We start from the raw sequence: 112872 nt of genomic DNA, 5'->3' as shown, positions 1-112872 counted from the left end.
GGCGGCGGCAACCGCTGCTGGTGGCAGGCCGGCTGGTGGGATGTCGTGCAACCGGAGCTCGGCCTGGCGCCGCGTGTGATTGCCGGCATCTCGGCGGGCGCATCGACGGCGTGCATGCTGCATGCGTGGAATTCCGCCGAGCTGATGGACTACTACGGCGAGGCGCTGCGCCACAACACCCGCAACGCCCACTGGGGCAACCTGCTGCGCGGCGAACGGGTGTTCCCGCATTACGGCATGTACCGCGCGGCCCTGCTGACGGTGTTCGGTGAGGGCCGCTTGGGGCGGCTTGCGCAGGCACCCGAAATCCGCATCGGCGTCGCGCACATTCCGCGCTGGATGGGTGCGCGCACGGCGGTGGCGGCTGGGCTGATCGCGTACAACATCGAAAAGCACGTCCGCAAGACGCTGCACCCGACGCTCGGCAAGCGCCTCGGCTTCACGGCGGAGATCGTGCGCGCACAGGATTGCGCCACGCCCGAAGAGCTGGCCGACCTGCTGCTGCAGTCCGCCTCCACGCCGCCGTTCACGCCAGTGCTGCGACGCGCGGGGCGGCCGGTGCTGGACGGCGGCATGGTCGACAACGTGCCGGTGCACGCGCTCGACCCCTCGCCCGGCGATGCGCTGGTGCTGGTCACGCGCCTGTACCCGCGGCCCACGTATTTCCGCATGGATGTGCCCGTGGCCGGCGGCGTGCAGCGCCGCTTCTACGTGCAGCCCTCGCGCAAGGTGCCGATCTCCAGTTGGGACTACACCCGCCCCGAGGCCATGCGCGACGCCTACGCGCTCGGCCGTCATGACGGCGAAACGTTCCTGCGCGAACTTCCTCGCGGGTTCGCCACAGCCGTCGCGGCATAGCCGCTGCGCAGCGCCGGCGCGCCCGCCGGCGTGCCATCCGGGCCGCCCGGCCGTTGCCTCCTGGACGGACCTGCCATGCCCGCCAACCCCGCACATGCGTTTGACCTGATCGTGATCGGCGCCGGCCCGGCGGGGCTGGCTGCGGCGCATCGATCTGCACAACTCGGTGCGCGCACGTTGCTCATCGACCGCGCGCACGCGGGCGGCACCTCCGGCAATCGGGGCTGCATTCCCAAGATGCTGCTCCGATATGGCGCGGCGATGGCACGGTGCTCCGGCGCGAACCCCGCCGCCCACGCCTGGGCAGACACCATCGCACGGGCCCGCGGCGAAGTCGCACGACAGCGCGATGCCCACCTCGCCGAGCTCGCCGATGCCGGCGTCCAATGGATGCGCGGCATGGCGTCATTGCGCGGCCGAGGCATCGTGCGCGTGCAGACCGACGCAGGCAAGACCACGCTGCGCGCGCGGCAGATCGTGCTGGCCGCCGGCGCCCATCCCATGCCGCTGTCCGCGCCCGGCGCCGAGCTGGCGTGCACCTCCGACGACGTACTCGGGTGGGACGCGCTGCCCGCGTCACTGATCGTGGTCGGCGGCAGCGCCATTGCCGTGGAGCTCGCGTCCACGCTGGCGGGCTTTGGCGTGCGCGTGACATTGCTGGCGCGCGATGCGCGCGTGCTGCCCGAATTCGACGACGCATTGTCTGACGCCGCAGCCCGCGCGCTCGCTGCGAGCGGCGTCGAGCTGATCGCGGGCGCCGACATCGCCCGCATCGAACGCGACGCCGTCAACGGCGAGGGCGTGGTCGTCCACGTGAACCCGGCAGGCAACGGGGTCTCGCGCCTACTGCGCGCCCAGCACGTGCTCAGTGCCGTCGGCCGCACCCCGAATACGGCCGGCCTGGGCGTGGAAGCCGCAGGCGTCACGCTGGATGCGCGTGCGCGCATTGCGGTGGACCGCCACTTCCGCACGCGCGCACGCGGCGTGCATGCGGTGGGCGACCTCTGCAGCGGCAGCCCGCTGCAGCTGGCGCCGGTGGCGGCGGCGCAAGGCCGCTACGTGGCCGAGCGGCTCTTTGGCAAGGGCGTCAAGTTGCCCGACATGAGCATGGTGCCGATGGCCGTGTTCTGTGATCCGGCCATCGCCAGCGTGGGCCTGACCGAAGCCGAAGCCCGCGCGCGCTGGCCCGAGACCGACAAGCGCACCACAGCCGACCGCATCGACGTGGTGGTGCGCCGCTTTGTGCCGCTGGAGCAGCGCTTTGCCGGCACGGGCCGGGAATCGCTGATCAAACTCGTCTGCAACGCGCGCAGCGGACGCGTGCTCGGTGCGCACATCGTCGACAACGCGGCGCCCGACCTCATCCAGACCCTGGCCGTGGCGGTGCGTATGGGCGTGCGGCTCAAGCACCTGCGCACGACCGTCGGATTGCACCCGAGCGTCGCCGAGGCGCTGGTGGCGGGGTGATGGAGCCCCGAGGGTCGCACACTCGTTCAATTTTCCTGATGGCTCTCTGCAAAACCGTGCATGCTGCGGGCTCGACACGGGCGCAGAATGGCAAGCCTATCTTTCAGGAAATTTGACATGCTTCCCGTGCTCTACCTTTCTCATGGGTCGCCCATGCTGGCGGTCGATCCGGGCCCGGTCGGCAAGGCGCTGGCGACACTCGGGCAGGACATGGCGGCGCTCGCGCCCCGTGCCATCGCGGTGATTTCGCCGCACTGGATGACGCGCCGTCCGGCGGTCACGGCCCGCGCGCAGCAGGAGGCGTGGCACGACTTTGGCGGCTTCCCGCCGCAGCTGTATGCCCTCGAATATGCGCCCGCCGGCGCGCCCGACGTGGCCGAGCGCATCCGTGCGCTGATCGACGGCAATATCGTCCCCGGGCTCGAAGAACAGGCCTCCACGGTGCTCGACCCGCGCCAGCCGCTCGACCACGGCGCATGGATTCCGCTGATGCTGATGCTGCCCGAGGCGCAGATCCCGGTGGTGCAGGTGTCGCTGATGCCGGGCCTGTCGCCGGCCTGCCAGATGGCGATGGGGCGCACCCTTGCGCCGTTGCGCGACGAGGGTGTGCTGATCGTCGGGTCGGGCAGTTTCACGCACAACCTGCGTGCGCTGATGCGCGGTCCCGGCACGGCCCAGCACGGCATGGCCGTCGAGCCATGGGTCGTGGCGTTCCGCGAATGGATGCTCGAAGCGATGACCGAAGGGCTGCGCACGGGCGACTTCGCTACCCTGTGCGACTACCGCGCGCAGGCTCCGCACGCGGCGCACGCCCACCCGACCGACGAGCACCTGATGCCGTTCTACGTGGCACTGGGCGCCGCCATGGGCCAGCCGGGGCAGGCCACGCCCGGCGGCGTGCAGGCACGGCATGTCGTCGATACGGTGACGTACGGCTCGCTGGCGATGGACAGCTTCCGCTTTGAGGGCGCGGGCGCCATCCAGCCGCCGCTGCGCGCCGCGGCCTGACCGGCCGAGGCTGGCGTTACGCGCGAATCAGCGCAGGCGCCAGCGCCGTTGGGTTGACCACGCTGTCGACATTGCCCTGCAGCACATCGAGGATGTTCTGGAAGGCGACGCGGAAGTACATCTCGTAGCTGTCGCGCTCCACGTAGCCGATGTGCGGCGTGCAGATGCAGTTCTCCATGCGCAGCAGCGTGTGGCCCTGGAGGATGGGCTCCGTCTCGAAGACGTCGATGGCTGCCATGCCGGGGCGGCCTCGGTTCAGCGACGTCACCAGGCCGTTTTCCTCCACCAGCTCGGCGCGGCTCGTGTTGACGAAGAGGGCGGTCGGCTTCATCCGCGTGAGGTCGGCCACCGTGACGATGCCGCGCGTCTCGTCGTTCAGGCGCAGGTGCACGGACAGCACGTCGGACCGCTCGAACAGCGCTTCCTTCGATTCGGCCACGTCAAAGCCATCGGCACGCGCGCGCTCCTGCGAGCCCTCGCGGCCCCACACCAGCACCTTCATTCCGAATGCGCGGCCATAGCCGGCCACGAGCTGGCCGATCTTGCCGTAGCCGAAAATGCCGAGCGTCTGGCCCTTGAGCACGCGGCCGATGCCGAAGTTGGGCGGCATCGTCGTGGATTTCAGCCCCGACTGCTGCCACGCGCCATGCTTCAGGCTCGCCACGTACTGCGGAATGCGGCGCTGCGCGGCCATGACCAGCGCCCACGTCAGCTCGGCCGGCGCCACCGGCGAGCCCTTGCCCTCCAGCACGACGACGCCCTTGTCGGTGCAGGCGTCCAGATCGATATGGCCGCCCGCATCGCGCGACACGCGGCCGGTCTGGCTGATGATCTTGAGCTTGGGCAGGCGATCGAGCAGCTGGCGCGTGACGCGCGTGCGCTCCCGGATCAGCACGATGGCTTCGACATCCGCCACGCGTGCGGCCAGCTGGCCCACACCCTTGACGGTGTTGTTGAACACTTTGACTTCGTGGTCTTGCAGCAGGCTGAAGCAATCCAGCTTGCGAACGGCGTCTTGGTAGTCGTCCAGTACGGCAATCTTCATCGACATCTCACTTCGGACAATGGTGCGCAGCAAAAAACAGCGATCCCTCGCGGTGGTATTCTTCCCATCCCCCGTCGCACGGCAATCCGTGGCGACGTTCGGAAATGCCCGCCGCGGGCACGCAACTTGCGCAGCCACGCTGGTGACGAGTCCTTATTCTTAATGTCCCGCCACTTTAGCGCACGCGGCCCCCGCTGCCCGGAAAAACCCGTATTCCGGCCGCGCACCGCTTTGTAACTGAATGTGAAATCAGCACGGACATCCTCCCTCCGCCTGCGTCGCCGCTCCCCCTGGAAACCGCTGATCCGGCCTGTTCACGATGCGCCGTCGATCGCTTTCCCCCCCGCCGCTGGGCGCGGCCTCCGTGCTGACCTGCCGCCGATTTCTTTTTCACTTCCATTGGAGTTTTGGTCATGAATCAACCCGTGATGCAGGGCGTTCCCGCACTGAACGTGCCCGATTACGTCAAGCACCCGCGCCTGATCGCGTGGGTGGGCGAAATTGCCGCGCTCACCCAGCCCGAGCGCATCGTGTGGTGCGACGGTTCGCAGGAGGAATACGACCGCCTGTGCGCGGAGATGGTCGCCGCGGGCACGATGAAGCGGCTCAACCCGGCCAAGCGCAAGAACTCGTACCTGGCCCTGTCGGATCCGTCGGATGTGGCGCGCGTGGAAGACCGCACCTTCATCTGCTCGGAGAAGAAGGAAGACGCCGGCCCCACCAACAACTGGATCGCCCCGGCCGAGATGCGCCAGACGCTCAACGGCCTGTTTGACGGCTGCATGCGCGGCCGCACGCTGTATGTGGTGCCGTTCTCGATGGGCCCGCTTGGCTCGCCGATCGCGCACATTGGCGTGGAACTGTCGGACAGCCCGTACGTGGCGGTCAACATGCGCATCATGACGCGCATGGGCCGCGCCGTGTACGACGTGCTGGGCACCGACGGCGAGTTCGTGCCGTGCGTGCACACCGTCGGCAAGCCGCTCGCGGCCGGCGAGAAGGATGTGCCGTGGCCGTGCAACCCGACCAAGTACATCGTGCACTTCCCTGAATCGCGCGAAATCTGGTCGTTCGGCTCGGGCTACGGCGGCAACGCGCTGCTCGGCAAGAAGTGCTTCGCGCTGCGCATTGCTTCCACGATGGGCCGCGACCAGGGCTGGCTGGCCGAGCACATGCTGATCCTGGGCGTGACCTCGCCCGAGGGCAGGACGTACCACGTCGCCGCCGCCTTCCCGTCGGCCTGCGGCAAGACCAACTTTGCGATGCTGATTCCGCCGGCCGGCTTCAACGGCTGGAAGGTCACGACCATCGGCGACGACATCGCCTGGATCAAGCCCCGCAAGGACGCGGACGGCCAGACGCGCCTGTACGCCATCAACCCGGAAGCCGGCTACTTTGGCGTGGCCCCCGGCACGAGCGAGAAGACCAACTTCAACGCGATGGCCACGCTCAAGGAAAACGTCATCTTCACCAACGTCGCGCTGACGGACGACGGCGACGTCTGGTGGGAAGGCATGACCGACACGCCGCCCGCGCACCTGATCGACTGGCAGGGCCAGGACTGGACGCCCGAGATCGCCAAGGAGACCGGCCGCAAAGCCGCGCACCCGAACGCGCGCTTCACGGCACCGGCCGCGCAGTGCCCGTCGATCGATCCGGAATGGGACAACCCGGCCGGCGTACCTATTGATGCGTTCATCTTCGGCGGCCGCCGTTCGACCACCGTGCCGCTCGTGACCGAAGCGCGCGACTGGACCGAAGGCGTGTACATGGCCGCGACGATGGGATCGGAAACCACCGCGGCGGCTGCCGGCCAGCAGGGCGTGGTGCGCCGCGACCCGTTCGCCATGCTGCCGTTCTGCGGCTACAACATGGCCGACTACTTTGCGCACTGGCTCAAGCTCGGCGAACAGCTCGCCCAGAGCGGCGCCACGCTGCCGAAGATCTTCTGCGTGAACTGGTTCCGCAAGGACGAAAACGGCAAGTTCGTGTGGCCGGGCTTCGGCGAGAACATGCGCGTGCTGAAGTGGATGATCGACCGCATCGAGGGTCAGGTGCAGGGCGAGGAGCACGTTTTCGGCGTGTCGCCGCGTTACGAAGAGCTGCGCTGGGACGGTTTGGACTTCACGGCCGAGCAGTTCGCGAAGGTGATCTCGCTGGACGCCGCTGCATGGAAGGAGGAGCTGGCGCTGCACGAGGAGCTGTTTGCGCAACTGGCGCACGGACTGCCCCAGGCCCTGCCCGCCGCCAAGAGCCGCCTGGAGGACCGCCTCGAAGGCTGATCCAGCCTCATCGGCATGAAGAAGCCCGCCTCGCGCGGGCTTTTTATTTTTGGGCTCGGGCGACCATCATTGCCCAAACAACGGGCAGTAATCCAAAAGATTTAAATCGCCTGAATTACCCCTCACCGCAAAACGGGCCAATTGATTTTTCTGAAAACAGAAGCGGATTGTAAAAAATACCGCCCGGCACATGAGACCGAGCATTATGCCAGGCTCAGCATAATAGGCGCGTGTTTATGCGGGAACCGGATCACGCACCGCCAAGATCGTTGCCTGGCATAGCTTTGTGAAGAACCGATGTCAACCATTCCGCTGCGCGGCGGCGTGCCGGAACGAATTTCCGAATTTTAAAATTCCCGCGTGACGAATGCGGCTCCATGTCGTTTCGTGTGGAAAGCAACACTGTCACTGGGGCATCGCCGGCGCGAACGGGCTGGCCGGCAGGTGCTTGAGCTTGGACATGCGCAGGTAGGCGATGGCGATGAAGTTCTGGCTCGTCCTGAAGCCGCGCGCGGCGCGCTTGGCCTGCTGCAGCAGCCCGTTCATCGCCTCGACGAAGGCGTTGCTGCGGTGATCGACCATGCCGCGCACCACCGCGTCGAACCGCTCCTTGAGCGTGGCGGCCAGCTTCTTGAACGGCTCGAGCCGACAGCGCCGCGCCCAGCTCAGCCAGGCCCTGAGGTCGGATGCGGCCTGTTCGATGCTGTTGTGCGCTGTGGCCCGCGCGTACACCTCGCGCAGCGCCATCTTCAGCCGCCACGCCCGCGCGCTTTTGAGCGTCGAGCGCTGCAGCCAGTGCATCGCCTGGATCTGGCGGGCGCTCCAGCTGCTGGGGTTGCGCCGCATGCCCCACAGCAGCTGCCTGAGCGTCTTACGCTGGCCAGTGCCCAGCGCGGCTCGCACCGCCTGCGCGTCGGTGGCCATCTCCGCGCGGCGCACCTGGTCCATCGCCTCGATGGCCATCGAGACGACGTGAAAGCGGTCGTAGCTGATCTGCGCCTCGGGCAGCGCCAGCGCCACGCCCTTGGCGTAGGCCGCGCTCATGTCCATGCACACGTGCCGCACCTGGGCGGGATCGCCGCCATGGGCCTTCAGATCCTCGGCGAACTCCACCACCGTGCGGTGCTCGCGCCCCTCGGTGGCGAACAGCAGCCGCTTGCGATCCAGGTCGTGCACGACGGTGATGTAGTGCTGCCCGCGCCGCAGGCTGGTCTCGTCGATGCCCACCGTGCGCACGCCGGAGAAGTCTTCCAGCGCACGCGCCTGCTCGACGTAGAACTCGATGCGCCGCCACAGCCGCTTGTCCTTGCAGCGCAGCAACTCGGCGGCCTGGCGCACCGGCAGGTCCAGGCACAAGGTCAGCGCCAGCGCTTCGAACGCCGCGGTGAAGCCCGAGCCCGGACGCGCCCAGGGCACGGCCACCTGCGTGGTCTTGCCGCAGGCACCGCAGGCCACGCGCGGCACGTCGCAGTGCAGCCAGGCCTCGAACTGGAAGAAGTCCAGGTGCCGCCAGGATCGGCGCAGCCGGTCGTGCACCGGTTGCGTGGCCGCACCGCATGCCGGGCAGGCGATCCTGCTGGTGTGGCAGCCGATCTCGAAGTCGATACGCCGCTTGGCGGTGTCGAGCCTGACGTCATCGACGACCCACGGCGGCTGCAAGCCCAGCGCGCTGGTGAACAGAGCTTCTACGGCAATGCCCATGGACTCATCCTCCTGCTCAAACCCGCCCGGTGGACATGTGCACAGGCCGACCAGCGGCCTGCACACATGCCCACCGGGCTCGACGACCAGGAGTCATTGTGAGTGTTGTGTTCCACACGAAATGACGAAGGACCACGAAGCCGACGGGATTCTTATAATCCGGCAAAACAGAATCGCTTCTCGCTGAGCCCGATAGGCGATTCATGACAACGAGGAAACGGGAAAGGCGGACAAGCCTAATTGCCAAACGAGGGTGGGGTTCCCATCCTCCCGGCGCTCGGGGGGGCGCCGGTCCAGGTTGCACGCAAACGGCCACAGACAGTGCAAACGATTGCACGTCTGACGGGCGAAGGCGGGCCGCCGAAGGTTTGCACACCTTGCCCATGACCACCCTGGAACCACCCAGGAGGCTCCGCTGGCGATCGTCGACGGGAACGCAGCACGACGATTCGGCAACAGCGTCCGCAAGAACGACATGCGAGCACAGGCGCAAGGCCCGCATGGCACTCATAACAACGCGCACCGCAGACAGCAGAGCGCGGCCGCAAGGCCGCTCGCCGGAATGTGTCGGCTGGTTAGACGGGAGGTAATACACGTGGGTATTCAGATCATGCTGGTCGAACAGGACCAGGCAGAGGGGGACCGTTTGTCGTTTTCCCTGCGCGACGGTGGACACGAGGTTGTGCGGGTCAGCCACCCCGCACAGGCTCAGGGGGCCATCCAGCAGACGGCGCCGGAGTTGCTGCTGATGGAGTGGACGTGGCCGGAGCGCGAATCGATCGACATGCTGCTGGCGTTGCGCGCGAACACGCAGACGCGCGGGCTGCCGGTCATCGTGCTGTCACGCCATGGCGATGCGCGCGCCAAGATCGCCGCGCTCGATGCCGGCGCCGACGACTACGTCGTCAAGCCGTGCGATACCGGTGAGTTGCATGCCCGCATCCGCGCGGTCGTACGCCGCCGCGCACCGCAACAACACGGCGACGACGTCCTGCAGGTCAACGGCCTGCGTCTGGATCCGCTCACGCTCGGCGTGACCGCGCAGACCGACACCGGCCCGCGCGCCATCCCGCTCAGCCCGCTGGAATTCCGCCTGCTGCACTTCCTGGTAGCGCATCCGCAGCGCGTGCATTCGCGCACGCAACTGCTGGATCGCGTATGGGGCAACCACGTGTTCGTGGGCGAGCGCACGGTTGACGTGCACGTCCGCAAGCTGCGCGTCGCGCTGGCGGGCACGGCCTGCGACGGCCTGATCCAGACGGTGCGCGGCGGTGGCTATCGCCTCGTGGTGGGTGCCGGCGGCGCGAGCGCTGCACACGCAGCCGACACGATCGGCATGCAGCTCGAGGCCGCGACGCGCAAGGCCGGCCCGGTGGTCGAAAGCCCGTTCGCGCGGGCCCCGATCCGCCCTGCAGCGGTGCGAATGTCGGCCTGACGACGAAGCCCCAACGAAAAAACGGCCGGACTGCCCACGCAGTGCCGGCCGTTTCGCTTCAGCGCAACGCACATCAGCGCTGGCTCTCGCGCCAACGCTTGAGCCACCCGAGCCCCTCGGTGGTGCCAGCGCGCGGACGGTATTCACAGCCGACCCAGCCGTCATAGCCCAGCGCATCCATCAATGCAAACAGGTGCGGATAGTTGAGTTCGCCCTCGTCCGGCTCATGGCGATCGGGCACGCCTGCAATCTGCACGTGGCCGACAGCGCCTGCGCCCACGTACTGCTTGAGCTTGACCGACAGATCGCCCTCCATGATCTGCGCGTGGTACAGGTCGAACTGCACCTTCACATTCGGTGCGCCGACCTCCTTGCAGACGGCGTGCGCCTGCGCCTGGTGCGTGAGGAAGAAGCCCGGCATGTCGCGCGTGTTGATGGGTTCCAGCACGATGGTGATACCCGCCCCCGCCGCCTCGCGCGCGGCATGGGCGACGTTGCTGACGTAGGTCGCGTGATGACGTGCGCGGTCGGCATCGGCAGGCAGCAGGCCGGCCATCACATGCACGCGCGTGTTGCCGAGCACCTGCGCATATTCCAGCGCCGTCGCAATGCCGCGCCGGAATTCCTCTTCGCGTCCGGGCAGTGACGCGATGCCGCGCTCGCCGGCCGCCCAGTCGCCCGGCGGGGCGTTGAACAGCGCCTGCCTGAGGCCCGCGTCATCAAGGCGGGCGCGGATCTCGGCCTTGTCGAAGTCGTAGGGGAAGAGAAACTCCACGCCCTCGAAGCCGTCCTTTGCCGCGGCGGCAAAGCGGTCGAGGAACGCGTGCTCCTGATACATCATGGAGAGGTTGGCGGCAAAGCGGGGCATGGGAAATCCTGGAAGCGAGTTACTTGTTGACCAACCTGGCCGGCGTGCACAGCACGGCGATGCAGCCGAGCACCAGCACACCCGCCAGCGCGTACATGCCCGCTGCGGTGCTGCCGGTCATGTCCTTGAGCGCGCCAATCATATAGGGGCTCACGAAGCCGGCAAGGTTGCCCACCGAATTGATGGCCGCGATGCCGGCGGCGGCGGCCGTGCCCTGCAGGAAGGCGGTCGGCAGCGACCAGAACAGCGGCGCGCACGTCAGCACGCCCGCCGCAGCCAGCGACAGGAAGACGATCGACAGCGCCACGTTGTTGCCCGCCGTGGCCACCACCGCAAAGCCGACCACGCCCATCATCGCCGGCACGACGAGGTGCCAGCGGCGCTCGCGGCGTGCATCCGCGCTGCGGCCGATGAGCACCATGGCAATCGCGGCGCACACGTACGGGATGGCGGACAGCACGCCGACCATGAAGGTGTCCTTCACGCCGGCGTTCTTCACCAGCGACGGCATCCAGAACGTGAGCCCGTACTGGCCCATCACGAAGGCGAAGTAGATCAGGCTCATGCCCCACACGCGCGGGTCGGAGAACACCTTGCCGATGCCGGGGTGCACCACCTTGCCATGGTTGTCGGCAGCGATGTTGGCTTCGAGGATCTGCTTGTCTTCCTCGCTCAGCCACCTGGCCTTGCGGATGCTGTCGTCAAACTTCCACAGCACGAGCAGGCCGACCAGCACAGCTGGAATGGCCTCGATCACGAACATCCACTGCCAGCCCTGCCAGCCGCCGCCCACGCCTGTCCCGTGGAACGCGCTCATGATCCAGCCCGAGAGCGGGTTGCCGAAGATGCCCGAGATCGGGATCGCCGCCATGAACATCGCCACGATGCGTGCGCGCCGGTGCGACGGGTACCAGTACGTGAGGTACAGGATGATGCCGGGGTAGAAGCCCGCCTCGGCCAGGCCCAGCAGGAAGCGCATCACGTAGAACTGCGTGGGCGTCTGCACGAACGCGAATGCACCCGAGATGAGGCCCCACGTGATCATGATGCGCGCAATCCACACGCGCGCGCCGATCCTGTGCAGCAGCAGGTTGCTCGGCACCTCGAAGAGAAAGTAGCCGATGAAGAAGATGCCGGCACCCAGCCCATATACCGTCTCTGAAAAATTCAGCGCCTGCGACATCTGCAGCTTGGCGAAGCCGACGTTCACGCGGTCGAGATAGGCGACCACGTAGCACAGCATGATGAGCGGGACGATGCGGCGCGACACGCGTGCGTACACGCTGTCTTCCTTTGAAACGGCGTGCGACGCGGGGTGCGCAGACCCGGCCGCCGTGGCGGTGGTGTTCATGTGGTCTCCAATCTAGGTTTTATATGGGGCCGTGGTGGGGTTACCAGCGGGCCCCGAACGTCTGGCGCAGTTCGTCGATCTGCGCATCGGACAGCGGCGCGGGCTTGGGCTCCGTCATCAGCCAAAGCCTGGCGGTTTCTTCCAGTTCTTCCAGCGCGTAGGCGGCGTTCGATGCCGAGCTGTGCCATACCACGGGGCCGAGCCGATCGAGCAGCACCGCGCGCACGTCGTTGGCCAGCGCCGCAATCTGCGCGGCCACATCCGGGTGCCCGGGACGTTGGTATGGGATGAGCGGCACATGGCCGACCTTCATCACGTAGTACGGCGTGATGGGCGGCAGCACGTCGCTCGGGCGCCAGACGCCGGCCAGCGTGAGCGCCACCAGATGCGTCGAATGCGTATGCACGACGGCATGCGCGTCGGCATTGCGGTCATAGATGCCGCGATGCAGCGCGAGCGTCTTCGATGGCTTGTCACCGCTCATCCATTCGCCGGCCGTGCTGACCTTGGCGATGCGCGCGGGATCGAGCGTGCCGAGGCACGCATCGGTCGGCGTGATCAGCCAGCCGTCGGGCAGGCGTGCACTGATGTTGCCCGCGGTGCCGACCGTGTAACCGCGCGCGTACAGGCTCTGGCCCACGCGCGCGATCTCTTCGCGCAAGGCGTTCTCCGCGGCGCTCACGCTGCGACCTCCTCGGTGGCCCGTGCGAACTGCACGAGCGCCTTCTCGAAGAAATCGACCGAACCGAAGTTGCCCGACTTGAGCGCCAGCGCGACCGGGTCATCGCCGATGGTCGCCGTCCAGGGCACGCCCGGATCGATCTGCGGGCCGATGCGCAGCGCCCGCACGTCGAGCGCCTGCACGACCGCGCCCGAAGTCTCGCCGCCGGCGATCACGAAACGGCGAACGCCGTCGGCATGGACGGTGCGCGCGATGCGTCCAAGCGCCTCTTCGACGAGCTTGCCGGCGCGCTCCACGCCAAGCGCCTTCTGCACCTGCGCCACCTGCTCCGGCGCGCTCGTGGCGTAGATCAGGACCGGCTGGCCGGCATGGCGTTGCACGAAATCGAGCGCATCCACCACCACCGGCTGCCCTTCGGCCAGCGCCAGCGGATCAATCTGGAACGCCGGGCGCGACACACGCCAGTGCGCCACCTGCGCGTTCGTCGCGCGCGAGCAGCTGCCCGAGAGCACGATGGCCGATTCCGCCACGGCGGGCAATTGCGCAGCGTTGCCATGCTCGGTGATGAGCCCCGCGCGGCGATATTGCGCCGGCAGGCCCAGCGCCAGACCCGAGCCCCCCGTGAGCAGCGGCAGATCGGCAAAGGCCTCGCCGAGCACGATCAGGTCGTCGTTGGAGATCGCATCCGCAATCGCCAGCTTCACGCCGTCGGCGCGCAGCCGCTGAGCCTGGTCGCGCGCGGCCTGCGCGCCGCGCATGACCGCGTCGTAGCGCAGCAGGCCGACCTTGCCCTGGCTCTGGCGCGCGAGCACCGGCACGAGGTTCGGATCGCGCATCGGCGTGAGCGGGTGGTGCTCCATGCCCGACGCATTGAGCAGCACGTCGCCCACGAACAGGTGGCCACGGAAGATCGTGCGGCCGTTTTCGGGGAATGCCGGACAGGCCAGCGTGAAGTCGGTGCCAAGCGCCGTCATCAGGGCCTCGGCCACGGGGCCGATGTTGCCGTCGTCGGTCGAGTCGAACGTCGAGCAGTACTTGAAGAAGAAGCGCGAGCAGCCTTGCGCCTGCAGCCAGCGCAGCGCTGCCAGCGACTGCTGCACGGCATCGGCCGCCGGAATCGTGCGCGACTTCAGCGCCACGACGATGGCATCGGCATCCGCAGCGATGTCCGCATCGCCGGCGTGCCCTTCTTGCGGAATCCCGATGGTCTGCACGGTGCGCATGCCCGCACGCACGAGCATGTTGGCGAGGTCGGTGGCGCCGGTGAAGTCATCGGCGATGCAGCCCAGCACGGGGCGGGAAGCGGGGCGGGACGTCGTGGTGCTCATTTCGACTTCGCCTCCGGCAGCGTGATGCCAGGGAAGATCTTGATGACGGCCGAATCGTCTTCCTTCGCATAACCGGCCGTCGATGCCTGCATGAACATCTGGTGCGCGGTGGCCGCCAGCGGCAGCGGAAACTTGGTCGCACGCGCGGTGTCGAGCACGAGGCCCAGGTCTTTCACGAAGATGTCGACGGCGGACAGCGGCGTGTAGTCTCCGGCCAGCACGTGGGCCATGCGGTTTTCGAACATCCAGCTGTTGCCGGCGCTGTTGGTGATGACTTCGTACAGCGCGTCGGCCGCCACGCCTTCGCGCAGGCCGAGGGCCATGGCTTCTGCCGCAGCGGCGATGTGCACGCCGGCCAGCAACTGGTTGATGATCTTGACCTTGCTGCCGGCGCCGGCCTTGTCACCCAGGCGATAGACCTTCCCGGCCATCGCGTCGAGCACGCCGCCCGCAGCGGCATACGCCTGCGGCGTGGCGGACGTCATCATCGTCATCTGGCCCGACGCCGCCTTGGCCGCGCCGCCCGAGATGGGGCCGTCCACGTACAGGATGCCCTGCTGCGCCAGGCGTGCCTCCAGCGCGATCGACCAGTTCGGGTCCACGGTCGAGCACATCACGAAGGTGCTGCCCGGCTTCATGGCTGCGGCCGCGCCGTTCTCGCCAAACAGGACCGACTCTGTCTGCGCGGCGTTGACGACCACCGAGACGATCACGTCGGCGTGGCCAGCCACCTCGGCCGGTGTCGCGCACGCAATGCCGCCCTCCCTGGCGAACTCGGCGGCAGCGCCGGGGCGCACGTCGCACGCGGCGACGGTGTAACCGTTGTGGCGCAGGGTCTTGGCAATGCCAAGGCCCATGGCGCCCAGGCCAATGACGCCGACCTTCCGGTCAGCCGTGGTTTGCGTCATGAAACACTCCTGGATCAGTCTTGCGCAGCGTCCCCGCCCTCGGCCAGGCGACGTGCGGCATTGAACATGTGGGTCTGCGCGGCATTGCGCGCGGCGAGCGCGTCGCGGTGTCGGACCGCCTCGACCACCGCGCGGTGCTCGTCGCGCACCTGGCGGGCGAAGTCTTCGCGGCGCGCTTCGTTGCTGCGCGTCACGCCAATCGCCTCTTCCAGGTACTGGCTGAAGAAGCCCAGTGCCTGCACGAGGAACGGGTTGCCGCTGGCGGCCGCAATGGCGCGGTGAAAGCGCAGATCCTCGGCCACGCCGTCACCGCCCGCAGCGACGGCTGCGTCGATGCCATCGAGTGCGGCGTCGATCTCGACCATCTGCGCGTCGGTGCGGCGCTGGGCGGCCAGGGCAGCACCTTCGGCCTCCAGCGCGCGGCGCAGTTCGATGATGTGCAGCACGGCGTCCATCGACCCGGCCTGCGCGGCATCGATGCGCAACGGCTTCAAGCCCGCCTGCTGCGTGACGTACACGCCGCTGCCCTGGCGCGCCTCGACCACGCCCTCGTGGCGCAGGCGCGAGATGGCCTCGCGGATGACGGTGCGGCTCACGCCGAATTCCTGGCCCAGCACGGTTTCAGACGGCATGCGTTCGCCGCGGCGCAGCTCGCCGGCGTCGATCTTGTCCATCAAGGCTTGGGCCACGCGGTCGGACAGGGAAGGCGCGGCATCGAGGCGTTCAAACATGGTGGCGGCTTGGCAAGCGTAAATTCGTCGTGTCATCATACAAGTTGAGTGGCAGAGCATCATCCACGTTTACCCCTAGGCTTTCATCAGATCCCGTCAGGCGGCCCGCGCGGCCGACACCGGCGGCAAGGAGACACCATGAACATCGTCATCACCGGCGGCGCCGGCTTTCTGGGCCAGCGCATGCTGGCCGCACTGCTCCAGCAACCCGGCCTGCCCGGCCCGGACGGCACCGCTGAGCCGGTCGAGGCGTTCATCGTGCTGGATCAGGTGCCCGGCCAGATTGCCGACCCGCGCGTGCGCTATGTGACGGGGGATGCCTCGGACCCGACACTGATCGCCCGGACGATCGACGAACACGTCGGCGGCGTGTTCCACCTCGCCGCCGTGGTGAGCGGCACGGCGGAAGCGGATTTCGATCTCGGCATGCGCGTGAACCTCGACGGCACGCGCGCACTGCTGGACGCACTGCGCGCGCAGCAGGCCAGGACGGGCCGCGCATCGCGCGTGCTGTTTGCGAGCTCGGTGGCGGTGTTCGGCGGCCCATTGCCGGCGGTCGTGACCGACGACACGGCGCCCACGCCGCAGGCGTCGTACGGCGTGCAGAAGCTGATGGGCGAGCTCCTGGTGGGCGAGTATTCGCGCAAGGGCTACATCGACGGCCGCGCGGTGCGCATCCCGACCGTGTCGGTGCGCCCCGGCAAGCCGAATGGCGCCGCGTCGAGCTTTGCCAGCGGCATCATCCGCGAGCCGCTGGCGGGCGAGGAGGCCAACTGCCCGGTGGAAGCCGAAACCGAGCTGTGGCTGGCCTCGCCGCGCCAGGTGGTGGCGTCGCTGCTGCATGCGTACAGCCTGCCGGCGTCGGCGTGGGGCAACCGCCGTGCGCTGAACCTGCCGGGCATCACGGTGCGCGTGGGGGACATGGTGCAAGCGCTGCGCAAGGTGGCGGGCGAGGCGCCGGTCAGCCGCATCCGCTGGGAGCCGGACGCGCGCATCAAGGCCATCGTGCAAAGCTGGCCGGCGCGCTTCGATACCGCCCGCGCCGATGCGATGGGCTTTGGCCGCGACACCTCGTTCGAGGCGATGGTGCGCGACTACGTGGAAAGCCTGGACGCGCGCTGAAGGCCGGCGCCTAGCGGCCTTTGGCCAGCTCCACCGCAAACTTCACGAGTTCCGCCTGCCCCTCGATGCCCAGCTTGCGCTTTAGGTTCAGGCGATGCGACTCCACCGTCCGCACGGACAAGCCGAGTTCATCGGCGATGCGCTTGTTGGCATAGCCCTTGGCGATGCCGTCGAGAATGTCGCGCTCGCGCGGCGTGAGCGCCTCGACCGGCGTGGGCGTGACGGCCTGCTGGGCCATGCGCATCGCCAGCTGCGCGCTGTAGAACGGCCGGCCGGCCAGCACGGCGTCGATGGCCTCGACGAGTTCGCTGGCGGGCGCGTCCTTCAACACATAGCCTCGCGCGCCGGCGCGGATGACCTGCCGCACATATTCGAGGTTGTCGTGCATGGACAGCACCAGCACCGCGATCTCCGGAAACTCCTCGGCAAACTTTTCGGTGAGCGCGATGCCGTTCATGCCGCGCATGCCGATGTCCATCAGCGCGAGGTCCGGGGCGAGCGTGCGCGCGGCCTGCAGCGCCGCTTCGGCGTCGCCGGCTTCGCCCACGACTTCAAAATGCGGCACGGCCTCGAGCCGTACGCGCACGCCGTCGCGCACAAGCGGGTGATCATCGACGAGGAGCAGTTTGACGGGCGCGGGTGTGCTCATATTCAGACTCATACGGATGCGGAGCGTGCCGCAGAAGCGAGTTGCGCGATGACGGCGTGCGGCAGGACGGCGCACACCTCGGTGCCGTGCGCATCCGAGGCGATGGTACAGCTGCCGCCCAGCGCTGCCATGCGTTCGCGCATGTTGCGCAGGCCGATGCCGTGCTGCGGGTCGACCTGGACGGACTCGACGTCGAACCCGGGGCCGTTGTCGCGGATGGACAGCCGCACGGCGTCGACGTCGTTCTCGAGCAGCACGCCGATGCGCGTGGCCTGCGTGGCATGGCGCTCGATGTTGGAGATGGCCTCCTGCGCGATGCGGAACAGCGCGGTGTTGCACGCGTCCGGCAAGTGCACGGTCGGGCCGACAAGCTCCAGCGCAATGGCCAGCTCGGGCTGCCGGCCTTCGTGGGCCTCGCGCGTTTCGCGCACCAGCAGTTCGAGCGCGGGCGCCAGGCCGAGATCATCGAGCAGCGCCGGGCGCAGGTTGTGCGACACACGCCGCACTTCGCCCAGCGCGCCGTTGAGCCGATCCAGCGCACGCCGCAGCATGCCGGCCGCCCGCTCGATCGACGCGGGCGCCACGGCCGCCGTTTCGAGATGCCCGTGCGCCGTCTCCAGCAGCAGCTTGGTCGACACCAGCACCTGGCTGATGCCGTCGTGCAGCTCGCGCGACACGCGTGCACGCTCGTCTTCCTGCGATGTCACGACCTGCTGCGCGAGCTGCCGCAGCTTGGCGTCGGCCTCGCGGTGATCGCTCACGTTCAGCGCCAGGCCGCTGCCGGCCACCAGCAGGATGCTGATCGCCGCAATGCCGACCACCCAGGCCAGCGTCTGGTCAATATTGGCCTGGGCGCGCCGGTCGATCTCGCGCAGCGTCTGCTCCACGTCATCGAGGTACAGGCCGGTCCCGAGCATCCAGCCCCACTGCGGGATCGGCTCGACGTAACCGAGCTTGGGCACGCTCTGGTGCGTCGACGGCTTGTCCCACATGTAGCGCACGAACCCCCCACCGGCCTGCGCGGCGGCCACGAGTTTCTGGATGGTGGGCTCGCCGCCGGCGTCGGTCAGGTCCCACAGGTCGCGGCCGACGAGCTCTGGCTGGCGCGGGTGCATGAGGTTGCGTCCGCGCAGGTCGTAGAGGAAGAAATAGCCGTCGGTGCCGAAATCGAGGCGGGCGAGGGTGCGCATGGCCTCGTCGCGCGTGGCCTCATCGTTGCGGCCGGACGCGAGCAAGGGGGCGATGGCGCTCTGCGCAAGCTTCACGTAAGAGCGCAGCTCGGTCTCCTTGGCCTGCAGGTACGCCGATTCGACAAGCTGCCGTTCATGCCGCGCCAGCGCGATCGACTGGTGACGCACGGTCAGCATGATCGCCAGCATGGCGATGGTCAGCGGCGCGACGGCAAGCAGCAGGATTTTCTGGCGGAGCTTCATGGCGGAACGCGGCGTCTTGCGCTGCAGCATCGCAAGGTGGCGCGCAGTCTCGATGGAAAGTCGACGCCGATTGCGTAGAACTACGGAAGCGTGCTGCGTAGTCCTCCGCTTGTGGGGGCGTCCAGGCTGGCAAATACTACACGCCCTTGCCGTCCGGCCACCCGGGCGGCATGCAAACCCTGCACGGGGCAGGGCCAACCGCAGGGATGAACCCACATCCCGCATCGCAATCCAGCAACTTCGACCAAGGTTCGAGGAGACCGACATGAGCTTCGTCAGGCAACACCTGATCTGGCTGGTCGTCGCCATTCTTGGCGCGTTTGCCTTTGCCACCGTTGCGCTTGCGCGCGGCGAGGCAGTCAGCGCGCTCTGGGTGGTGGTGGCCGCCGTATGCATCTACCTGATCGCATACCGTTACTACAGCCGCTTCATCGCCGACCGCGTGCTCGGCCTGGACGGCACCCGCAAGACGCCCGCCTGGCGTTACAACGACGGCCTCGACTACGTCCCGACCAACAAGCACGTGCTGTTCGGTCATCACTTCGCGGCCATTGCCGGTGCCGGCCCGCTGGTCGGCCCCGTGCTCGCCGCGCAGATGGGCTACCTGCCCGGCATGCTGTGGATCCTGGCCGGCGTGGTCTTTGCCGGTGCGGTGCAGGATTTCATCGTGCTGTTCATCTCCACCCGCCGCGACGGCCGCTCGCTGGGCGATCTGGTCAAGAGCGAGATGGGCACGGTGCCCGGCGTGATCGCGCTGTTCGGCGCGTTCCTCATCATGATCATCATCCTGGCCGTGCTGGCGCTGATCGTGGTGAAGGCGCTGGTCGGTTCGCCGTGGGGCACGTTCACGGTGGCCGCGACGATTCCCATCGCGCTGTTCATGGGCGTGTATGTGCGCTACATCCGCCCGGGCCGCATCGGCGAGATCTCCATCATCGGCTTCGTGCTGCTGATGCTCGCCATCATCGGGGGCCAGGCCGTGCACGAGAACGCCGCGCTGGCGCCGCTCTTCACGTTCGACGGCAAGGCGCTCACGTGGATGCTCATCGGCTACGGCTTTGTCGCGTCGGTGCTGCCGGTGTGGCTGCTGCTGGCCCCGCGCGATTACCTGTCGACGTTCCTGAAGATCGGCACGATCGTGGCGCTCGCCATCGGCATCCTGATCGTGGCACCGCAGATGCAGATGCCCTCGCTCACACAGTTTGCCCAGGGCAACGGCCCGGTGTGGTCGGGCAACCTGTTCCCGTTCCTGTTCATCACGATCGCGTGCGGCGCCGTGTCGGGCTTCCACTCGCTCATCTCGTCGGGCACCACGCCGAAGCTGCTCGAGAACGAAACGCAGGCGCGCTTCATCGGCTACGGCGCTATGCTGATGGAATCGTTCGTCGCCATCATGGCGCTGGTGGCCGCATCGGTCATCAACCCCGGCGTGTACTTCGCGATGAACAGCCCCGCTGCGCTGGTGGGCAGCACGCCGGAAGCCGTGGCGCAGACGCTGTCCACGTGGGGTTTCGTCATCACGCCGGATGTGCTGCTGCAGACCGCCAAGGACGTCGGTGAGAACACCATCCTCGCGCGCGCGGGCGGCGCACCGACGCTGGCCGTCGGCATGGCCCACATCCTGCACCAGGTCGTGGGCGGCCAGGCCATGATGGCGTTCTGGTACCACTTCGCGATCCTGTTCGAGGCGCTGTTCATCCTGACCGCCGTGGACGCGGGCACGCGCGCAGGCCGCTTCATGCTGCAGGATCTGCTGGGTACGTTTGTGCCGGCGCTCAAGCGCACCGATTCGCTCGTCGCCAACCTCATTGCCACGGCCGCGACGGTCGCGCTGTGGGGCTACTTCCTGTACCAGGGCGTGGTCGATCCGCTGGGCGGCATCAATACGCTGTGGCCGCTGTTCGGCATCTCCAACCAGATGCTGGCCGCGATTGCGCTGACACTGGGCACCTGCGTGCTCGTCAAGATGAAGCGCGACCGTTACGTGTGGGTGACGCTGCTGCCGACCGCCTGGCTGCTGATCTGCACGCTCACGGCCGGCTGGCAGAAGCTGTTTGATCCGGACCCGAAGATCGGCTTCCTGGCCCACGCCAACAAGTACGCGGGCGCAATCGCCGAGGGCAAGCTGCTGGCGCCGGCCAAGTCGGTCGCGCAGATGCAGCAGATCGTGCTGAACGACCGCATCGATGCGTTCCTGTGCGGCCTGTTCGTGCTGGTGGTGGTGAGCATTGCCTGGTATGGCGTGAAGACGGTGCTCAAGGCGCGCGCCTCCAGCCGCCCGACCGCCAACGAGACGCCGTACGAAGCCCTGGGCGCCTGAGTACGGCCATGCGCGAAGAACTCGAGAACTTCGGCCGCTACCTGGGCCAGACGCTGCGCCTGATGGTCGGCGTGCCGGACTACGACACCTACGTGCGCCACATGCAGGAGACCCATCCAGGGCAGCCCGTCATGACGTACGAAGCGTTCTTCCGCGAGCGCCAGGATGCACGCTACAAGGGCCGCGTCGGGCGCTGCTGCTAAAACGGCGCCCGCGCACTGCCCAAAAACAAACCGCCGGTGCATGCAGCCATGCCCGGCGGTTTTTTCATCAGCGCGCTACATCGATGGACGCGCCGGCGCAGGCGGGTCGCCATGCTTGGCGCGGTACGTTTTCTCCACCAGCTCGCGCAGCTTGGCCAGCGCGCCCACGTCGCCCTGGGCGGCCGCCTTGCCGTACCAGTTCTTCGCCTGTTCGATGTCCTGCGGCACCACGCCCGGTTCGCCGCGCTCGTAGTAGCTGCCCACGATGTACTGCGACGGCCCGTCGCCGGCCTCAGCCGCTTTCCTGTACCAGGTGAACGCGCGCTTGTAATCGCGCGGCACGCCCCGGCCGGTGAAGTAGTTGGTGGCCAGGGCGCGCTGCGCCTCGATGTGCCCTCCGGTGGCGGCGCGTTCATACCACTTGTTGGCTTCTTCCAGCGAGCGCGGGACCAGCTCGCCGCGTTCGAACAATTCACCGTACGCGAACTGCGCGTGCGTCATCTGGTTGTCGGCGGCGCGGCGCAACCATTTGACGGCCTCGTCGGGCCGCGCGACGGTGCCTTCGCCGCGCATCAGCATCATCGCGTAGTTGAACTGCGCGAGGCGGTTGCCGCGCTGCGCCGCTTCGGCAAACTCGTCGAAGGCGTGGCCGAAGTCGTTCTGCTCGTAGTGCGCGATGGCAATCTGGGTGAGGGCGGCGGCATCGGCCTGCGCATCCTTTGGCGATGGCGTGCCCGATGCCAAGGCCATCGCCGTGCCCATCGCCAGCCCCAGCACCGCATGCAGCAGGCGCGGACTTCTGCGCCGGATCTGTCTGCTCATCGCGCGCTCCTCACCGGAAGAAGGGCCCAGTGTAGCGCGCCCGCTCAGGGCATGCGGCGGCCTCGGCGAGCGGCCGCATCGCAGCCGCCTGGATGCCGCGGCAATCAGCCCGCGCGCACCCGGTACACCGCCACGCTCCCGCGCCAGTTGGCGCCCCAGCGCACGACGTTCCCTTCGTGCAGCACCACGCGATCCAGGATCACCAGCCCCACCTTGGGTGCCAGCGCTTCGAAGTCGCGGATGGTCAGCACGCGCACGTTGGGCGTGTCGTACCACTCGTAGGGGAGCGATTCCGACACCGGCATGCGCCCGCGGAAGATCGACAGCCGGTGCGGCCAGTAGCCGAAGTTCGGGAACGACACGATGCACTCGCGTCCCACGCGCAGCATCTCGCGCAGCACCTGTGCCGTGTTGTGGATGGTCTGCAGGGTCTGCGAGAGGATGACCGTGTCGAAGCTCTTGTCCTCGAACAGCGCCAGGCCGCCCTCCAGGTTCTGCTGGATCACATGCACGCCCTTCTGCGTGGCGGCGAGCACACCGGCGTCGTCGATCTCGATGCCATAGGCCAGCACGTCGAGTTCCTGCTGCAGCACGCTCAGCAGGCTGCCATCGGCACAGCCGAGGTCGAGCACCGTCGAGCGCGGCTCGATCCAGCGCGCGATGGCGCGAAAGTCGGCGCGGTCGGCCAGGATGTTGGGCACCGGCGCGTGCGTCGTGTTCAGCGTTTGCGTGCTCATACGCCGATCTCCTGGGCGATGCGTTCGTAATAGGCGCGCACCAGCGCGTGGTAGCGCGCGTCTTCGAGCAGGAAGGCGTCGTGGCCGTGCGGCGCGTCGATTTCGCCGTACGTTACGGGGCGCTTGTTGTCGAGCAGCGCCTTGACCAGCTCGCGGCTGCGCGCGGGGGCAAAGCGCCAGTCGGTCATGAAGCTGATGACGAGGTAGCTGGCCTTGGTATGGGCGACGGCCTTGGTCAGATCGCCGCCGTACGCCAATGCCGGGTCGAAGTAATCGAGCGCGCGCGTGATCAGCAGGTACGTGTTGGCGTCGAAGTACTCGGCAAACTTGTCGCCCTGGTAGCGCAGGTAGCTCTCGACCTGGAATTCGACATCGAACGAGAAGCGGATGTCTTCGGCCTTGAGCTCGCGGCCGAACTTGGCCGCCATGTCTTCGTCCGACAGATACGTGATGTGGCCGATCATGCGCGCCACGCGCAGGCCGCGCTTGGGCTTGACGTTGTGGGCGTAGTAGTCGCCGCCGTGGAAATCCGGGTCGGAGAGGATCGCGCTGCGCGCCACCTCATTGAACGCGATGTTCTGCGCGGACAGCTTCGGCGTCGATGCCACCACCACGCAGTGCCGCAGGCGGTCCGGATACATCAGGCTCCACGCCAGCGCCTGCATGCCGCCGAGGCTGCCGCCCATGACGGCCGCGAACTGCTGGATGCCGAAGCGGTCGGCGACGCGCGCCTGGGCATTGACCCAATCCTCCACCGTCACCACGGGAAAGCGCGCGCCATACGGCTGGCCGGTTTCCGGGTGCGGGCTCATCGGGCCCGTGGAGCCGAAGCACGAGCCGAGGTTGTTCACCCCGATGACGAAAAAGCGGTTGGTATCGACCGGCTTGCCTGGGCCGACCATGTTGTCCCACCAGCCGACCTCGCCTTCGGCATGCACACCCGCCACGTGGTGCGACGCATTGAGCGCGTGGCAGATGAGCACGGCGTTGGACCGCTCCGCGTTGAGCGTGCCGTAGGTCTCGACCATGAGGTCGTAGCCGCTGATCTGCGAGCCGTTGCGCAACTGCAGCGGCTCGGCAAAGTGCATGCGCTCGGGCACGACCAGGCCCAGCGCATTGGCTGCCTTGCCTGTCTGGGCCGTGGAAGCCGGCCGGATATCGGTACTGACCGCAGCCACGGTGTCGGCGGCAGCGGTGGGATCAGCCTGGGTGTCTGTCATGGCGCCAAAGAAAAAACCCGACCGGCAACGCTGTTCACGCAACCAATCGGGTTCTCTCGTGGCGCACGCCGGGCGGACGCCCAGCGTTCTGACCGAACCTCTTTAGCCGCATTTGTAATGAGAGCCCACGACCACATTCGTGTGGCGAAGACTCCCGCGCGCCCGCAAGCCAGTCGTCAAATCGGCGCGCCAGAGGTTGGGGATTATAGATCAGACCGCGGACGATGTGACGCGCGGCTGGGCGCGCGCGCCGGCGGCCTCCGGTGCGGCCATCCGCGCACGGCGGTTCAGCCACGCGGCCGCCACGATCAGCAACGCCAGCAACGCCGTCGCCCCTACTTCCATGCGGTGGCCCGGCAGCATCAGCATGGCGATCAGCACCCCGCAGATGAACAGGATGACAGCCCATGTCAGCCACGGAAACAGCCACATGCGCAGCGGGAGATCCACACGCGACGCGCCCAGCGCGGCCCGCATGCGCAGCTGCGAGACCGCGATGACGAGGTAGACCAGCAGTGCAATCGCGCCGGATGTCGCCAGCAGGAAGGCAAACACCTGCTCGGGCATCACGTAATTGGCGATGACGGTGGCAAACCCGAACGCGGTCGACGCCAGTACGGCGGCGCGCGGCGTGCCGTTGGCGTCGGTGCGGCGCAGGGCGGCCGGCGCGTCGCCGCGCACCGACAGCGAGAACACCATGCGCGATGCCGTGTACAGCGCCGAGTTCAGGCAGCTCGCCACCGACACCAGCACGATCACGTCGACGATCGCCTTGGCATGCGGCACGCCGATCAACTCCAGCGCCCTCTGGTACGAACCGTGTGCGGCGAGCAGCGGATCGTTCCACGCAACGAGCGAGGTCACCACGAAGATGGAGCCGAGATAGAACAGGCAGATGCGCCAGATGACCGAACGCGTGGCCCGCACGATCTGCCGGGCCGGATCCGCCGATTCCGCCGCCGCAATGGTGACGATCTCGGTGCCGAGAAACGTGAACATGGTCGTCAGCAACGCGGCCAGCACGGCGCCGAACCCGTTCGGCATGAAGCCCCCGGCATCGAACAACCGGGCCGCGCCCGACACCCCCGAGCCCGGCAGCCAGCCCAGCACGGCCGCGCCGCCCACCGCCAGAAAGACGACGATGGCCACCACCTTGATGAGCGCAAACCAGAATTCGAACTCGCCGTAGTTCTTGACAGAGAACAGATTGGTGAGCGTGAGCACGAAGGTCACGCCCAACGCCCACACCCAGGTGGCGACGCCCGGAAACCATGTGTTGAGGATCAACGCCGCCGCAGTCGCCTCGATCGGGATGACGAGCACCCAGAACCACCAGTACAGCCAGCCGATGGTGAAGCCCGCCCAATGCCCGATGGCGCGGTCGGCATAGGTGGAAAACGAACCGGTGTCCGGATGCGCGACGGCCATCTCGCCAAGCATGCGCATCACCAGCACGACGAGCAAGCCGGCGATGCCGTACGCGATGATGGCGGCCGGCCCCGCCTTGGCGATCGCATGCCCCGAGCCGACGAACAACCCCGCACCGATCACGCCCGCAATCGAGAGCATGGTCACGTGGCGCGGCTTGAGGCCCGAGCTCAGGCCTGTCTTGGATCCTGTCATGTCTCTTCCTTGTTGCTTTCCATCCCCCGGATGGCGAAAACGACGACGGCCGGATTCTGGTGTCCGGCCTGTCGTCAGGTGCGCAGCGTACGGTGGTTCAACCGAGCCCGGCCATGTTGATGTACTTGATCTCGAGGTATTCGTCGATGCCGTACTTGGAGCCTTCGCGCCCCAGGCCCGATTGCTTGACGCCGCCGAACGGCGCCTCGGCCGTCGAGATCAGCCCGGTGTTGACGCCCACCATCCCCGACTCCAGCGCTTCCGACACGCGCCAGGCGCGGCCCAGGTCGCGCGTGTAGAAGTACGCGGCCAGGCCGAATTCGGTGTCGTTGGCCGCGGCCACGGCTTCGTCTTCCGTATCGAACGGGATCAGCGCCGCCAGCGGGCCGAAGGTTTCCTCATGCGCGAGCAGCATGCCGGGTTTCGCATCGACCACGACGGTCGGCTCGAAGAACGCACCGCCCTGGGCAGACAATGCGTGCGGCTTGCCGCCCACCAGCACGCGCGCGCCCTGCGATAGGGCGTCGTCGAGATGCTGCTGCACCTTCTCCATCGCGCGCTTGTGGATCAGCGGGCCTTGCTGCACGCCAGGCTCGGTGCCGTTGCCGACGCGCAGCGCACGCACGGCATCGGCCAGCTTGGTGGCAAACGTATCGTAAATGCCGCGCTGTACATAGAAGCGGTTCGCGCACACGCACGTCTGGCCGGCGTTGCGGTACTTGGCGACCATCGCGCCTTCCACGGCGGCGTCGACGTCCGCATCGTCGAACACGATGAACGGCGCGTTGCCGCCGAGCTCCAGCGACAGCTTCTTGATGTCGTCGGCGCATTGGCGCATCAGCAGGCGGCCAACGGCGGTGGAGCCCGTGAAGCTCAGCTTGCGCACGATCGGATTGGAGGTCAGCTCACCGCCAATCCCCTGCGAGTCGCCGGTGACAACCGACAGCAAGCCGCTCGGCACGCCGGCGCGCGCGGCCAGCTCCGCAAACGCGAGCGCGGAGTAGGGCGTCTCCAACGCGGGCTTGACCACCATCGAGCAGCCGGCGGCGAGCGCCGGGCCGACCTTGCGCGTCAGCATGGCAATGGGAAAGTTCCACGGCGTGATGGCCGCGCTCACGCCGATCGGCTCCTTCTGCACGACGATGCGGCGATCGCCCTGCGGCGACGGGATCGTGTCGCCATAGATCCGGCGCGCCTCTTCGGCAAACCATTCGATGAACGAGGCGGCGTAGGCGATCTCGCCTGCCGCCTCGGGCAGCGGCTTGCCCTGTTCGGCCGTGAGGATGGCGGCCAGGTCCTGCTGGTGCTCCATCATCAGGTCGGCCAGCTTGCGCAGGATGCGGGCGCGGTCGCGCGCGCTGACCTTGCGCCATGCGCGCTGCGCGACTTGCGCGGCCGCGATGGCGCGGCGCGTTTCTGCGGCGCCCATCGCAGGCACGGTGCCGATGGTGCGGCCGGTGGCCGGGTCGGTGACATCGCGCGTGCCGCCGTCATCCGCATCGGCCCACGCGCCGGCGAGAAACGCCTGCGTGCGCCACAGGCCCGGGTCTTTCAATGCAATCGGTGCGCCCGGCAGATCGGTGCGGGTCATGGTTTCAGCCCTCCAGTGCGCGTTGCAGGATGGCAAGGCCCTCTTCGAATACCGCGTCTTCAATCGTGAGCGGGAACAGGAAGCGGATCACGTTGCCGTACACGCCGCACGACAGCAGGAGCAGGCCGGCTTCGAGCGCCCGTTGCTGCACGAGCTTGGTGAAGTCGGCGTCGGGCTTGCCGTCCGGCGTATTGAACTCGACAGCAACCATCGCACCCACGCCGCGCACTTCGGCGATGCGCGGCTGCTTGGATTTCGCAGCGTTGAGCGCATCGACCAAGCGGGCTCCCAGCGCGGCGGAGCGCTCGCAGAGCTTCTCGTCGGCAATGATGTCGAGCACGGCATGTGCGGCCGCCACCGCCAGCGGGTTGCCGGCATACGTGCCGCCGAGGCCGCCGGGGGCGGGGGCGTCCATGATCTCGGCGCGGCCGGTGACGGCGGACAGCGGCAGGCCGCCGGCCAGGCCCTTGGCCATTGTCATCAGGTCCGGCAGCACGCCCGTGTGCTCCATGGCGAACAGCTTGCCGGTGCGCGCAAAGCCGGTCTGCACTTCGTCGGCGATCATCACGATGCCATGCTCGTCGCACAGCGCGCGGATGGCGCGCACGAAATCGGCCGGCATCTGGTAGAAGCCGCCTTCGCCCTGCACCGGCTCGAAGATGATGGCCGCCACCTGGTGCGGGTCGATATCGGCCTTGAACAGGCGCTGGATCGCGTCGAGCGCATCCTGCGTGGTCACCCCGTGCAGCGCGACCGGTGCCGGTACGTGATAAATGCTGCCGGGGAACGGCCCGAAGCCCGTCTTGTAGGGCACCACCTTGCCGGTGAGCGACATGCCCATGAACGTGCGGCCGTGGAACGCGCCCGTGAGCGCGATCACGCCCGGACGGCCCGTGTGGGCGCGGGCGATCTTGATGGCGTTTTCGACGGCCTCGGCGCCGGTGGTGAAGAACGCGGTCTTCTTGGCATGCGAGCCCGGCGTGATCGTGTTCAGGCGTTCGGCCAGTTCGACGTAGGAGCCGTACGGCACGATCTGGTAGGCGGTGTGCGTGAAGTGGTCGAGCTGCTCACGCACGGCCTGCACCAGGCGCGGATGACGGTGCCCCGTGTTGACCACGGCAATGCCGGCCGCAAAGTCGATGTAGCGTCGGCCTTCCACGTCCCAGAACACGGCATTCTCGGCGCGTTCGGCGTAGCGGTCGGTCATCACACCAACGCCGCGCGGCGTGGCGGCCAGGCGGCGGGCATTCCATTGGGCGTTCTGTTGCGGGTCTCGGGCGTTCATGGCAGTCGGATGCTTGGGTCAAGAAAGATGCAGTGCGAGCCAGTGTGGCGTCATTGGCTCTGTACAATAAGACCCAATCATGTTTTTCTGATGGAGCCATTTTCAGCATCCGGCTCCCCATTCCGCATGGCCGACCATTCCCCTGCCCACCGCGCCAGCATGCTGGTCGACTATCTCCAGCGCCGCTTCGATCGCGCCGACCCCGGCGGCGAGCCTGACCACCGTCGCCTGTACCGCGTGCTGCAGGAAGGCATCCTGCGCGACGAGCTGCAGCCCGGCACGCGCCTGCCGTCGTCGCGGCAGCTGGCGGCGGAACTGGGCATCGCGCGCAACACCGTGATCCACGTGTACGAACAGCTCGGCGTGGAGGGCTACGTCTCGGCAGGCGTGGGCAGCGGCACGTTCGTCGCCGACACCGCGCCGGACCGGCTCGACACGCCGCCCGCACCCGCCGCGGTGGCCTCCCCCATCACCGAAGCCGCCACGCCGTCGGCGCCGATGCTCTCTGCACGCGGCCGCGCCCTGGTGCGCGATGCCGGCGCCAGTTCGCGCCAATGGGGGGCCTTCATGCCCGGGGTGCCGGAGGTGCGGATGTTTCCGGCACGCATCTGGTCGCGGCTGCACAACCGCCTGCTGCGCAAGCCGTCGCCGGCGCTGCTGACGTATCCGGTCGGCGCCGGCTATCTGCCGCTGCGCACGGCGCTGGCCGACTACCTGCGCACCGCGCGCGGCGTGCGCTGCGAGCCCGAGCAGATCATCATCACCGCGGGCATCCATCCATCACTCCAGCTCATCGCGCAATTGCTGTGCGACGCCGGTGACAGTGCGTGGATCGAAGAGCCGGGCTACTGGGGCGTGCGCAGCGTGCTCACCGCTGCGGGCGTGCGCACGGTGCCGCTGCCGGTGGACGACGAAGGCATGCGCTTCGACATCCCCACGCGCGGACGCCAGCGCAGCAAGCCGCCCAAGCTCATGGTGGTTTCGCCCTCGCACCAATATCCACTTGGCTCGGTGATGAGCCTGGCGCGACGCCGCGCGCTGCTCGCCACCGCACACGCCACCGACGCATGGATCGTCGAAGACGACTACGACAGCGAATTCCGCTACGGCAGCCGGCCGCTGCCGTCATTGCAAGGGCTGGACGAAGGCGGGCGCGTCCTTTACATGGGCACGTTCTCGAAAGTGCTGTTCCCCAGCTTGCGGATCGGCTATCTGGTCGTGCCGCCGACGCTGGCAGATGCGTTTGCGACGGGCTTGTCCGAGATGTTCCGGGGCGGCCAGATCCTCACGCAGGCGGTGCTGGCGGACTTCATTGCCGAAGGGCACTTCGTCTCGCACATCCGGCGCATGCGCGGCGTGTATGCGGAGCGGCGCGAGACGCTGCTAGGCGCCATCGCGCAGGAATTCGGGGACACGCTGCCCGTGCATGACGGCGCGTCGGGGCTGCATCTCGTCCTCGGCTTGCCGGCCGGCACCGACGACGTGGCCGTGGCCGAATGCGCGCTCGCCAACGATGTCGTCACGCGGCCGCTCTCTCGCTATTACCAGGACGATGCGCGCCGGCAGCCCGGCCTGCTGCTCGGGTACGGCCACGTGGAGACCGAGGCCATCGCGGCGCGGTTCCATACGCTGGCGCAGGCCATCCGCACCGCCGGCTGAACGCGGGCGCCCATGAAAAAAGCCCCGAGGTTCGGGGCCTTGGCGGGTGCGTGCGTTGGCCGGTCAGCTCAACAGGACCCGCAGCTGCGCATCGGCGCCGTCCACCGGCGACTTGCGGAACCCGCTCTTGGCATACCGGTGCCAGCGCCCGAGCACCGCACAAACGATCAGGTTCGCACGCGAAGCGATATCGGTATCGGCCGGCCAGGCGCCTTGCGTGACAGCCATGCGCAGGCTCTGCTTGAGCGAGGCCTCGATGCGGTCCAGGCACTGCGCCATGCGCTCGGGCAGGCGCTCGTCTTCCCCGACCAGCGCGTCGCCGACCAGCACGCGTGTCATGCCGGGGTTCTTGTCGGCAAACGAGAGCAGCATGTGCGCAATCGCATGGGCCTGGCGCAGGCCGTGTTCCTCGCGCAGCGTGATCTGGTTGATGAGACCGAAGACGGTCTGCTCGATGAACTCGATCAGCCCTTCGTACATCTGCGCCTTGCTTGCGAAATGGCGATACAGCGCCGCTTCCGACACATCGAGCTTGGCGGCAAGCCCCGCCGTGGTGATCTTTTCGCCACGCGGATGCTCGAGCATGCCGGCCAGCGTCTGCAGAATCTGCACGCGGCGCTCGCCCGGCCGGGGGCGCTTGCGTGCGCGTGGTGCTTCCATCGCGGCTTCCGCGACCGGCTCGGCGGTCGGAAACTCCGTGTGCGCGTTGCTCATGACTTCCTGGCCCCTCTCCCGTTCTGACGACGGAGACACCGTCACTGCCTAACCGCGTCGAACAAGCCTTCGTTGTAGTTGAAGCACCGATTTTACTTTCACGCCCACGTAGCCGGGCCGGTTGGCGAACAAAATCGGTGCGGCCGCCGGTGGATGTGGTGAATTTGCACGCGCGCCCATGGCGGCAGCTTGCATTGGATGCAATGCATCGGCGGCGGGAGCCTGCTGGTCGCCAGCAGCAGCCGCGGGCGTGACTTTCCGCAGATAGCCCGTGACCCACACCGTCCTGATCCCGAGGCGCCGGTAGCGCTTGAGGTGGGACAGGGTGTCTTCCACGAGGATGGCGCGCGATGGCGCGATCCGCTCGCGCGCCAGCAGCCGGCGCAGCATCAGCGGATCGGGCTTCGGGCGCAGCCGCCGGTGCACCCACATGTGTTCGACGGCGATCTCGCGCATGAACGCGCGCTTGAGGCCAATATGCCGCACCACCTCGCGCGCGTAGGCGGCCGGCGCATTCGTCAGCAGGATCTTGCGCCCGGGCAGCGCGCGCAGCAGCTGGGCGAGACCGCGCTCGGCGCGCACCATGGCACGCAGGTCGTCAAAGGTATGCGCGTGCGCGAGGAAGTCGGCCGGGTCCACGCCATGATGGCGCACCAGGCCCAGCAACGTGGCGCCGTAGCGCCGCCAGTAGTCGACACGCACCTGGCTGGCGGTGGCCTCGTCGGTGCCGAGGACGCGCGCCATGTAGGCCGTCATCAGCCGATTGATCTGCGGGAAGATCGCGTGCGAGGCGTGGTGGAGGGTGTTGTCGAGGTCGAACAGCCAGACCGGCTGCTGCCTGGGCGCCCCGTGCAGTGGGGAGGGCGCCACCTCGCGTGGCCAGGCGTGCGCGCGGCGCGCCCGGGCCACCCGGGTGGTGTGCATCAGTGCGAGCGGATCATCGTGCCGAACGCCTGTTCGGTCAGGATTTCCAGCAGCAGCGAATGCTCGATGCGGCCATCGACGATGTGCACCGAATTCACGCCGCTCTTGGCCGCATCCAGCGCGGACGAAATCTTCGGCAGCATGCCGCCCGAGATCGTCCCGTCGGCAAACAGCTCGTCGATCTCGCGCGCCGACAGGTCGGTCAGCAGGTTGCCCTGCTTGTCCATCACGCCCGGGATGTTCGTCATCATGACGAGCTTCTCCGCCTTCAGGATCTCGGCCATCTTGCCGGCCACCACGTCCGCGTTGATGTTGTAGGCCTGGCCGTCGTCGGAGAAGCCGATCGGCGAGATGACCGGGATGAACGCGTCGTCCTGCAGCGCCTTGACCACGGCGGGGTTGATCGCCTCGATGTCGCCCACGAAGCCGATGTCGATGAACTGGCCGGGGTTCTCGCGGTCCGGCATCTTCAGCTTGCGGGCGCGGATCAGGCCGCCGTCCTTGCCGGTCAGGCCGACTGCCTGGCCGCCGTACTGGTTGATCAGCATGACGATGTCCTGCTGGACTTCGCCACCGAGCACCCATTCGACCACTTCCATGGTCTGTTCGTCGGTCACGCGCATGCCCTGGATGAAGGTGCCCGTCTTGCCGACCTTCTTCAGCGCTTCGTCGATCTGCGGGCCGCCGCCGTGCACCACCACCGGATTCATGCCGACCAGCTTGAGCAGGATCACATCGCGCGCGAAGCCGTGCTTGAGCTTTTCTTCGGTCATGGCGTTGCCACCGTACTTGATGACGATGGTCTTGCCGTGGAACTTGCGAATGTAAGGCAGCGCCTGCGCGAGAATCTCAGCCTTCAGCGCCGGCGCGATGTGCGCGAGTTCGGGGGCGAGGCCAGCAGGGTCGGGGGCAGCAGCAGAAGCGGTCATGACGGTGACATCCGGTTTGGGCGGGTATGATGGAACGCCGAATGTCGCCTGCAACACATAAAAACGAAGCAGCCCATTTTCGGCAGGCGCGATTTTACAAGAAAAGGCGCTACGGTCTGGCGGCGCACCTTGCGTGCCTGCCGCACCGTTGCAGGCAAAGAACACATGGCCATCACACCCGACCAGCTCGAGGCGCTACGCCCGCACCTGCAGCGCTTTGCACAGCTCCAGTTGCGGGATACGGCACTCGCCGAGGACGTGGTGGCCGACACCCTCCTCGCCGTCCTCGAACACCCCGAGCGCTTTGCCGGCAACGCGTCGCTCAAGACGTACGTGATCGGCATCCTCAAGCACAAGATCGTCGATGCGATCCGCTCCGGCCGGCGCGAAGTGCGCGTCTCGCTGCTTGCCGGAAGCGAGTCGGACGAAGCCGGCATGCGCTCCGACGAAGCCGTCTTCGACACCCTGTTCGCCGCCGACGGCCATTACGTGAGCCCGCCGTCGGACTGGGGCGACCCCGACGCGGCGTTGTCGCGCCGCGAATTCTTCGACGTGCTGCAGATGTGCGTCGATCGCCTGCCCCCGCGGGTGGGCCGCGTCTTCATGATGCGCGAATGGCTGGAGCTCGAAACGGACGAGATCTGTCAGGAATTGCAGATCACGGCGACCAATGCCTGGGCACTGCTCTATCGTGCCCGCATGCGCCTGCGCGAGTGCCTGGACCTGCACTGGTTCGGCCATCAACCGAGCCAGGCCTGACCAAGGACCACCATGCCGAACCGTTGGGGAATGCTGACCTGCAAAGAGGCGCACCGTGTGCTGGTGAGCCGGATGGACCGCGAGCTATCCACCGGCGAGCGGCTGCGGCTGCGCGTGCACCTGATGGCGTGCGACGCATGCACGCGGTTCTCGCAGCAGATGGGGCTGCTGCGCGAGGCCATGCATCGCCTCGGCCAGGACGATGACGGAGCCGCGCGCTGATGACGCCCAACACGGCCTGCGCGATCTGCGGTGCGGAGCTGCGCTGCGGCGCCATCGGCGATGGCACGCGGCCCGACGCGACGTGCTGGTGCATGCACGAGGAAAAGCTGCCCGCCGCCGCGCAGCGGCTCGGTCAGGGCTGCCGATGCCAGCGCTGCCTGCGCGAAGCCATCGCCCAGACGCGCGCAGCGGCCGATTTGCGCTGATTCACGCGTCCTTGCTGTCTTCGTCCAGCGTGCGCAGTGCGCGGCGGACATCGGCCCGGCCACGCTGACGTTCGGCGTGGCCGCTGGCGGTGTGGGCGCCGGCCTTGCGGCCGCGTGCGAGCGGCACCAGGACATTGCGCGGGCGCGCCGTGCCGGCCCGCGTGGAAGGTTCGATGCGAAAGGTCAGTTTCTGGCGAGTGCCAAGCGTCTTGTTGGCCATGGACTCCATTCCCTGCGATCTGCAAGGCCCGCAGCGCCGATCCGCCGGCGGCCCTCAATGTTGATGTTCGCCGCCGTGATCGTGGTGCTTGGCGGGCATGTTGCCTGCGGTGAGGTCGCGCACCTTGGCATCCACCTTCTGCTCGACGATGCGCTTGTCTGCGAGTTCGATCCTGAGCGTGAGCGGCACGGTGGTGTCCTTGACCAGCGGTTGCTTCACGTCCATGAGCATCACGTGATACCCCCCCGGCTTGAGCTGCACGGCCTGGCCCTTGGGCAAGTCCAGCGAGGGCAGCGCGCGCATGCGCATCACGTTGCCTTCCATCTTCATTTCGTGGATTTCAGCCGTGGCGGCCACGGGCGTCGAGACGCCGACCACCTTGGCCCCCTCCGCCGACTGCAGCGTCATGAAAGCGCCGCTGGACGTCTGGCCCGGCACCGTGCCGCGCACCCACGGGTCCTGCACGGTCACCTGCGCAAGCGCTGCCGTACCGGCAAGCAGGCCGGCGGCCAGCACCGCCACACGGGCAGAACAACGGATCGATCGGGACGTCATCATGAAAGCTCCTGTCGAGACTAACGTGCTGCGCATTAAAGCACAGCGCCTCTGCCGTGATAGGTTGCATGCACAATTGTGCGGCCGATTGACGCATCGTCGTCCTGAGAACCGCCGGGTGCGCACGTTTACACTTATTCGCCATGCTTTCCACCCTCTCGCTCGCCGCCCCGCTGATCGACGCGTCCAGTCTACGCCGCCTGTTCTGGCTGCGATGGAGCCTGCTGGGCACGCAACTGATCCTGATGCTGCTCGCGCCGATGGTCTTCGGCGTGCAGCTGCCGGTGGTGCCGCTGCTGAGCGTGATGGGCCTGCACGCGCTGTTCAACGTGCTGACCGGCTGGCGCGTGCGGCGCAACCCGCCCGTGCAGCACATCGAGATCACCGTGCAGCTGCTGGTGGACCTGAGCGCGCTGTCTGCGCTGCTGTACTTCACGGGTGGGGCGACCAACCCGTTCGTCTCGTTCTATCTGCCGGCGCTGGCCATTGCCGCGGCCATGCTGCCGATTGCCCACGTGGTCGGCCTGACGCTCTATGCACTGGCGGCCTACAGCATGATGCTTGGCAACTACATCCCGCTGAAGCTCGCCAACCAGGCCGATGGGGTGGCGTATCACCTCGCTGGGATGTGGATCGATTTCGTGGCGAGCTGCGCCATGATCGCGGGCTTCACGGCCCGCCTGTCCGCGGCGCTGCGCGAGCGCGACGCGCAGTTGACCGAGGCGCGCGAGCGGCTGCTGCGGGAGCAGCGCATCGAAGCACTGATGGCGCAAGGCGCCAGCGTGGCGCACGAGATGGGCACGCCGCTGTCCACGGTAGCCGTCATCACGGGCGAGCTGCAGCACGATGCGAAGCAGCCGAACTCGCCGCTGGCACCCTACCGCGAAGACCTGCGCGCCATCGAGCAGCAGCTCGAACTGTGCCGCGCCGCCCTCGCCCGGCTGCAGCGCAAGGCCAACGACGGCGCGCCGGAACCGCTTGGCCAGTGGCTGCCCGAGTTCACCCAGACGTGGCAACTGCGCCATCCCGATATCCGTCTTCACACTGAGACCTCGCCGGCGGCGCAGGCGGTGGAACTCGACCCGGTGAACGTGGGCCAGATCCTCACCATCCTGCTCGACAATGCGGCGCGCAGCCAGCAGCAGGCCGGCCGCGACCAGGTGCCGCTGCTGCTCACCGCCAGGATCGACGCCACGCCCGATGTCTTGCGCGATGCGCCGCGGCAGATCGTGCTGTCGATCGTCGATACGGGGCTGGGACTGCCCGAAGACCTGCGCACATCGCTGGGCCGTACGCCGGTGCCGAGCCGGCACGGCGGTCATGGCATCGGCCTGTACCTGGCCTCCACCACGGCGCGACGGCTGGGCGGCACCGTGGTGCTGCGCCCGAACCCGCCGCAGGGCGCGATCGCCGAACTGCGGCTGCCGATCGGTGGTCCGAAAGAACACGCAACGGCGCACATCATCGGTGCGCCGACCCTCTTCACATAACGCGACCGTTCCACGCGGCCCGGAGAACGCCATGCAGCAACCCGCCCCCTTCCTCATCCTCGACGATGACGACGTCTTCGCGCAGACACTCGCGCGCGCCCTCACGCGCCGCGGCTTTGCACCGCAGATCGCCCACACGGGCGGCGAAGCGCTGGCGCTGGCGCGCCAGACGCGCTTCGCCTATGTCACCGTCGACCTGCATCTGGCCGCCAGCGACAAGGGCCTGATGCCGCATGGCGGCACCGATTCCGGCCTGCACTGGATCGCCCCGCTGCGCCAGGCGCTGCCCGACGCGCGCATGCTGATCCTGACCGGCTACGCGAGCATCGCGACCGCCGTGCAGGCCGTGAAACTGGGTGCCGATGACTATCTCGCCAAGCCGGCGAACGTGGATTCGATCCTGCTGGCCTTGCAGGTAGGGGTGTCCGAAGCGGTCGCGGAGCAAACGATGGAAAACCCCACACCGCTGTCGGTTGCACGGCTGGAGTGGGAGCACATCCAGCGCGTGCTGGCCGAGCACAACGGCAACATCTCGGCCACCGCGCGCGCACTCAACATGCACCGCCGCACACTGCAGCGCAAGCTGGGCAAGCGCCCGGTGGCCAAGTAGCCGCCGTCGCCGACCGCTCACCAGGTCGTGTCGCGCTCCCACGCCTTGAGTTCGTCTTCGGCGCGCTCCTTGGTGTAGCCGTAGCGCTCCTGGATCTTGCCGGCAAGCTGGTCGCGCTTGCCGCGGATCACGGTCAGGTCATCGTCGGTCAGCTGGCCCCATTTCTCCTTGACCTTGCCCTTGACCTGATCCCATTTACCTTCGACTTGGTCCCAGTTCATCACGTCCTCCGTTTCGGTTGAGACAAGACAGGGGCGGCCTGCGGGCCGCCCGATTGAAAACCGTCGTGCGGCCCAGGCTTACTTCTTGTACTTGGCCGCCACGTCGTTCTGGCACTTCGACTTGGCATCGCCGGACATCGCATCGCAGCGTTCCTTGGCGGCCTTGTAGTTGGCGTCGTTGGTGTCCTTGACGGCATCGCGGCGCGCTTCGCTCACGTCCTTGGCGTTGCCCGTGGCCTTGGCGTGGCTCACCTCTTCGCCGCTCTTGGCGCGCGTGTAGGCTGCCTTGGCGTCCTTCACGCAGGTGTCCTTGTCGTTGCCCTTGAGCGCATCGCACTTCGTCTTGGCGACGTCGTAGTCGGCCTCGGCCTTTTCCTTGGCAGCGTGGTCGCGAGCCGCTTCGGTGCCGTCGCGTTCAGCCTTGGCGTTGGCTTTGGCGACGTTGTAATCGCCCTTGGCCTGCGCGCGGCAGACATCGCGGTCGTTGCCCTTCATCGCGTCGCATTTGTCCTTGGCGGCCTTATAGTTGGCGTCGGCCTGCTTGACGGCGTTGTCGTAGGCCGTGCGTTTGGCATCGTTCGGCGCGGATGCCGTCGCGGGCCCGGTAGGCGCCGGCGTGACCTGAGCATGGGCAATGCCCAACGGAGCGCAGGCAAGCACGCAGCACAGGGCCAGGCGTTGGATCGGTTTCATACGCTTTTCTCCTTGTCGTGGTGTTGGGATCGCGCACGCAAAGTGCGCGGCGCGCATTGTCCTAGCGGCAACATCCATTCAGCAGATAACGGGCCCGAGCGCACCTGGTCTGGCGCAAAGTGTTGTCAGTGCTGGCTTGGCGGCACAAAAGCAAGCGGGCCGCATCGTCTCCGATGCGGCCCGCGAGGGGGCGAGGTTTGTCGCGCTTACAGCACGTAGCGTGAAAGGTCTTCGTTGCCCGACAGTTCACTCAGGCGTTCATCGACGTACGCAGCGTCGATCGTGACGGTCTCGCCCGCGGACTTGTGCGCGTGGAACGACAGGTCTTCGAGCAACCGCTCCATCACCGTGTACAGGCGGCGAGCACCGATGTTCTCGACCTTCTCGTTGACCGAGCATGCAATCTCGGCCAGGCGGTGGATGCCGTCCTCCGCAAAAACGAGGTCCACGCCTTCGGTCTTCATCAGCGCCTGGTATTGCTTGGTGAGGCTCGCATCGGTCTGCGTGAGGATGGCGCGGAAGTCTTCCACCGAGAGCGAATCGAGCTCCACGCGAATCGGGAAACGGCCCTGCAGCTCGGGGATCAGGTCGCTCGGCTTGGACAGATGGAACGCGCCCGACGCGATGAACAGGATGTGATCGGTCTTGATCATTCCGTACTTGGTGTTGACCGTCGTGCCCTCTACCAGCGGCAGCAAATCGCGCTGCACGCCCTGCCGCGACACCTCGCCGCCGCCGTATTCGCTGCGGCTGGCGATCTTGTCGATCTCGTCCAGGAAGACGATGCCGTTCTGCTCGACGTTGGCCACCGCCTTCTGCTTGAGTTCGTCTTCGTTCACGAGCTTGGCGGCCTCTTCGTCGATGAGCAGCCTGAAGGCTTCCTTCACCTTCATCTTGCGGCGGTTCTTCTTGCCCTGGCCAAGGCCCGCGAACATCGAGCGGATCTGCTCGGTCATGTCTTCCATGCCAGGCGGGCCCATGATGTCCATGCTCGGCAGCGCCGCCGACACTTCGAGTTCGATTTCCTTGTCGTCGAGCTGGCCTTCGCGCAGCTTCTTGCGAAAAGCCTGGCGGGCAGCGGAATCCTTCTCTTCCGGCTGCGCAAACCCGATGTCGCGCGGCGGTGGGATGAGCACGTCGAGGATCCGGTCCTCGGCAGCGTCTTCAGCCTTGGCGCGCACCTTCTTCATCTCGGACTCGCGCGTCTGCTTGACGGCCATCTCGGCCAGGTCGCGCACGATGGTGTCGACATCGCGGCCGACGTAACCGACCTCGGTGAACTTGGTCGCCTCGATCTTGATGAACGGCGCGTCGGCCAGCTTGGCCAGGCGGCGGGCGATTTCGGTCTTGCCGACACCGGTCGGCCCGATCATCAGGATGTTCTTGGGCGTGATTTCCTGGCGCAGCGGCTCACCGACCTGCTGGCGGCGCCAGCGGTTGCGCAGCGCCACGGCCACGGCCTTCTTGGCCTTCTGCTGGCCGATGATGTGCTTGTCGAGTTCGGAGACGATCTCCGACGGCGTCATGGTTTCAGACATGGGAATCCTGTGGATGAAGGCGCTCGCTTATTCGAGCGTCTCGATCACGAAATTGGTGTTGGTGTAGATGCACAGCTCGCCGGCGATCTTGAGCGACTTCTGCACCACGTCCCGCGGCGAGAGATCGGTGTTCTCCATCAGCGCCTTGGCGGCCGATTGCGCATAGGCGCCGCCCGAGCCGATTGCGGCGATGCCGCCTTCCGGGTCCAGGACGTCGCCGTTGCCGGTGATGACGAGGGTGGATTCGCGGTCGGCGACGATCAGCATCGCTTCAAGGTGGCGCAAGGCGCGGTCGGTGCGCCAGTCCTTGGCGAGGTCGACCGCCGAGCGCAGCAGGTTGCCCTGGTGCTTCTGCAGCTTCGCTTCGAAGCGGTCGAGCAGGGAGAAGGCGTCGGCGGTGGCACCGGCAAAGCCGACCAGCACCTTGCCGTCGTAGATGGCGCGCACCTTGCGGGCCGAGCCCTTCATCACGATGTTGCCCAGCGTGACTTGGCCGTCGCCGCCGAGTGCGACCTGATTGCCGCGCCGCACGCTGACGATGGTGGTGCCGTGATACTGTTCCATGCGCTTGTTCCTAGGGGTCCGGCTTGGCGCGGCCCCCAGCGGGCCGGCCAAAGAGCTTCATACTTGACGCCAGCCCCCAGGATTTCAAGCCCGATTTCCGTCACGGCGTGCGCTTTTTGTGCGCCGGAAATCGCTTCCCGCTCAATGCCTCACGTCAAAGGCGTACGTGCGCTCATCCAGACGCGGCGTCACCGTGTAACCTTTGCGCGCCGCCCACACGTTGATGTTGAAGTAGAGCGGAATGACGCCGGCGTCGCGCATGCCGATCTCGGTGGCCTCCTGCAGCAGTTTCTCGCGCTTGGCGTCGTCGATGGTCTGCAGCGCCTCGGCCAGCTTGGCGTCGAGCGCCGGATTGGAATAGCGCCCGCGGTTGGAGGCGCCCCAGCCGCGCGCCGGATCATACGTGGCCAGCAGCGCCTTCAGGCTCGAACTGGCCTCGCCCGTATCGGCGCCCCAGCCGGCCTGCAGGAACGAGAAATCGAGCTTGTTGGCCCGCGTGAAGAACGTCGCCGACGGCATCGTCTCCACCTTGGTCGCGATCCCGATGCGCGACAGCATCGCGGCCACCACCTGTGCAACGCGGTCGTCGTTGACGTAGCGGTTGTTGGTGGCATGCAGCGTGATGGCGAAGCCGTCGGGGTAACCGGCCTGGGCCAGCAGCTTCTTGGCCGTGGCCGGATCCGCCGCCGGTGCCTTCAGGCCCGGCACATGCCCGAACAGCGCGCTGTTGACGAGCTGGCCGGTCGGCTCGGCGGCGCCTTCCATCACGCGGTCGACGATGGCCTGGCGCGAGATGGCCAGCGAGATCGCCTGCCGCACACGCGCATCCTTGAGCGGGTTCTTCGGCAGCGGCTTGCCGGCCTTGTCCGTCACGAACGGCGACACGTCGCGGTCCGAATCCATGTGCAGATACATCATCCGGAACACCGGCATCTTGAACAGCGAGACGCTCGGATCGGCGGAGAGCTTCTTGATGTCGGACGTCGGCACGTTTTCGATGACCTGCACATCACCGGCCAGCAGGGCCGCCACGCGCGGCGCGTCGGCGGTCAGGATGCGCAGTGTCACGCGCTGCCACTGCGGCTTCTTGCCCCAGTAGCCGTCGAAGCGCGCCAGCTCCACGCGGTCACCCCGGCTGAACGAGACGAACTTGTACGGCCCCGTGCCGATCATCGCGCGGCCGCTGTTGAAGTCGTCGGAGCTGGCTTTCTCGGCCGCCTTCTTCGACACGATATAGATCGTCGACAGGTCGTTCGGCACCAGCGGGTACGGGCCGTTGGTGGTGATGCGCACGGTCAGCTTGTCGACCGCCGTCACGTCCTTGAAGCCGCGCGTGTAGATCGTGTACGGCGATGGGCTGTTCTTGATGGTGGCGGGGCGCGCCAGCGAATAGACGACATCGGCCGAGGTGAACTCGCTGCCGTCATGGAAATGCACGCCGGGGCGCAGCTTGACCTCCCATACCGTATCGTCCACGGCCTTCCACGAGGTGGCGAGGCCCGGCTTCAGACGCATCTTCTCGTCCTTGGCGATCAGCGTCTCGAACATGTGCTCGGCGACGTTCGCGTTCGGCGTGACGTTATGGAAATGCGGATCGAGCGACGTGATATCGCCCGACAGCCCGACCACCAGCGTGGAAGCGGGCTGGGCATGCCCCGCAACCGGCGCAAGCGCCGTGGCCAAGGACAGCGCAGCAACCACACCCGCAGCGCGCAGCAGACGCAGAACCGGCATGACGAATCTCCCATTGTTTCGTGACGGAAACAGCCCGTGGGGGATTGTCGGGATCGGACGACGCCGGTGTCAACGTCGGCGAAGCGGGGTACTCGCGTGCTCAGTCGTGGTGCCCGCACTCGCAGTCGTCACCATGGTGGTGATCGTGGTCGTCGCTGCCGTCTTCGTCGTCGTGGTCGTCGAAGGCCCACGCCGGGAACGGATCGGGCAGCGCGGCCCACGCATCCGGGCCGGCCGCCATTTCGGCGTCGGTCAGCAGGCAGGCATCGAGTTGCGCGACGAGCGCGGCTTCGTCCAGGTCCGTGCCGATGAAGACGAGCTCCTGGCGGCGGTCACCCCACGGCGCGGGCGCACCGTTGTCGTGCAGCTTGTCCATGATGTCAGCGCGGGCTTCTTCCTCGTCGGGCCATTCGACCTCGTCGACGGCGGCCCACCACGCGCCCGCGCCGCCGTGGCGCATCACGCCGCCGGCCTGGCCCCAGCTTCCGGCGATGTCCATGCGCGACGCCAGCCAGAAATAGCCCTTCGAGCGCAGCACGCGGCCATGCTCGCGCAGCCATTCGGTGTGCATCAGGTCCCACAGACGCTGCGGGTGGAACGGCACGCGGCGGCGATACACGAAGCTGCGGATGCCCAGCGCTTCGGTCTCGGGCACATGCTCGCCGCGCAGTTCGGCCAGCCACGCGGGCGCAGCGGCCGCGGCATCGAAGTCGAACCGGTGCGTGTTGAGGATGGCATCGAGCGGCACCTTGCCGAACGATGCTGGCACGATGCGCGCCCGCGGGTTCAGCGAATGCAGGATGGCCGCCAGGCGATCGCGCTGGGCATCACTCACCAGGTCGATCTTGTTGAGGACGATCACGTCGCAGAATTCGACCTGCTCGATGAGCAGGTCGACCACGGTGCGGTCGTCGTCTTCATCGCGGGCCTGACCGCGATCGGCCAGGAAGTCGGCCGCATCGTAGTCGGCCAGAAAATGCTGGGCATCGACCACCGTGACCATCGTGTCCAGGCGCGCGAGGTCGGACAGCACGTCGCCTTGCGCGTCCTCGAAGGTGAAGGTCTCGGCGATCGGGAGCGGCTCGGCCACACCGGTGGATTCGATGAGCAGGTAGTCGAACCGGTCTTCGCGCGCGAGGCGGGCCACCTCGTCGAGCAGGTCTTCGCGCAGCGTGCAGCAGATGCAGCCGTTGGACAGCTCGACCATGCGCTCATCGGTGCGCGAGAGCTGCGCGCTGGTCGCGGTGCCGTCACCGACGAGCTGGGCGTCGATGTTGACGTCGGACAGGTCGTTGACGATCACGGCCACACGCTTGCCCTCGCGGTTGGCGAGCACGTGGTTGAGCAGCGTGGTCTTGCCGGCGCCGAGGAAGCCGGACAGCACGGTAACGGGAAGCGGACGGGGCATGATCGAAGGCCTGCAAAAGCAAACAGCCCGGCTGGCTACCGGGCTGCGAACTGGAAAACCACTGCGGCGGGCGGCGTCAGTCGCCCTGCAGCTTCTGACGCTTTTCGCGGCGCTCCTGCGCCTCCAGCGTCAGGGTGGCGGTCGGACGGGCAAGCAGGCGCGGAATGCCGATCGGCTCGCCGGTTTCGTCGCACCAGCCGTACTCGCCGGCATCGATCCGCGCGATCGACTGCTCGACCTTCTTGAGCAGCTTGCGCTCGCGGTCGCGCGTGCGCAGTTCCAGCGCATGCTCTTCCTCGATGGTGGCGCGGTCCGCCGGGTCCGGCACGATCACGGTCTCGCGCAGGTGCTCCGTCGTCTGGTTGGCGTTCGCGAGAATCTCGTCGCGCATCTTTTCAAGCCGGTCCCTGAAAAAGGCGAGCTGCGCCTCGTTCATGTAATCCTTTTCGCCCATCTTCAGGATTTCGGCTTCGGTGAGTAGTTTCTTGCTGCTCATGGTTGCTGCAGATGATCCTGGTAAATCGCGCGCCGTGTCGGCTGTCGCGTCGTCCTTGCGCGGGGATGCGCCGGACTCATTCTGGCTGGCGGCGGACTTGCCGCCCCGCGCGCCTCCTTTTGCCTCTCCCGCAGCGGCGCCCCCTGCCGCTTTTTTTCGGGTGGCTGGCGCAGCCTGGGCTGCCGCCGACTCCGTTCCGGACTGCCCGGCTCCAACGTTGGCGCCGCGCCCTTCCTTGGTCTTAGTCACCATCGCCTGCTCTCCTATCGGACGTGCTTGGGACGACGTGCTTCTAAATCGACCTATTGTAGCTGAACGATCTTACCCGAACTATCGGAGAAACACGGACACAAAATCCGGCCCGGATTCTGCCTGAAAGCGCGGCGGGACCACCCAAAAGGAGGGTAAAGCGGCCGGATCAGGCCAGGCAGTTCTCCAATCCTTTCAGAATCGTTTCGCGCGGCAGGTCGACGCCGATGAACACCATCCGGTTGGAAGGGGTCTCGCCGTCCCATTTGCCGCCCACATCGCTGCCCATGAGCTGGTGCACGCCCTGGAACACGACCTTGCGGTCGACGCCCTCCATGTACAGCACGCCCTTGTAGCGCAGCAGCTTCTCGCCGTAGATGTTCAGCACGCCGGAGAGGAACTCCTCCAGCTTGGTGTAGTTGAACGGCCGTTCGCTGCGGAAGACGAACGAGGCGATGCGGTCGGTATGGTGCGCGTGCCCGTGATGATGGTGGTGGCCGTGGTGCTCATGATCGTGGTCGTGATCGCAATCGGCCGAGCAGGCGTGGTCATGATCGTGATCGTGGTTGTGATCATGACCGTCTTCGCGCAGGAAGTCGGGGTCGATCTCCAGCTTGGCATTCAGATTGAAGCCGCGCAGATCGAAAATGGTGTCGATCGGCGCGTCGCCAAAATTGGCGGTGCGGATCGGGGCGCGCGGGTTCATGTGCAGGAGGCGGTGGCGCAGTGCGTTGACGTCGTCGGCGGACACGAGGTCGCTCTTCGTGATGAAGATGGCGTCGGCAAAGCCCACCTGGCGCTGCGCCTCTTCCTGCTTGTCGAGCTGCATGTTGCCGTGCTTGGCGTCGACCAGCGTGATGACGGCATCCAGCAGGTAACGGCTGGCGATCTCGTCGTCCATGAAGAAGGTCTGCGCAACGGGGCCGGGGTTCGCAACGCCGGTGGTCTCGATGACGACGCGGTCGAACTGGATCTCGCCCTTGTCGCGGCGCGTGAGCAGGTCGGACAACCCCTTCACCAGGTCGCCCCGGATGGTGCAGCAGATGCAGCCGTTGCTCATCTGCACGATCTGCTCGGTGCCGTCCTGCACGAGGATGTCGTTGTCGATGTTCTCTTCGCCGAACTCGTTCTCGATCACGGCGATCTTCATGCCGTGGTGTTCGTTCAGGATGCGCTTGAGCAGCGTGGTCTTACCGCTGCCGAGAAAGCCCGTCAGGATGGTGACCGGGATCATTTTGGACATGATGCGTTTCCTGTCTTGTGATGAGACGCCAGATGCGCGCAATCCGCGCAAGCGCCCTTGATGGTGAGTTCGGCATGGTCGGCTGCGAAGCCGGCGGGCAGGGCGGCCTTCGGCATGGCCGGCGGCTCGGCCCCCTCCAAGCAGAAGTCGCGCCCGCATTGCGTGCAGTGGAAGTGACTGTGCGAGCGGTGCGCCGCTTCGCGCGCGGCATCGTGCTCGGCCAGGCTGAAGCGGAAGACACGATCGGCCCCGGCCGTCTTGTGGACGATGCCGCCTGCCACGAGCCAGTCGAGCACGCGGTAGACGGTCACGCGGTCGATGCCGGAGTCGGGCGGTAGCGCGTCGCATACCGCCTGGTGCGAGAGTGGGTCGGCGCCCTGCATCAGCACGGCGAGCACGCGCACGCGCGGTTCCGTCACGCGGCTGCCCAGGCCACGCAGGCGCGTGCGGGCCATCGATTCAGGGGAATCGTGCCGGGAAGTGGCAGAAACGTCGCGTGAAGCCGGGGAAGTCATGCGCGGGATTGTCCCACGCTCGAACGGTTGCTGCAATTGAGTTGCAACTGAGCGGCCTTGCACCGCCCAGGGGTTTCCGCCGTGCTCACTACCCCGCCCACACCAGACACACCGGCGTCGGCACCTTCGCCACCACCGCCGGCTGGTCCAGCTTGCCGGTCTGGCCGTCGATGCGCAGCCGCAGGATGGTGTCGCCCTTCTGGTTCAGCACGTAGAGGTGGCTGCCGTCGGGCGCCATCGTCATCGCCCGCGGAAAGTGCACGCCCTCGCTCCAGTACTGAAGCGGCGCGAGCTTGCCTGAGGCATCGATGCTGAATGCGGCCACGCTGTCGGCCAGCGGATGATCGGACTTCAGCTTCCGGTTGCTGGCGTAGAGGAACCGCCCGGACAGGTGCATCAGCAGCTCGGCGCCGCTCTTCTGGCCGGTGTAGTCGGCAGGGGTGGTGGAAATGCGCTGACGCTCTTCCTGCACGTGGCCGGTGGCGGGGTCGTAACCGTGGCAGGCGACCGAGCCTTCCAGTTCGTTGATGACGTAGAGCAGCTTGCCTTGCGGATGGAGCGCCAGGTGGCGCGGACCACTGCCGGGCTTGAGCTGCGCGCGGTCACGCGGGGCAAGCTTGCCACCCTCAATGGCAAACACGTTGATGCGATCGGTGCCCAGGTCGGTGCCGATCACGTGCTGGCCGGTGGTGTCGAACAGCATCATGTGCGCGTGCGGCGCCTCCTGTTCGGGGCGGGGGCCGGAGCCGGTGTCCTTGAAGATGCCGGAGACGGTGCCGAGCTTGCCGTCCTCGCCGATCGGCAGGAGGTTGTACGCGCCGCCGCTGTAGATCGACACGCACAGGTGCTTGCCGTCCGGCGACACGACCACGTGTGCGGGGTTCGTGCCCGACAGCGACAGCGGCTGGCGGTTCAGCAGCGTCAGCTTGCCGTCGCGCGCGTCGATCGCATAGGCCTCGGCGCTGCCGTTCGGCCGACCTTCATACACCTCAAGTTCGTTGATGGCGTACAGGAACCGCTGATTCGGGTGCACGGCCAGGAACGACGGATTGGCGCTTTCGACGACCTGCACCTGCGTCCATGCATCGCCGCGCGGTTCGAGCACATAGATGCCGCGCGCGGCCGGGCCGCCCGCGGTGCCGCCCGGCGCATTGAACGTGTAGGTGCCGACATAGGCGAAGCGGGGAGCGCGCGCATTGCCCGCGGGCGGCGCGCCCGACGCGGCAGGTTGTTCGACCGCCTGGGCCATGACGGTTTTGGGAAAAGCGCCCAGCAAAGGCAAGCTACCGGTCCACTGCATGAAGGTTCGACGAAGACGATTGGTCATTGGATGGCTCCATCAAACACGCACGGACATGGCGTGGTGGAAGATGTTGTTCGGATCATACCGGCGCTTCACATCCTGCAGAAATGCGTACAGATCGCCGCTGCCGTAGTAGAGCTGCGGCCAGAACGGGTAGGCGAGCATGTCGACGTCGGGGTAGTTGATGTAGCAGCCCTCGTACCGGTCGCCCGGGTAAGGTGTGCCGCTGTGCGGCGCGGGCACATCGGGCGCGCCGTAGACGTCGCGATAGAAATCGCTGATCCAGCGCAAGTGGCCGGCGTCATCGGCCGCGGACGTCCAATACGTCTGGTACTGCAGCTTCATGATCGAGGCCCGCTGCGGCACGGCGGTGTCGCCAATGCGCTCGGCCTTGTTGACAGCGCCGCCGTACGAATCGACTTGCAGCAACGACTGGCTCAGATCGACGCCCGGCATCGTCCGCGTGAGGTGGGCGTAGATGCGCTGCGCCTCGCGCGCCGTGAAGCCGCGCTTCATGTAGGCCGATTTGTACTTGCCGCGCTGATTGGCCCCTGAGCCGTTCAGGTACTGCGTGGCCGTCAGCCAGTCGTATTGCACGATGGTGTGCGGCTTGGAGCAGAGCAGTTGCCCCACGCCCTGCTTGTGCGCAGGGCCGTAGCCGGGCGGGCGCCCCTTGACCGGCGTGGGCGCGCAAGCCTGGAAGCGGCTCAGAAAATCGTTGAGGACGGAGAGATCGCGGCACGTGCCATCCGGGTTGCAGAACTGCGTGAGCAGCACGATCTGCCCCGACGATTTGTGCGTGAGTTTGAGCAGCGAGAACATGCCCCACGTGTCCGGATCCTTGCCGCGCGTCTCCCAGTATTCGCCGTAGATGCGCAGCAGTTCGGCAAAGCGTTGCGGTGTCATGGTCGCCCAGTCGAACGCCACGGTGGCGAGCGCCACTTCCTGCGGCGCCTCGGGCAGCTTGGCGAAGGTGTAGCCCGTGATGACGCCGAAGTTGCCGCCGCCCGCGCCGCGACATGCACGGAACAGATCCGGATCGTGCGCCGCATCCACCGTGCGCGCAGCGGCCTTGCCGGTCTTGTCGACCGTGACGATGTCCACGGCCGAGAGCCAATCCACCGTCAGGCCCTGCAGCCGCGACAGCAGCCCGTACCCGCCGCCGCAGATATGCCCGCCCGCGCCGACCGAATAGCAAGAGCCGCCGGGCAGCGTCACGTTGTGGCGCTTGTACAGCTCCAGGTAGCCGTTCCAGTTCTGCGTGCCGGCCGGAATGCGCACCGAGCCGTCGGCGCGCACTTCGGGCGTGGCGAGCAGGCTCAGGTCGACGATCGTGCCGTCGGGGTTGTTGGAGACGAAATCCTCGTAGCAATGTCCGCCGCTGCGCACGGTCGGGCGCTGGCCCGCGTTGATGATGCGCTGCACGGCGGGCGCCACATCGTCGGGCTTTTCAATGAGGGCGATGCGGCTCGCGGCCTGCGCGTCCGTCGAGGGCCAGCGCAGGTTGAAGCCATGTTTGAGCGTGTTGTAGCGAGGGTCTTGGCGCGTCACATCCAGTGTCATCGACGACTCCCGGTGAGGGCGTTTGCGCAACGCTTGCGCAAACGGAGTTGGATTCGGACGCGGGGCGTCCGGCGGTTCCAACTTAGTCGTTCGCAGGCCCGGCTTCCATCAGACAATGCCGATACGGCGGGCTCATCGCGCCACGTGTGCGAACCATCCGACCACGCGCGCTGCCGTTGCCGCCCACAGCGGCCGCACCAGCCAGCACGCCGCGGCCCACGCGAGGATCACCACGACCAGATCGCAGCGACCGCTCTTCCACAGGTTCAGGGAATGGCGCCCCCAGATCCAGGGCACGCCCAGCGGATTGGGCCAGTCCGCCAACAGGTGCATCAGTCCACCGCAAGCGAAGCCGAACAGCAGCGGTGCCCACACGTGCGCATGGCCCAGCGCCTGGTATGACAGAACAAGCGCCGCCACCCAGCCGATGCCCCAATGGGTGGCGGTGCGGTGCGTGATCCACAGGCGGCGCGCGCGGGTCCACCAGGCCACCTCCATCCAGTCGGGCGCGGTGCTGCCGGCCACCGCCGCGCAAAACGCCAGGAGGCTGCCGAGATGTTCGAGAGACGTGTGCGAAGCCTGTGCGACGAGGGTGGCGGCAATCAGGCCTGCCGCCCAACCCGTCGCGTGATGGGCAGCGTTGGAAGCCATCGACGTGATGCGGAAAACGAAGGACCGCATCTTCGCAATGGCGGCTTGCCGGGACAAGCCAAAAATTGCGACAAATTGCTAGCCGACTTGCAGCAGCAGGCCCTTGAGGTATTCGCCTTCCGGGAAGCTCGTCAGCAGCGGGTGGTCGACGCCGCCCGCCAGCCGGCGCTGGATGCGCGCCGTCACCTTGGCATCGGCCGCCGCACCCGCGACGATCTTCTGGAACAGGTCTGCGTCGATCGCGCCCGAGCACGAATACGTAAACAGCAGGCCGCCCGGGCGCAGCAACTGCATGCCAACCAAGTTGATCTCTTTGTATGCGCGCGCCGCGCGATCGACCTGCTGCGCCGAGGCCGCAAACTTGGGCGGATCCAGCACGATCAGGTCGAACTGGCGGCCTTCCGCGCGGAAGTTGCGCAGCGACTTGAAGACGTCCGCGTCCAGCCACTCGGCGCGCGCTGGATCGAAGCCGTTGAGCGTGACGTTGCGCTCTGCCACCGCCAGCGCCTCGCCCGACGAATCGATCGACACCACCGAGCGCGCCCCGCCCTTGAGCGCGGCCAGCGAAAAGCCGCCGGTATAGCAGAAGCAGTTCAGCACATCGCGATCGCGCGCCAAGGCGCCGACGAGCGCGCGGTTGTCGCGCTGGTCGATGTAGAAGCCCGTCTTGTGGCCTTCGCGCACGTCCACGTAATAACGCACGCCGTGCTCGGTGGCGGACAGATCGGCGGGCGGCTCGGCGCCGGCCAGCACACCGGTCATCTGCTCCAGGCCTTCACGCTCGCGCACGCTCACATCCGACCGTTCGTAGACGTTCGGGCAACCCGTCTCTTTGATGAGCGCGGCGACGATCGCCTGCTTCCAGTGCTCCACGCCCGCGGCGCTGAACTGGCAGACGAGCTGGCCCGCATCCCCTGTGCCGTACTGGTCGACGATCAGCCCGGGCAGGCCGTCGGCTTCGCCCATGACGAGGCGCACGGCGTCGGTGTCGTGCACCCACGCGCGGCGGTACGCCACGGCCGCGGCAATGCGGCGCTTGAAGAACGCGTGGTCGACGGGCTCCGATTCATCAAAGCTCCACACGCGCGCGCGAATCTGCGAGACAGGGCTGAACGCGGCGCGCGCCAGAAACTGGCCGTTGTGCGCGCGCACGATGACGGTCGCGCCGGAGGCCGGCTTGCCCTCCACGCGATCGATGGCGTTGGCGAAAATCCACGGGTGCCGGCGCAGCAGCGAGCGCTCCTTGCCGGGCTTCAGAATCAGGGTTTGCATACGACTGGGGATGGGGCGCCCGAAGGTTCGGACAATGCGCTACTTCTTTTTTGCGCGGGGATGCGCCTGATCGTAGATCTTGGCCAGGTGCTGAAAATCGAGCGAAGTATAAACCTGCGTGCTGGCAATGCTGGCGTGGCCGAGCAGTTCCTGCACCGCGCGCAGATCACCGGAGGACTGCAGCATGTGCGTGGCAAACGAATGCCGCAGCACGTGCGGATGCACATCCGCCGGCACACCCGCCGCGATGGCGTTGCGCTTCATGCGCAATTGGATCTGCCGCTGCGCCAGCCGCTTGCCGCGCGGCGAGAGAAACAGCGCGTGCGCGTCTTCGGGTGCCGCGTCGGGCTTGGCAAGCTGCTCGCGCACCGCCAGCCATGCAGCCAGCGCCTCCGCCGCCTTGGCGCCCACCGGCACGGTGCGCCGCTTGCTGCCCTTGCCGAGCACCTGCACCTCGCGCGCCTCCAGATCGAGCCAGCTCGCCGATTCATACGCGCCGGCCTTCACGTGGCGCAGGTCGAGGCTGACCAGCTCAGAGAGCCGCAGCCCGCACGAATAGAACAGCTCGTTGACAGCACGGTCGCGCACCGTTTCGGCATCGTCGCCGGGCAACTGCTCCATCAGCGCGACAGCTTGCTCCACGGACAGCGCTTTCGGCAGCCGCTTCGGGCTCTTCGGCGCGCGTACACCATCGACGGGATTGGCGGTGACGGCGGCATCGCGCAGCGCCATCCATTTGAACCAGCCGCGCCACGCCGACAGCGCCCGCGCAATGCTGCGGCCGGACAGACCGTCGCCGTGCAGCTGCGCCATCATGCGGCGGATATGGTGAGACTGCAGTTGCGTGAGATCGACATTGGCGGCGTGCTGCGCACCGAGGCGCTGGAGCACGGCCAGCTCGCGGGTGTAGCTCTCCAGCGTGTGCGGCGAGAGCTGCCGCTCGAACTTCAGCGCGTCAAGGTACGCCGCAATCTGCGGATGCGGCGCCTGCGCGCCAGATGCATCGGCTGAAGCAGATTGCGGCATGCGGTGGGCGGCGCTCAGTCGCGCAGGCGGTTGAGCGCGGCAGCGGCCAGTTCGCCGATCTGCGCGAGGTAGGTCGTGCCCATGCCGTCATGGAAGCGGCGGGCGTCCGGCGAGCCGAGCACCAGCAGGCCGAATGCCGGCGCGGCGCTGGCATCGGCATCGCCACGCACCGGCACGCGCAACGTGACAATGGCGAGCGATTCGATGGGCGCGCCGCCGGTATCCGATGTATCGAGCCAGCCGGCCGCTTCAAAGCCGGCATTGGCGCCGCAATACGGCGCACGCAGGCCGGCCGCAAACAGGCGCACTTCCTCGCTCACGCCCTGCGCGACTTCCAGGTGTGCAAATTCCTCGCCGACCTGCCACACGCGCAGCGCCACCGCGGGCACGTCAAAGATTTCACGCAGACCATCCTGCACGGCGTACGGCAGCGCATGCGTGTCGGCCTCGCCCAGCAGGCGCGTCGTCCAGGCGTGCACACGCTGCTGCGTACGGTCGTTCTCGTTGCCGTGGCGCATCAGGTCCGACAGCTTGAGTTCGAGGTGCTTGTTCTTGTCGCGCAGGATTTCCATCTGGCGCTCCTGCAGCGACACCGCGCGATGGCTGTGCGGGCTCGTCAATTGAATGGCGGCCAGCAGCTCGGCGTGCTCTTCAAAGAAGGCCGGATGCGCCTGCAGGTAGTTGGCGACGTCTTGTGCGTTCATCGTGGAGGTGCTCATCAGGCTGCGCCGAGTTTCTTCTTCAGCAGTTCGTTGACTTGTGCGGGGTTGGCCTTGCCGCGCGTGGCCTTCATGGCCTGGCCCACCAGCGCGTTGAATGCCTTCTCCTTGCCGGCGCGGAATTCCTCGACCGACTTGGCATTGGCGGCCAGCACGTCGTCGATGATCTTCTCCAGCTCGCCGGAATCGGACATCTGCTTCAGGCCCTTCTCGGCGATGATCGCGTCGGCATCGCCGCCGTGTTCGCCGGCCCACATGGCGGGGAAGACGTCCTTCTTGGCCGTGTTGTTGCTGATCGTGCCGTCGGCAATGCGCGCGAGCAGCTTGGCGAGTTGCGCGGGCGACACCGGCGCGGCATCGATCTCCAGATCGGCGCGGTTCAGGTTCGAGGCCACCTCGCCCATGATCCAGTTGGCCGCGGCCTTGGCATTGGCAGCGCCCGCATCCGCCACGACGGCTTCAAAGTACGCCGCCGTCGCCTTGGTGGCGGTGAGGATGCTGGCGTCGTACTTCGGCAGGCCGTAGGCCGATTCAAAGCGCGCGGCCATGGCGGCCGGCAGTTCGGGCAGCGTGGCGCGCACGCGCTCGATCCAATCGTCGCCAATGACGAGCGGCAGCAGGTCTGGGTCGGGAAAGTAGCGGTAATCCTGCGCGTCTTCCTTGCTGCGCATCGAGCGCGTTTCCTTGCGGTCCGGATCGTACAGGCGGGTTTCCTGCACCACGGTGCCGCCGTCTTCGATCAGTTCGATCTGGCGACGCACTTCGTAGTTGATCGCCTCTTCCAGGAAGCGGAACGAGTTCAGGTTCTTGATTTCGCAGCGCGTGCCGAACGGCGCATCCGGGCCCGGGCGCACCGACACGTTCGCGTCGCAACGGAAGCTGCCTTCCTGCATGTTGCCGTCGCAGATGCCAAGCCACACCACCAGCGCGTGCAGCGCCTTGGCGTAAGCAACGGCCTCGGCTGCGCTACGCATGTCGGGCTCGGTCACGATTTCCAGCAGCGGCGTGCCGGCGCGGTTCAGGTCGATGCCCGTCATGCCGGCAAAGTCTTCGTGCAGCGATTTGCCGGCGTCTTCTTCCAGGTGCGCACGCGTCAGTTGCACGGTCTTCTCGTACCCGGGCTGGCCGTTCTTGCCTTCCACCTGGAAGGTCAGCGAGCCGCCCTGCACCACCGGAATCTCGTACTGGCTGATCTGGTAGCCCTTGGGCAGATCGGGGTAGAAGTAATTCTTGCGCGCGAAGATGCTCTTGGGCGCGATCTTGGCGCCGATCGCCAGGCCGAACGTGATGGCGCGCTCAACGGCGCCCTTGTTCAGCACCGGCAGTACGCCCGGCAGCGCCAGATCCACCGGCGCGGCCTGCGTGTTGGGCTCGGCACCGAAGGCGGTGGAGGCGCCGGAGAAAATCTTCGAGACCGTCGAGAGCTGCGTGTGCGTCTCGAGGCCGATCACCACTTCCCATTGCATGTTGCGTGTGTCCTGTCGATTGTTGTGGTGTGAATGTCTAGGTACTCAGGTATTCGTGTGTTCGTGTACTGCCGTGCGGTCAGGGGCGGGGCGCATCGAGCCATGCCGCGAGCTTCGCGAATGCCGCTTCGCGCGCGGCCGGATCGCCGCCGACCGTGACGGTGCCGTGCCGGCGCCCACTCGGGATGCCGCTGCGCTCCTTGACCGGCGCCGTACCATCAAAACCGTGGTACGCGCCGCCAAACACGTCCAGCTCGAAACGCGCCTGCGGCTGCCGCGCCAGCACGGCCGCCTGCAAGGCCTGGCAGTGATCGGCCGGCGTCCAGTCGTCGTTGCCGCCGGCCAGCAGCAGCAACGGCGCGTTCAGGCGATAGTCGGACCGCTTCTGCGCCGCGACGCAGCCCGGATAGAACGCCACGGCGCGATCCACGGGCGGCGTGTCCGCAGGCCAGGCCCGGCTGCCATCGACGGCTTCGAGCACCGCCTGCGCGCCATTGGACCAGCCCAGCAGCACGATGCGGCGCGCATCCACGCCGGGCTGGCCGGCCACCCAGCGCATCGCCGCCAGAATGTCGGCGCGCCGCACGGCGCCGTCGATGTCGCGGGCGGCAAGGCGCTCGGTGCAGATGCCATGCGGCTTGCCGCGCGGCCCGAAGCTGTCGGGAAACACGACCGCATAGCCGCGCGCACGCAGCCATTGCGCATAACCGCGATACCGCGAACCGAGCGCCCTGGCGTCCGTGCCCGACGGCGTGTAGAGCCCGCTGCATCCGTGCAGCGCAATGACCACCGGCGCACCGGCGGCAGGCACCTTTGCGGCCGGGGCGATCCAGTAGGCGGTCAACGTTTGCGGCGCGTCCTCGGCATCCTTCATGAATGCGCGAGGAATCTCGACCGTCTGCACACCCAGCTCCGCCGACGACGGTGCGCGGGCCGCCGGCATATCCGGCAGGCCGCCTTCAGCATCCGGGGTCGGCTGAGCGAATGCCTGCAGCGACAGCGCGGCACAGGCCACGGCGGCCAGCGCGCGGAGCGATGCGGGCATCACCGGGCATTCCGGGCGCATTGGCCCGTCTGCGGGTCGAACATCACCGGCCAGGCTTCTTCATAGATGCCGGGCGTGCAATGCGCTTCGCAGTTGGCATGTGCCAGCGTGACGCGGCGCGGGTCCTGCCAGACCATCAGCGTGCAGTTGCCGTAGCGCTCGCGCAGCTCGATGCTGGGGCGGCGCTTGGTCTGCTGGAACGTCGACAGATCGAACTGGCACGAGCCGCGCCGGCCGACCCACAACTGCCATTGCATGGCCGTGACGTTGTTGTCGGCCACCGTCAGCGTCGCCTGCTCGCGGAAACCGTCTTCTTCGGTCTGGCTGCAGTAGCCGTTGATGTCGATGCGGCGGTCGGAAATCGGCGGCGGCTTGGACGGCCGGCTGATGCCAGGAATCGACGGCAGCGGAATCGGCACGCATGCCGCCAGCAGGCCGGCGGCCAGCGCCAGCCCGAGTACGTTGCGGATGCGATGGTTCATGCCTGCCTCCTGCTGCGCAGCGGGTACGTCGGTACGGCAGGGCTCACGCCGCCGGCTGGCGAATGTGCCAGTCGGTCGCCTGCTGGAACGCATGCGCGATCTGCAGCATGCGTGCCTCTTCAAAATAGTTGCCGATGATCTGCAAGCCAACCGGCAGACCATTGGCGCCGAAACCGGCCGGCACGCTCATGCCCGGCAGGCCCGCCAGGCTGGTCGACAGCGTGAAGATGTCTTCGAGGTACATCTGGACCGGATCGTCGCTCTTCTCGCCGATCTTCCAGGCCACGGTCGGGGCGACGGGGCCCATGATCACGTCGCACTGCGCGAATGCGTTCTGGAAATCCTGCGCGATGATCCGGCGGATCTTCTGCGCCTGGAGGTAATAGGCGTCGTAGTAGCCGTGGGACAGCACATATGTACCCACCAGGATGCGGCGCTTGACCTCCCAGCCGAACCCTTCGGCGCGGGACTTGCGGTACATGTCGGCCAGATCCCGGTATTCCGCGGCGCGGTGGCCGTAGCGCACGCCGTCAAAGCGCGACAGGTTCGACGACGCCTCGGCCGGGGCGATCACGTAATACGTCGGGATCGACAGCTCGGTCTTGGGCAGGCTGATGTCGACGAGCGTGGCGCCGAGCTTTTCCATTTCGGCCAGTGAAGCCCGCACGGCGGCGCGCACGTCATCGGCCAGGCCTTCGCCAAAATACTCCTTGGGCAGGCCGATGCGCAGGCCGGCCAAGGGGCGGGCAGCATCGGCGCCTTGCAGCGGCTGGCCGAGCAGACGGCTGAAATCTTCCACGTCGCCGCCGCGGCCCGGTTCCAGGCTGGTGGAATCACGCGGGTCAAAGCCGGCCATGGCAGACAGCAGCAGCGCGCAATCCTCGGCCGTGCGGGCCATCGGGCCGCCCTGGTCCAGCGACGAGGCGAACGCGATCATGCCGTAGCGCGACACGCGGCCGTACGTCGGCTTGATCCCGGTGATGCCCGAGAACGATGCCGGCTGGCGGATCGAGCCGCCCGTGTCCGTCCCGGTTGCCGCGGGCGCCAGATCGGCTGCCACCGCCGCCGCCGAGCCGCCGGACGACCCGCCCGGCACGTGTTCGACGTTCCACGGGTTCCGGACCACGCCGAAGGCCGAGTTTTCGTTGGACGAGCCCATCGCGAACTCGTCCATGTTCGTCTTGCCCAGCGTCACCATGCCGGCGGCAGCCAGGCGCTCGACCACGGTCGCGTCGAACGGGCTCACGTAGTTGGCGAGCATCTTCGAGCCCGCCGTGGCGCGCCAGCCGCGCGTGACAAACACGTCCTTGTGCGCGATCGGCACGCCGGTCAGCGGCGGCGCGCTGCCGGCCGCGATGCGCGCGTCGGCGGCCTGGGCCTGCGCGAGCGTGGCCTCGGCATCGACCTGGGTAAAGGCGTTGAGATGCGCCCCGACCTCGATGCGCGCCAGGTAGTGGCGCGCCAGTTCCACCGCCGAAACCTCCTTGGCGGCGAGTTGGGCAGACAGGGCTTTGATCGTGGATGCGGTCATCGAATGCGTTCGGATGGGCTGCCGGCAGCGGCCGGCGACGTCAATTTGGGGAAAGTGCATTAAAGGCGCACAGGCGCCCGCCGTTTAAACGGCCTACTCGATCACCTTGGGCACGAGGTAGAGGCCGGCTTCGGTGGCCGGTGCGCATTGCTGGTATTCGGCGCGGCGGTCGGGCTCGGTCACGGCGTCCTCGCGCAGGCGCTGGGCCTGGGGCTGGACCTGCTCGATCGGGTGGGCCATCGGCTCGATGCCGGTGGTGTCGACGGCCTGCATCTGCTCGACCAGGGCGAAGAACTGGTTGAGCTGCGTGAGTGTCTGCGCGGCCTCGCCGTCGGAGACTTCGATGCGGGCCAGGTGGGCGATGCGTTTGACGTCGGAGAGTTCGAGTGCCATCGGAGTGGATCAGTGAGTGCGGCGGCGGGCAGGACGAGCTGGTTCTGGCATGCGACGGCTACTGCGCGCAGGGCGCGCCCCGGGTCGAGCCCCGGCAGTGCCGATTTGCCGCAAATTTGGCGCCAAATGCCCGCGAAACGTACGAATTATAAGGTATGATTGCCGACTAAATTTCTAAGTCAGCAGGCGACTTCGTGCAGCCACGGACCCTCTGATTAAGTCCCGCCGGGAACCTCCCGGCCGTCGCGCCGTCAGCAGTTGGCGACACTTAATCAAAGGTTCCTTGGGGCCGCCCTCTCCGGGCGGCTCACTCCGGCAGGATGGCCAGTGCCACGGCACCCCACCGCCGACCGCCACGGAGCCCGCGACACATTCCCGGGAGCGCAGCAGCAGGATCGGACCGCATGGGCATGCCACGCGAGGTCCGCGCGTCGGTGCAGCCGTAGCACCGCGATCCTGCCGCCGTGCCGCCCATGACTCGAAACACAGGATTCATTCGATGTTCGGCTTTTTGCGCAGCTATTTCTCCAACGATCTCGCGATCGACCTCGGCACTGCCAACACCCTGATCTACGTGCGCGACAAGGGCATCGTGCTTGACGAGCCGTCGGTGGTGGCCATTCGTCAGGAAGGCGGCCCGAGCGCCAAGAAAACCATCCAGGCTGTGGGCAAGGAAGCCAAGCAGATGCTGGGCAAGGTGCCGGGCAACATCGAGGCCATCCGCCCGATGAAGGACGGCGTGATCGCCGACTTCACCGTCACCGAGCAGATGCTCAAGCAGTTCATCAAGATGGTGCACGACAGCAAGCTGCTGCGTCCGTCGCCGCGCATCATCATCTGCGTGCCGTGCGGCTCGACCCAGGTCGAGCGCCGCGCCATCCGCGAATCGGCGCTGGGCGCCGGTGCATCGCAGGTCTACCTGATCGAAGAGCCGATGGCGGCTGCCATTGGCGCCGGTCTGCCGGTGTCGGAGCCGTCGGGCTCGATGGTGGTGGACATTGGCGGCGGCACCACCGAGGTGGGCATCATCTCGCTGGGGGGCATGGTCTATAAGGGCAGCGTGCGCGTGGGCGGCGACAAGTTCGACGAGGCCATCGTCAACTACATCCGCCGCAACTACGGCATGCTGATCGGCGAGCAGACCGCCGAAGCCATCAAGAAGGAAATCGGCTCGGCCTTCCCGGGTTCGGAAGTGCGCGAGATGGAAGTGAAGGGCCGCAACCTGTCGGAAGGCATTCCGCGCGCCTTCACGGTGTCGTCCAACGAAATCCTGGAAGCGCTGACCGATCCGCTGAACCAGATCGTGTCGTCGGTGAAGATCGCACTGGAACAGACCCCGCCGGAACTCGGCGCAGACATTGCCGAGCGCGGCATGATGCTCACGGGCGGCGGCGCACTGCTGCGCGACCTCGACCGCCTGCTGGCCGAAGAAACCGGCCTGCCGGTGCTGGTGGCAGAAGACCCGCTGACCTGCGTGGTGCGCGGCTCGGGCATGGCGCTCGAACGCATGGACAAGCTCGGCAGCATCTTCTCGTACGAATAACGGGACCATGCGCCACGCTCATCCGCGTTCCGTATGGATGGCTGCCCCAGCAGCCTTTGCGGTTCGCTGAGATGCGTCCCGCGCCGGTGCGCCGTGCTCCGCCCGCCCCGGGCCACTGCACCGCACCGGCGCCACCCCCAAACTGTTGCCGGCAGGCCGCCGACCTTGGTCGCGACGCGTCTGCCGCGCCTATCTGAAGCGTCCGGGTCATGGATTACTCCCCGCCGCCCCTCTTCAAGCAGGGCCCGTCCGCCACCGCGCGGCTGGTCGCCCTGCTTGCGCTTGCGCTGATGCTGCTCGTGGTCGATGCCCGCATGTCGGTACTGGGCGTGGTCCGGCAGGTCGTGTCGGTGGTGCTGTACCCCATAGAGCGCGTGGTGCTGATTCCGCGCGATACGGTGCGTGCGGCGCTCGACTACACGCAGTCGTCCACCAAGCTGGCCACCGACAACCGCAGCCTGCGCGAATCGGCCGTCGCCCAGGCGCAGCAGTCGCTGCGCGCCACGCAGCTCGAAGCCGAGAACCGCAACCTTCGGACGCTGCTGAACCTCAAGCAGCATGCCGCGGTGCCGACCGTGGCGGCGGAAGTCCTGTACGAAGCGCGCGATCCGTACACGCAGCGCATCGTGATCGATCGCGGCTCCAAGGACGGCGTCCGCGCCGGCTATCCGGTGATCGACGACCGGGGCGTGGTCGGGCAGGTCACGCGCGTGTCGCTGTTCGAATCGCAGGTGACGCTGCTGACGGACAAGGACCAGGCGATCCCCGTGGAGGTGGTGCGCAATGGGCTGCGCAGCGTGGCCTTTGGCGGTGCCCGGCCCGGCGCGCTGGACTTGCGCTTCATGGCAGCCTCGGCCGATCTACAGCAAGGCGATCTGCTGGTGACGTCCGGCCTGGACGGCGTCTATCCAGCCGGCCTGCCGGTCGCCCGCATCACGCAGATCGAGCGCAAGGCCGACACGGCGTTCTCGCGCGTGATCTGCGAGCCCGTGGCGGGCATCCGCAGCAACCGCCACCTGCTGATCGTGAAGTACGAGTCGGGCTTCCCCCCGCCGATGGACCTGTCGCCGGCGCCCGCCGCCAAGGGCAAGAACGCCGCGCGCGACGCCCGCGAAGAAAAGGACCGCGCCGCACGCGCAGCGGCCGAGGCGAACGTGCCGGCGCCCGCTGCGGCAGCCGCGGCCGACGACAACACCACGCCGCCGCGCCCTACCGACGCCGACGGCAATCCGCTGGATACCGATTCAGCGCCAAAGCGCTAAGCGAGGCCACCGACCATGAACTCGCCCCAATACCTGCTGCGCCCGGTCAACCCCGGCTTCATCGCCTTCAGCTTCATCGTGGCGTTCCTTTTCAACCTCATGCCGTGGGGCCACACGCAGTGGATTCCCGATCTGGTGGCGCTGGTGCTGGTGTTCTGGAACATCCACCAGCCGCGCCGCGTGGGCATGGTGGTGGCCTTTCTGCTGGGCCTGCTGATGGACGTGCACGAGGCGCGCCTGCTCGGCGAACACGCGATGGCCTACACGCTGCTGTCGTACTTTGCGATCACCATCCACCGACGGGTGCTGTGGTTCTCGGTGCTGTCGCAGGCGCTGCACGTGCTGCCGCTGCTGGTGCTGGCGCATGCCGTGCCGATCGTCATCCGGCTGCTGATGGGCGCGCATCTGCCGGACTGGCAGGTCATCCTGCCGCCGCTGATCGAGGCCGCACTGTGGCCGTTCGCCAACGCAATCCTGCTGGCACCGCAACGCCGGCCGGAGAGCGTCGACGAGACCCGGCCCATCTGAGGCGCCCGATCTGATGCGCGTCACAGGTAGTCAGGCATGACCGAAATCCGCAACGTCGAACAGGAGCTGTCGCGCTTCCGCCTGCGGCTGGCGGCGGCCGCGCTGTTCGTGCTGGTCTGCTTCGGGCTGCTGCTCACACGCTTCTTCTGGCTGCAGCAGGTCAAGCACGAGCAGTACTCGGCCAAGGCCGAAGACAACCGCATCTCCGTCGCACCCATCGAGCCCAACCGCGGCATCATCATGGACCGCAACGGCGTGGTGCTGGCGCGCAACTATTCCGCCTACACGCTCGAGATCACGCCGTCCAAGCTGCAGGACACGCTGGACAACACGATCGACCAGCTGGCACAGGTGGTCGACATCCAGCCGCGCGACCGCCGCCGCTTCAAGCGGCTGATGGAAGATGCGCGCAGCTTTGAAAGCCTGCCGATCCGCAGCCAGCTCACCGACCAGGAGGTCGCGCGGTTCTCGGCGCAGCGCTTCCGCTTTCCGGGCGTGGACGTGCACGCGCGGCTGTTCCGCCAATACCCGCTGGGCGAGACCGCCTCGCACGTGATCGGCTACATCGGCCGGATCTCCGAGCGCGACCTGGAGCGCATCGACAACATGAGCGATGCCAACAGCCAGCCCGGCGTGACGTACGACCCGCGCAAGGACGCGAACAACTACAGCGGCACCGAATACATCGGCAAGGTCGGCATCGAGCAGAGCTACGAGACGGAGCTGCACGGCCTGACCGGCTACGAAGAAGTGGAGGTGAGCGCCGGCGGGCGACCGATCCGCACGCTCTCGACCTCGCAGGCAACGCCGGGCAACAACCTGATCCTGTCGCTTGACATCAACCTGCAGCGGCTGGCCGAGCAGCTCTTCGGCAACCGCCGCGGCGCGCTGGTGGCGATCGAGCCGGAGACAGGCGACATCCTGGCCTTTGTCTCGAAGCCGACGTTCGACCCGAACCTCTTTATCGAGGGCATCGACACGGCCACCTGGAACGAACTCAACAACTCGCCCGACAAGCCGCTGCTGAACCGCCCGCTGCGCGGCACCTATCCGCCGGGCTCCACCTACAAGCCCTTCATGGCGCTTGCCGCGCTGGAGCTCGGCAAGCGCACGCCGCAATGGGGCATGGCCGACCCGGGCTCGTTCACGCTCGGCAACCACACATTCCGCGACGATGCGCCGGGCGGCCACGGCTGGGTCGACATGTTCCGCTCCATCGTGGTGTCGTGCGATACGTACTACTACAAGCTCGCCAACGACATGGGCGTCAACGCGATCCACGATTTCATGAAGCCGCTGGGCTTCGGGCAGATCACCGGGATCGACATCGAAGGCGAGCGCACCGGCATCCTGCCGTCCACCGAGTGGAAGCGCAAAGCGTACAAGCGCCCCGAGCAGCAGAAGTGGTACGACGGTGAAACGATCTCGCTCGGCATCGGCCAGGGCTACAACAGCTTCACGATCCTGCAGCTGGCGCACGCGGTGTCGACGCTGGCCAACAACGGCGTGGTGATGAAGCCCCACCTGGTGAAGGCGGTCGAGGATTCGCTGTCCAAGGCGCGCACGCTGACGGTGCCGACCGAGAGCTACCGCATTCCGCTCAAGCAGGCCAACATCGACGTGATCAAGCGCGCCATGGTGGGCGTGAACCAGTCGGGCACGGCCGCCAAGGCGTTCATCGGCGCGCAGTATGTGTCGGCGGGCAAGACCGGCACGGCGCAGACGTTCTCGCTGGGCAAGAACGAGAAGTACAACCACCACGCGATTCCGGAGTACAAGCGCGACCATGCGCTGTACGAGGCGTTTGCGCCGGCAGACCATCCGAAGATCGCCGTGGCGCTGATCGTCGAGAACGCCGGCTTCGGCGCCGCCACGGCCGCCCCGATTGCGCGCGCCGTCATGGATTACTACCTGACCGGCAAATGGCCGGCGGAGCTGGCGGCCACCGCGCCGAAGCCGCAGCCGCAACCGCCGGTGGATACACCGAGCGTGTTCTCGACCGGCAAGACGGCCACCATCGCCAGCGCGACGGCCACGGCGCAGGCGGCGGCCGATGCCGCGGCGCAGGGTGCGTCGGCGGTCGCGGCAGCGTCGGCGGTCGCGGCTTCGACGCCTGCTGCGTCGCCGGCCCCGGCCAGCGGCGCGCGGGCGGCGGCGTCCATGTCGCCGGATCTCGTCGCGCCGGCGCTGCGCGAGGCCGGCACGAGCGCAGAGGCCGTCGCGCCGGCCACGCTCGACGCCCAGGTGCTGCAGGCGCTGTCGCACGCGCAACCGCCGCCTGAACTGGCGCCGCGCGGGCGCGGCAATGCGGCCGCACCGGCTTCGGCGCCGGCCGCCGCCGCACCGGCACCCAAGGGCAGCAAAGGTGCCAAGCCGGCCGCCAAACCCGCGAGCGCAGCGCGCTGATCGCGCTTGAGGAGCACACCATGGAAAAACTGGACAAGCGCCGCGTCTTCAACATCATCAAGTCGCTGTTTACGGGCTTCGACAAGCCGCTGGCGCTGATCGTCTTCCTGCTGCTCGGCACGGGGCTGATCGCGCTGTACTCCGCGGCCATCGACATGCCGGGCCGCCTCGAAGACCAGATCCGCAACATCATGCTGTCGTTCGTGCTGATGTGGATCATCGCCAACCTGCCGCAGCAGACGCTGATGCGCTTTGCGGTGCCGCTGTACACGGTGGGCGTGGCGCTGCTGATCGGCGTGGCGATGTTCGGGCTCATCCGCAAGGGCGCGCGGCGCTGGCTGAACATCGGCGTGGTGGTGCAGCCCTCCGAGATCATGAAGATCGCCATGCCGCTCATGCTGGCGTGGTACTTCCAGAAGCGCGAAGGGGTGATCCACTGGTACGACTATATGGCCGCTGCGGTGCTGCTGCTCATTCCGGTTGGCCTGATCGCCAAGCAGCCGGACCTCGGCACCGCGCTGCTGGTGCTAGCCGCGGGCATCTACGTGATCTACTTTGCCGGCCTGTCGTGGCGGCTGATCGTGCCGGTGCTGGTGATTGCGGTGACGGCGATCACGCTGGTGGTGTCGTTCGAGTCGCGCATCTGCGCGCCGGGGGTGAACTGGCCGATCCTGCACGACTACCAGCAACACCGTGTCTGTACGCTGCTCGACCCGACCACCGACCCGCTCGGCAAGGGCTTCCACACCATCCAGTCGATCATCGCCATCGGTTCAGGCGGCGTGACGGGCAAGGGGTGGCTCAAGGGTACGCAGACCCACCTGGAATTCATCCCGGAAAAACACACCGACTTCATCTTCGCGGTGTACTCCGAGGAATTCGGATTGGTGGGCAACGGCGTGCTGCTGTTCCTGTATCTGCTGCTGATCCTGCGCGGGCTCTTCATTGCGGCCAACGCCGGCACGCTGTTCGGGCGCCTGCTGGCCGGGTCGATCACGCTGATCTTCTTCACCTATGCCTTCGTCAACATGGGCATGGTGAGCGGCATCCTGCCCGTGGTCGGTGTGCCGCTGCCGCTCATCAGTTATGGCGGGACGGCGCTCGTCACGCTCGGCATGGGCATCGGCATCCTGATGAGCATTGCCCGACAGAAGCGCTTCGTGCAGACATGAAAAAACGGCCGCCCAACGCAGGCGGCCGTTTCTGTTTCAGGCGGCAATGGCCTCTTCGCGCAACAGGCGCCGCAGGACCTTGCCGGTTGCCGTGGCGGGCAACGCGTCGTGGAACTTCACCCGCCGCGGCACCTTGTACGGCGCCATGTTCTCGCGCGACCACGCGATCAGCTCGGCTTCCGAGAGCTTGACGCCATTCATGGGCACCACGTGCGCGCACACGACCTCGCCCTTGTCGGGGTCGGGCAGGGGCGTGACAGCCACCTGCCGGATGCCCGGATGGCGCGAGAGCAGCGCTTCGACTTCCTCGGGAAACACGCTGTAGCCCGACACCTTGATCATCTCCTTGATGCGGCCCTGCCACTGCAGGTAGCCGTCGGCGGACACCTGTCCGATGTCGCCGGTATGCAGGAAGCCGTTGCGCAGGACGGCCCGCGTGGCCTCGTCGCGCTGCCAGTACCCGCGAAACACGCCGGGGCTGCGGATGGTGATCTCGCCAGGCTGTCCGGGCGGCAGCTCCACGCCGGTGTGCGGGTCGACGATGCGGACTTCGGTCTGCGGGACGATCTTGCCGTGCCAGCCCCAGCGCGGGGCGTGCGCCGGCGTGATGGCATCGCAGGTATGCGTTTCGGACAGCCCGTATGCGGCCTCATAGGTGCGGCACTGCGGGCCGGCAAACGCGCGCCACTGCTCGGCAATCGCCTCGGTCAGCGGCACGCCGAAGCTCGTGCACGGGTTGGTCGTGAGCGATTCCATGCGGTACTGCGCCGCATCGGGGTGCGCCATCACCGCCAGGTTCATCGGCGTCATGCTGTACCACCACGTGACGCGGTAGCGGTCGATGGCCTGCAGCACGGCAAGCGGGTCAAAGCGGTAGAGCAGGATGGTGGCTGCGCCGGAGTACAGCATCGTGTTCATGCCCATCAGCATGCCCGCAATGTGCGAGAGCGGCGCCACGGCCAGCATCACGTCGGAGGCCTGGATGCCGCCCACCTGCACCGTGACCGCCGTCTTGTACAGCGCATTGCGGTGCGTGAGCATCGCGCCCTTCGGGCGACCGGTGGTGCCAGAGGTGTAGACCATCAGCGCCACGTCATCGAGCCCCACCGGGATGGCGGCCACGGCGTCGCGCTCGGCTACGTCCACCGGCTCGGCCATCAGTTGCATCAGGTCGAGTTGGGCGGCGCCGGGCGTGTTCCTGGGCGGCGGCGCGGATGATGCATCGGCGGCGATCAGCTCCGGCGGAACAGCGAGTGCCTTGCGGCAGGCGGGCTGTGCCGGCTGCAGATCGGCATAGCGCGTGGTGATGACGGTGACGACCGACGTGCCGGGCCGCGCAGCCTCGACGATGGGCATCAGGTCTGCCGCCGCCACCAGGATCTTCGCGCCGCAATCGGCGAGCTGGTCACGCAGCTCATGCTGGCGCGACAGCGGGCCGCACGGCACCACAATGCCGCCCAGCTTGGCCGTGGCGAGGTGCGCGATGATCGCCTGCGGACAGTTCTGCAGAAACAGCGCGACACGGTCGCCGCGCACCACCCCGAGGCGTTGAAGCTGCACCGCCAGCCGGGTCGAAAGCTGATCCAGCTCGCGCCAGCACATCGTGCGGCCGTACCAGAGGAGGGCGATGCGCTCGGGGGTCTGCTGCGCGTGGAGGGCGCAATACCGGTGCAGCGGCATCTCGCCCGCGGCGTAATGGACCGGTTCGCGGTTCTGAATGGTCATATGGTGTCTCCTCGGCCTTCGGTGTCGCGCGGCGACGCCTTGGCCGTGATGGCGGCCCTCGTGCCGGGGCGCTCATGCGGGTTCGGTTTCGGGGCATCCATGGTGCGAGTATGGCTAAACCGCATGGCGGCCGCTGCACCGATTTGCGCAAAACCGCGTTCCACCCGAAGGCGGCCTGTCGTACGGTCGTTCCAAGCCGATCCCACAAAAATCTACCGCTCGGTATAGAGTTTCAGCGCAAATTCGACGGGGCGTCAATCGGTGAGAAGTCGGATATTCCGCCCCGGCAATGAAATGTCACAAACATAAGGACTGCGCTCATTCTCACATGAGCGTGCACTCACATTCAATGACCGCCGCCAAGGCAATGAATTGCGCAGACCAACATTAAAAATTTGCTGTCACGACAGATTTGTTCTATTTTTGACAACAAATTATGTGAGAGGTTGGAATGGATCGTTTGCAGTCGATGCGGGTGTTTTCCAAGGTCGTGGAGCTCGGCAGCTTCGCGCGCGCAGCCCAGCATCTGTCGATGAGCAATGCCGTGGTCACGCGCTACGTGGCCGACCTGGAGGCGCACCTCGGCACGCGTCTGCTCAACCGGACCACCCGCAGCCTGTCGCTGACGGACGTGGGCGAAACCTATCTGCAGCGCTGCCAGCAGATTCTGCTCGACATCGACGAGGCCGAATCGCTCGCCACGTCGCGCAGCCAGGCGCTGGTGGGTGGCCTGCGCATCGTCGCGCCGGTGATGTTCGGGCTGCACGTCCTGCCGATGCTCCTCGCGCGCTTCCAGCAGCTGTACCCCGAGGTCACGTTTGACGTGGCGCTGTCGGATCGCCCGATCGACATCGTCGAAGACGGACGCGACGTCGGCATCATGGTGTCGGAACTCGGGCTCGGCTCGCACCTGGTGGCGCGCCGCATGATCTCTGCGGAGATGATCATGGCCGCCACGCCGGCCTACCTGCGCCAGCATTCCACCCCGCAGCGCGCAGAAGACATCGCCGATCACCGCGTGATCGCCATGTGGCACCCGCAGCTGCGCCACGAGTGGGAGATGACCACGCCCGACGGGCAGTCGATCGCCGTGCCGGTGCAGCCGTCGCTCGTCACCAGCAATGCGGAACTGATGCATCGCGCCGTGCTGGCCGACATGGGCATCGCGGTGCTGTCGTCGTACATGGCGCGGCCCGACCTGGAGTCAGGCCGGCTCGTACGCGTGCTGCCGCAGTACAAGCTGCCGCAGCGCTCGCTCTCGCTGGTGTACCCGAGCCGCAAGTTCCTGCCGACCAAGGTGCGCACGTTCATCGACTACATGCTCGCGCAGGCGATGGAAGTGAAGCACAGCGAAGCGCGCGCCGGACGCGCATTGAGCGAAGCCGCATAAGCCACGGCAGGCCGCGCAAACAAAACGGGAGGACACTGTCCTCCCGTTTGCATTAGTGCCGAGTGGCGCGCTCAGGTGTCGCTCGTGCTCGCCTCATCAGCCTCGGCTTCGGCGGCCTTCTTGCGCGCTGGCGTCTTCTTGGCGGCGGTCTTGGCGGGTGCCTTCTTGGCCGCGGCCGTGGTCTTCTTCGCGGCCGTCTTGGCGGCGGGCTTGCCCTTGCCTTCACCGCGCGGCTCGAACTCGAAGCCGATCTTGCCGTCCGGCTGCTTGACGAGGAACGCCTTGAAGGCGCGGCCCGTGCGCGCCGACTTGAACCCGGTCAGCAGGTCCGTCTTGCCCTCGGTGAGCAGCTTGTGCAGCTGCTCGCGGCTGATCTCTTGCTGCAGGATGATCTTGCCGGTGGTGAAGTCGCACGTCTTGGGCTGCGCCACGGCGTTTTCACACACGTACTTCAGGCCGTGCTCGTAGACGTTGCCGTTGCACTTCGGGCAATGGCCTACGCTTTCCTGGCCGGTGAAGTCGACGGGTTCGCCGTCCTCTTCCTCGTTCTGGCCGAAGTCGAACTCCATCTTCCAGTGGCCGTCTTCCTGAACCAGCTTCAGGATGGCGGCAAACGGCCGGCCCATCTTGCTGCGGAAGCCCTGCAGCGGGCCGATGGTCTTGTTGGTCAGCAGCTCTTCCACCTCGTCCAGCTCGAACTGGCGACCACCCGGGATCTTGCTGATCGAGAAGTCGCAGTGACTGCACGCGAAGCGGCGGTAGTTTTCCTTGACCACGTGACCGCATTGCGGGCACGGCGTGGAAAGCGTCGCGTAATCGCCGGGGATGGTGTCGCTGTCGTACTCCTTGGCGCGCTTGACGATCTGCTGCGTCATCTGCGCGATCTCGCGCATGAACTCGTCGCGTGCGAGACGGCCACGCTCGATCTGTGCGAGCTTGTGCTCCCATTCGCCGGTTAGTTCGGCCTGCGTGAGTTCTTCCACGCCCAGGCCGCGCAGCAGCGTCATCAGCTGGAACGCCTTGGCCGTGGGGATCAATTCGCGGCCTTCGCGCACGAGGTACTTTTCGGTTAGCAGCCCTTCGATGATGGCCGCGCGCGTGGCCGGCGTGCCCAGGCCCTTGCCGGCCATGGCCTCGCGCAAGGCGTCGTCGTCGACGAGCTTGCCGGCGCCTTCCATGGCCGACAGCAGCGTCGCTTCGTTGTAGCGTGCGGGGGGCTTGGTGGTCAGGCCCACCGGCTCGACCTTGTCGGTCTTGACCTTTTCGCCCTTGGCGACGGGCACGAGGTTGGCGTCGTCGCCCTGCGACTCACGGCCGTAGATCACCAACCAGCCGGGGTTGACCAGCACCTTGCCTTCGGTCTTGAAGTGGTGGCCGGCCACCTCCGTCACGCGCGTGGTGACGAGGTATTCGGCCGCCGGGAAGAACACCGCCAGGAAGCGGCGCACCACCAGGTCATACAGCTTCTGCTCCGGCTCCGACAGGTTCTTCGGTGCCTGCAGCGTCGGGATGATGGCGAAGTGATCGCTGATCTTGCTGTTGTCGAAGATCCGCTTGTTGGGCCTGACCCACTGGTTGTCGAGAATCTTCTTCGCGTGCGGCAGGTAGTTGTGCGAACTCTCGGCCAGCATGTCGAGCGTCTTCTTGACCGTGCCCATGTAGTCTTCGGGCAGCGCGCGGGAATCCGTCCGCGGATACGTCAGTACCTTGTGCTTTTCATACAGCGCCTGCGCCAGCCCCAGCGTGTTCTTGGCCGAGAAGCCGAAGCGGCTGTTGGCCTCGCGCTGCAGGCTCGTCAGGTCGAACAGCGCCGGCGACATCTGCGTGGACGGCTTCGATTCTTCCGTCACGGTGCCCGGCTTGTCGCGGCACGCAGCGACGATGCTCTTGGCCTCGGCCTCGCTCCACAGGCGCGAGTCGCGCTGCTCGGGGTCGAACTCGTTCTTCTTGAATTTCGGATCAAACCAGCGGCCTTCGTACAGGCCCGCCGCGGCGATGAACTCGGCGCGCACTTCCCAGTAGTCGCGCGGGACGAACCGTTTGATCTTCTCTTCGCGCTCCACCACGATCGACAGCGTGGGCGTCTGCACGCGGCCCACGGTGGTGAGGAAAAAGCCGCCGCCTTTGCTGTTGAAGGCCGTCATGGCGCGCGTGCCGTTGATGCCGACCAGCCAGTCGGCTTCGGAGCGGCACCGCGCGGCGTCGGCCAGCGGCATCATTTCTTCGTCGCTGCGCAGCTTGGCAAACCCGTCGCGGATCGACTGCGGCGTCATCGACTGCAGCCACAGTCGCTTGACCGGCAGCTTGGTGTTCGCGTGCTGCGCAATGAGGCGGAAGATCAGCTCGCCCTCGCGCCCCGCGTCACAGGCGTTGATGAGGCTCGTCACGTCCTTGCGCTTGATAAGGCGTGTCAGCACCTTGAGGCGCGACTCCGACTTGGCGATGGGGCGCAGATCGAAGTGCGGCGGGATCACCGGCAGGTGCGCAAAACTCCATTTGCCGCGTTTGACCTCGTACTCCTCCGGGGCGGCGATTTCGACCAGGTGGCCCACGGCCGACGAAAGGACGTAGTCGTCGCTTTCGTAATACTCGTCGTGCTTGGTGAAGCCACCCAGCGCGCGCGCGATATCAGCGGCGACCGACGGTTTTTCGGCAATGATGAGGGCCTTGGACATGTGAGCGGATCCTGGCGATCGCAAGCAATCGATAAAAAGAAGTCGCTGATCTATAGCGACCGTTCGCGTGGGTTTTGTAGAGTCTTATGGCTTCGCGGGCCGACTTTCAAGTGCTGCGGGCGCCTGTTGGGGCACGCACCGGGGTCCTGTCAAAACGGTTCAGCCCCGAATTTGGCCGCCAATCATAAGCGCGGTTCCTTAGGGGGTGCAATAGAGTGGCGCATGCAGCGCATCGCGTTGTCAAGCGCCGTCCTCACGCCAGTTCCAGCAGCCAGGCGCGCAGGTCCGGCGCTGCCCGGACGGCCGGAGCAGCGGCCAAGTCCCGCGAAAGCAGCCCCTCCACCACGCCCGCATGTGGCAGGACCGGGCCGAAAAACAACACATCGCCGGCGTCGTCCATGCGCTGCACCAGCAGGGTGGGGAAGTTTTCGACGTCGAAATCGCCCAGCGCATCGGCGTGGTCTTCCACGTCCACCCAGACGAAGCAGCATTCCGGATGCCGCACCGCCAGATCAGCGAACGTCGCTCGATAGCTGCGGCACGTGCCGCACCACTCGGCGCACAGGCACGCAACCAGCCACCGTCCGTGGTGGATGTGCTCGCGCAGCGCGGCGATGTCGGTGTCGGGAGAAAGGAGCGGCATGTCGGTCGAACAGTCGCGCCTATTGTAGGCACGCTTTCACGGAAGCCGCAGGAAGCGGCCGCCGGGCTGGCGCTCGACGCGGCCGTCCAGTTCGAGGGCCAGCAGTTGCGCCGACAGCGCGGCAGCGGGCTGGCCGGTGCGCTCACACAAGGTGTCCAGGTCGACAGGGTCAAAGCCGAGGGCATCAAGCAGCGCGGTTTCGGCCGCGTTTGGCGGGGTGCGCGCGGCAGGCGCATGCGCAGCGGACGCCGGTTGAGCCGACGGCGGAGCCGATGCTGCGGGCCTGGTACGGCGCTCCGGTGCGGCGGCGCTCGCCCAGCCAAGTTCGTCGAGGATGTCGGCGGCTGTCTCCACGAGCTTGGCACCCTGCTTGATCAACAGGTGGCAGCCCTTGGCCAGCGGCGAGTGGATCGACCCCGGGATCGCGAACACGTCGCGTCCCTGCTCCCCAGCCAGCCGCGCCGTGATGAGCGAGCCCGACTGGGCGGCGGCTTCCACGACCAGCAGCCCGCGCGCGAGCCCGGCAATGAGGCGATTGCGGCGCGGGAAGTTCTCGGCCCGGGCGCCCATGCCCAGCGGATACTCGGAGATGATGAGCCCCGCCTCCGCAATGCGGTGCGCCAGCGCCCGGTTGCGCGCGGGATAGACGATATCGAGCCCGGTGCCGACCACGGCGATCGTGCTGCCCGGGCCGGCCAGCGCGCCTTCGTGCGCCGCCGCGTCGATCCCGAGCGCCAGTCCCGACACCACCGTCACGCTGGCCGCCGACAACGCCTGCGCAAACGCCCGGGCGTTTTCGATGCCGGCGGCCGTGGCGCTGCGCGCACCGACCACGCCGACCGCCGCCGCCCTGAGCAGCGAAACATCGCCCTTCGTATACAGCAGGGTCGGCGGATCGGGCAATTCCAGCAGGCGGGGCGGATACCCGCGATCAGCGAGCGTGAAGACGGCGTTGCCGGGCGTATTCGCCCACACCACGGTGCGCTCGATCAGTGAAGCCAGCGCTGCATCGGGCTCGGCGAGCAACGCCCGCGCGTGCCGCTCCGGGACCACCTTCACCAGCGCCGAATACGGTTGTGCGAAGATGTCCTGTGGCAAGCCGAACGCCGCCAGCAGTTGCCGGGCGGCTACGGGCCCAACGCCAGGGGTTTCGGTCAGACGCAGCCACGCGGCCAGTTCAGCGGGGTCGCGGGTGCAGGAGAGGGTGTCGGTGGAATCGGCCGCGGCGGACGCCGCGGCGTGCGATACATCGGTCAAATCAGGGACTGCGGTAACGCGTGGTCAGGGTTGTTGCGACATCGGATTGGTGGCCGTATCGCCCACCTCCACGGTGTTCGAGGCGTCAGTCACCAGCGCATAGGCGACGTGCGGGAAGACGCGGAACACGAATGCCAGGCCGTAGCGCTCCTCCGGCAACACCACGCGCTCGTTGCCGGCGGTCGGATCCTTCACCACGCCGCCCGCACGGGCCAGTGCCAGCACATGACCGGGTTCCAGCCCCTGCTGGCTGCCGATATTCAGCACGACAACCTGGTCGGTGCCGCCAAAGCGCACGCCGCCGGTCACCTTGGCGACCACGCCGTGCACGTCGCCCTCCGGTGCATGCGGCACATAGCGCACAGGCACGCGCGGCGGCAGCGGCATCAGCTGCGTGCCCACGCCCATTTCTTCCTTGGACGACAGCACTTCCATCTTGGTGGCCGATTGCGGACCCGCGGCAGCGCGCACCACGCGCAGCGTGCCGAGGAAATCCGCCTCGTAGCCGAGCACCTTGCCGCTGACGGGATCCTTCAACGGCTTGACCGGGCGATATGCCTGCCATTCGCTGCCCGGCTGGCCGCCTTCACCTGCGGGCAGACCGCGCGCGTAGGCGCTCTCGCCCTTGCCCAGATAGACGCGGCCTTCGGGCAGCGCAAAGATGCGCGCCGGCGTGGCCAGCGTTTCCTCGTCCACGACGATCGGCTGGGTGAGGAACGGCTCGATCACAGCGGGGGGAATGCTGGGGATGGCATCGCCGTCCTGGCCCGACACGCGGGTATGCGGCGACAGGCGCACCGTGCTGCCCTCGGCCGAGGCTGGCGAAGTCGACAGCCACGCCCGGCCGTTCGCGTGATGCAGATACAGCACCTGGCCCGGATAGATCAGGTGCGGATTGCGGATCTGTTCGCGGTTCATGCCCCACAGTTCCGGCCACCGGTACGGGCGCTGGAGGTATTTGCCCGAAATCGCCCACAGGGTGTCGCCCCGGCGCACGGTGTATTGCGCGGGTGCGTTGGCGGCCAGCTCGGATTCGGGAATGCCGGCCTGGGCAGCCGCTGTGGCCTGGGCCTGTTGCGCCGGCGTCACGACGCGCTCCGCCGCGTGCGCGCCACCTAGGCAGAAAAGCGTTGCCGCGGCAACCGCCGAGAAGGCGCAAACGTAAGGCTGGCGCGGTTTCGTGGCGGGATGAGAGAGCATCGGTGTGTTACGATGGCGCATTATTCTTTGAAGAATCGGCGAGTGGTCCGCGTGGTATTCGACGCTTGGCCGCCGCCACTGCACGCGTACTGTCGGCGCAGCAATCCGGGGGGTATGGCATCGAACGTTCGTCAGGCTTTTTCCTAAGCCATGTGGCGGATAGCGCCCCCGATTCTGCATGACATTCCAAGCGATCGCAATTGAAGGCAACCCCTCGTTAGCGTGGCCTTCCGCAACCGTTGTTGCCAAGCATCATGGCCCTACTCAATATCCTGCAATACCCTGACCCGCGGCTGCACAAGGTGGCCAAACCGGTTGCCGTGGTCGACGACCGCATCCGCAAGCTCGTGGCCGACATGGCCGAAACCATGTACGAAGCCCCCGGCGTCGGCCTGGCCGCGACGCAGGTCGACGTGCATGAGCGCGTGATCACCATCGACGTCTCGGAGACGCGCGACGAACTGCGCGTGTTCATCAACCCCGAGATCGTGTGGGCCAGCGCCGAGCGCAAGGTCTGGGATGAAGGGTGCCTGTCGGTCCCCGACATCTACGACAAGGTCGAACGCCCCGATCGCGTGCGAGTGCGCGCACTCAACGAAAAGGGCGAAACCTTTGAACTGGAGGCCGACGGCCTGCTGGCCGTGTGCATCCAGCACGAAATGGATCACCTGATGGGCAAAGTCTTCGTTGAATACCTCTCGCCGCTCAAGCAGACCCGCATCCGCTCCAAGCTGAAGAAGCACCAGCGCGAAGTGGCGCACCAGCGGTGAACGCCGTTTCATGCCAGCCGATGCCGACGCGCCCCGTCGCCCCGTTCCGCTGATGCAGCCCTCCCCCGTCGGCACGGGCGCCCGCACGCTACCGGCCTTGCTGTTGCGACACTGGCGTGCCGTCGTCGTGCTGATGCTGTGTGCATACTTCGTTGCCGGCACGTTCTGGCGCATGCCGTGGAAAGCCGACGAGCCTTACTCGTTCGGCGTGGTGCTCAACATCATCCAGCAGGGCGACTGGGTAGTCCCGAATGTCGCCTTCGAGCCGTTCGTCGAAAAACCGCCGCTGATGTACTGGACGGGCGCGCTGGCCGCGCTCGCGCTGCCCAATGTGCCGGCGCACGAGGCCGTACGCGTGGCAGTGCTGTTCTGGATGGCACTCACGTGCTGGGCCGTCTGGCGTACCGCGCGGCTGCTGCGCGGCGAGGCGCGCGACTGGCGCCAGCGCGTCGGCACAGCGCTGGCACGCGGCCGCCCGGGGCCGACACTTGCAGCGCGTCGCCAGGCCGGCCTGGACGCCGGTGGTGCTGCGCTGCGCGACTACGCACTGGGCGCGCTGCTGCTGTTTGCGGGCTGCATCGGGCTGGTCGAGCACGTGCACAAGTTCATTGCGGACGTACCGCAATTGGCGGGCACGGCGATCGCGCTCTATGGTCTCGTGCGCTTCGTCAAGGAAAGCGAAACGGACCGCACCGCAGGCGTCGACGCGCTGCGGCCGGCGCTGTGGTTCGGCACGGGCATCGGCGTAGCGTTCCTGGGCAAGGGCGTGCTCGTGCCCGGGCTGTTTGCGCTGACGGTGCTCGCGGCGATCGCCCTGCTGCCCGACTTCCGCCGCCGCCATGCCTGGCGGTTCTATGGCCTGTCGCTCCTGGCCGCGCTGCCGTGGCTCGTGATCTGGCCGGCAATCTTCTGGCATGAATCCACAGACCTGTTCATCGAATGGTTCTGGGTCAACAACGTCGGGCGATTCTTCGGGTTCTCGCATCTCGGCGGCGAGAAAGGATCGCTGGCAACGACGCTGCGCTCCATACTGCTGACCGGCACGCCCGCCGTGTGGCCGGCCCTGGCCGTGGTGGCGTTGTCGGTGTACAAGCTGGTGCGGCTGCGGGGGCGCGGCGTACGCGCGGCCTGGCTGCTGCCGTACCAGGGGCACCTGGTGGTTGCGCTGTTCCTGTTGTTGAGCATCGCCGTGGTGCTGCGCTCGGCCGTGCTGCGCGATGTGTACCTGATGCCGCTGCAACCGGCGATGGCGCTGCTGGGCGCACCGATGCTGCTGCTCGTGCCGCCGGTTTGGCGCGCCCGTGCCTGGGGCGCAGCGGTGGCGCTCTTTGGCGCGCTTGGCGTCGTGGTGTGGGCCGTGTGGGCCGCACTCGTCGTCGACGGCGGGATGCTGCTGCCGGCCTGGCTCTCGAAGGCGCTGGGCCGCGTGCTGCCCTTGCCCTATGACATGCTGGTCCACCCGATTGCCGTGGCAGCGGCGGCGGCCGTCACCGCCGTGTGGGCCGTCTGCGTGTGGCTGCGGCCAGCGCGCTCCGGCGTGGTCGCATGGACCGCCGGGTTGGGCCTCGTATGGGGCCTGCTGGGCACCCTGCTGATTCCATGGGTGGACGACGCCCGCAGCTACCGCCCGCTGTTCCAGGCCATCAAGCCGGTGCTGCAATCTGCCCAGGTCTGCGTGGCCACGCGCGGCATGGGCGAGAGCGAGCGCGCGCTGATGCACTACGAAACCGGTGTCCGCCCGGTCAAATGGCTGCTGGGCCATAGCGGCCACGGCGACGCCCACCGGCCCAACCCCGAGGCCCGCACCTGCGACCTGATGCTCGTGCTCGACAAGGCACGCGAGAACCGCAGCCGCCAGCCCAAGGGCGCCGATTGGGAGCTGGTCTGGCGCGGCAGCCGGCCAGGCGACACCAATGAAACCTTCTCGCTGTTCCAGCGGCGCGGCAATGGCGGCACCGAAGCCTTGCCTTCGCCCGAGCCCATCGTCCCGCTGACGGACACACCGCATCGCGGACACCGTTGAACCCAATGCGCTACGCCACCGTGTAGCGCGTTTTTTGTTGCTCCTGTTTTGCACGCATGACAACCACCCTTCGCGTAGCGTTTGCCGGCACACCCGAATTTGCGCAGACGGCGCTGGCGGCGATCCACCAGGCCGGCTTTCCCGTTGTGGCCGTGTTGAGCCAGCCTGATCGGCCCGCAGGCCGGGGCATGCAGCTGCAGGCCAGCCCGGTCAAGCAATATGCGGTGTCGCATGGGTTGGGGCCGATCCTGCAGCCGCCCTCATTGCGCCGCACGGGCAAGTATCCGCAGCAAGCCGCAGAGGCCATCGAGGCACTCGCCGCACAGCGCCCCGACGTGATGGTCGTGGCGGCCTATGGCCTGATCCTGCCGCAGGAAGTGCTCGACCTGCCGCGCTTTGGCTGCATCAACATCCACGCATCGCTGCTGCCGCGCTGGCGAGGCGCCGCGCCCATCCACCGGGCCATCGAAGCCGGCGATGCGCAATCCGGCATCACGCTCATGCAGATGGATGCCGGCCTCGACACCGGGGACATGATCGCCATGGAACGCGTGCCCATCGGCCCGGCGGACACCACGGGCACGCTGCACGACACGCTGGCCGCACTGGGCGGCCGCATGGTGGTGGAGGCACTGTCGCGGCTCGCGCGGGACGGCCAGCTGCCCGCGACGCCGCAACCTGCCGAAGGTGTCACGTATGCCGAGAAGATCGCCAAGGACGAGGCGGCGCTCGATTGGGCGCGCCCATCTGCGGCGCTGCTGCGGCAGGTGCATGCGTTCAATCCGTTTCCGGGCGCATCGGCCGCGCTTGACGGCGTGACGATCAAGTTCTGGCAAGGCGAAGCCCTCGCCGATCGCCCCACCGACGCAGAACCGGGCACGGTGCTCGCCGCCAATGCCGACGGCGTGACCATCGCCTGCGGCACCGGCGCACTGCGCGTGACGCAACTGCAGAAGCCCGGCGGCAAGCGCCTGCCCGCGCGCGAGTTCCTGCAGAGCCTCGCCATCCAGCCAGGCCAGCGGTTCGCGTCCCGCAGCTGACGCGCATCCATATATAGAGAGAAGAGACAAGAGGACTCCGCCATGACGACGCTGGGCATCGTGAACCTGCCGCTCTTCATGCTGGCCGTGTTCCTGCTGAATGTGACGCCGGGGCCGGATACGGCCTATATCGTGGGGCGCAGCGTTTCGCAAGGGCGGACGGCGGGGCTGCTCTCGTCGCTCGGGGTATCGGCCGGCTGCTGCGTGCACGTGCTGGCGGTCGCCTTCGGGCTGACGGCCGTGCTCGCGGCATCCACGGTGGCCTTCACCGTGATCAAGGTGGTGGGCGCGGCGTACCTGATCTACCTCGGCGGCCGCATGCTGCTGGCACCGCCCGCGCGCGACGACACCCTCGCCGAAGCCGAAACCGCCGAACCGGCCAGGCGCCCGCGCCCCCTCAAGTCGCTGTTCATGCAGGGCTTCCTGACGAACGTGCTGAACCCGAAGGTGGTGCTGTTCTTCCTGTCGTTCTTCCCGCAGTTCGTGGATCCCCATGCCGGCCACAAGGCGCTGGCGTTCCTGGCGCTGGGCGCGGTGTTCGTCGTCATGTCGACGGCGTGGAATAGCGTGGTGGCGTGGGTGGCGGCCAGCGTCACGCGCCGCGTGGCGGGCAAACCCGGCATCAAGCGCTGGCTCGATCGCGTGGTCGGCACGGCATTCATCGGACTGGGTGCGCGGCTGGCCTTCACCACGCATTGACCAAGCAGGCTCCAACTGCGGCAAAGTACCGCGCAAACATCGCACAAACCCTTGAATTTTCAGCGAATATCTTGATCTAAGATACTCGCGAAACCCTCGACCCACAGGAGCCACGCCCTCATGTTCAACTGGATCAAGACCTTCATGCTGATGGCAGCGATTACCGCGCTGTTCATCGTCATCGGCGGCATGATCGGCGGACGCAGCGGGATGATGCTGGCGCTGCTGTTTGCGCTGGGCATGAATTTCTTCTCGTACTGGTTCTCCGACAAGATGGTCCTGCGCATGTACAACGCGCAGGAAGTCAACGAGACCACCGCGCCGCAGTTCTACCGCATGGTCCAGGAGCTTGCCGGCCGCGCGGGGCTGCCCATGCCGCGCGTGTATCTGATCGACGAAGCACAGCCCAACGCCTTCGCCACGGGCCGCAACCCCGAGCACGCCGCCGTGGCCGCCACGACCGGCATCCTCAACATCCTGAGTGAGCGCGAACTGCGCGGCGTGATGGCGCACGAGCTGGCCCACGTGCAGCACCGCGACATCCTGATCTCGACCATCTCGGCCACCATGGCCGGTGCGATCTCGGCGCTGGCCAACTTTGCGGTGTTCTTCGGCGGGCGCGACAGCGAAGGCCGCCCCGCCAACCCGGTCGCCGGGATTGCCGTCGCGATTCTTGCACCGCTGGCCGCGTCGCTGATCCAGATGGCGATCTCCCGCGCGCGCGAGTTCGAAGCCGACCGCGGCGGCGCGCAGATCAGCGGCGATCCGCAGGCGCTGGCCTCGGCGCTCGACAAGATCCACCGCTATGCGGCCGGCATCCCGTTTGCCGCCGCCGAGGCCCACCCGGCCACCGCACAGATGATGATCATGAACCCGCTGCACGGCGGCGGCCTGGCCAACCTGTTCAGCACGCACCCCTCGACGGAAGAGCGCATCGCGCGGCTGATGCAGATGGCGCAGACCGGGCAATACCCGGTCTGAGGCAGGCGCAGGAGGCCGCTTCCTTTATACTTTCGCAGTCCGCACGAGCCCGCCCATCGCGGGCTCGTTGCATTTTGTCCGCCTGATTTTTCCGCTGCCCCGATGCGTCTGCCGCCAGACTCCCTTGCCCACGCCTTGTCGCTTGCCGCTACCGCACTCGGCAAGCTGCGGCAGGGGACGGCATTGCCGCAGGCCATCGAGGCCGTCTGCCAGGGTCAGCCTGCCCCGGCACGAGGCGCGGTGCAGGACCTCGCCTACCGTGCCACACGCTGGCTCGGCAGCACCGACTGGCTGATCCGCACGCTGATCCCGCGCCCGCCCGCCGAAGGCGCTGCCAACCTGCTGCGCGTAGCGCTCGCACAATTGCTGGACACTGCGCAGCCGTATGCGCCGTTCACGGTGGTCGACCAGACCGTGCGGGCCGCCTCGGCCGATCCGAAGCTCGCGCACGGCAAGGGCATGGTCAACGGCGTGCTGCGACGATTCCTGCGCGAGCAAGACGAGCTCGTCGCCGCGATGCAGGCCGACCCGGTGGCCACCACGAACTATCCGGCATGGTGGATCGACGCCGTGCGCAGCGCGTACCCCGGCACGTGGCAGGCCATCCTCGCGGCCGGCAACCGCCGCCCGCCGATGGTACTGCGCGTGAACCCGCGCCGCATCGCCGTGGATGTGTATCTCGCCCGGCTGGCCGAAAGCGGCATCGACGCCGAACGGATCGGCGAACAGGCCGTGCGGCTGGCCCGTGCCGTGCCCGTGGCTGAACTGCCTGGGTTTGTCGACGGCAACGTCTCGGTGCAAGACGCCGGGGCGCAACTGGCGGCACCGCTGCTCGACGTGGCGCCCGGCCAGCGTGTGCTCGACGCCTGTGCCGCGCCCGGCGGCAAGACCGGCCACCTGCTCGAACTGGCGGACGGCCTGGACGTGACGGCACTGGAATCCGACGCCTCCCGCGCCGTCCGCATCGACGAAAATCTGGCGCGTCTGGGCCAGGCGGCCACCGTCCGCGTGGCCGATGCTGCCCAGCCCGACACATGGTGGGACGGCCGCCCGTTCGATCGCATCCTCGCCGACGTGCCATGCTCAGCGGCCGGTATCGTCCGCCGCCATCCGGATATCCGCTGGCTGCGCCGTCCGGCCGATCTGAAGGCACTCGCCGCCCTGCAGCGCGACATCGTGCGGGCGCTGTGGGCATGCCTCGCGCCCGGTGGCAAGTTGCTTTATGTGACCTGTTCGATTTTCCCGACGGAAGGCGAAGACCAGGCCCGATGGTTTGAAAGCCATCTGCAAGATGCGATACGATTGCACGCGCCCGGCCAGTTGCTGCCGGCCTTGCCCGAGTCGGCGCCCGCTGGTGGCTTCGGCGCCGGCACCTCGCCCCTGCCGCTCGATCACGACGGCTTCTTTTACGCGGTTTTCCAGAAACGGCCCTGATCAACGACCGTTGTGACTGTCATCCTTCGCCCATCGATCCGGCTGCTGCCACCCCGGTTCCGGCAGATTCTGCAACGGCTGGTCGTTCTGGGCATGCTGTTCCTATGGTGGCCGGTCATGGCGCCTGCGCAGACCATCGAAGTCAACCGCGCCCAGCTGGAATATGCCGATGGCGGCTGGAATCTCTCCGCCGATTTCGACTTCGATCTGCCCGGCAACCTCGAAGACGCCGTCAACAAGGGCATCGCGCTCTACTTCCTCGTCGAGTTTGAGCTGATCCGCCCGCGCTGGTATTGGTTCGACGACCATGCGGTGAGTGCCACGCGCGTCGTCCGGCTGTCGTTCCACCCGCTCACGCGCCAGTACCGCGTCTCGACCGGCGGCCTGCAGGTGCCGTTCTCGCGCCTGAAAGATGCGGTCGACTTCCTGCAGCACGTGCGTGGCTGGCGCGTGTTCGAGCAGCGTGCGGTCAAGCCCGGCGAAACCGTCCAGGCTGAAGTCCGCATGCGCCTGGACGTGACGCAACTGCCCAAGCCATTCCAGATCAACGCCGTCAACACGCGCGACTGGAACCTGAGTTCGGACTGGAAACGCTTCAGCGTGCTGGTGCCCAACGAGCTCCCCTCAGCACCGGCGCCGGCACCGGCAACGCCGCCGGCCAGTGCGCCGGCATCCTCGCCGCCCGCCTCTGCCGCCTCGGGCCTGTCGCCCAACCCGGGCTGGGGCATGACGGCCACGCCGTCCAACGCCACCTCGCTGCTGGCGCCCGCCAAATGATCTTCGACCGCAGCTACAAACGGCTGCTGTATCAGGTCGTCGCCGGCACCATTGTCTTCCTGGCGATCGTGCTGGTCGGGCTGCTGGCCGCCGCGTCGGCCAACACCGAATTCTTCGACCGCTATTTCACGCTGCTCTACAAGGTCAACCTCGTCATCGGGGTGCTGCTGGTGGTGATCATTGGCGGGCTGATGCTGGCGCTCGCGCTGCGCGCGCGGCGCGGCAAGTTCGGCACGCGGCTGATGACCAAGCTCGCGGTGTTCTTCGGGGTGGTTGGCGTGCTGCCGGGCGTGCTGATCTATCTCGTCTCGCTGCAGTTCGTTTCGCGCAGCATCGAATCGTGGTTCGACGTGAAGGTGGAGTCGGCGCTGGAGGCCGGCCTGAACCTCGGCCGCTCCACCATGGACGCCGCGCTGGCGGATCTGCAGAACAAGGGGCGCCTGATCGCCGAGCAGCTCGGAGACGGCTCGGCCTCTGCCACCACGCTCACGCTCAACCGGCTGCGCGAGCAGTTCGGCGTGCAGGAGGCGACCATCTTCACCACCAGTGGCCGCGTGGTGGCCACGGCATCGAGTACGTATGACACGCTCGTGCCGAGCCTGCCCGACCAGGCCGTGCTCGAGCAGGCGCGCTCGCCCGGCGGCTATGCCAGCCTCGAAGGCGGCAGCGACTACGACGGCGACAACGGCCCGGCATCGGCCCCGCGCGCCGGCAATCGCCGCAACGATCTCTACCAGTTGCGCGTGGTCGTCGCACTGGGGACGGCCGCGCGCGAGGAGTCGGGGCTGCGGCTCGGCACAGCGGGGCGCAAGTGGGCCGGCACGGGCCTGCTCGCCGACCGCACGCCGGAAGACGCCGGCAGCCCCTCGCGCGGCTTCGGCCTGGTCGGCGAAGCGAGCCGCGAAGAGCGCTTCCTGCAGCTCGTGCAGCCGGTTCCCCAGGCGCTGGCGCGCAACGCCGATGCCGTCCAGCACGCATACCAGGAGTACCAGGAGAAGGCGCTCGGCCGCACGGGCTTGCGCAAGATGTACATCGGCACGCTCACGCTGACGCTGTTCCTGGCCGTCTTCATTGCGGTGATGCTGGCGCTGCTGCTCGGCGCACAGCTGGCACGGCCGCTGCTGATGCTGCTCCAGGGCACGCGTGAAGTGGCCGAGGGCGACCTCTCGCCCAAGCGCGAGCTGCATACGCGCGACGAACTCGGCCTGCTCACGCAGCAGTTCAACCAGATGACGCGCCAGTTGGCCGACGCGCGCCGGGCAGTGGAGCAGAATCGCGCGGCACTCGAGCAGTCGAAAGCCTATCTTGAGAGCGTGCTGACCAACCTGACCGCAGGCGTCTTCGTGTTCGACCACCGCTTCGTGCTGCTGACCGCCAACCCGGGTGCCGAGCGCATCTTCAAACAGCCCTTCGGCGCATGGGTCGGACAGGCCCTGGGCGGCATCGCGCCGCTGGCGGCCTTCGCCTCGATCGTCGAGCAGGCCTTTGCCGAGCACGATGTGAGCGCTGCGGCGGGCGCCGCGGCCGCACACTGGCAGAAGCAGGTCGAAATTCCCGTGGAAGATGAAGACGAGCCGCTCACGCTGCTGGTGCGCGGCACGCGGCTGCCCGGCCCGTCTGTCGGCGCGCACGGCACGGAGCGCGGCTACGTGGTGGTGTTCGACGACATTTCCGACGTGATCTCCGCGCAGCGCTCGGTGGCCTGGGGCGAAGTCGCGCGGCGCCTGGCGCACGAGATCAAGAATCCGCTCACGCCGATCCAGCTCTCCGCGGAGCGGCTGGAGATGAAGCTCTCGCCCAAGCTGTCGGAAGCCGACGCCGAGGTCTTGCGCCGCGGCGCCAGCACGATCGTCAACCAGGTCGCGGCCATGAAGCGCATGGTGGATGACTTCCGCGACTACGCGCGCACGCCACCAGCCATGCTGCAGGAGCTCGACCTGAACGCGCTCGCGGCCGAAGTGCTGCACCTGTACGGCATCGATCACCCTGACCGCCACGAGCACCCCGTCATCGAGGCGAGGCTCGGCGCGGGCCTGCCGCTCATCAAGGGCGACCCGACGCAGTTGCGCCAGGTCATCCACAACCTGCTGCAGAACGCGCAGGACGCGGTGGCCGAGAACGAAGCCGCCGGGCGACCTGCACCGCATGTCATGTTGCAAACTGACACGGTAGAATACGACGACGCCTCGGGCGCGCGGCGGCAGGCCGTGCGGCTTGCGATCGCGGACAACGGCGGCGGGTTCTCTTCCCGCATCCTCAACCGCGCCTTCGAGCCGTACGTCACGACCAAAGCCAAGGGCACAGGATTGGGCCTGGCCATGGTGAAGAAAATCATGGACGAGCACGGCGCGCGCATCGAATTGCGCAACCGCCCGTCCCAATCCGGGGGCACCGAGATCATCGGCGCCCAGGTTTCCATCCTGTTCGTAAAACTCGCGTAGCGCGGACGGCGATCCCGCCGCACATAGAGGAAAAGCATGGCCACCATCCTCGTTGTCGACGACGAAATGGGTATCCGGGAGTTGCTCTCCGAAATCCTCGGAGACGAAGGGCACGTTGTCGAAGTCGCCGAGAACGCGCAGCGTGCGCGCGAGTACCGCGCGAATGCAACGCCCGACCTCGTCCTGCTCGATATCTGGATGCCGGACACCGACGGCGTGACGTTGCTCAAGGAGTGGGCGTCGCAAGGTCTGCTGACCATGCCAGTGATCATGATGTCGGGCCATGCCACCATCGACACCGCTGTGGAGGCGACCAAGATCGGCGCGCTGAACTTTCTCGAGAAGCCGATCGCGCTGCAGAAGCTGCTGGCAGCCGTGGAGCAGGGCCTGTCGCGCGGCAAGGAAAAGCCACGTGCACCGGTGGCCGCAACCGCACCGGCCGCCTCGCTGGCGGGCGCAGCACCGGGCACGGCCGCCGCAGGCGCAGCCGCCACCGCAGAGCGCGCTGACATGAACGGCGCCCCCGCTCGCGCAGCCGAAGGCGGCGGCATGCAGTTCTCGTTCGACATGCCGCTGCGCGAAGCACGCGACCTGTTCGAACGTGCCTACTTCGAGTATCACCTGCAGCGCGAGGGCGGCAGCATGACGCGCGTGGCCGAAAAGACCGGCCTCGAGCGCACGCACCTGTATCGCAAGCTCAAGCAACTGGGCGTCGAACTCTCGCGCAACAAGAGCGAGCCGGCCGCCTGATTCCCGAATCCTTCACCGATTGCTTGACGGCGGGGACCAAATCCTGCCATACTTGCGCTTCTTTGCTTGGCCCGGTAGCTCAGTTGGTAGAGCAGCGGATTGAAAATCCGCGTGTCGGTGGTTCGATTCCGCCCCAGGCCACCAAAATTCTTCGTTCTGCAAGGCCCATCGATTTTGCAGAGCAACAAAAAAGACCTCCTCGCGAGGTCTTTTTTCTTTTCCGCGCGGGCTTTCGACACCGCGCCGTCTCCCCGTTCGCCGCGCCGATCAACGATCTGCGGCGCAGTGTCGCAGCAACAAAAAATATACCCGAGCCCTCTTGACGCAGCGCAGCTTAGGGTATACCTAGCGTCCCAAACTGCGCCAAATTGTCACAGGTCTCGGTATAGTGACTCAACGCTATCAGCGGCAAGCACAAGGAGGCACTCCATGGCATTCGTTGGCACCGGTCACCACTTCCATTTCCACGCTTTCGACGGCATCAGCCGCAAGACGCGGTTGACGTGGTTGCGCAATGCTGCGGCGCTCACTTGCCTGATGGCGCTGATCGCGACGATGTGGGTAGGCGGCAATCTGTCGGCCCTGATGCACACGCCGCTGATGAGCGGGGTGTCGTCGCTCGGCGCGGTGATGATCCTGGCGTGCAGCTGCATGGCGGTGAGCCTGCTGGGCCTCGTTGCCGCGGGCTTCTTCCAGTTCCGCATGGAACAGCTCGACGCGCCGGCCGCCTGAGCCCACGCGTCACCGCACGAACGGAGGCCTCGGCCTCCGTTTTTGTTTGTCCGAGACGGCCGCACTTCGCGGCCGTCCTGCTTTGCGCAGCCCACGGGAGACCTCGGTGTTGACGCAATTGTTTCATTAACGTAGTTTACGAAACAATTGAATCAACACAGTCACTCCATGACGTTCGAAGAACTCATGCAGACGCTGCGCGACCGCGCGGGCAATCTGTCTCCGCAGCTGCAGCGTGCCGCCATGCTGCTGGAAACGCACCAGCACGATATCGCGCTGCTTTCGATGCGCGATTTAGCCCGCCGCTGCGACCTGGCGCCGGCCACGTTCTCGCGCCTGGCGCGCGCATTGGGCTTCGAGGACTTTGCCGCGCTGCGCGAGATCTGCGTGAACCACCTGCGCCAGCAGGCGGACGGCTTTGCCGGTCGCGCCAGCACACTGCAGGGCAGCGATGCAACGGGCGCGTCCGACGCCGAGCGCATCGGAATGGCGATCGGCGCACATGTGCAATCGGCGTTTTCGGCGGCCAACATGGTGTCGCTGGAAACCGTCGCGGCCGCGCTATGCGCGGCGCGCCGCGTGTACCTGCTGGGCGCGCGCAGCTGCCTCGCGCTCACGCACGCGTTCGGCTACGCGGCGCAACTGTTTGACGACAAGGTCACGCTGTGCGCCGGCAGCGGCAACACGCTGGCCGATCCGCTGCGCTTCTGCGGCGAGGGCGACATCGTGATCGCCGTCACGTTCGACCCGTACACGCGCGAAGTCGTCGAGGCCATGCAGTACGCGCATGCGCGCGGGGCGCGGCTCGTCTACGTGACCGACAGCGCCATCGCGCCCGGTGCGGAACTCGCCTGGCAGCAACTCGTTGCGCCGGTGGCCATCCCCTCGTTTTTCCACTCACTGGCGGCGCCCCTGGCGCTGCTCGATGCCCTGCTGATGACCTGGTTCCGCCGCGCCGGCCCCACGGCGCTCGCGCGCCTGGCCGACAGCGACGCCCAGCTCAAGCAACAGCACGCCTACGTGCGCAACGCCCGCCGCAGTGAAGCGGCTGTCGCCGTGCCGCCCGCCCAACGTTGACTGCCCGACCGACCATGACACCGTCCACCACCTCTGTCTTCCACCGCGACCCGCGCAAGACGCTGCCCACTGCAATCGGCGGCGAGGGCATGACCCTCATCGACGCCGAGGGCAAGCGCTACCTCGACGCCTGCGGCGGCGCTGCCGTTTCGTGCCTCGGCCATGGCCATCCGCGCGTGGTCGAGGCCATCTGCAAGCAGGTGCGCGCATTGGCGTATGCGCACACGTCGTTCTTTACGACGGATGTCGCCGAGGAGCTGGCCGCGCGCCTCACCGCCGCTGCACCGGGCGACCTGGACCACGTGTACTTCGTCTCCGGCGGCTCGGAAGCGATCGAGGCCGCGCTGAAGCTGGCACGCCAATACTTCGTCGAGATCGGCCAGCCGCAGCGCCAGTACTTCATCGCGCGCAGGCAGAGCTATCACGGCAACACGCTCGGCGCGCTGGCGATTGGCGGCAACGCGTGGCGTCGTGAGCCGTTCCTGCCGCTGCTGGTGCCGGCGCATCATGTGTCGCCGTGTTTTGCCTACCGCGAGCGCCGCGATGGCGAGACCGACGCGCAGTACGTCCAGCGCCTGGCCGATGAACTCGAGGCCAAGATCACGGAGCTGGGCGCTGAAAATGTGGCCGCCTTCGTCGCCGAAACGGTGGTGGGCGCCACGGCCGGCGCGGTGCCGCCGGTGGCCGACTACTTCCGCAGGATCCGTACGGTGTGCGACCGCCACGGCGTGCTGCTGTTGCTCGACGAGGTGATGTCCGGCATGGGCCGCACGGGCTACCTGTTTGCGTGCGAAGAAGACGGTGTGGTGCCGGATCTCGTTGCCATCGCCAAGGGGCTGGGCGGCGGCTATCAGGCGATCGGCGCGACGCTGGTCAGCCGGCGCATTTACGACGCCATCACGAACGGCAGCGGCTTCTTCCAGCATGGCCACACCTACATCGGCCATGCGACGGCGTGCGCGGCCGCCCTCGAAGTGCAGAAGGTGATCGCTGAAGAACACCTGCTCGCCAACGTGCAGGCGCGCGGCGAACAACTGCGCGCGGCGCTGCGGACGCGTTTTGCCGATCACCCGCACGTGGGCGACGTGCGCGGCCGCGGGCTGTTCGTCGGCGTGGAGCTGGTGGCGGATCGCGCGACCAAGGCGCCGCTGCCGCCTGCCCGCAAGACGCACGCACGCGTGAAGGCCGAAGCCATGCAGCGCGGCCTGATGGTCTATCCGATGGGCGGCACGATCGACGGTCAGCGCGGCGACCACATCCTGCTCGCGCCGCCGTTCATCGCGACCGCACAGGACATCGACGCCATCGTCGAGCGCCTCGGCGATGCCGTGGACGCAGCCACCGCCAGCGCATTGGAGGCCGCGTGGTGACCCAGCCCATCGCCATCGCCGTCGCGCCCAACGGCGCCCGCAAGACGCACGCCGACCATCCTGCGCTGCCGATCACGCCCGGCGAGCTCGCCGCGTGTGCGCAGCGGTGCGTGGATGCCGGCGCCGCGATGCTGCATCTGCATGTGCGCCACCCGGACGGCACGCACAGCCTGGAGCCCGACGATTACCGTCCCGCCATCGCCGCCGTGCGGCAGGCCGTGGGCGACGCGCTCGTGATCCAGATCACCACCGAGGCGGTCGGCATCTACACGCCTGCGCAGCAGATGGCATCGGTGCGCGCGCTGCAGCCCGAGGCGATTTCCGCGGCACTGCGCGAGCTTGTCCCCGATGCGGGGCAAGAAGGCGAGGCGGCGCGCTTCTTCGGCGAACTCGCGGCGGCGCGCACGGCCATCCAGTACATCCTCTATTCCGCTGACGACGTGGTGCGCTACCGTGATCTGCGCGTGCGCGGCGTGCTGCCCGACACGCCGCACTGGGTGCTGTTCGTGCTGGGCCGCTACAGCGCAGGCCAGCGCTCCGACCCGGCGGACCTGCTGCCGTTCCTGCAGGCGTGGGCTGACGGCGGGGACATCACCGCCAACGTACCGTGGGCGATGTGCGCATTCGGGCCGCGCGAGGCGGAATGCGCGCTCACGGCGGCGCTGCTTGGCGGCCACGCGCGCCTCGGCTTCGAGAACAACATGGCGCTGCCCGACGGCAGCATCGCACCTGACAACGCCGCGCTCATCACCAACCTGCGCCGGCACATCGACGCGCTGCATCGGCCGCTGGCAAGCGCCGCCGAGCTGCGCGGATGGTTCGGGCGGTAGCGCCGCTTTCGTTTCGCCTGTCGACCTTTCACCTCGAAGAACTTCCCCAAGACGGCGTGGCACGGATCACGCCGCACCCCACAACCATTGGAGGACACCATGCGTCTTACCGCTCGTTGCATCCCGCTGGCGCTGGCCGGCATGTTCGCCACCGCGGCCCACGCCGAGGCACTCGACGGCACGCTCAAGAAGATCCAGGACAGCAACACGATCCTGATCGGCGTGCGCGAATCGTCGATTCCGTTTTCTTACCGCGACAGCAAGAACGAGATCGTCGGTTTCTCGGCCGATCTCTGCTCCCGCGTGATCGACGCCGTCAGGAAGAAGACGGGCAAGCCCAACCTGGAGGTCAAGCAGATTCCCGTGACCTCCCAGAACCGGACGTCTCTGGTGCAGAACGGCTCGGTCGATCTGGAGTGCGGCGTGACCACGCACCTGAAGTCGCGCGAGCAGCAGACTGCTTTTTCGACGACCTTTTTCATCGCCGGCACGCGCCTGCTGACCAACGTGAAATCCGGCGTGAAGGATTTCCCCGACCTGGCGGGCAAGTCGGTCATTACCAACGCGGGCACCACGTCGGAACGCATCCTGCGCAAGATGAACGACGAGAAGAAGATGAACATGAACGTGATCAGCGGGAAGGATTACGGTGAATCGTTCCTCACGCTGCAGAGCGGCCGCGTGGCGGCGTTCATGATGGATGACGTGCTGCTGGCCGGTGCACGCACGCTGGCGCAGAAGCCCGACGACTGGGTCGTGACCGGCACGCCGCAGTCGTTCGAAGCCTACGGCTTCATGCTGCGCAAGGACGATCCCCAGTTCAAGAAGCTGGTGGACGACACCATGACCGGCGTGATGAAGAGCGGCGAGATCAAGACGCTTTACGCGAAGTGGTTCGAAAAGCCGGTGCCGCCCAAGAACCTGAACTTCAACTTCCCGATGAACGATCAGTTGAAGGCGCTGTACGCGAACCCGAACGACACGCCGTTCGAGTAAGCGCAGCACGCAGCATTACGCCACCGCCCGGGCCAACGCGGCGCGCTCTGCCTGCGGGATGCGCGCCGCCAACAGGTGGCTGGCGGCCCACTGCCCGGACTCGGCGGCGCCGTCCGTCCACGGGCTGCCAAGATAATCCCCCGCCAGCACGATCCGGCGATCACGCCCGAGCGTGGCGCGGTACGCCGCAATGGCACGCGCACGGCCGACGGGCGATCGCGGCTCGGCCGCTGCCCAACGCTGCACGTGTGCCGACACCACTGCGCGCTCCAGACCCGGCAAATGCGCTGCCATTGCCTCGGTGGCGAAGCGGATCAGCATGGCATCGTTCTGCGGCATGGCGCGCGTCGCGGCCTGCTCGCCAAACATCGCACAAACGATGGGGCCATCGCCTCGCCCTGCACCGTGTTGAAACGTCAGCGCCGCCAAAGGGCCGCCCTCCACGGGCGAAAACAGCGCGCCATACGCCTGCGCGAATACCTTCGGTGCCGACCATGAAGGGGAGAGGCCCAGCGCCACGTGGATGCTCGGCGCGTAGGTCGCGTCGAGGACTGCGGCCTCGCCCAGCGTCGGACGGGGCAACCACGCCCGCGTTGCATGTGCAGGCGTGGCGAGCACCACGCCGTCGGCGTTGATCCACTCCCCGTTGACGCACAGCCGCACGCCATCGGGGGTTTCGGCAACCTGTTCGACGTTGGCGCCGTAACGCACATCGAGCGACGCGGCCATCGCGCGCGGCAGCGCCTGCCAGCCGCCTTCGACGATCAGCGTGTCTGCGCCGCGAAATGCGCCGAGCGCGGCCAGCAACGCTCGCGAGGTCCCTTTCAGCCGGTGAAAGTACAGACCGTGCACCATGGGTTCGAAGACGTACCGCGTGGCACCGCCGCCAAACACGCGTGTGGCCCAGTCCTGTGCGTCGGCGTCGTCGAATGCGGCCAGGCTGGCGTAGTGATTGGGGTCAATGCCGCGCGCCTCCCGCGCTGGGGCAAAGCCGCCTCGCAGCATCTGCCATGTTTCGCCCCAGGTGAGTTGGCCGGTGGTGGCAAGCGTCCATGGGCGTTTGGAATCCACGGCACGGAAGTCCTGCCCTCGCTGCAGCGCCGCCACGGCCGAAGTCTTGTGCAGCCGTGAGGACAACCCCGCCTCGTGCAGCAGCGGCAGCACGTGGCGATATCGCGACGACACGAATTGCGCGCCACATTCGATGGTGTGTCCGTGAAACGGCACGCTGAGGATGCGGCCGCCGGGCGCGCGCGCCGCCTCGAATACTGTGACGGCGCAACCCGCGCGCTGCAGATGCCGCGCGGCGTTCAGTCCCGCAATGCCCGCGCCGACTACGATGAAATGTCGCATGGCCAGAAGGTGAATGGTGACGCGACTTACAATACCGGCCGGCCGCGCACCATACACAGCCTGTCAGTTTCTGCACGAGGACACCGCCATGCCCAGAACCACCCGCACGCGCTGGATCGAAGCCGGTTTCGAACTGCTCGACATGTATGGCGCGGACGGAGTCTCGGCCGAGCGCCTGGCGCGCCGTCTGAACGTGACGCGCGGCGCGTTCTATCACCACTTCAGCAGCCGCAACGACTACGTGCGCAGCCTCCTGGCCGAATGGGAACGCGCTTATACCGGCAGCATCCTTTCGCTCGTCAAACCCGACGACACCGCCGAGACACTGCTCATGCGCTACCTCGACGTGGCCGCATCGATGCATCCGGGGCGCGAAGTTGCCATCCGCGCGTGGGCCATGCGCGAGCCGCTGGTGGCGGAATATCTCGAACGCGTCGATTCACAGCGGCTGGCCTTCGCCACACAACTGTGCGGCCTGCGCGGAGGCGTGCCCGACGACGCCGCCTTCTGGGGCCGCATCGCCCACCTGTGCTTCATCGGCACGCAGCAGACCACGGCACGGCCCGACCCTGAGGCGTTCCGGGCGTTCTTTCTGAAGTTGTTTGCGATGTCGCAGCGGCTGGCCGTGCCAGCCTAGCCGTCGAACCTAGACGCCGGCCTGCGCAACGGCCTCGATGCGCGCCTGATGCACGGCCTGCTTGATGCGAGAGGGGTTGTCGGCATGGCGCTTGGCAACCGCACCGGCGTCGATGGATGCGGCGGCCTGCAACGCGCGCAGCAGACGTTCGGGTTGCGGATAGGCGCGGTCTTCAAACCCGAGCCGGCCGCGTGCATCGGCTTCGCACGCCTGCAGGGCCTGCCGGAAACGGTCCGGCTTGCGCAGCGCATCGCAACGCTCGAGCAGGCGCACCAGCGCGGCGGCATCGAAGCCGTCGCTGCGGTGGATGTTGCCGTGCTCGCGCGCGACGACGACGGCCAGGTCGCGGCATTCGGTCGGCACGCGCAGGCGCTGGCAAACGGCTTCGATCATCGGCACGCTGCGCGCTTCATGGCCGATGTGGCGCGGCAGCACGTCCTCGGGCGTGGTGCCTTTGCCGAGGTCGTGCACCAGCGCGGCAAAGCGCACCGGCAGTGATGTGCCCATCGCGGCGGCCGTTTCGATGACCATCATGGTGTGCACGCCGGTGTCGACTTCGGGGTGGTAGTCGGCACGCTGCGGCACACCCCACAGTCGGTCCAGCTCCGGCAGCAGACGCGCCAGCGCACCGCAGTCGCGCAGCACGGCGAACATGCGCTGCGGATGGGCTTCCATCAGGCCGCGCGCAATCTCCTGCCACACGCGCTCGGGCACCAGCGCATCGACTTCGCCGTCCTGCACCATGCGTTGCATCAGCGCATTGGTTTCGGGCGCGACATGAAAGTCGGCAAAGCGCGCAGCAAACCGCGCCAGGCGAAGGATGCGCACCGGGTCTTCCATGAACGCATCCGACACATGCCGGAACGTGCGCGACGCCAAGTCGGCCTGTCCCCCGTACGGATCGACCACCGGGCCGACAAGCGCGCCGTCTTCCGCCACGCGCTGCGCCATCGCATTGATGGTCAGGTCGCGGCGGATGAGGTCGTCTTCGAGCGTGACGTCCGGCGCGTAGTAGACCGAGAAGCCCTTGTAGCCGGCGGCCGTCTTGCGCTCGGTGCGGGCAAGCGCGTATTCGGCATGCGTCGCGGGATGCAGGAAGACCGGGAAATCCTTGCCGACCGCCCGAAAGCCACGTGCCTCCATGGCTTCCGGCGTGGCGCCGACCACAACGTAATCCCGGTCCTGCACCGGCAGCCCGAGCAGCGCGTCCCGAATGGCGCCGCCCACGGCATACACCTCCAGCCCATGCGTGGCCGGATCGACAACGGCTTCGTCGTGCGCTGCGCGTTCCGTCATTGATTGGCTGCGACCAGCGTGTCCTCGTCCGGCGCCGTGCGGTAGGGCTCGTCGTCGGGGAGGAAGTCGTGCTCGGCGCGGGCGCCGTCGATCCATTCCTGCATAGCGGGCAGATTGAGGATGTGGTCGGCATAGGCCTTCGCCACATCGGGCAGGCGCACGCCGTACGTCGCGAAGCGGCTGACCACCGGCGCATAGAACGCATCCGCGACCGTGAAGTGGCCGAACAGGAACGGGCCTTCGGCCGCGTACTTCTGACGCAGCTCGGTCCACATGGCCGCAATGCGGTCGATGTCGCGCTGCACGGCCACGTTCCAGCCCATGCCGGGCAGCACGGCCGTCACGTTCATCGGCATGTTGTTGCGCAGGTTGGTGAAGCCGCTGTGCATCTCGGCGCAGATCGAGCGGGCGTGCGCGCGGGCCTTCGGGTCAGCCGGCCACAGCTGGGCACGCGGAAAGCGCTCGGCGAGCGTCTCGCAGATGGCGAGCGAATCCCACACGTTCATATCGCCGTCCACCAGCACGGGCACGCGGCCGGCAGGCGAATGACGTGCCACGTCGGCGGCAAAGGTCTCGCTCAGCAGGCGCACGCGGATCTCTTCGAACGGAATGCCGGCCTGCTTGGCCAGCAGCCAGGGGCGTAGCGACCACGACGAATAGTTCTTGTTGCCGATGACCAGTTTCATGATTCCCGTCCTTGGAGAGTGCACAGCGAGGGTTGCAAGGGTTCGCCAGCTTGAGGTGCGCCGCGCCCGTGTTGTTGTGCGAGATTGGGGGCGGCGGCGCAAGGCGAACGGTCCATTCTAGCCCTGCGCTGCAGCGCCACAAAATGAAACCCATTCGCCACCATTGTTAAGGTGGCTCACAAGCAAAGCCCGTTCCGCTACCGATGCGAGCCCATGCCGGGGCGCAGCGCCCGATCCGGCCGGAAGCCGGCCAGCGCAGGCAGCATCACCGCTTCCATGCCGAGCGGGTGGATGCCGAGTTCCGGCGCGACCGGCTCGGCGCTGATGCTGTCGACGCGCATGGAGTCGAGGTTGTCGCGCGAGATGGGCGCTCCGGGCAGATGTTCGAACAGCGCGGCCTGCATGCGGCCCAGGCCTTCGGGCAGCGGCACGATCCAGCGTGGATGGCCGCTGGCGCGCCCGGCAAACCGCATCAGCTCGGCGAGCGTGTACACGCGCGGGCCGACCAGCGGATACGCGTGCCGGACGGTGGCCGGATTGTCGAGCGCATTGACGAAGGCGGCGGCCACATCGTCCACGTATACCGGCTGGAAGCGGGCGTCGGCGCGGGCCAGCGGAACGAACGGCGCCATGCGCTGCAAGCGGGCGAACAGGTTGAGAAAGTGATCGTTCGGGCCGAACACCACCGATGGACGGAACACCGTCCAGTGCAGGCCGCTGTCCATGACCACGCGCTCGCCGTCGCCCTTGCTGCGCTGATACATCGATGGGCCGGCAGGATCGGCGCCCAGCGCGCTCATATGCAGCAGCCGCTTCACGCCATGCCGGCGGCATGCGGCCACGATGCGGCGCGGCAGATCGACATGCACGCGCTGGAAATTCGGCCCATACGGCATCTCGCGCGCATCCTGCAGCGTACCGACCAGGTTGATGACGGCGCAGTGCTCGCCGCCGCGTTCGGTCAGCGCCAGGAAGAGGGCGTCGAGCACGTCGTCGGCATAGATGTCGGCGTCCATCACGTCAACGCGAGGCAGCAGCGTGAGGTTGTGTGCCCGGGCAGATTCGGCGTCACGCGTGGGCACGATCACACGGCCGTCGGGCAGGCCGGGCGCGGCAAACGTCTGCGTCACGAGCCGGGAAAGCAATTGCGTGCCGATGAAGCCGGTGCCGCCAAAGACGAGCAGATTGGAGGTATGCATGGCCGCATCTCCAAAAGGTGGGGGGCAACACCACAATACAACCCGAACGCGCCCGACCCCAAGGGCGTGCGATGCGCCGTGCAGCGTGCGCCACCACTGTGATCGCGAATGCGCATGCGAATGAAACAACGCCCGCATCACAGCGGGCGTTGTTTCCGAGCGGGAAAGCGACTCAGGGCAGGTCGTCCGGGGTGACGGCTTCCGGCGCCACCTTGCCCAGCCGATCCTTCAGCGATTGCGAGCGACCGGTGAGCAGCGCGCTGTAGTACGTCGCATTCGACAGCACGTTCTTCACATACGTGCGCGTCTCGTTGAACGGAATCGTCTCGGCGAAGATCGCGCCTTCCACCGGACGCGTGAGCGTCGAGCGCCAGCGCTTGGGGCGGCCCGGGCCCGCGTTGTAGCCAGCGGTGGCCAGCGTCATCGAATTCTCCAGGTTGTTCAGGATCATCGACAGGTACGCGGTCCCGAGCAGCACGTTGGTATCGATATCGCTCATCTGCGAAACGCGGAAGCCCGGCAGGCCGATCTTCTTGGCAATGTGCTTGGCGGTTTCCGGCATCACCTGCATCAGGCCAGACGCGCCCACCGACGAGCGCGCATCCATGATGAAACGCGACTCCTGCCGGATGAGGCCGTACGTCCAGGCAACGTCCAGGCCCACGGCATCGGCATTGCGCTGGACCACGTTCAGGTACGGCGTCGGGAAGCGCAGCGAGAAGTCATGCTCGGCCTTGGTCTTGTCGGCCGAGTTGACAGTGCGATCGAGCAGGCCGAGCTTGCGGCCGTATTCCGCCGCGGCGAGCAGCTCGCGGTCGCTCATGTTGCGCAGTTCCCAGTTCCACTCGCGGTTGCCCTCGAAGCGCAGGTTCATGTCGTACAGGCGCTTGGCGCGGCCGAAGCCCGGATGGTTGCGGCCCATCACGTCGACCTCGGCGTCAGTCACGGTCGTACGCGGCGGCACGGTGATGCGCTGGCCCAGCTCTTCCAGCGCCAGCTGCCCGTAGAAGTTGAACTGGCCGGCAATCGACTGGAACTGCTTGGCTGCCTCGTCGCCGCGGCCATCGGCCTTGAGCGCGCGGCCATACCAGTACGTCCACGCCGGATCGCGGCTGCGCAAGGTGGGGCGCATGGTTTCTATTGCCTGGCGCACCATCTTCCAGTCGCCGGCACGCAGGGCGGTGCGCACGCGCCACTCCTGCGATTCGTCCGACAGCCACGCATCGCCGCCGAGCTTCATCTGGCGGCGGTAGGCATCGAGCGCATCGGGCGTCTGCTTCTTGGCAGCGTACTGGCCGATCACGCCCCAGCCGGCGCCTTGCTCCTCGCGCGAGAGGCCGCCGCTCTGCGAAAGCAGGTAGGCCGTTGCCTGCGACGGATCGGTGCGCGCCATGCGCGTCACGTTGGCGAGCGTGTCGTTGTCCACGCGGTCGCCCGCATCGGTACCGGGCAGCACGGCCGCAATGCGCGCGGCCTGCGTGACGAGGTTCTGCTCCAGCGACAGCCGCGCCGCAAAGGCCACGTCTGCACGGCTGAACTGGTTCGATTGCGCGAGATAGCCGATCAGGTCGACACAGCCTTCGCCGTAGCCCTTCGGATCGAGCAGCGTGTTGCGCGCGTCGGCGGCCACGTTCTGGCCCTTCATCGCACGCGAGAGCAGCGCGTAGCACTCGACCTGGGCGTCGTCCTTGAGCACGAACTTCGGATACTCGGCATCGAAGGTCGCCCAGTCGCGCTTCTTGCCGAGCACCAGCAGCCAGTCGTTGCGCAGACGGTCGGCAATCGCTTCACCCTGGTAGCGCTGCAGGAACGCGCGAACTTCGTCTTCCGGCGCATCGATGCGGGCGTAGCCGCTGGCATCGAAGAGCTGCGGCTTGATGCGGAAATACTGCACGTACGACGGGATCGGGTAGTCCGACAGGCTGTCGGCCAGCTCCCAGCTGCGGGTGACGTCGTTGCGGCGCGCGGCGTTGCGCAGCTCGACAAACGCGTCGTCCGGATTGGCCGGAATGCCTTGCGGCGCCTGCCGCTTGGCGGCCACCGCGAGGGGCGCGGGCCCGATCACGCTCATGCCCATCAGACCCGCAAAAGCCAGCGCTACCGCGCGATATACTGCCTTGGCCTTCAATGCCATCTCCTACCCCATCCCATCACTGTTAGGTCCGTCGATTATCCCATGCCGCCCCTGAGCGACCCGCACGATCCGGCCAATCCGACCACCCCGATCGAGTCTCGCCGCGCCCTGCGCGCCATGCTGCTCGACGCGCGTGCATCGCTGCCCGATCGTGTTGCGCATGACGCTGAGCTTGCGCGGCACCTGGCAGACCTGCTGGCGGCGCTGCCCGTCAAACGGCTGGCGGCCTACTGGCCAACGCAAGGCGAGTTCGATGCGTTGACCGTGCTGGCCCATTGGCTGGGGGCCGACGCCACGCGCCATGCGCTGCTGCCCGTGGTGACAGACAAGTTTTCGCCCTTGCAGTTTCGGCGATGGACGCCCGAATGTGAAATGACACCGGGCGCCTACAACATCCCCATCCCCCGCTCGGGCGAGGTCGAAACACCCGATGCACTGCTGATCCCCTGCGTGGGCTTCGATGCGCAGCGCTATCGCATCGGCTACGGCGGCGGCTTCTATGACCGCACGCTGGCCGCGCTGCACGCCGCCGGCCACCGGCCGCGCACCATCGGCATCGCATTCGAGGCGAACCGGCTCGAATCCATCGCGCCGCAGTCGCACGACATCGCGCTCGACTGCATCGTCACCGAGCGCGGCGTGTTTTGAATCGAAAATCGATCGAAGGAACCTGCATGCCGCACACGCTGACCACCGTTGCCGAACTCGAAGCCGTCTACGGCGCCCCGAACCCGCGTTCGCTGCTCAAGGAGATCGACCACCTGAACGCGGACTACCGCGCCTTCGTCGAAGCTTCCCCATTCATCGTGCTGTCGTCGGTGGGCGCTGGCGGCACGGACGCCTCGCCCAAGGGCGACGCGCCAGGCTTCGTGCGCATCGTCGATGACCGCACGCTGGCGATTCCCGACCGCCCCGGCAACAACCGCATCGACAACCTGCGCAACATCGTGGAAGACGGGCGCGTGTCGGTGCTCTTCATCGTGCCCGGCGTGGGCGAAACCCTGCGCGTGAACGGCGCCGCCACGATTTCGGTCGACCCGGCACTGCTTGCATCATTTGCCGTACGCGACAAGCTGCCGCGCAGCGTGATTCTCGTGAAGGTGCGGTCGGTGTACTTCCACTGCTCAAAGGCGCTGGTGCGCTCGAAGCTGTGGGAACGTGCGCAGGAGGCGGCGCCCGCGCTGCCCACCGCCGGCCGGATCCTGCAGCACATCAGCGGCGGCACATTCGATGGTGACGCTTATGACCGTGAATTGCCCGAACGGCTGAAGACGACGCTGTATTGAGCGCTCAGCGCTTGCGGGGAGTGCGCTTTGCGGCGACCTTCCTGGCCGCCGTTGTCGTGTTGCGCGCGCGCTTCGGCTTGGCGGCCTTGGCGTTTGCATCGCGCAACGCAGCTTCGATCGCCAGCCGCGCCCAGTCGCGCAGCGGCGGGCCGCCATCGAGCGCCTCGGCGGGCGCACTCAGGTAGCCTGTCATGGTGATGGTGCGGCCGCCGCGCTCGTAGCTGAACGGCGTGCAGTTTTCTGCGAGAAAGCGTTCGCGGGTGAGGCCGTCCACGCGCAGGTAGCACGTGCCGCGGATCACCAGCGCAAAGACGATGTCGTCGTAATACAGCGCGGCGCCACTGAACATGCGCCGCGCCCGGATCGCGCCGATCTGCGCGGCCAGCGGCTGGAGCTCATCCAGCAGCCACGCGATCAGCGGATCCGGCGCGGCCGCCATTCACAGCCCCAGGCGCTGCCAGATCGCCCGCGTGGCCGTCGCCGTGTTCAGCGTGTAGAAGTGCAGGCCCGGCGCGCCGCCTTGCAGCAGCCGGTCGCACATCGCCGTCACGACATCCAGGCCGAACGCGCGGATGGATTCGCGGTCGTCGCCAAAGCTTTCCAGCCGCTTGGCGATCCAGCGCGGCACCTCGGCGCCGCACATCTCGGAAAAGCGCATCAGTTGCGACGAGTTCGTGATGGGCATGATGCCCGGCACGATCGGCACATCCACGCCCACCTTGCGGGCGTCTTCCACGAACTGGAAGTACGCATCGGCGTTGAAGAAGTACTGCGTGATGGCGGAGTTCGCACCGGCCTTCACCTTGCGGGCGAAGTTGTCCAGATCGTGCCGGGGCGAGCGCGACTGCGGGTGGTATTCCGGGTACGCCGCCACCTCGATGTGGAACGTGTCGCCGGTTTCCTGGCGGATGAACTCGACCAATTCGTTGGCGAAGCGGAATTCACCGATCTCGCCCATGCCCGAGGGCATGTCGCCGCGCAGCGCGACGATGCGGCGGATGCCGTGTTCGCGGTACGTGTTCAGGATGCTGCGGATGTTCTCGCGCGACGAGCCCACGCACGACAGGTGCGGCGCGGCCTCGATGCCTTCGCGCTGGATTTCCACCACCGCGTCGAGCGTGCCCTGCTGCGTGGTACCGCCCGCGCCGAACGTCACGGAGATGAAGCGCGGCTTGAGCGGCGAGAGCTGCGCGCGCGTGTTGCGCAGCTTCTCGGCGCCTTCCGCCGTCTTGGGCGGGAAGAACTCAAAACTGAATTGACGATCTTGCATAACGGCTCTAAGCCTCGCGAAGCAGCAGGCTGGACAGCAGCCACGAGATCACGCTGTACAGGATGGAGCCCAGCAGCGCCGCGCCAAAACTGGCCACCTGGAAGCCCGCCAGCAGGTTGCCGACGAACAGGAACAGCAGCGCATTGATCACGAAGATGAAGAGCCCCAGCGTGAGCAGCGTCACGGGCAGCGTGAGGATCACGAGGATCGGGCGGATGAGCGTATTGACCAGACCCAGCACCAGCGCCGCAATCAGCGCGGAGCCGAAGCCGTTCACGTGGATGCCGGTGAGCAGATAGGCGACAAGGAGCAACGCCAGCGCGTTGATGATCCAGACAGCGAGCAGTCTCATGGAGCAGTCCTCGGTTGGAGAGCCGGCGGCCGGAATGCCGCCGGCGGGTACGGCTTAGTAACGATAGTGGTCAGCCTTGTACGGGCCTTCCTTCTTCACGCCGATGTACGCGGCCTGTTCGTCCGTCAGCTCGGTCAGTTGCGCATTCAGCTTCTTCAGTTGCAGGCGCGCGACCTTCTCGTCCAGGTGCTTGGGCAGCGTGTACACGCCCACCGGATACTTGTTCGAGCCCTTCTGCGCTTCCGTCCACAGCTCGATCTGCGCGATGGTCTGGTTGGCGAACGAGCTGCTCATCACGTACGACGGGTGGCCCGTGGCGCAACCCAGGTTCACCAGGCGGCCCTTGGCGAGGATGATGATCTTCTTGCCGTCCGGGAAGATCACGTGATCGACCTGCGGCTTGATCTCTTCCCACTGGTACTTCTCGATCGAGGCGATGTCGATCTCGTTGTCGAAGTGGCCGATGTTGCAGACGATGGCCTGGTCCTTCATCCGGGCCATGTGGTCGTGCGTGATGACGTGGTAGTTGCCTGTGCAGGTCACGAAGATGTCGCCGTGTTCGGCGGCGTAGTCCATGGTCACCACGCGGTAGCCTTCCATGGCGGCCTGCAGTGCGCAGATCGGGTCGATCTCGGTCACCCACACTTGCGCCGACAGCGCGCGCAGTGCCTGCGCCGAACCCTTGCCCACGTCGCCGTAGCCGGCCACGACGGCGATCTTGCCGGCGATCATCACGTCGGTCGCGCGCTTGATGCCGTCGACCAGCGATTCCCGGCAGCCGTACAGGTTGTCGAACTTGCTCTTGGTGACCGAATCGTTCACGTTGATGGCCGGGAAGCGCAGCTCGCCGCGCTGGGCCATCTGGTACAGGCGGTGCACGCCCGTGGTGGTTTCTTCGGTCACACCCTTGATGGCGTCGAGGTTGCGGCTGTAGAAGGTCGGGTCCTTGGCCAGCTTTTCCTTGATGGCGGCAAACAGGAAGGTCTCTTCTTCGCTGGTCGGCTTGGCGATCACGGAGGCATCCTTCTCGGCCTTGGCACCCAGGTGCAGCAGCAGCGTCGCGTCGCCGCCGTCGTCCAGGATCATGTTCGGCGTGCCGCCGTCATGCCATTCAAAGATGCGGTGCGTGAAGTCCCAGTATTCCTTGAGCGACTCGCCCTTGAACGCGAACACCGGCGTGCCCGAGGCGGCAATCGCGGCGGCCGCGTGGTCCTGCGTCGAGAAGATGTTGCACGAGGCCCAGCGCACGTCGGCGCCGAGTGCCTTGAGCGTCTCGATCAGCACGGCGGTCTGGATCGTCATGTGCAGCGAGCCGGCGATGCGCGCGCCCTTGAGCGGCTGGCTGGCGGCAAATTCCTCGCGAATCGCCATCAGGCCGGGCATTTCGGTCTCGGCAATGGCGATTTCCTTGCGGCCCCAGTCGGCCAGCTTGATGTCGGCGACGAGGTAGTCGTGTTTCAGATCGGTGACAGCGTTCATTGGATCACTCCGGAAAAGATGGGTGACCGCACGCTGGGGAGACGGGGGAGCAGCAAACCTGCCCTGATGGATGCGTTCTCGCCATCGTGTAGCCACGATACTGCGAGCGCCGTTTGAACTTCCGAGCCTGGCGGTTGGGGCAGTGCCCACCCGTTGCAACGCTCCTCGGAATGGGCTGGATTGTAGCGGATTTGGGTAGCGGCCACCACGGCAGCTCAAGGCTCCAGCAGCATGTCGAGCATCCGTTGCGGATTCGCCAAAAAGTCACGCGTGACTTGGAAGTGCACGGTCTCTTCATAGGCGATGCGCCGGATGCCGTCACCGTCACATTGATAGATCCACGCGTCGGGATAGGCCATTAGGATCGGGGAGTGCGTGGCGATCACGAACTGGCTTTCTGCCTGCACCAGATCATGCAGGCGGGTGAGCACCGCCAGTTGCCGCTGCGGCGACAGCGCCGCCTCGGGTTCGTCGAGCAGGTACAGGCCGTTCGGGCCGAAGCGGTTCATCAGCAGCGCCAGGAATGACTCGCCATGCGATTGCGCGTGCAGCGACCGGCCGCCGTACGCGTCGATCACGCGACCGCCGAGGCCGGGTTCTTCGTCCATGCGCTGGATGTGGGTCGCCACGTTGAAGAAGCTCTCGGCGCGCAGGAAGAACTCGGTACGCGGCTTGCGAAAGCCGCGGGCGATGCGCAGATGCGCGTGCAGCTCGGAGTGCGAGGCATGCGTGCTGAAGTTGAAGTTGCGCGAGCCGCCCTCGGCGTTCAGGCCCATTGCCACGGCAATCGCTTCCATGAGCGTCGATTTGCCGGAGCCGTTCTCTCCCACGAGAAACGTCACCTTCGGATGCAGCTCCAGCGATTCGAGCGACCGCACGGCAGGCAGGCTAAAGGGATAGGTGTCGAACGACGCGACGGTGTCGCGCCGCAGCGTCACGTGGCTGACGAACTGGCGGGTGAGCATGGCGTGGGCGGGCAAATGGCAGACGCCGCATCGTATCGCGCTTAGCGCGGCGCATGCAGCACTGTCAATACGCTGTCACACGCCAACCTTGCGATCCGATTAAGGAGCGGCGCCCCCGCATCATGCCGCTGCCACACGGCGGCACCACAGTGCGCGGCATCGTTCAGGGAGCCAACGATGCACAACCAGAAATTCACGAAGTACGCCGCCGCCGCGGCAGCCGCACTTGCCGTCGCCGCGCTCGCGGCATGCGGCAGCGACGGCACGTCCACCACCGGCAGCGCCTCGCCGGACACCGGCACGCCAACCACGCCGGCCGGCCCGACCAAGAACGTCGTGTTCTTCCTCGGCGACGGCATGGGCCTGACCACCATGACCGCCGCCCGCATCTACAAGGTGGGCGAAGACGGCGAACTGACCATGGACACGCTGCCGGAAACCGGCTTCGTGCGCACGTATTCGAACAACGCGCAGGTGACCGATTCCGCGCCGTCGATGTCGGCCTACATGACCGGCGTGAAGATGAACAACGAGGTCATCTCGATGTCGCCGGACACGATGGCCTATGACGCGGGCGGCAAGGATTACATCTCGGGCGCCGACAGCACCTGCCCCAGCGGCAACGGCAAGCCCGTCACGACGCTGCTCGAACTGATGAAGGCGGCAGGCTACGGCACGGGCGTGGTCACCACCACGCGCATCACGCACGCCACGCCGGCCGCCACGTATTCGCACATCTGCCACCGCGACGGCGAGAACACCATCGCCGCGCAGCTCACGCCGGCCGGCAAGGGCTTCAACACTGCGCTGGGCGACGGCGTGGACGTCATCTTCGGCGGAGGCCGCAAGCATTTCCAGCCGACCACCGCAGGGGGCGCCCGCACCGACGGCCGCGACCTGATCGCCGAACTCAAGGCTGGCGGCTACCGCTATGCCAGCAACAAGGCCGAATTCGACACGCTGCAAGCCACCGACGGCAAGGTCGTGGGCCTGTTCACCAGCAGCCACATGTCGTACGACCTGGATCGTGACCCGAGCAAGGAACCGAGCCTGGGCGAGATGACCAACAAGGCCATCGACGTGCTCGCCGCCAAGAAGAAGGGCTTCTTCCTGATGGTGGAAGGCGGCCGCATCGACCACGCGCTGCACGAGACCACCGCACGCAAGGCGTTGCAGGACACGGTGGCGTTCGATTCCGCCATCCGCGGTGCGATCGACAAGCTCAACACGATCGACCCGGGCCTGAAGAACACGCTGATCGTCGTGACGGCTGACCACGACCACACGCTGGTGCTCAACGGCTACGCCAAGCGCACGGGCCCGACCAGCGACAGCAACCCCGGCGTGCTGGGTCTGCTCAAGAGCTACGTGAGCGGCAACAACGCGACCGACACGTCGGGCAACCCGTTCACGATCATCGGCTTCGGCACGGGCGAGAACCGCCCAGCCACGCGCGGCGCACTGACGGATGCCGCCGTGTACGACAAGAGCTACCACCAGGAAGCCGTGATCCCGGTGGCGCCGGGCGGCGAGACGCACGGCGGCACCGATGTCTTCATCGGCGCACGCGGCCTGGGCGCCGAGCGCTTCACGGGCGTGATGGACAACACCGAGGTCTTCGGCCTCATCAAGCAGGCCGTGGGTCTGTAAGCAGGAGAGGGCACATCATGAACACGCAATCGAACCGTATCGTGCGCGCCGCGCTGCTGGCGCTGGCAGCCGGTGCCTGCGCCCAGGCGCACGCCGCCGGCGAAGCCAAGAACGTGATCTTCTTCCTGGGCGACGGCATGGGCCCGACCACCGTCACTGCCACGCGCATCTACAAGGTGGGCGAGGCCGGCCGCCTGACGATGGAAACGCTCAAGCGCACGGCGCGCATCAAGACGTACTCCAACGATGCGCAGACCACCGACAGCGCACCGTCGATGTCGGCCTACATGACCGGCGTGAAGATGAACAACGAAGTCATCTCCATGTCGCAGGACACGAAGGCCAGCGATGCCACCGGCAAGGGCTACGTGAGCGGCGCCGACTCGACCTGCCCCGCAGGCAACGGCACGCCGGCCGTGACGCTGCTGGAGCTCGCCAAGGCGGCGGGCAAGTCCGTGGGCGCCGTCACCACCACCCGCCTGACGCACGCCACGCCAGCGGCCACGTACTCGCACATCTGCCACCGCGACGGCGAGAACCAGATCGCCGCGCAAGGCACGCCGGGCAACGCGCTGTACAACACCGCGCTCAAGGATGGCGTGGACGTGCTGCTGGGCGGCGGCCGCCGCCACTACGTGCCACAGACGACCGCCGGCAGCAAGCGCACCGACACGACCGACCTGATCGCGCAGTTCCAGACCGCGGGCTACAGCTACGTGTCCACCGGCACGCAGCTCGCCGCCGTTGACCCGGCCAGCACCAACAAGCTGCTCGGCCTGTTCAACATGGACCACATGAACTACGAGCTGGACCGCGTGAAGAAGGCCATCGACGAGCCCAGCCTGGCCGACATGACCGAGAAGGCCATCCGTGTGCTGCAGAAGAACGGCAAGGGCTACTTCCTGATGGTGGAAGGCGGCCGCATCGACCACGCGCTGCACGGCACCAACGCCAAGCGCGCGCTGGAAGACGCCGGCGCATTTGACGAAGCGATCAAGCGCGCGCTGTCGATTGCCGATCTGCAGAACACGCTGATCGTCGTGACCGCCGACCACGACCACACGATGACGATCAACGGCTACCCGCGCAAGGGCAACCCGATCCTGGGCGTCTCGAACGACATCAAGACCGGCCAGCCGCAACTGGCCGCCGACGGCCTGCCCTACACCACGCTCGTGTTCGGCAACGGCGGCACGCCGCGCAAGGCCACGCGCGACAACGTCGCCGCCATCGACACCACGGCGGACGACTACCTGCAGGAAGTGGGCGTGCAGCTCGGCACGCCCGGCTCGGAAACGCACGGCGGCGGGGATGTGATGCTGTTCTCCTCTGGTCCGGGCAGCGCACCGCTGAAGGGCACGCTGGACAACACGAAAGTGTTCGGCGTGGTCAAGACGGCCATGGGCCTCTGATTCCGGCGTTTCCATTGACGCGCATGCCGAGGCAATCGGCATGCGCTTTTTTCGTTTCCGTTTCCGCTCTCTTTCCCGTTTTCCCGTCCCCGAATCGCATGACCCGATCCGCCCGCCTCCTCCTTTCGCTCGCGCTTGCCGCGCTTGCTGGCACGGCGCACGCCGCCGGCCCGGCCACGCTGACCGCCCTGCGCGTCGAACATCAGATGTCGTCACTCGGCACCGACGGCATCCAGCGCGACGTCCGCTTTGCCGAGCGCGTCTATCGCCAGGGCAATCGCGTCTGGATCGCCCGCGAGCTGCCGCCCGCATCCGCCCACGCCGAGCATGACCACGCCAACGCCCACGCCGGCCACAAGCACGCCGACACCGACACCGCTGCGCGCTGGATCGAGCGCGACGCCAAGGGCGCGCTGACCGTGCGCGTGGTGAGCGAAGCCCAGCAGAAGAACTACGCCGTGGAACCATCGGAGTATTCAAACATCGGCTTCGACGGCTCCTGGGCCACGGCCTATCACCTGCTGGACCCGGCCGCGCTCAAGGGCATGCGTGCCGAAGGCCCCGTGCGCAACGGCGTGCAGACCTACCGCGCCACGCAGGGCGAGCGCACCGTCACGGTCGATTGGGACGTGGCCGGCCAGTACCCGCGTCGCGTGGAATCGCGCAATGCCACGGGCACGCAACGCAAGCTCACGCGCGTGACGCCGTTACCGGCGCCCGCCGCCCCGCCGTGGGAGCGCGCCCAGCGGTACGCCGCCGCCGACTACACGGACCTGATGGACTGACCCATCGGTCGGGGCGTGATAGCGCTATAGTGCGAACACCGCCAACGTTCGCGCCTGCCATGACGATCACCGACCCGACCCTCGCTGCGTTTGCCGCCCCTGCCTCGCACGTGCCGCGCGTGCTCACCATCGCCGGTTCGGACAGCGGCGGCGGTGCGGGCATCCAGGCTGACCTGAAGACGTTTGCCGCGCTCGGCTGCTACGGCATGTCGGCCATCACGGCCATCACCGCGCAGAACACGCTGGGCGTGACGGCGGTGGAATCGCTCACCCCGGACATCGTCGCCGCGCAGATCGACGCCGTGGCAAGCGACATTGGCGTCGATGCGGCCAAGACCGGCATGCTCGGCACGCCGCAGGTGGTGGAAGCCATTCTCTCCGCGCTGGACCGCCACCCGATCGCCAACCTCGTCGTCGATCCGGTCATGGTCAGCACCAGCGGCGCGCAGCTCGGCAGCGACGCCACGGTGCAGGCGATGGCGAAGTGGCTCTTCCCGCGCGCGTTGGTCGTCACGCCAAACCTGCCGGAAGCCAGCGCGCTGCTCGGCCGCGAGGTGCGCACTGCCGACGACATGCTGCCCGCCGCGCGCGACCTGCTGGCGCTTGGGCCGCGCGCCGTGCTGCTCAAGGGCGGGCACCTGAGCGCCGCGTCCAATGCAGGCGAAGACGGCGTGCTGCAAGACGTGCTCGTCACCGCCGACGGCACCGAGCGCGTCTACGCGCATACCTACATCGACACGCCGCACACGCACGGCACGGGCTGCACGCTGTCCGCCGCCATTGCCGCCCACCTGGCGCGCGGCGATGCGCTGGAAGTGGCCATCGAAGCCTCGCTCGATTACCTGTTGCATGCCATCGGTGCCGGCCGCCATCTGGCGCTCGGGAAAGGCGCCGGCCCGCTGAACCACGGCTTTGCACCGCGTCCGCTGGCGGCACCGCGTGCGCTGGCCGTGGATGTCGACGAAGACTGATGCCCAGGACCGCCGACATGGAACGCTTGCTCCCCTCGCGCATTCGCCCGCTGCTTGCCGCTGCCGCGCTGTGCGGGCTGCTGGCCGCCTGCAACGTCGGCTATGTCGGCGTCGGGTCCATCGGCAGTGACTTCTCGGTGGGCGGCACGGTGAGCGGGCTGCCAGTCGGCCAGTCGGTCGTGCTGCTCAACAACGGCCGCGATTCGCTGACGATCGCCAGCAACGGCACCTTCGTGTTTGGCGGGCTGCTCCCGTACAACAGCAGCTATCTGGTGACGATCAGCACGCAGCCCGCATCGGCCAACTGCGTGGTGACGAATGGCAGCGGCACGGTCAATGGCGATGTGAACAATGTGCAGGTGACGTGTCAGGCGCGCTGAACCTGTCTCGTACCGGGCTCATTGAACGTTGGCTTGATTGCCGTCGGTCCGCTCCCCAAACCACGCCCAGTACGCCCGGTTCTCGCCTCGTGCGCGCGGCCAGTACGTCACCGGCGGCTTGGGTTGCCAGCCCGGCGGCGGCCCGATCAGCACTGCCCAGCTGTCGGTGGAATCGGCCACGCTGGTGACGACAGCACTCTTGCCGCTCTGGTCGGCATACGCCGCCGCAAACGCGGCATTGACGGCAAAGCTGGCTGCCCGCGCCGGTCCCTCCATGTGCTCCGCCACGCTATAAACGTTGGCGATCTGGTCGAGGTCCGGCCACTGCTGGTGAATGGCGGCGCGCAACGGCCGCATCAAGGAAGTGACATTGTCGGCATGCTTTGGCACGTCGTAGTAGACGCGCTCGACCGGATGCTGTTCTGAGGCCTGCGCTTGCACGGCTTGCATGAGACCGGTCCACGCGCCGCCGGGATTGGCGGCCTTGTTGCCGATGGCACCTTGGTGTTGATGCGGGGTGTAGATCGAGGCCAGTGCTGTGTAGCCCCAATCGGCGCTCGGGTGGCCGAGGATCAGCAGGGCCGTGTTTTCGTTGGTCTGCTCGCCCATGGGGTAGTTGGGCGCGTCTACGTTCCATACCCACGCTAGCTTGTCGGGGTGTTGTGCCAGGAACTTGAGGGCGTCTTGCAGGTTGTAGAAGCCGACGTTGGTGTCGCCTGCCGACACCGTGACGTTAGGCAACTTGCCTTCGGGGTTGAGCAGCATGCTTTTGGCTTGGGCATCGCTCGCGATCTCGTGAAACACCAGCCGCCGCACTGCCTGCAGTGACAGGGTGCGCTCGCCAATAATCATTTCTGGAAAGACGCGCGTACCGCGCACGGTCCTACCCCTGTCGTCTTTGTGCAGCGTGACCCAGTAGTCGCGCATGCGTTCTTCGGCATGGGCGGCGTCGTAGGCGAGGATGCTGGGCGCGGGCATGCCCATGGCCTTTTGCTCTTCAAGAAGGTCTTTCTGGCCCGTACTGGGGTGAGTGTCGTCAAGGTAGGTTGGCGTGTTCAACCACTCGCGCGGCAAGCCAAAGAACACGTTCGGGTCGAAGTAGTTAGGGCGGCTGGTACCCCGCTTGAGGGAATAGAAGTAGTTCGGGTTTTCCAAATAGTCGTTGAAGGTGAGCAGCGGGGCGGTAATCAATTTGCTCAATGCCGACTCAAATCTGTCGCGCTTTACATGTGGAAAATCCTCCAATCGTTCATGGCGCGACAAGCCGAGCGTCAGCTGCCCCACTGCATCGCCCAGCTTGAAGCGCTTCGCCTGCAGGTCGTCGTCATTGGGCTGTGCGAGCCCTTGTGCCCACAGCAGATTCCATTGGGTCGGGTAGTCCCGCCACATCAGCGGGTTAAGCCATTGCACCCCCAGCAGGACTGCGGCGGGGGCCTGGCCCTGATCACCTTGTTGTGCTGGCGCCTGCATGCGCGGCCAGGCGATGGGTTGGCGGTAGTAGGTTTTGTTATTGGGCATCTGGACTCCGGATTGACAGGCAGAAAGCAACAAGCAGGCGGCTGCGAGCACGTGGGTGACGGCACGCCGATAAGCGAGGAGATGAAATGAATCGCGCATGTGTATTCCTCAGGCGTAGCGTGGTCCGTCTGACGACGTGTGGTACGCATCCAAGCGCCCGGGATTTCGCGCGTCATCAATACCGATAGCCCTGACAGCGCCCTTGATAGCCGCTAGGTTTTTGTGTTGCTCCAACGGGCCGTTGTCGTAGAGCGCTGCCTTCGTGCCGTAGTACGTGAACTCGCTGTCGTTCTTGGGATCGCGCCCCGGCGGGTATTCGTCCTTGTCTACTGGCTCACACCACCTCCAATCCGCCATCCGCCGCAACTGGTTCATCAACAACTCATCGAAGTGGCACAGGCCCACGTCCACGTCATACGCGAGCACATGTTCGGCATGCATGGCGTTGGTGAGGATGGTCGAGTGGTTGGTGGCTTGCGCGTCTTCGCCGTCCTTCATCAGCGCGGTGCGCTCTTGCTGTTCGAAAGCGCCAAAGGTGGTGCCGCGCAAGGTGTGGTGTTGTGCGGCGTTCATCTTCTTGACGTCGTCTTCTGCAAAGGACACGCCCTTTCTGAGGGAGCCGTCGTCGTTGTAGAGTTCGCGTCGCGCGCGCTGGCGCACCCCGGCGTTCTGGTCGTAGCGCATGGCGGCTTCGCTGGTGGCATTGCCGTGGCCGGTCTTGCGTTGCTCGGCGTAGGGGTCGAACTGGCCTTCAGGAATGCTCCGCTTGCGATGCAATGCATCGCTGGCCGATTCCTTGTGCTGGTTGAAGGGGCCAACGGTGCGCACGCCATCCGGATGTGAGGCTTCGCCGGGTCGGGGCTTGCCGTGCGGCAGGTAAACGGCCTGGGGCACGATGCCGCCGCTGGGCACCTTGGGGGCATTGACCGGCACGGTCCAGTCATCCGCTGGGTCGGCATTGACGTGGGTGGCGCCCTTGAGGGCTTGGCCAGCCCACATGATGGCTTGGATTGGAACGCCGGCAGCGCTGGCGACAAGCTTGCCCCAAATGCTCTTGCGCGAATCGCCCCAGATCCTGGCGAAGGAAACACTCGCGGTGTCAGGGGACGGCGTCCAGAAAGTGGGCTTGGTGTTCCGCGGTTTGAAGGTGCCGGTGGTGTCATCCCAACCGCTGCCCACATCGGCCGGCGTGGCGCCGATGGTGTCGTGCCAATAGCGGTAACGGTAGCCGGGTTCTGCCCCAACCTTGTACGGGGTGCCCGGCTTGGTTTGCGCCCAGACGCGTTGGAACAGAATGTCCCGGGCCCCGGTGGCTTGCACATCCTTGTCGTTCAAGCCAAGCCAGCCCATGCCTTGGACTGGTGAAACGGAGATGACGCGGTCGTGCGGGCAGCAATAGAGGAAGACGCGCCCCCGGGTCTGGTGGTCAGCGCTGTCCTGGGCGGCAGTGCGCGGGGTGTCGCCATTCTGAGGGCACGCGTTGAATCCGAGCTGATCCACGGCGTGGTGGCTGTAGTGTTGGGCCCGGGCCTGGAAGTGGCGCACGATGTCGAAGAAGCCCTTGAGGCCTGCAACGCGCGCGTCGTAGGTGACGCGGCCTGCGCCGTCAAATTGGCTGAAGTTATCCAGGCGGCTACCGCGCAGGCTGTAAGGCGGGTTGGCGAGGACGTAGGTATCGGCTACGCCCAATGATTGGAACTCGGGATGGTTAGCTCCGAAGTAGGCGGAAGCCAGGCCCACCATGTTGCCCTGGCTATGGCAGACGACGGTGACGGGGCAATCGCGTTCGAAGATGTCGCGGTGCAGCTCGCGGATGCGAGCGACCAGCTTAGCTAACCGCCGCGCGGCAAAGGCCTGGTAGTGGCGCGTGGGCGCGCTATAGATCTGGCGGTCACTGGTTTGCAGGTGCTGAAGTTCAAACAGACCGCCCAGGACTTCGCTGTCGGTACCCTTGCCGAACAGATCCGGCAGAGCGGAGGCGCCATTGACGAACGGACCGCCGCCCCAGGCGTTTTTCTCGTCGAGCAGAATATTGCCGCCCACACTGGCAAGCTCGTTGCGGACGGTGCCATCTTCCTGGACGACGTCTTCGCTGCTGGCTTTGTAGCCCCAGCGGAAACGGATGACGGGGCTGGTGCCGCTGCCCGGTTCAATGAAGGTGTTGGCTTTGAGGTCGCGGCGTATATAGCCGTCTTCCGTCAGCTCGGCTGTATAGCGCATGGGACGCAGCTTGCCGCTCTCCTTGGGGTAGGCCATTTGTTCGTCATTGCGTTGCAGGCGGGCATTGAGCCCCTTGCAAAGGCCTTCCTCTGCGGCATCGAACCATTCGCCGGTGGAGTTGACGCCATGCACGAAGATGATGACGCCGGGCAGGGGTGCGGGATAGACGACCTTGCGGCATGGGCCGCCGGGTAGGGTGATATCCGTCACCTTGATGCCGTAGAACGAGCGGCGGCGGGCGGTGACGGTAGTTTCGGGCAGAGCCTGTTCAGGGATAGTCATCGTGCAGGACCTCAGGGTGGAAGATGCGAATGCACACAGATCCACCAGTGTCGGAGCGGCGCGCACGAAATCGGCGAGACTCAACACTCTTTGACTTCATCGCCCCTGAGGCCGGCACGTAATGAACAACGACGGGATATGTTCGACGCGGCAGTTGGTCGAGAACGCAGGAACAAAAAAAGCGCGGCTCTCGTCCGCGCTTTTTTTCTTTGCACCGCCGATGTCAGGCCGACGCCGCCGCCTGATCCTTGGTCCATTTCTCCATACGCCTGGCCATCTCGTCGGGCGCCACGTCTTCGACATGCGTGGACACGGTCCACACGTGGCCGAACGGGTCTTTGAGCGTGCCGGAGCGGTCGCCGTAGAACTGGTCCACCACGGGGCGGACTTCCGTGCCGCCGGCCTTCAGCGCGTTGGCAAACACGGTGTCGACGTTGGGTACGTAGATCATCAGCCCGACGGACGTGCTCTGCAGCGTGTCGGGGCTGGCGCAGATCGTGTCCGGCGCTTCGTCTGACAGCATGATGGGCGAATTGCCGATGCGGATTTCTGCGTGCGCGATGGTGCCGTTGGGGCCGTTCATGCGCATGATCTCGGTGGCGCCGAAGGCCTGCTTGTAGAAGTCGATGGCGCGCGCGGCGCCTTTGATGCTCAGGTACGGGGTGACGCTGTGGTAACCCTCGGGGATGGGCTGGACCGCCATGTCTTGTCTCCTGCAGCGTGTGTCGGAAAGCCGCTGCGGCAACAACCGCAGCGGCGCACGAACAGGATAGGTCAGCAAAAACGCGGGTGCGCGGCGCAAACGCGCAGACGTGCGGCGGACGATGCTTACGCGCGCACGTGCGCCGCGAACGTCGCTTGCAGTGCGTCCACCGCAGCCGGCACATCGGCGGCCTGGGTGATGGCGCGCACCACCGCCACGCTGCCCACGCCAGATTCCAGCACGCGCGGCATCGCTGCCAGGTCGATGCCACCGATGGCGACCAAAGTCGGCGCCGGCACGCGCGTGCGCATGGCGGCCGCGTAGGCGAACAGGCGGCCGAGGCCCTGCGGCACGGTCGGCATGGTCTTGGTGGGCGTGGCGAACACCGCGCCCAGTGCGAGGTAGCTCGGGTTCAACGGTGCGACGCGCAGCATTTCGGCAAAGCCGTGCGTGCTGATGCCAAGGCGCAAACCGGCCGAGCGGATCGCCACGAGGTCGGCATCGTCGATGTCTTCCTGGCCGAGGTGAATGCCGTAGATGCCGCGGCCAGGCATCTGCGCATGCACGTCGAGCGCGACTTGCCAGTGGTCATTGATGAACAGGCGCGTGGCGCTGCCGCGTGCGGCGGCTTCTGCGCGGCGCACCTGGTCGACCACGGCCTGCGCGTCGTCCGACTTGAAGCGCAACTGCACCGTCGGCACCTTGAGCGCGACGAGGCGCGCCACCCAGTCCGCATCCGGCACGACCGCGTAGATACCGAGCTGCGTCGGGCACGGCGCAAAGGCAAGGTCGGCTGCGGTCGGGCACGGCAACGCCGGTTCGAGCACGCGAGGCAGGGCATCGAATTGCGTGGGCCAAGCGAGGGCATCGGCATTGCCTTCGGCAATCCACGCGCGCGCCACGCACAGCGCATCGCGCGGTTCGAATGCCAGCGCGAGTGCCGCACCGAAGATGGCGACGAAGCGCGCATCGAATGCATCGCCTTGCGCCGCAGACGTGAAGCGATACATACCGAGGCGGTCGTACACGGTGTCGATGCGTTGATCGCCTTCCACTGCAGTCAACACAACAGCGGCGCCAGCAGAGCGAGCGCGTTCGGCTTGCGCCGTATCGGTCGTCAGCAGGACCGTGGCGGGGCTGGTGGCTTCATCAGCGCGGTCGGTCACGCTCCAGGCGTGCGGCGCTCGGCCGAAGGCTTCCACATGGCGATCGACGATCTGCGCAGCAAGGGCTGCAGCTTCCGGCCACGCGGCGGAAAAACGCAAGGCGGATGCACTCATGCCTGCTTCTCTTCCGCATGCCAGAACGGCAAACCTACAACCGGCGTGCTGGCCTGCGCGACATCACGCTCAGGCATCGGGCCCGACAGCCGCGCAAGGCGACCGGCCTGCGTGGCCATCGCAAACGCCTGCGCCATCGCCACCGGATCGCCGGCTTGGGCGACGGCGGTGTTGAGCAGCACGGCGTCGTAGCCCCATTCCATCACCTGCGTCGCGTGCGACGG

The 112872-nt window shown here is 66.9% G+C and carries 103 protein-coding genes, 1 tRNA gene and 1 riboswitch (2 of these 105 running past the window's edge); of the genes, 43 read left to right on the top strand and 61 right to left on the bottom strand.

The genetic code is table 11. The features are described 5' to 3' along the window. The 3 genes from TK49_RS03520 to TK49_RS03510 form a co-directional block, all read left to right on the top strand. Nucleotides 1-858: the 3' portion of a patatin-like phospholipase family protein gene (locus TK49_RS03520; RefSeq protein ID WP_045785474.1), read on the top strand. The gene continues 36 nt to the left of window position 1, outside the view; 858 of the gene's 894 nt are visible here — the last part of the coding sequence; its start codon lies beyond the left edge, outside the window; the stop codon is at nucleotides 856-858. Between the two features lie 75 nt (nucleotides 859-933). Further along, a complete protein-coding gene (locus TK49_RS03515; RefSeq protein ID WP_045785473.1) occupies nucleotides 934-2325 on the top strand; it encodes a dihydrolipoyl dehydrogenase family protein in 1392 nt (463 codons plus the stop codon). A 117-nt stretch (nucleotides 2326-2442) separates the two neighbouring features. Continuing rightward, nucleotides 2443-3333, top strand: a complete 891-nt coding sequence (locus tag TK49_RS03510) for a DODA-type extradiol aromatic ring-opening family dioxygenase (RefSeq protein ID WP_045785472.1) — start codon at nucleotides 2443-2445, stop codon at nucleotides 3331-3333. A 16-nt stretch (nucleotides 3334-3349) separates the two neighbouring features. Here TK49_RS03510 and TK49_RS03505 read toward each other — a convergent pair whose 3' ends face one another. Then, nucleotides 3350-4378 (bottom strand): D-2-hydroxyacid dehydrogenase family protein, encoded by a 1029-nt coding sequence (locus TK49_RS03505; RefSeq protein ID WP_045785471.1) that lies wholly within the window; start codon nucleotides 4376-4378, stop codon nucleotides 3350-3352. Between the two features lie 413 nt (nucleotides 4379-4791). Between TK49_RS03505 and TK49_RS03500 the strand changes: the two genes are divergently transcribed. Next, nucleotides 4792-6660 (top strand): phosphoenolpyruvate carboxykinase (GTP), encoded by a 1869-nt coding sequence (locus tag TK49_RS03500; protein ID WP_045785470.1) that lies wholly within the window; start codon nucleotides 4792-4794, stop codon nucleotides 6658-6660. Between the two features lie 405 nt (nucleotides 6661-7065). On the opposite strand, the gene TK49_RS03495 is transcribed toward TK49_RS03500, so the two are convergent. Beyond that, on the bottom strand, nucleotides 7066-8361 hold the full coding sequence (locus TK49_RS03495) for an ISL3 family transposase (protein ID WP_045218767.1): 1296 nt from the start codon (nucleotides 8359-8361) through the stop codon (nucleotides 7066-7068). A 595-nt stretch (nucleotides 8362-8956) separates the two neighbouring features. Between TK49_RS03495 and TK49_RS03490 the strand changes: the two genes are divergently transcribed. Beyond that, nucleotides 8957-9796, top strand: a complete 840-nt coding sequence (locus tag TK49_RS03490; protein ID WP_045785469.1) for a winged helix-turn-helix domain-containing protein — start codon at nucleotides 8957-8959, stop codon at nucleotides 9794-9796. 73 nt (nucleotides 9797-9869) lie between these two features. Here the strand turns inward: TK49_RS03490 and otnI are convergent, their stop codons facing one another. From otnI to TK49_RS03460, 6 genes are read right to left on the bottom strand one after another with little or no spacing between them, the layout of a single operon-like run. Beyond that, on the bottom strand, nucleotides 9870-10664 hold the full coding sequence (otnI, locus tag TK49_RS03485) for a 2-oxo-tetronate isomerase (protein ID WP_045785468.1): 795 nt from the start codon (nucleotides 10662-10664) through the stop codon (nucleotides 9870-9872). A 19-nt stretch (nucleotides 10665-10683) separates the two neighbouring features. Next, nucleotides 10684-12015 (bottom strand): MFS transporter, encoded by a 1332-nt coding sequence (locus TK49_RS03480; protein WP_045785467.1) that lies wholly within the window; start codon nucleotides 12013-12015, stop codon nucleotides 10684-10686. A gap of 40 nt (nucleotides 12016-12055) precedes the next feature. Further along, a complete protein-coding gene (gene otnC / locus TK49_RS03475) occupies nucleotides 12056-12697 on the bottom strand; it encodes a 3-oxo-tetronate 4-phosphate decarboxylase (protein WP_045785466.1) in 642 nt (213 codons plus the stop codon). After that, nucleotides 12694-14025, bottom strand: coding sequence for a 3-oxo-tetronate kinase (gene otnK, locus TK49_RS03470; RefSeq protein ID WP_045785465.1), 1332 nt, complete (start codon nucleotides 14023-14025; stop codon nucleotides 12694-12696). Before otnK ends, otnC begins: the two co-directional genes overlap by 4 nt. After that, nucleotides 14022-14933, bottom strand: coding sequence for an L-threonate dehydrogenase (gene ltnD, locus TK49_RS03465; protein WP_045785464.1), 912 nt, complete (start codon nucleotides 14931-14933; stop codon nucleotides 14022-14024). The genes otnK and ltnD overlap by 4 nt, the downstream gene beginning before the upstream one ends. Before the next feature lie 14 nt (nucleotides 14934-14947). Beyond that, entirely contained in the window at nucleotides 14948-15664 is a 717-nt protein-coding gene (locus tag TK49_RS03460) for a FadR/GntR family transcriptional regulator (RefSeq protein WP_045785463.1), read from the bottom strand. A 138-nt stretch (nucleotides 15665-15802) separates the two neighbouring features. Here TK49_RS03460 and denD point away from each other — a divergent pair, with 138 nt between their 5' ends. Further along, nucleotides 15803-16786 (top strand): D-erythronate dehydrogenase, encoded by a 984-nt coding sequence (denD, locus tag TK49_RS03455; RefSeq protein ID WP_045785462.1) that lies wholly within the window; start codon nucleotides 15803-15805, stop codon nucleotides 16784-16786. 10 nt (nucleotides 16787-16796) lie between these two features. Here denD and TK49_RS03450 read toward each other — a convergent pair whose 3' ends face one another. Further along, nucleotides 16797-17435 (bottom strand): response regulator, encoded by a 639-nt coding sequence (locus tag TK49_RS03450; protein ID WP_096745609.1) that lies wholly within the window; start codon nucleotides 17433-17435, stop codon nucleotides 16797-16799. A gap of 8 nt (nucleotides 17436-17443) precedes the next feature. Then, nucleotides 17444-18868 carry a cache domain-containing protein gene (locus TK49_RS03445; RefSeq protein WP_045787724.1) on the bottom strand — a complete coding sequence of 475 codons (1425 nt, stop codon included), beginning with the start codon at nucleotides 18866-18868 and terminating at the stop codon, nucleotides 17444-17446. 265 nt (nucleotides 18869-19133) lie between these two features. Here TK49_RS03445 and TK49_RS03440 point away from each other — a divergent pair, with 265 nt between their 5' ends. Together TK49_RS03440 and TK49_RS03435 are read left to right on the top strand one after the other, a co-directional pair. Then, nucleotides 19134-21188, top strand: a complete 2055-nt coding sequence (locus tag TK49_RS03440) for a carbon starvation CstA family protein (RefSeq protein WP_045785461.1) — start codon at nucleotides 19134-19136, stop codon at nucleotides 21186-21188. 8 nt (nucleotides 21189-21196) lie between these two features. Beyond that, nucleotides 21197-21391: a YbdD/YjiX family protein gene (locus tag TK49_RS03435; RefSeq protein WP_045785460.1), complete on the top strand. Its 195-nt coding sequence runs from the start codon at nucleotides 21197-21199 to the stop codon at nucleotides 21389-21391. A 75-nt stretch (nucleotides 21392-21466) separates the two neighbouring features. Here the strand turns inward: TK49_RS03435 and TK49_RS03430 are convergent, their stop codons facing one another. From TK49_RS03430 to gabT, 6 genes are all read right to left on the bottom strand, one after another. Further along, on the bottom strand, nucleotides 21467-22153 hold the full coding sequence (locus tag TK49_RS03430; protein WP_233902629.1) for a tetratricopeptide repeat protein: 687 nt from the start codon (nucleotides 22151-22153) through the stop codon (nucleotides 21467-21469). A gap of 164 nt (nucleotides 22154-22317) precedes the next feature. Then, the gene (metW, locus tag TK49_RS03425) at nucleotides 22318-22950 is read right to left on the bottom strand and encodes a methionine biosynthesis protein MetW (protein ID WP_045785458.1); all 633 of its coding nucleotides are present in this window, start codon (nucleotides 22948-22950) and stop codon (nucleotides 22318-22320) included. After that, on the bottom strand, nucleotides 22947-24170 hold the full coding sequence (metX, locus tag TK49_RS03420) for a homoserine O-succinyltransferase MetX (protein ID WP_045785457.1): 1224 nt from the start codon (nucleotides 24168-24170) through the stop codon (nucleotides 22947-22949). The genes metW and metX overlap by 4 nt, the downstream gene beginning before the upstream one ends. Before the next feature lie 210 nt (nucleotides 24171-24380). Next, on the bottom strand, nucleotides 24381-25793 hold the full coding sequence (gene gabP, locus TK49_RS03415) for a GABA permease (protein WP_045785456.1): 1413 nt from the start codon (nucleotides 25791-25793) through the stop codon (nucleotides 24381-24383). A gap of 97 nt (nucleotides 25794-25890) precedes the next feature. Continuing rightward, nucleotides 25891-27384: an NAD-dependent succinate-semialdehyde dehydrogenase gene (locus TK49_RS03410; protein WP_045785455.1), complete on the bottom strand. Its 1494-nt coding sequence runs from the start codon at nucleotides 27382-27384 to the stop codon at nucleotides 25891-25893. A 4-nt stretch (nucleotides 27385-27388) separates the two neighbouring features. Then, a complete protein-coding gene (gene gabT / locus TK49_RS03405; RefSeq protein WP_045785454.1) occupies nucleotides 27389-28669 on the bottom strand; it encodes a 4-aminobutyrate--2-oxoglutarate transaminase in 1281 nt (426 codons plus the stop codon). Nucleotides 28670-28828: 159 nt separating this feature from the next. Here gabT and pdxR point away from each other — a divergent pair, with 159 nt between their 5' ends. Then, a complete protein-coding gene (pdxR, locus tag TK49_RS03400) occupies nucleotides 28829-30328 on the top strand; it encodes a MocR-like pyridoxine biosynthesis transcription factor PdxR (RefSeq protein WP_045787723.1) in 1500 nt (499 codons plus the stop codon). 63 nt (nucleotides 30329-30391) lie between these two features. Here pdxR and slmA read toward each other — a convergent pair whose 3' ends face one another. Genes slmA through argB form a run of 3 tightly spaced genes read right to left on the bottom strand, consistent with a single transcriptional unit; the run spans nucleotide 30392 to nucleotide 32895 of the window. Continuing rightward, nucleotides 30392-31042, bottom strand: a complete 651-nt coding sequence (gene slmA, locus TK49_RS03395; RefSeq protein WP_045785453.1) for a nucleoid occlusion factor SlmA — start codon at nucleotides 31040-31042, stop codon at nucleotides 30392-30394. A gap of 48 nt (nucleotides 31043-31090) precedes the next feature. Continuing rightward, a complete protein-coding gene (locus TK49_RS03390) occupies nucleotides 31091-31966 on the bottom strand; it encodes a pyrimidine 5'-nucleotidase (RefSeq protein WP_045785452.1) in 876 nt (291 codons plus the stop codon). Beyond that, nucleotides 31966-32895: an acetylglutamate kinase gene (argB, locus tag TK49_RS03385; RefSeq protein WP_045785451.1), complete on the bottom strand. Its 930-nt coding sequence runs from the start codon at nucleotides 32893-32895 to the stop codon at nucleotides 31966-31968. Before argB ends, TK49_RS03390 begins: the two co-directional genes overlap by 1 nt. Before the next feature lie 165 nt (nucleotides 32896-33060). On the opposite strand from argB, the gene TK49_RS03380 reads away from it, so the two are divergent. The 3 genes from TK49_RS03380 to TK49_RS03370 are packed head-to-tail and all read left to right on the top strand — an operon-like array spanning nucleotide 33061 to nucleotide 34082. Further along, nucleotides 33061-33654 carry a sigma-70 family RNA polymerase sigma factor gene (locus tag TK49_RS03380; RefSeq protein ID WP_045785450.1) on the top strand — a complete coding sequence of 198 codons (594 nt, stop codon included), beginning with the start codon at nucleotides 33061-33063 and terminating at the stop codon, nucleotides 33652-33654. A 30-nt stretch (nucleotides 33655-33684) separates the two neighbouring features. Further along, complete coding sequence (locus TK49_RS03375; RefSeq protein ID WP_373994659.1) at nucleotides 33685-33876, top strand: zf-HC2 domain-containing protein; 192 nt, start codon at nucleotides 33685-33687, stop codon at nucleotides 33874-33876. Continuing rightward, nucleotides 33876-34082, top strand: a complete 207-nt coding sequence (locus tag TK49_RS03370) for a cysteine-rich CWC family protein (RefSeq protein ID WP_045785448.1) — start codon at nucleotides 33876-33878, stop codon at nucleotides 34080-34082. Before TK49_RS03375 ends, TK49_RS03370 begins: the two co-directional genes overlap by 1 nt. Nucleotide 34083: 1 nt before the next feature. On the opposite strand, the gene TK49_RS03365 is transcribed toward TK49_RS03370, so the two are convergent. Continuing rightward, entirely contained in the window at nucleotides 34084-34302 is a 219-nt protein-coding gene (locus tag TK49_RS03365) for a hypothetical protein (RefSeq protein ID WP_045787722.1), read from the bottom strand. A gap of 54 nt (nucleotides 34303-34356) precedes the next feature. Then, entirely contained in the window at nucleotides 34357-34857 is a 501-nt protein-coding gene (locus TK49_RS03360) for a copper chaperone PCu(A)C (RefSeq protein ID WP_045787721.1), read from the bottom strand. Nucleotides 34858-35000: 143 nt separating this feature from the next. Between TK49_RS03360 and TK49_RS03355 the strand changes: the two genes are divergently transcribed. Both TK49_RS03355 and TK49_RS03350 read left to right on the top strand, forming a co-directional pair. Beyond that, on the top strand, nucleotides 35001-36347 hold the full coding sequence (locus TK49_RS03355; protein WP_045785447.1) for an ATP-binding protein: 1347 nt from the start codon (nucleotides 35001-35003) through the stop codon (nucleotides 36345-36347). Nucleotides 36348-36378: 31 nt separating this feature from the next. Next, nucleotides 36379-36957 (top strand): response regulator transcription factor, encoded by a 579-nt coding sequence (locus tag TK49_RS03350; protein ID WP_045785446.1) that lies wholly within the window; start codon nucleotides 36379-36381, stop codon nucleotides 36955-36957. Between the two features lie 17 nt (nucleotides 36958-36974). Here TK49_RS03350 and TK49_RS03345 read toward each other — a convergent pair whose 3' ends face one another. From TK49_RS03345 to gatC, 20 genes are all read right to left on the bottom strand, one after another. Beyond that, a complete protein-coding gene (locus tag TK49_RS03345) occupies nucleotides 36975-37178 on the bottom strand; it encodes a CsbD family protein (protein WP_045785445.1) in 204 nt (67 codons plus the stop codon). A gap of 78 nt (nucleotides 37179-37256) precedes the next feature. Continuing rightward, entirely contained in the window at nucleotides 37257-37871 is a 615-nt protein-coding gene (locus TK49_RS03340; protein WP_045785444.1) for an HlyD family secretion protein, read from the bottom strand. A 206-nt stretch (nucleotides 37872-38077) separates the two neighbouring features. Then, the gene (gene hslU / locus TK49_RS03335) at nucleotides 38078-39409 is read right to left on the bottom strand and encodes an ATP-dependent protease ATPase subunit HslU (protein WP_045785443.1); all 1332 of its coding nucleotides are present in this window, start codon (nucleotides 39407-39409) and stop codon (nucleotides 38078-38080) included. A gap of 27 nt (nucleotides 39410-39436) precedes the next feature. Continuing rightward, a complete protein-coding gene (hslV, locus tag TK49_RS03330) occupies nucleotides 39437-39973 on the bottom strand; it encodes an ATP-dependent protease subunit HslV (RefSeq protein ID WP_045785442.1) in 537 nt (178 codons plus the stop codon). 141 nt (nucleotides 39974-40114) lie between these two features. Next, complete coding sequence (locus TK49_RS03325; RefSeq protein ID WP_045785441.1) at nucleotides 40115-41707, bottom strand: ABC transporter substrate-binding protein; 1593 nt, start codon at nucleotides 41705-41707, stop codon at nucleotides 40115-40117. Between the two features lie 100 nt (nucleotides 41708-41807). Continuing rightward, on the bottom strand, nucleotides 41808-43115 hold the full coding sequence (gene zigA, locus TK49_RS03320) for a zinc metallochaperone GTPase ZigA (protein WP_045785440.1): 1308 nt from the start codon (nucleotides 43113-43115) through the stop codon (nucleotides 41808-41810). Between the two features lie 76 nt (nucleotides 43116-43191). Beyond that, nucleotides 43192-43863 (bottom strand): RNA polymerase-binding protein DksA, encoded by a 672-nt coding sequence (gene dksA, locus TK49_RS24900; protein ID WP_233902627.1) that lies wholly within the window; start codon nucleotides 43861-43863, stop codon nucleotides 43192-43194. 166 nt (nucleotides 43864-44029) lie between these two features. Continuing rightward, nucleotides 44030-45103, bottom strand: a complete 1074-nt coding sequence (locus TK49_RS03310; RefSeq protein WP_045785438.1) for a CobW family GTP-binding protein — start codon at nucleotides 45101-45103, stop codon at nucleotides 44030-44032. Then, on the bottom strand, nucleotides 45091-45618 hold the full coding sequence (locus tag TK49_RS03305; RefSeq protein WP_045785437.1) for a Fur family transcriptional regulator: 528 nt from the start codon (nucleotides 45616-45618) through the stop codon (nucleotides 45091-45093). Before TK49_RS03305 ends, TK49_RS03310 begins: the two co-directional genes overlap by 13 nt. Before the next feature lie 88 nt (nucleotides 45619-45706). Continuing rightward, nucleotides 45707-46945 (bottom strand): lactonase family protein, encoded by a 1239-nt coding sequence (locus TK49_RS03300; protein WP_045785436.1) that lies wholly within the window; start codon nucleotides 46943-46945, stop codon nucleotides 45707-45709. A gap of 12 nt (nucleotides 46946-46957) precedes the next feature. Next, nucleotides 46958-48484: an FAD-binding oxidoreductase gene (locus TK49_RS03295; protein ID WP_045785435.1), complete on the bottom strand. Its 1527-nt coding sequence runs from the start codon at nucleotides 48482-48484 to the stop codon at nucleotides 46958-46960. Nucleotides 48485-48616: 132 nt separating this feature from the next. Continuing rightward, nucleotides 48617-49135, bottom strand: a complete 519-nt coding sequence (locus TK49_RS03290; RefSeq protein ID WP_045787720.1) for a metal-dependent hydrolase — start codon at nucleotides 49133-49135, stop codon at nucleotides 48617-48619. A gap of 78 nt (nucleotides 49136-49213) precedes the next feature. Then, the gene (locus tag TK49_RS03285; RefSeq protein ID WP_045785434.1) at nucleotides 49214-50407 is read right to left on the bottom strand and encodes a class I SAM-dependent rRNA methyltransferase; all 1194 of its coding nucleotides are present in this window, start codon (nucleotides 50405-50407) and stop codon (nucleotides 49214-49216) included. A gap of 39 nt (nucleotides 50408-50446) precedes the next feature. Beyond that, nucleotides 50447-51433, bottom strand: coding sequence for a tyrosine recombinase XerC (gene xerC, locus TK49_RS03280; protein WP_045785433.1), 987 nt, complete (start codon nucleotides 51431-51433; stop codon nucleotides 50447-50449). A gap of 14 nt (nucleotides 51434-51447) precedes the next feature. After that, nucleotides 51448-52137 carry a DUF484 family protein gene (locus TK49_RS03275; RefSeq protein ID WP_045787719.1) on the bottom strand — a complete coding sequence of 230 codons (690 nt, stop codon included), beginning with the start codon at nucleotides 52135-52137 and terminating at the stop codon, nucleotides 51448-51450. 14 nt (nucleotides 52138-52151) lie between these two features. Further along, nucleotides 52152-53618, bottom strand: coding sequence for an Asp-tRNA(Asn)/Glu-tRNA(Gln) amidotransferase subunit GatB (gene gatB / locus TK49_RS03270; protein ID WP_045785432.1), 1467 nt, complete (start codon nucleotides 53616-53618; stop codon nucleotides 52152-52154). A gap of 79 nt (nucleotides 53619-53697) precedes the next feature. Next, the gene (locus TK49_RS03265; RefSeq protein WP_045787718.1) at nucleotides 53698-54663 is read right to left on the bottom strand and encodes a dienelactone hydrolase family protein; all 966 of its coding nucleotides are present in this window, start codon (nucleotides 54661-54663) and stop codon (nucleotides 53698-53700) included. Then, nucleotides 54663-55145 (bottom strand): hypothetical protein, encoded by a 483-nt coding sequence (locus TK49_RS03260; RefSeq protein WP_045785431.1) that lies wholly within the window; start codon nucleotides 55143-55145, stop codon nucleotides 54663-54665. The genes TK49_RS03265 and TK49_RS03260 overlap by 1 nt, the downstream gene beginning before the upstream one ends. Before the next feature lie 43 nt (nucleotides 55146-55188). Beyond that, the gene (gene gatA, locus TK49_RS03255; protein ID WP_045785430.1) at nucleotides 55189-56676 is read right to left on the bottom strand and encodes an Asp-tRNA(Asn)/Glu-tRNA(Gln) amidotransferase subunit GatA; all 1488 of its coding nucleotides are present in this window, start codon (nucleotides 56674-56676) and stop codon (nucleotides 55189-55191) included. A 93-nt stretch (nucleotides 56677-56769) separates the two neighbouring features. Further along, nucleotides 56770-57069, bottom strand: coding sequence for an Asp-tRNA(Asn)/Glu-tRNA(Gln) amidotransferase subunit GatC (gatC, locus tag TK49_RS03250; RefSeq protein WP_045785429.1), 300 nt, complete (start codon nucleotides 57067-57069; stop codon nucleotides 56770-56772). 499 nt (nucleotides 57070-57568) lie between these two features. Here gatC and TK49_RS03245 point away from each other — a divergent pair, with 499 nt between their 5' ends. From TK49_RS03245 to rodA, 5 genes are all read left to right on the top strand, one after another. After that, complete coding sequence (locus tag TK49_RS03245) at nucleotides 57569-58612, top strand: rod shape-determining protein (protein WP_045785428.1); 1044 nt, start codon at nucleotides 57569-57571, stop codon at nucleotides 58610-58612. A 209-nt stretch (nucleotides 58613-58821) separates the two neighbouring features. Continuing rightward, entirely contained in the window at nucleotides 58822-59874 is a 1053-nt protein-coding gene (gene mreC, locus TK49_RS03240; RefSeq protein ID WP_045785427.1) for a rod shape-determining protein MreC, read from the top strand. A gap of 15 nt (nucleotides 59875-59889) precedes the next feature. Next, a complete protein-coding gene (mreD, locus tag TK49_RS03235; protein ID WP_045785426.1) occupies nucleotides 59890-60402 on the top strand; it encodes a rod shape-determining protein MreD in 513 nt (170 codons plus the stop codon). A gap of 36 nt (nucleotides 60403-60438) precedes the next feature. Continuing rightward, nucleotides 60439-62808, top strand: coding sequence for a penicillin-binding protein 2 (gene mrdA, locus TK49_RS03230; protein WP_045785425.1), 2370 nt, complete (start codon nucleotides 60439-60441; stop codon nucleotides 62806-62808). 29 nt (nucleotides 62809-62837) lie between these two features. Then, on the top strand, nucleotides 62838-63980 hold the full coding sequence (gene rodA / locus TK49_RS03225; RefSeq protein WP_045787717.1) for a rod shape-determining protein RodA: 1143 nt from the start codon (nucleotides 62838-62840) through the stop codon (nucleotides 63978-63980). A gap of 36 nt (nucleotides 63981-64016) precedes the next feature. On the opposite strand, the gene TK49_RS03220 is transcribed toward rodA, so the two are convergent. Beyond that, nucleotides 64017-65705: an AMP-binding protein gene (locus tag TK49_RS03220; protein WP_045785424.1), complete on the bottom strand. Its 1689-nt coding sequence runs from the start codon at nucleotides 65703-65705 to the stop codon at nucleotides 64017-64019. A 451-nt stretch (nucleotides 65706-66156) separates the two neighbouring features. Between TK49_RS03220 and TK49_RS03215 the strand changes: the two genes are divergently transcribed. After that, nucleotides 66157-67095 carry a LysR family transcriptional regulator gene (locus TK49_RS03215; protein ID WP_045785423.1) on the top strand — a complete coding sequence of 313 codons (939 nt, stop codon included), beginning with the start codon at nucleotides 66157-66159 and terminating at the stop codon, nucleotides 67093-67095. 71 nt (nucleotides 67096-67166) lie between these two features. On the opposite strand, the gene TK49_RS03210 is transcribed toward TK49_RS03215, so the two are convergent. The 4 genes from TK49_RS03210 to TK49_RS03195 all read right to left on the bottom strand — a co-directional run bounded on the left by TK49_RS03210 (nucleotide 67167) and on the right by TK49_RS03195 (nucleotide 72870). After that, a complete protein-coding gene (locus TK49_RS03210) occupies nucleotides 67167-69770 on the bottom strand; it encodes a DNA topoisomerase III (protein WP_045785422.1) in 2604 nt (867 codons plus the stop codon). A 253-nt stretch (nucleotides 69771-70023) separates the two neighbouring features. After that, nucleotides 70024-70413 (bottom strand): thioredoxin family protein, encoded by a 390-nt coding sequence (locus TK49_RS03205; RefSeq protein WP_045785421.1) that lies wholly within the window; start codon nucleotides 70411-70413, stop codon nucleotides 70024-70026. Nucleotides 70414-70449: 36 nt separating this feature from the next. Next, nucleotides 70450-71670: a DNA-processing protein DprA gene (dprA, locus tag TK49_RS03200; RefSeq protein WP_045785420.1), complete on the bottom strand. Its 1221-nt coding sequence runs from the start codon at nucleotides 71668-71670 to the stop codon at nucleotides 70450-70452. 24 nt (nucleotides 71671-71694) lie between these two features. After that, nucleotides 71695-72870, bottom strand: coding sequence for a LysM peptidoglycan-binding domain-containing protein (locus tag TK49_RS03195; RefSeq protein WP_045785419.1), 1176 nt, complete (start codon nucleotides 72868-72870; stop codon nucleotides 71695-71697). 254 nt (nucleotides 72871-73124) lie between these two features. Here TK49_RS03195 and def point away from each other — a divergent pair, with 254 nt between their 5' ends. The 15 genes from def (at nucleotide 73125) to TK49_RS03120 (ending at nucleotide 88790) form a co-directional block, all read left to right on the top strand. Then, nucleotides 73125-73640, top strand: coding sequence for a peptide deformylase (gene def / locus TK49_RS03190; RefSeq protein ID WP_045785418.1), 516 nt, complete (start codon nucleotides 73125-73127; stop codon nucleotides 73638-73640). Between the two features lie 52 nt (nucleotides 73641-73692). After that, nucleotides 73693-75663, top strand: coding sequence for an ArnT family glycosyltransferase (locus TK49_RS03185; protein WP_240479903.1), 1971 nt, complete (start codon nucleotides 73693-73695; stop codon nucleotides 75661-75663). Between the two features lie 56 nt (nucleotides 75664-75719). Further along, a complete protein-coding gene (gene fmt / locus TK49_RS03180) occupies nucleotides 75720-76703 on the top strand; it encodes a methionyl-tRNA formyltransferase (RefSeq protein WP_045785416.1) in 984 nt (327 codons plus the stop codon). Nucleotides 76704-76745: 42 nt separating this feature from the next. Then, on the top strand, nucleotides 76746-77402 hold the full coding sequence (locus TK49_RS03175; protein ID WP_045785415.1) for a LysE family translocator: 657 nt from the start codon (nucleotides 76746-76748) through the stop codon (nucleotides 77400-77402). A 120-nt stretch (nucleotides 77403-77522) separates the two neighbouring features. Beyond that, nucleotides 77523-78383: a zinc metalloprotease HtpX gene (htpX, locus tag TK49_RS03170; protein ID WP_045785414.1), complete on the top strand. Its 861-nt coding sequence runs from the start codon at nucleotides 77523-77525 to the stop codon at nucleotides 78381-78383. A gap of 102 nt (nucleotides 78384-78485) precedes the next feature. Beyond that, a complete protein-coding gene (gene rsmB, locus TK49_RS03165; protein ID WP_045785413.1) occupies nucleotides 78486-79817 on the top strand; it encodes a 16S rRNA (cytosine(967)-C(5))-methyltransferase RsmB in 1332 nt (443 codons plus the stop codon). A 12-nt stretch (nucleotides 79818-79829) separates the two neighbouring features. After that, nucleotides 79830-80594 (top strand): DUF4390 domain-containing protein, encoded by a 765-nt coding sequence (locus TK49_RS03160; RefSeq protein WP_045785412.1) that lies wholly within the window; start codon nucleotides 79830-79832, stop codon nucleotides 80592-80594. Further along, on the top strand, nucleotides 80591-83035 hold the full coding sequence (locus TK49_RS03155; protein ID WP_045785411.1) for a sensor histidine kinase: 2445 nt from the start codon (nucleotides 80591-80593) through the stop codon (nucleotides 83033-83035). Before TK49_RS03160 ends, TK49_RS03155 begins: the two co-directional genes overlap by 4 nt. Before the next feature lie 36 nt (nucleotides 83036-83071). Beyond that, entirely contained in the window at nucleotides 83072-83785 is a 714-nt protein-coding gene (locus TK49_RS03150; protein WP_045785410.1) for a response regulator, read from the top strand. A 68-nt stretch (nucleotides 83786-83853) separates the two neighbouring features. Further along, nucleotides 83854-83929, top strand: a tRNA-Phe gene (locus tag TK49_RS03145). A 285-nt stretch (nucleotides 83930-84214) separates the two neighbouring features. Beyond that, complete coding sequence (locus TK49_RS03140) at nucleotides 84215-84517, top strand: hypothetical protein (protein WP_045785409.1); 303 nt, start codon at nucleotides 84215-84217, stop codon at nucleotides 84515-84517. A gap of 168 nt (nucleotides 84518-84685) precedes the next feature. After that, on the top strand, nucleotides 84686-85594 hold the full coding sequence (locus tag TK49_RS03135) for a MurR/RpiR family transcriptional regulator (protein ID WP_045785408.1): 909 nt from the start codon (nucleotides 84686-84688) through the stop codon (nucleotides 85592-85594). Nucleotides 85595-85608: 14 nt separating this feature from the next. Continuing rightward, nucleotides 85609-86964: an aspartate aminotransferase family protein gene (locus TK49_RS03130; RefSeq protein WP_045785407.1), complete on the top strand. Its 1356-nt coding sequence runs from the start codon at nucleotides 85609-85611 to the stop codon at nucleotides 86962-86964. Further along, nucleotides 86961-87794, top strand: a complete 834-nt coding sequence (locus TK49_RS03125; protein ID WP_045787716.1) for a beta-keto acid cleavage family enzyme — start codon at nucleotides 86961-86963, stop codon at nucleotides 87792-87794. The genes TK49_RS03130 and TK49_RS03125 overlap by 4 nt, the downstream gene beginning before the upstream one ends. 99 nt (nucleotides 87795-87893) lie before the next feature. Then, entirely contained in the window at nucleotides 87894-88790 is an 897-nt protein-coding gene (locus TK49_RS03120) for a glutamate/aspartate ABC transporter substrate-binding protein (RefSeq protein ID WP_045785406.1), read from the top strand. Between the two features lie 15 nt (nucleotides 88791-88805). On the opposite strand, the gene TK49_RS03115 is transcribed toward TK49_RS03120, so the two are convergent. Then, the gene (locus tag TK49_RS03115) at nucleotides 88806-90143 is read right to left on the bottom strand and encodes a protoporphyrinogen/coproporphyrinogen oxidase (RefSeq protein ID WP_045785405.1); all 1338 of its coding nucleotides are present in this window, start codon (nucleotides 90141-90143) and stop codon (nucleotides 88806-88808) included. Between the two features lie 88 nt (nucleotides 90144-90231). On the opposite strand from TK49_RS03115, the gene TK49_RS03110 reads away from it, so the two are divergent. Further along, nucleotides 90232-90780: a TetR/AcrR family transcriptional regulator gene (locus tag TK49_RS03110; RefSeq protein WP_045785404.1), complete on the top strand. Its 549-nt coding sequence runs from the start codon at nucleotides 90232-90234 to the stop codon at nucleotides 90778-90780. A 9-nt stretch (nucleotides 90781-90789) separates the two neighbouring features. On the opposite strand, the gene TK49_RS03105 is transcribed toward TK49_RS03110, so the two are convergent. From TK49_RS03105 to TK49_RS03090, 4 genes are all read right to left on the bottom strand, one after another. Continuing rightward, nucleotides 90790-92076, bottom strand: a complete 1287-nt coding sequence (locus TK49_RS03105) for a multifunctional CCA addition/repair protein (protein ID WP_045785403.1) — start codon at nucleotides 92074-92076, stop codon at nucleotides 90790-90792. Then, nucleotides 92073-92762 (bottom strand): glutathione S-transferase family protein, encoded by a 690-nt coding sequence (locus TK49_RS03100; RefSeq protein WP_045785402.1) that lies wholly within the window; start codon nucleotides 92760-92762, stop codon nucleotides 92073-92075. The genes TK49_RS03105 and TK49_RS03100 overlap by 4 nt, the downstream gene beginning before the upstream one ends. Before the next feature lie 197 nt (nucleotides 92763-92959). Beyond that, nucleotides 92960-93961 carry a complex I NDUFA9 subunit family protein gene (locus TK49_RS03095; protein ID WP_045785401.1) on the bottom strand — a complete coding sequence of 334 codons (1002 nt, stop codon included), beginning with the start codon at nucleotides 93959-93961 and terminating at the stop codon, nucleotides 92960-92962. 172 nt (nucleotides 93962-94133) lie between these two features. Beyond that, nucleotides 94134-96095: a lytic transglycosylase domain-containing protein gene (locus TK49_RS03090; RefSeq protein ID WP_045785400.1), complete on the bottom strand. Its 1962-nt coding sequence runs from the start codon at nucleotides 96093-96095 to the stop codon at nucleotides 94134-94136. 42 nt (nucleotides 96096-96137) lie between these two features. On the opposite strand from TK49_RS03090, the gene TK49_RS03085 reads away from it, so the two are divergent. Both TK49_RS03085 and TK49_RS03080 read left to right on the top strand, forming a co-directional pair. Beyond that, nucleotides 96138-96743, top strand: coding sequence for a 5-formyltetrahydrofolate cyclo-ligase (locus TK49_RS03085; protein WP_045785399.1), 606 nt, complete (start codon nucleotides 96138-96140; stop codon nucleotides 96741-96743). A gap of 26 nt (nucleotides 96744-96769) precedes the next feature. After that, nucleotides 96770-97381, top strand: coding sequence for a pyridoxamine 5'-phosphate oxidase family protein (locus TK49_RS03080; RefSeq protein WP_045785398.1), 612 nt, complete (start codon nucleotides 96770-96772; stop codon nucleotides 97379-97381). 4 nt (nucleotides 97382-97385) lie between these two features. Here the strand turns inward: TK49_RS03080 and TK49_RS03075 are convergent, their stop codons facing one another. The 5 genes from TK49_RS03075 to TK49_RS03055 form a co-directional block, all read right to left on the bottom strand. Beyond that, complete coding sequence (locus tag TK49_RS03075; RefSeq protein ID WP_045785397.1) at nucleotides 97386-97820, bottom strand: TfoX/Sxy family protein; 435 nt, start codon at nucleotides 97818-97820, stop codon at nucleotides 97386-97388. Next, the gene (metF, locus tag TK49_RS03070; RefSeq protein WP_045785396.1) at nucleotides 97821-98651 is read right to left on the bottom strand and encodes a methylenetetrahydrofolate reductase [NAD(P)H]; all 831 of its coding nucleotides are present in this window, start codon (nucleotides 98649-98651) and stop codon (nucleotides 97821-97823) included. It lies immediately after the preceding gene. Between the two features lie 7 nt (nucleotides 98652-98658). Continuing rightward, nucleotides 98659-99003 (bottom strand): phage holin family protein, encoded by a 345-nt coding sequence (locus tag TK49_RS03065; protein ID WP_045785395.1) that lies wholly within the window; start codon nucleotides 99001-99003, stop codon nucleotides 98659-98661. Between the two features lie 54 nt (nucleotides 99004-99057). Beyond that, nucleotides 99058-100482: an adenosylhomocysteinase gene (gene ahcY / locus TK49_RS03060; RefSeq protein ID WP_045785394.1), complete on the bottom strand. Its 1425-nt coding sequence runs from the start codon at nucleotides 100480-100482 to the stop codon at nucleotides 99058-99060. Between the two features lie 97 nt (nucleotides 100483-100579). After that, nucleotides 100580-100655: riboswitch (S-adenosyl-L-homocysteine riboswitch) on the bottom strand. A gap of 42 nt (nucleotides 100656-100697) precedes the next feature. Further along, the gene (locus tag TK49_RS03055) at nucleotides 100698-101447 is read right to left on the bottom strand and encodes an AAA family ATPase (RefSeq protein WP_045785393.1); all 750 of its coding nucleotides are present in this window, start codon (nucleotides 101445-101447) and stop codon (nucleotides 100698-100700) included. A gap of 177 nt (nucleotides 101448-101624) precedes the next feature. Here TK49_RS03055 and TK49_RS03050 point away from each other — a divergent pair, with 177 nt between their 5' ends. The 5 genes from TK49_RS03050 to TK49_RS03030 all read left to right on the top strand — a co-directional run bounded on the left by TK49_RS03050 (nucleotide 101625) and on the right by TK49_RS03030 (nucleotide 106645). After that, nucleotides 101625-103097 carry an alkaline phosphatase gene (locus TK49_RS03050; RefSeq protein ID WP_045785392.1) on the top strand — a complete coding sequence of 491 codons (1473 nt, stop codon included), beginning with the start codon at nucleotides 101625-101627 and terminating at the stop codon, nucleotides 103095-103097. A 17-nt stretch (nucleotides 103098-103114) separates the two neighbouring features. Further along, the gene (locus tag TK49_RS03045; protein WP_045785391.1) at nucleotides 103115-104509 is read left to right on the top strand and encodes an alkaline phosphatase; all 1395 of its coding nucleotides are present in this window, start codon (nucleotides 103115-103117) and stop codon (nucleotides 104507-104509) included. Between the two features lie 98 nt (nucleotides 104510-104607). Further along, nucleotides 104608-105294: a hypothetical protein gene (locus tag TK49_RS03040; protein ID WP_045785390.1), complete on the top strand. Its 687-nt coding sequence runs from the start codon at nucleotides 104608-104610 to the stop codon at nucleotides 105292-105294. Between the two features lie 59 nt (nucleotides 105295-105353). Next, nucleotides 105354-106265, top strand: a complete 912-nt coding sequence (thiD, locus tag TK49_RS03035; RefSeq protein WP_045785389.1) for a bifunctional hydroxymethylpyrimidine kinase/phosphomethylpyrimidine kinase — start codon at nucleotides 105354-105356, stop codon at nucleotides 106263-106265. A gap of 17 nt (nucleotides 106266-106282) precedes the next feature. Further along, on the top strand, nucleotides 106283-106645 hold the full coding sequence (locus TK49_RS03030) for a DUF4369 domain-containing protein (RefSeq protein WP_045785388.1): 363 nt from the start codon (nucleotides 106283-106285) through the stop codon (nucleotides 106643-106645). A gap of 18 nt (nucleotides 106646-106663) precedes the next feature. Here the strand turns inward: TK49_RS03030 and TK49_RS03025 are convergent, their stop codons facing one another. From TK49_RS03025 to TK49_RS03005, 5 genes are all read right to left on the bottom strand, one after another. Next, nucleotides 106664-108262 carry a hypothetical protein gene (locus TK49_RS03025; protein WP_045785387.1) on the bottom strand — a complete coding sequence of 533 codons (1599 nt, stop codon included), beginning with the start codon at nucleotides 108260-108262 and terminating at the stop codon, nucleotides 106664-106666. Nucleotides 108263-108271: 9 nt separating this feature from the next. Further along, nucleotides 108272-110665 carry a T6SS effector phospholipase Tle3 domain-containing protein gene (locus TK49_RS03020; RefSeq protein ID WP_045785386.1) on the bottom strand — a complete coding sequence of 798 codons (2394 nt, stop codon included), beginning with the start codon at nucleotides 110663-110665 and terminating at the stop codon, nucleotides 108272-108274. A gap of 223 nt (nucleotides 110666-110888) precedes the next feature. Further along, the gene (locus TK49_RS03015; RefSeq protein ID WP_045785385.1) at nucleotides 110889-111368 is read right to left on the bottom strand and encodes a VOC family protein; all 480 of its coding nucleotides are present in this window, start codon (nucleotides 111366-111368) and stop codon (nucleotides 110889-110891) included. Nucleotides 111369-111493: 125 nt separating this feature from the next. Continuing rightward, complete coding sequence (locus tag TK49_RS03010; RefSeq protein ID WP_045785384.1) at nucleotides 111494-112648, bottom strand: thiamine phosphate synthase; 1155 nt, start codon at nucleotides 112646-112648, stop codon at nucleotides 111494-111496. Further along, on the bottom strand, nucleotides 112645-112872 hold the end of the coding sequence (locus tag TK49_RS03005) for a thiazole synthase (protein WP_027678721.1). 600 nt of this gene lie beyond the right edge of the window; only the last 228 of its 828 coding nucleotides appear in the window; the start codon falls outside the window, past its right edge — the gene reads right to left on this strand; the stop codon is at nucleotides 112645-112647. Before TK49_RS03005 ends, TK49_RS03010 begins: the two co-directional genes overlap by 4 nt.

The sequence above is a fragment of the Ralstonia mannitolilytica genome (genome assembly GCF_000954135.1).
GTDB classification, from domain to species: domain Bacteria; phylum Pseudomonadota; class Gammaproteobacteria; order Burkholderiales; family Burkholderiaceae; genus Ralstonia; species Ralstonia mannitolilytica.
This window is presented reverse-complemented; position numbering and strand designations above follow the sequence as displayed.

What these genes read in the sequence shown, in the direction of transcription:
- TK49_RS03515 (WP_045785473.1), top strand. Translation starts at nt 934, where the DNA reads ATGCCCGCCAACCCCGCACATGCGTTTGACCTGATCGTGATCGGCGCC.
- TK49_RS03510 (WP_045785472.1), top strand. Translation starts at nt 2,443, where the DNA reads ATGCTTCCCGTGCTCTACCTTTCTCATGGGTCGCCCATGCTGGCGGTC.
- TK49_RS03505 (WP_045785471.1), bottom strand. Translation starts at nt 4,378, where the DNA reads ATGAAGATTGCCGTACTGGACGACTACCAAGACGCCGTTCGCAAGCTG.
- TK49_RS03500 (WP_045785470.1), top strand. Translation starts at nt 4,792, where the DNA reads ATGAATCAACCCGTGATGCAGGGCGTTCCCGCACTGAACGTGCCCGAT.
- TK49_RS03495 (WP_045218767.1), bottom strand. Translation starts at nt 8,361, where the DNA reads ATGGGCATTGCCGTAGAAGCTCTGTTCACCAGCGCGCTGGGCTTGCAG.
- otnI (WP_045785468.1), bottom strand. Translation starts at nt 10,664, where the DNA reads ATGCCCCGCTTTGCCGCCAACCTCTCCATGATGTATCAGGAGCACGCG.
- TK49_RS03480 (WP_045785467.1), bottom strand. Translation starts at nt 12,015, where the DNA reads ATGAACACCACCGCCACGGCGGCCGGGTCTGCGCACCCCGCGTCGCAC.
- otnK (WP_045785465.1), bottom strand. Translation starts at nt 14,025, where the DNA reads ATGAGCACCACGACGTCCCGCCCCGCTTCCCGCCCCGTGCTGGGCTGC.
- ltnD (WP_045785464.1), bottom strand. Translation starts at nt 14,933, where the DNA reads ATGACGCAAACCACGGCTGACCGGAAGGTCGGCGTCATTGGCCTGGGC.
- TK49_RS03460 (WP_045785463.1), bottom strand. Translation starts at nt 15,664, where the DNA reads ATGTTTGAACGCCTCGATGCCGCGCCTTCCCTGTCCGACCGCGTGGCC.
- denD (WP_045785462.1), top strand. Translation starts at nt 15,803, where the DNA reads ATGAACATCGTCATCACCGGCGGCGCCGGCTTTCTGGGCCAGCGCATG.
- TK49_RS03450 (WP_096745609.1), bottom strand. Translation starts at nt 17,435, where the DNA reads ATGAGCACACCCGCGCCCGTCAAACTGCTCCTCGTCGATGATCACCCG.
- TK49_RS03445 (WP_045787724.1), bottom strand. Translation starts at nt 18,868, where the DNA reads ATGAAGCTCCGCCAGAAAATCCTGCTGCTTGCCGTCGCGCCGCTGACC.
- TK49_RS03440 (WP_045785461.1), top strand. Translation starts at nt 19,134, where the DNA reads ATGAGCTTCGTCAGGCAACACCTGATCTGGCTGGTCGTCGCCATTCTT.
- TK49_RS03435 (WP_045785460.1), top strand. Translation starts at nt 21,197, where the DNA reads ATGCGCGAAGAACTCGAGAACTTCGGCCGCTACCTGGGCCAGACGCTG.
- TK49_RS03430 (WP_233902629.1), bottom strand. Translation starts at nt 22,153, where the DNA reads ATGGGCACGGCGATGGCCTTGGCATCGGGCACGCCATCGCCAAAGGAT.
- metW (WP_045785458.1), bottom strand. Translation starts at nt 22,950, where the DNA reads ATGAGCACGCAAACGCTGAACACGACGCACGCGCCGGTGCCCAACATC.
- metX (WP_045785457.1), bottom strand. Translation starts at nt 24,170, where the DNA reads ATGACAGACACCCAGGCTGATCCCACCGCTGCCGCCGACACCGTGGCT.
- gabP (WP_045785456.1), bottom strand. Translation starts at nt 25,793, where the DNA reads ATGACAGGATCCAAGACAGGCCTGAGCTCGGGCCTCAAGCCGCGCCAC.
- TK49_RS03410 (WP_045785455.1), bottom strand. Translation starts at nt 27,384, where the DNA reads ATGACCCGCACCGATCTGCCGGGCGCACCGATTGCATTGAAAGACCCG.
- gabT (WP_045785454.1), bottom strand. Translation starts at nt 28,669, where the DNA reads ATGAACGCCCGAGACCCGCAACAGAACGCCCAATGGAATGCCCGCCGC.
- pdxR (WP_045787723.1), top strand. Translation starts at nt 28,829, where the DNA reads ATGCTGGTCGACTATCTCCAGCGCCGCTTCGATCGCGCCGACCCCGGC.
- slmA (WP_045785453.1), bottom strand. Translation starts at nt 31,042, where the DNA reads ATGAGCAACGCGCACACGGAGTTTCCGACCGCCGAGCCGGTCGCGGAA.
- TK49_RS03390 (WP_045785452.1), bottom strand. Translation starts at nt 31,966, where the DNA reads ATGCACACCACCCGGGTGGCCCGGGCGCGCCGCGCGCACGCCTGGCCA.
- argB (WP_045785451.1), bottom strand. Translation starts at nt 32,895, where the DNA reads ATGACCGCTTCTGCTGCTGCCCCCGACCCTGCTGGCCTCGCCCCCGAA.
- TK49_RS03380 (WP_045785450.1), top strand. Translation starts at nt 33,061, where the DNA reads ATGGCCATCACACCCGACCAGCTCGAGGCGCTACGCCCGCACCTGCAG.
- TK49_RS03375 (WP_373994659.1), top strand. Translation starts at nt 33,685, where the DNA reads ATGCTGACCTGCAAAGAGGCGCACCGTGTGCTGGTGAGCCGGATGGAC.
- TK49_RS03370 (WP_045785448.1), top strand. Translation starts at nt 33,876, where the DNA reads ATGACGCCCAACACGGCCTGCGCGATCTGCGGTGCGGAGCTGCGCTGC.
- TK49_RS03365 (WP_045787722.1), bottom strand. Translation starts at nt 34,302, where the DNA reads ATGGCCAACAAGACGCTTGGCACTCGCCAGAAACTGACCTTTCGCATC.
- TK49_RS03360 (WP_045787721.1), bottom strand. Translation starts at nt 34,857, where the DNA reads ATGACGTCCCGATCGATCCGTTGTTCTGCCCGTGTGGCGGTGCTGGCC.
- TK49_RS03355 (WP_045785447.1), top strand. Translation starts at nt 35,001, where the DNA reads ATGCTTTCCACCCTCTCGCTCGCCGCCCCGCTGATCGACGCGTCCAGT.
- TK49_RS03350 (WP_045785446.1), top strand. Translation starts at nt 36,379, where the DNA reads ATGCAGCAACCCGCCCCCTTCCTCATCCTCGACGATGACGACGTCTTC.
- TK49_RS03345 (WP_045785445.1), bottom strand. Translation starts at nt 37,178, where the DNA reads ATGAACTGGGACCAAGTCGAAGGTAAATGGGATCAGGTCAAGGGCAAG.
- TK49_RS03340 (WP_045785444.1), bottom strand. Translation starts at nt 37,871, where the DNA reads ATGAAACCGATCCAACGCCTGGCCCTGTGCTGCGTGCTTGCCTGCGCT.
- hslU (WP_045785443.1), bottom strand. Translation starts at nt 39,409, where the DNA reads ATGTCTGAAACCATGACGCCGTCGGAGATCGTCTCCGAACTCGACAAG.
- hslV (WP_045785442.1), bottom strand. Translation starts at nt 39,973, where the DNA reads ATGGAACAGTATCACGGCACCACCATCGTCAGCGTGCGGCGCGGCAAT.
- TK49_RS03325 (WP_045785441.1), bottom strand. Translation starts at nt 41,707, where the DNA reads ATGCCGGTTCTGCGTCTGCTGCGCGCTGCGGGTGTGGTTGCTGCGCTG.
- zigA (WP_045785440.1), bottom strand. Translation starts at nt 43,115, where the DNA reads ATGCCCCGTCCGCTTCCCGTTACCGTGCTGTCCGGCTTCCTCGGCGCC.
- dksA (WP_233902627.1), bottom strand. Translation starts at nt 43,863, where the DNA reads ATGGTGACTAAGACCAAGGAAGGGCGCGGCGCCAACGTTGGAGCCGGG.
- TK49_RS03310 (WP_045785438.1), bottom strand. Translation starts at nt 45,103, where the DNA reads ATGTCCAAAATGATCCCGGTCACCATCCTGACGGGCTTTCTCGGCAGC.
- TK49_RS03305 (WP_045785437.1), bottom strand. Translation starts at nt 45,618, where the DNA reads ATGACTTCCCCGGCTTCACGCGACGTTTCTGCCACTTCCCGGCACGAT.
- TK49_RS03300 (WP_045785436.1), bottom strand. Translation starts at nt 46,945, where the DNA reads ATGACCAATCGTCTTCGTCGAACCTTCATGCAGTGGACCGGTAGCTTG.
- TK49_RS03295 (WP_045785435.1), bottom strand. Translation starts at nt 48,484, where the DNA reads ATGACACTGGATGTGACGCGCCAAGACCCTCGCTACAACACGCTCAAA.
- TK49_RS03290 (WP_045787720.1), bottom strand. Translation starts at nt 49,135, where the DNA reads ATGGCTTCCAACGCTGCCCATCACGCGACGGGTTGGGCGGCAGGCCTG.
- TK49_RS03285 (WP_045785434.1), bottom strand. Translation starts at nt 50,407, where the DNA reads ATGCAAACCCTGATTCTGAAGCCCGGCAAGGAGCGCTCGCTGCTGCGC.
- xerC (WP_045785433.1), bottom strand. Translation starts at nt 51,433, where the DNA reads ATGCCGCAATCTGCTTCAGCCGATGCATCTGGCGCGCAGGCGCCGCAT.
- TK49_RS03275 (WP_045787719.1), bottom strand. Translation starts at nt 52,137, where the DNA reads ATGAACGCACAAGACGTCGCCAACTACCTGCAGGCGCATCCGGCCTTC.
- gatB (WP_045785432.1), bottom strand. Translation starts at nt 53,618, where the DNA reads ATGCAATGGGAAGTGGTGATCGGCCTCGAGACGCACACGCAGCTCTCG.
- TK49_RS03265 (WP_045787718.1), bottom strand. Translation starts at nt 54,663, where the DNA reads ATGCCCGCATCGCTCCGCGCGCTGGCCGCCGTGGCCTGTGCCGCGCTG.
- TK49_RS03260 (WP_045785431.1), bottom strand. Translation starts at nt 55,145, where the DNA reads ATGAACCATCGCATCCGCAACGTACTCGGGCTGGCGCTGGCCGCCGGC.
- gatA (WP_045785430.1), bottom strand. Translation starts at nt 56,676, where the DNA reads ATGACCGCATCCACGATCAAAGCCCTGTCTGCCCAACTCGCCGCCAAG.
- gatC (WP_045785429.1), bottom strand. Translation starts at nt 57,069, where the DNA reads ATGGCACTCGAACTCTCCGACGTCAAACGCATCGCCCACCTGGCCCGC.
- TK49_RS03245 (WP_045785428.1), top strand. Translation starts at nt 57,569, where the DNA reads ATGTTCGGCTTTTTGCGCAGCTATTTCTCCAACGATCTCGCGATCGAC.
- mreC (WP_045785427.1), top strand. Translation starts at nt 58,822, where the DNA reads ATGGATTACTCCCCGCCGCCCCTCTTCAAGCAGGGCCCGTCCGCCACC.
- mreD (WP_045785426.1), top strand. Translation starts at nt 59,890, where the DNA reads ATGAACTCGCCCCAATACCTGCTGCGCCCGGTCAACCCCGGCTTCATC.
- mrdA (WP_045785425.1), top strand. Translation starts at nt 60,439, where the DNA reads ATGACCGAAATCCGCAACGTCGAACAGGAGCTGTCGCGCTTCCGCCTG.
- TK49_RS03220 (WP_045785424.1), bottom strand. Translation starts at nt 65,705, where the DNA reads ATGACCATTCAGAACCGCGAACCGGTCCATTACGCCGCGGGCGAGATG.
- TK49_RS03215 (WP_045785423.1), top strand. Translation starts at nt 66,157, where the DNA reads ATGGATCGTTTGCAGTCGATGCGGGTGTTTTCCAAGGTCGTGGAGCTC.
- TK49_RS03210 (WP_045785422.1), bottom strand. Translation starts at nt 69,770, where the DNA reads ATGTCCAAGGCCCTCATCATTGCCGAAAAACCGTCGGTCGCCGCTGAT.
- TK49_RS03205 (WP_045785421.1), bottom strand. Translation starts at nt 70,413, where the DNA reads ATGCCGCTCCTTTCTCCCGACACCGACATCGCCGCGCTGCGCGAGCAC.
- TK49_RS03195 (WP_045785419.1), bottom strand. Translation starts at nt 72,870, where the DNA reads ATGCTCTCTCATCCCGCCACGAAACCGCGCCAGCCTTACGTTTGCGCC.
- def (WP_045785418.1), top strand. Translation starts at nt 73,125, where the DNA reads ATGGCCCTACTCAATATCCTGCAATACCCTGACCCGCGGCTGCACAAG.
- TK49_RS03185 (WP_240479903.1), top strand. Translation starts at nt 73,693, where the DNA reads ATGCAGCCCTCCCCCGTCGGCACGGGCGCCCGCACGCTACCGGCCTTG.
- fmt (WP_045785416.1), top strand. Translation starts at nt 75,720, where the DNA reads ATGACAACCACCCTTCGCGTAGCGTTTGCCGGCACACCCGAATTTGCG.
- TK49_RS03175 (WP_045785415.1), top strand. Translation starts at nt 76,746, where the DNA reads ATGACGACGCTGGGCATCGTGAACCTGCCGCTCTTCATGCTGGCCGTG.
- htpX (WP_045785414.1), top strand. Translation starts at nt 77,523, where the DNA reads ATGTTCAACTGGATCAAGACCTTCATGCTGATGGCAGCGATTACCGCG.
- rsmB (WP_045785413.1), top strand. Translation starts at nt 78,486, where the DNA reads ATGCGTCTGCCGCCAGACTCCCTTGCCCACGCCTTGTCGCTTGCCGCT.
- TK49_RS03155 (WP_045785411.1), top strand. Translation starts at nt 80,591, where the DNA reads ATGATCTTCGACCGCAGCTACAAACGGCTGCTGTATCAGGTCGTCGCC.
- TK49_RS03150 (WP_045785410.1), top strand. Translation starts at nt 83,072, where the DNA reads ATGGCCACCATCCTCGTTGTCGACGACGAAATGGGTATCCGGGAGTTG.
- TK49_RS03140 (WP_045785409.1), top strand. Translation starts at nt 84,215, where the DNA reads ATGGCATTCGTTGGCACCGGTCACCACTTCCATTTCCACGCTTTCGAC.
- TK49_RS03135 (WP_045785408.1), top strand. Translation starts at nt 84,686, where the DNA reads ATGACGTTCGAAGAACTCATGCAGACGCTGCGCGACCGCGCGGGCAAT.
- TK49_RS03130 (WP_045785407.1), top strand. Translation starts at nt 85,609, where the DNA reads ATGACACCGTCCACCACCTCTGTCTTCCACCGCGACCCGCGCAAGACG.
- TK49_RS03120 (WP_045785406.1), top strand. Translation starts at nt 87,894, where the DNA reads ATGCGTCTTACCGCTCGTTGCATCCCGCTGGCGCTGGCCGGCATGTTC.
- TK49_RS03115 (WP_045785405.1), bottom strand. Translation starts at nt 90,143, where the DNA reads ATGCGACATTTCATCGTAGTCGGCGCGGGCATTGCGGGACTGAACGCC.
- TK49_RS03110 (WP_045785404.1), top strand. Translation starts at nt 90,232, where the DNA reads ATGCCCAGAACCACCCGCACGCGCTGGATCGAAGCCGGTTTCGAACTG.
- TK49_RS03105 (WP_045785403.1), bottom strand. Translation starts at nt 92,076, where the DNA reads ATGACGGAACGCGCAGCGCACGACGAAGCCGTTGTCGATCCGGCCACG.
- TK49_RS03100 (WP_045785402.1), bottom strand. Translation starts at nt 92,762, where the DNA reads ATGAAACTGGTCATCGGCAACAAGAACTATTCGTCGTGGTCGCTACGC.
- TK49_RS03095 (WP_045785401.1), bottom strand. Translation starts at nt 93,961, where the DNA reads ATGCATACCTCCAATCTGCTCGTCTTTGGCGGCACCGGCTTCATCGGC.
- TK49_RS03090 (WP_045785400.1), bottom strand. Translation starts at nt 96,095, where the DNA reads ATGGCATTGAAGGCCAAGGCAGTATATCGCGCGGTAGCGCTGGCTTTT.
- TK49_RS03085 (WP_045785399.1), top strand. Translation starts at nt 96,138, where the DNA reads ATGCCGCCCCTGAGCGACCCGCACGATCCGGCCAATCCGACCACCCCG.
- TK49_RS03080 (WP_045785398.1), top strand. Translation starts at nt 96,770, where the DNA reads ATGCCGCACACGCTGACCACCGTTGCCGAACTCGAAGCCGTCTACGGC.
- TK49_RS03075 (WP_045785397.1), bottom strand. Translation starts at nt 97,820, where the DNA reads ATGGCGGCCGCGCCGGATCCGCTGATCGCGTGGCTGCTGGATGAGCTC.
- metF (WP_045785396.1), bottom strand. Translation starts at nt 98,651, where the DNA reads ATGCAAGATCGTCAATTCAGTTTTGAGTTCTTCCCGCCCAAGACGGCG.
- TK49_RS03065 (WP_045785395.1), bottom strand. Translation starts at nt 99,003, where the DNA reads ATGAGACTGCTCGCTGTCTGGATCATCAACGCGCTGGCGTTGCTCCTT.
- ahcY (WP_045785394.1), bottom strand. Translation starts at nt 100,482, where the DNA reads ATGAACGCTGTCACCGATCTGAAACACGACTACCTCGTCGCCGACATC.
- TK49_RS03055 (WP_045785393.1), bottom strand. Translation starts at nt 101,447, where the DNA reads ATGCTCACCCGCCAGTTCGTCAGCCACGTGACGCTGCGGCGCGACACC.
- TK49_RS03050 (WP_045785392.1), top strand. Translation starts at nt 101,625, where the DNA reads ATGCACAACCAGAAATTCACGAAGTACGCCGCCGCCGCGGCAGCCGCA.
- TK49_RS03045 (WP_045785391.1), top strand. Translation starts at nt 103,115, where the DNA reads ATGAACACGCAATCGAACCGTATCGTGCGCGCCGCGCTGCTGGCGCTG.
- TK49_RS03040 (WP_045785390.1), top strand. Translation starts at nt 104,608, where the DNA reads ATGACCCGATCCGCCCGCCTCCTCCTTTCGCTCGCGCTTGCCGCGCTT.
- thiD (WP_045785389.1), top strand. Translation starts at nt 105,354, where the DNA reads ATGACGATCACCGACCCGACCCTCGCTGCGTTTGCCGCCCCTGCCTCG.
- TK49_RS03030 (WP_045785388.1), top strand. Translation starts at nt 106,283, where the DNA reads ATGGAACGCTTGCTCCCCTCGCGCATTCGCCCGCTGCTTGCCGCTGCC.
- TK49_RS03025 (WP_045785387.1), bottom strand. Translation starts at nt 108,262, where the DNA reads ATGCGCGATTCATTTCATCTCCTCGCTTATCGGCGTGCCGTCACCCAC.
- TK49_RS03020 (WP_045785386.1), bottom strand. Translation starts at nt 110,665, where the DNA reads ATGACTATCCCTGAACAGGCTCTGCCCGAAACTACCGTCACCGCCCGC.
- TK49_RS03015 (WP_045785385.1), bottom strand. Translation starts at nt 111,368, where the DNA reads ATGGCGGTCCAGCCCATCCCCGAGGGTTACCACAGCGTCACCCCGTAC.
- TK49_RS03010 (WP_045785384.1), bottom strand. Translation starts at nt 112,648, where the DNA reads ATGAGTGCATCCGCCTTGCGTTTTTCCGCCGCGTGGCCGGAAGCTGCA.